115 protein-coding genes and 1 tRNA gene (2 of these 116 running past the window's edge) are annotated in these 112526 nt (G+C 73.0%); 85 read left to right on the top strand and 31 right to left on the bottom strand.

Going from position 1 to position 112526, the window contains the following annotated elements; genetic code table 11:
- Positions 1-519, bottom strand: the beginning of a protein-coding gene (locus tag QRT04_RS05410) for a LacI family DNA-binding transcriptional regulator (protein WP_289455714.1). Its footprint begins 540 nt before the window's first position; the window shows 519 of its 1059 coding nt (coding positions 1-519); it begins with the start codon at positions 517-519; its stop codon lies off the left edge, out of view.
- Positions 520-740: 221 nt separating this feature from the next.
- Here QRT04_RS05410 and QRT04_RS05405 point away from each other — a divergent pair, with 221 nt between their 5' ends.
- Both QRT04_RS05405 and QRT04_RS05400 read left to right on the top strand, forming a co-directional pair.
- Positions 741-2078, top strand: coding sequence for an MFS transporter (locus QRT04_RS05405; RefSeq protein WP_289454096.1), 1338 nt, complete (start codon positions 741-743; stop codon positions 2076-2078).
- Between the two features lie 9 nt (positions 2079-2087).
- On the top strand, positions 2088-3179 hold the full coding sequence (locus QRT04_RS05400) for a UDP-N-acetylmuramate dehydrogenase (protein WP_289454094.1): 1092 nt from the start codon (positions 2088-2090) through the stop codon (positions 3177-3179).
- 76 nt (positions 3180-3255) lie between these two features.
- On the opposite strand, the gene QRT04_RS05395 is transcribed toward QRT04_RS05400, so the two are convergent.
- The 6 genes from QRT04_RS05395 to QRT04_RS05370 form a co-directional block, all read right to left on the bottom strand.
- Positions 3256-4302, bottom strand: a complete 1047-nt coding sequence (locus QRT04_RS05395; protein ID WP_289454092.1) for an adenosine deaminase — start codon at positions 4300-4302, stop codon at positions 3256-3258.
- A gap of 77 nt (positions 4303-4379) precedes the next feature.
- A complete protein-coding gene (locus QRT04_RS05390; protein ID WP_289454090.1) occupies positions 4380-5072 on the bottom strand; it encodes a response regulator transcription factor in 693 nt (230 codons plus the stop codon).
- Positions 5069-6649, bottom strand: a complete 1581-nt coding sequence (locus QRT04_RS05385) for a sensor histidine kinase (RefSeq protein ID WP_289454089.1) — start codon at positions 6647-6649, stop codon at positions 5069-5071. The genes QRT04_RS05390 and QRT04_RS05385 overlap by 4 nt, the downstream gene beginning before the upstream one ends.
- A 58-nt stretch (positions 6650-6707) precedes the next feature.
- Positions 6708-7556: an ABC transporter permease gene (locus QRT04_RS05380; RefSeq protein WP_289454087.1), complete on the bottom strand. Its 849-nt coding sequence runs from the start codon at positions 7554-7556 to the stop codon at positions 6708-6710.
- The gene (locus QRT04_RS05375) at positions 7553-8410 is read right to left on the bottom strand and encodes an ABC transporter ATP-binding protein (protein WP_289454085.1); all 858 of its coding nucleotides are present in this window, start codon (positions 8408-8410) and stop codon (positions 7553-7555) included. The genes QRT04_RS05380 and QRT04_RS05375 overlap by 4 nt, the downstream gene beginning before the upstream one ends.
- Before the next feature lies 1 nt (position 8411).
- Entirely contained in the window at positions 8412-9647 is a 1236-nt protein-coding gene (locus tag QRT04_RS05370) for a pyridoxal phosphate-dependent aminotransferase (protein ID WP_289454084.1), read from the bottom strand.
- Between the two features lie 288 nt (positions 9648-9935).
- Here QRT04_RS05370 and QRT04_RS05365 point away from each other — a divergent pair.
- From QRT04_RS05365 to rplA, 5 genes are all read left to right on the top strand, one after another.
- Positions 9936-10008, top strand: a tRNA-Trp gene (locus QRT04_RS05365).
- Between the two features lie 56 nt (positions 10009-10064).
- A complete protein-coding gene (secE, locus tag QRT04_RS05360) occupies positions 10065-10349 on the top strand; it encodes a preprotein translocase subunit SecE (protein WP_289454083.1) in 285 nt (94 codons plus the stop codon).
- A 94-nt stretch (positions 10350-10443) separates the two neighbouring features.
- Positions 10444-11235, top strand: a complete 792-nt coding sequence (gene nusG, locus QRT04_RS05355) for a transcription termination/antitermination protein NusG (protein WP_289454081.1) — start codon at positions 10444-10446, stop codon at positions 11233-11235.
- A 94-nt stretch (positions 11236-11329) separates the two neighbouring features.
- Positions 11330-11761, top strand: coding sequence for a 50S ribosomal protein L11 (gene rplK / locus QRT04_RS05350; RefSeq protein WP_289454079.1), 432 nt, complete (start codon positions 11330-11332; stop codon positions 11759-11761).
- 75 nt (positions 11762-11836) lie between these two features.
- A complete protein-coding gene (gene rplA / locus QRT04_RS05345; protein WP_289454078.1) occupies positions 11837-12556 on the top strand; it encodes a 50S ribosomal protein L1 in 720 nt (239 codons plus the stop codon).
- Between the two features lie 81 nt (positions 12557-12637).
- On the opposite strand, the gene QRT04_RS05340 is transcribed toward rplA, so the two are convergent.
- On the bottom strand, positions 12638-13495 hold the full coding sequence (locus tag QRT04_RS05340) for a phosphotransferase family protein (RefSeq protein ID WP_289454076.1): 858 nt from the start codon (positions 13493-13495) through the stop codon (positions 12638-12640).
- A 25-nt stretch (positions 13496-13520) separates the two neighbouring features.
- Positions 13521-15404 carry a chymotrypsin family serine protease gene (locus QRT04_RS05335; RefSeq protein WP_289454074.1) on the bottom strand — a complete coding sequence of 628 codons (1884 nt, stop codon included), beginning with the start codon at positions 15402-15404 and terminating at the stop codon, positions 13521-13523.
- Between the two features lie 231 nt (positions 15405-15635).
- Here QRT04_RS05335 and QRT04_RS05330 point away from each other — a divergent pair, with 231 nt between their 5' ends.
- From QRT04_RS05330 to QRT04_RS05120, 43 genes are all read left to right on the top strand, one after another.
- Complete coding sequence (locus QRT04_RS05330) at positions 15636-16265, top strand: RNA polymerase sigma factor (RefSeq protein ID WP_289454072.1); 630 nt, start codon at positions 15636-15638, stop codon at positions 16263-16265.
- Positions 16262-16768 carry a peptidase associated/transthyretin-like domain-containing protein gene (locus tag QRT04_RS05325; RefSeq protein WP_289454070.1) on the top strand — a complete coding sequence of 169 codons (507 nt, stop codon included), beginning with the start codon at positions 16262-16264 and terminating at the stop codon, positions 16766-16768. The genes QRT04_RS05330 and QRT04_RS05325 overlap by 4 nt, the downstream gene beginning before the upstream one ends.
- Before the next feature lie 6 nt (positions 16769-16774).
- On the top strand, positions 16775-19372 hold the full coding sequence (locus QRT04_RS05320; RefSeq protein ID WP_289454068.1) for a CHAT domain-containing protein: 2598 nt from the start codon (positions 16775-16777) through the stop codon (positions 19370-19372).
- 317 nt (positions 19373-19689) lie between these two features.
- Positions 19690-20220 (top strand): 50S ribosomal protein L10, encoded by a 531-nt coding sequence (gene rplJ, locus QRT04_RS05315; protein ID WP_289454066.1) that lies wholly within the window; start codon positions 19690-19692, stop codon positions 20218-20220.
- Positions 20221-20306: 86 nt separating this feature from the next.
- Positions 20307-20699, top strand: a complete 393-nt coding sequence (gene rplL / locus QRT04_RS05310) for a 50S ribosomal protein L7/L12 (RefSeq protein WP_124342754.1) — start codon at positions 20307-20309, stop codon at positions 20697-20699.
- A gap of 439 nt (positions 20700-21138) precedes the next feature.
- Complete coding sequence (gene rpoB / locus QRT04_RS05305) at positions 21139-24645, top strand: DNA-directed RNA polymerase subunit beta (protein WP_289454063.1); 3507 nt, start codon at positions 21139-21141, stop codon at positions 24643-24645.
- Between the two features lie 118 nt (positions 24646-24763).
- Positions 24764-28630: a DNA-directed RNA polymerase subunit beta' gene (locus tag QRT04_RS05300; RefSeq protein ID WP_289454062.1), complete on the top strand. Its 3867-nt coding sequence runs from the start codon at positions 24764-24766 to the stop codon at positions 28628-28630.
- Between the two features lie 426 nt (positions 28631-29056).
- Positions 29057-29425, top strand: a complete 369-nt coding sequence (gene rpsL, locus QRT04_RS05295; RefSeq protein WP_013882841.1) for a 30S ribosomal protein S12 — start codon at positions 29057-29059, stop codon at positions 29423-29425.
- Positions 29426-29429: 4 nt separating this feature from the next.
- Positions 29430-29900: a 30S ribosomal protein S7 gene (rpsG, locus tag QRT04_RS05290; RefSeq protein WP_289454060.1), complete on the top strand. Its 471-nt coding sequence runs from the start codon at positions 29430-29432 to the stop codon at positions 29898-29900.
- Between the two features lie 90 nt (positions 29901-29990).
- Complete coding sequence (gene fusA / locus QRT04_RS05285; protein WP_289454059.1) at positions 29991-32093, top strand: elongation factor G; 2103 nt, start codon at positions 29991-29993, stop codon at positions 32091-32093.
- Positions 32094-32215: 122 nt separating this feature from the next.
- Positions 32216-33409 (top strand): elongation factor Tu, encoded by a 1194-nt coding sequence (gene tuf, locus QRT04_RS05280; RefSeq protein WP_289454057.1) that lies wholly within the window; start codon positions 32216-32218, stop codon positions 33407-33409.
- A gap of 189 nt (positions 33410-33598) precedes the next feature.
- Positions 33599-33772, top strand: a complete 174-nt coding sequence (locus tag QRT04_RS05275) for a hypothetical protein (protein ID WP_289454056.1) — start codon at positions 33599-33601, stop codon at positions 33770-33772.
- Between the two features lie 429 nt (positions 33773-34201).
- Positions 34202-34510 carry a 30S ribosomal protein S10 gene (gene rpsJ, locus QRT04_RS05270; protein WP_013117879.1) on the top strand — a complete coding sequence of 103 codons (309 nt, stop codon included), beginning with the start codon at positions 34202-34204 and terminating at the stop codon, positions 34508-34510.
- A gap of 23 nt (positions 34511-34533) precedes the next feature.
- Positions 34534-35193 (top strand): 50S ribosomal protein L3, encoded by a 660-nt coding sequence (gene rplC, locus QRT04_RS05265; protein ID WP_289454054.1) that lies wholly within the window; start codon positions 34534-34536, stop codon positions 35191-35193.
- Positions 35194-35198: 5 nt separating this feature from the next.
- Entirely contained in the window at positions 35199-35885 is a 687-nt protein-coding gene (gene rplD / locus QRT04_RS05260; RefSeq protein WP_289454052.1) for a 50S ribosomal protein L4, read from the top strand.
- Positions 35882-36184, top strand: coding sequence for a 50S ribosomal protein L23 (gene rplW / locus QRT04_RS05255; RefSeq protein WP_289454050.1), 303 nt, complete (start codon positions 35882-35884; stop codon positions 36182-36184). Before rplD ends, rplW begins: the two co-directional genes overlap by 4 nt.
- A gap of 24 nt (positions 36185-36208) precedes the next feature.
- Positions 36209-37045, top strand: coding sequence for a 50S ribosomal protein L2 (rplB, locus tag QRT04_RS05250; protein ID WP_289454049.1), 837 nt, complete (start codon positions 36209-36211; stop codon positions 37043-37045).
- 15 nt (positions 37046-37060) lie between these two features.
- Entirely contained in the window at positions 37061-37342 is a 282-nt protein-coding gene (rpsS, locus tag QRT04_RS05245) for a 30S ribosomal protein S19 (protein WP_048342529.1), read from the top strand.
- A 47-nt stretch (positions 37343-37389) separates the two neighbouring features.
- Positions 37390-37767, top strand: coding sequence for a 50S ribosomal protein L22 (rplV, locus tag QRT04_RS05240; RefSeq protein ID WP_289454046.1), 378 nt, complete (start codon positions 37390-37392; stop codon positions 37765-37767).
- Positions 37767-38591: a 30S ribosomal protein S3 gene (gene rpsC / locus QRT04_RS05235; protein WP_289454044.1), complete on the top strand. Its 825-nt coding sequence runs from the start codon at positions 37767-37769 to the stop codon at positions 38589-38591. The genes rplV and rpsC overlap by 1 nt, the downstream gene beginning before the upstream one ends.
- 3 nt (positions 38592-38594) lie before the next feature.
- Positions 38595-39011, top strand: a complete 417-nt coding sequence (gene rplP, locus QRT04_RS05230) for a 50S ribosomal protein L16 (RefSeq protein WP_214349222.1) — start codon at positions 38595-38597, stop codon at positions 39009-39011.
- Positions 39011-39250, top strand: a complete 240-nt coding sequence (gene rpmC, locus QRT04_RS05225; RefSeq protein ID WP_289454037.1) for a 50S ribosomal protein L29 — start codon at positions 39011-39013, stop codon at positions 39248-39250. The genes rplP and rpmC overlap by 1 nt, the downstream gene beginning before the upstream one ends.
- A 7-nt stretch (positions 39251-39257) precedes the next feature.
- Positions 39258-39542: a 30S ribosomal protein S17 gene (gene rpsQ / locus QRT04_RS05220; RefSeq protein ID WP_289454036.1), complete on the top strand. Its 285-nt coding sequence runs from the start codon at positions 39258-39260 to the stop codon at positions 39540-39542.
- 139 nt (positions 39543-39681) lie between these two features.
- The gene (gene rplN / locus QRT04_RS05215; protein ID WP_289454034.1) at positions 39682-40050 is read left to right on the top strand and encodes a 50S ribosomal protein L14; all 369 of its coding nucleotides are present in this window, start codon (positions 39682-39684) and stop codon (positions 40048-40050) included.
- 2 nt (positions 40051-40052) lie between these two features.
- Positions 40053-40394, top strand: coding sequence for a 50S ribosomal protein L24 (gene rplX, locus QRT04_RS05210; RefSeq protein ID WP_289454033.1), 342 nt, complete (start codon positions 40053-40055; stop codon positions 40392-40394).
- Complete coding sequence (gene rplE / locus QRT04_RS05205; protein WP_289454031.1) at positions 40394-40963, top strand: 50S ribosomal protein L5; 570 nt, start codon at positions 40394-40396, stop codon at positions 40961-40963. Before rplX ends, rplE begins: the two co-directional genes overlap by 1 nt.
- 1 nt (position 40964) lies before the next feature.
- Entirely contained in the window at positions 40965-41150 is a 186-nt protein-coding gene (locus QRT04_RS05200; protein ID WP_289454030.1) for a type Z 30S ribosomal protein S14, read from the top strand.
- A 78-nt stretch (positions 41151-41228) separates the two neighbouring features.
- Positions 41229-41627 carry a 30S ribosomal protein S8 gene (gene rpsH, locus QRT04_RS05195; protein ID WP_289454028.1) on the top strand — a complete coding sequence of 133 codons (399 nt, stop codon included), beginning with the start codon at positions 41229-41231 and terminating at the stop codon, positions 41625-41627.
- A 22-nt stretch (positions 41628-41649) separates the two neighbouring features.
- Complete coding sequence (rplF, locus tag QRT04_RS05190) at positions 41650-42189, top strand: 50S ribosomal protein L6 (protein WP_289454027.1); 540 nt, start codon at positions 41650-41652, stop codon at positions 42187-42189.
- A gap of 3 nt (positions 42190-42192) precedes the next feature.
- On the top strand, positions 42193-42564 hold the full coding sequence (rplR, locus tag QRT04_RS05185) for a 50S ribosomal protein L18 (protein WP_289454026.1): 372 nt from the start codon (positions 42193-42195) through the stop codon (positions 42562-42564).
- A 31-nt stretch (positions 42565-42595) separates the two neighbouring features.
- Positions 42596-43246, top strand: coding sequence for a 30S ribosomal protein S5 (rpsE, locus tag QRT04_RS05180; RefSeq protein ID WP_289454025.1), 651 nt, complete (start codon positions 42596-42598; stop codon positions 43244-43246).
- Positions 43246-43428 (top strand): 50S ribosomal protein L30, encoded by a 183-nt coding sequence (gene rpmD / locus QRT04_RS05175; RefSeq protein ID WP_130779977.1) that lies wholly within the window; start codon positions 43246-43248, stop codon positions 43426-43428. Before rpsE ends, rpmD begins: the two co-directional genes overlap by 1 nt.
- A gap of 2 nt (positions 43429-43430) precedes the next feature.
- Positions 43431-44174: a 50S ribosomal protein L15 gene (gene rplO, locus QRT04_RS05170; protein ID WP_289454023.1), complete on the top strand. Its 744-nt coding sequence runs from the start codon at positions 43431-43433 to the stop codon at positions 44172-44174.
- 303 nt (positions 44175-44477) lie between these two features.
- A complete protein-coding gene (secY, locus tag QRT04_RS05165; protein ID WP_289454022.1) occupies positions 44478-45773 on the top strand; it encodes a preprotein translocase subunit SecY in 1296 nt (431 codons plus the stop codon).
- Positions 45770-46339, top strand: a complete 570-nt coding sequence (locus QRT04_RS05160) for an adenylate kinase (protein ID WP_289454020.1) — start codon at positions 45770-45772, stop codon at positions 46337-46339. The genes secY and QRT04_RS05160 overlap by 4 nt, the downstream gene beginning before the upstream one ends.
- 4 nt (positions 46340-46343) lie before the next feature.
- On the top strand, positions 46344-47186 hold the full coding sequence (gene map, locus QRT04_RS05155; protein WP_289454019.1) for a type I methionyl aminopeptidase: 843 nt from the start codon (positions 46344-46346) through the stop codon (positions 47184-47186).
- Between the two features lie 363 nt (positions 47187-47549).
- On the top strand, positions 47550-47771 hold the full coding sequence (gene infA, locus QRT04_RS05150) for a translation initiation factor IF-1 (protein WP_013770189.1): 222 nt from the start codon (positions 47550-47552) through the stop codon (positions 47769-47771).
- Positions 47772-47827: 56 nt separating this feature from the next.
- Positions 47828-47941, top strand: a complete 114-nt coding sequence (gene rpmJ, locus QRT04_RS05145) for a 50S ribosomal protein L36 (protein WP_013117849.1) — start codon at positions 47828-47830, stop codon at positions 47939-47941.
- 193 nt (positions 47942-48134) lie between these two features.
- Positions 48135-48515, top strand: coding sequence for a 30S ribosomal protein S13 (gene rpsM / locus QRT04_RS05140; protein ID WP_289454017.1), 381 nt, complete (start codon positions 48135-48137; stop codon positions 48513-48515).
- 65 nt (positions 48516-48580) lie between these two features.
- The gene (rpsK, locus tag QRT04_RS05135) at positions 48581-48982 is read left to right on the top strand and encodes a 30S ribosomal protein S11 (RefSeq protein WP_289454015.1); all 402 of its coding nucleotides are present in this window, start codon (positions 48581-48583) and stop codon (positions 48980-48982) included.
- A gap of 129 nt (positions 48983-49111) precedes the next feature.
- The gene (locus tag QRT04_RS05130) at positions 49112-50119 is read left to right on the top strand and encodes a DNA-directed RNA polymerase subunit alpha (protein WP_289454013.1); all 1008 of its coding nucleotides are present in this window, start codon (positions 49112-49114) and stop codon (positions 50117-50119) included.
- A 64-nt stretch (positions 50120-50183) separates the two neighbouring features.
- Positions 50184-50759 carry a 50S ribosomal protein L17 gene (rplQ, locus tag QRT04_RS05125; protein WP_289454011.1) on the top strand — a complete coding sequence of 192 codons (576 nt, stop codon included), beginning with the start codon at positions 50184-50186 and terminating at the stop codon, positions 50757-50759.
- Positions 50760-50857: 98 nt separating this feature from the next.
- Positions 50858-51568 carry an alpha/beta fold hydrolase gene (locus QRT04_RS05120; RefSeq protein WP_289454010.1) on the top strand — a complete coding sequence of 237 codons (711 nt, stop codon included), beginning with the start codon at positions 50858-50860 and terminating at the stop codon, positions 51566-51568.
- A 51-nt stretch (positions 51569-51619) separates the two neighbouring features.
- On the opposite strand, the gene QRT04_RS05115 is transcribed toward QRT04_RS05120, so the two are convergent.
- Complete coding sequence (locus tag QRT04_RS05115; RefSeq protein WP_289454008.1) at positions 51620-52375, bottom strand: ROK family protein; 756 nt, start codon at positions 52373-52375, stop codon at positions 51620-51622.
- A 193-nt stretch (positions 52376-52568) separates the two neighbouring features.
- Here QRT04_RS05115 and truA point away from each other — a divergent pair, with 193 nt between their 5' ends.
- On the top strand, positions 52569-53519 hold the full coding sequence (gene truA, locus QRT04_RS05110) for a tRNA pseudouridine(38-40) synthase TruA (protein WP_289454007.1): 951 nt from the start codon (positions 52569-52571) through the stop codon (positions 53517-53519).
- An 8-nt stretch (positions 53520-53527) separates the two neighbouring features.
- Here the strand turns inward: truA and QRT04_RS05105 are convergent, their stop codons facing one another.
- On the bottom strand, positions 53528-54118 hold the full coding sequence (locus QRT04_RS05105) for a LysE/ArgO family amino acid transporter (protein WP_289454004.1): 591 nt from the start codon (positions 54116-54118) through the stop codon (positions 53528-53530).
- Positions 54119-54187: 69 nt separating this feature from the next.
- Here QRT04_RS05105 and QRT04_RS05100 point away from each other — a divergent pair, with 69 nt between their 5' ends.
- Positions 54188-55105, top strand: a complete 918-nt coding sequence (locus QRT04_RS05100; RefSeq protein ID WP_289454003.1) for a LysR family transcriptional regulator ArgP — start codon at positions 54188-54190, stop codon at positions 55103-55105.
- 8 nt (positions 55106-55113) lie between these two features.
- Here QRT04_RS05100 and QRT04_RS05095 read toward each other — a convergent pair whose 3' ends face one another.
- Both QRT04_RS05095 and QRT04_RS05090 read right to left on the bottom strand, forming a co-directional pair.
- Positions 55114-55560 (bottom strand): DUF5709 domain-containing protein, encoded by a 447-nt coding sequence (locus QRT04_RS05095; RefSeq protein ID WP_289454002.1) that lies wholly within the window; start codon positions 55558-55560, stop codon positions 55114-55116.
- Between the two features lie 136 nt (positions 55561-55696).
- Positions 55697-57760, bottom strand: a complete 2064-nt coding sequence (locus tag QRT04_RS05090) for a glycosyl hydrolase family 28-related protein (protein WP_289454000.1) — start codon at positions 57758-57760, stop codon at positions 55697-55699.
- 211 nt (positions 57761-57971) lie between these two features.
- On the opposite strand from QRT04_RS05090, the gene QRT04_RS05085 reads away from it, so the two are divergent.
- From QRT04_RS05085 to QRT04_RS05055, 7 genes are all read left to right on the top strand, one after another.
- A complete protein-coding gene (locus QRT04_RS05085) occupies positions 57972-59651 on the top strand; it encodes an ATP-binding cassette domain-containing protein (protein ID WP_289453999.1) in 1680 nt (559 codons plus the stop codon).
- 284 nt (positions 59652-59935) lie between these two features.
- Complete coding sequence (gene rplM, locus QRT04_RS05080) at positions 59936-60385, top strand: 50S ribosomal protein L13 (protein WP_289453998.1); 450 nt, start codon at positions 59936-59938, stop codon at positions 60383-60385.
- 31 nt (positions 60386-60416) lie between these two features.
- Positions 60417-60905: a 30S ribosomal protein S9 gene (rpsI, locus tag QRT04_RS05075; protein WP_289453997.1), complete on the top strand. Its 489-nt coding sequence runs from the start codon at positions 60417-60419 to the stop codon at positions 60903-60905.
- 110 nt (positions 60906-61015) lie between these two features.
- Positions 61016-62371 carry a phosphoglucosamine mutase gene (gene glmM / locus QRT04_RS05070; protein WP_289453996.1) on the top strand — a complete coding sequence of 452 codons (1356 nt, stop codon included), beginning with the start codon at positions 61016-61018 and terminating at the stop codon, positions 62369-62371.
- On the top strand, positions 62368-63036 hold the full coding sequence (locus QRT04_RS05065) for a peptide deformylase (protein ID WP_407653557.1): 669 nt from the start codon (positions 62368-62370) through the stop codon (positions 63034-63036). Before glmM ends, QRT04_RS05065 begins: the two co-directional genes overlap by 4 nt.
- A gap of 79 nt (positions 63037-63115) precedes the next feature.
- Positions 63116-63766, top strand: a complete 651-nt coding sequence (locus tag QRT04_RS05060; RefSeq protein WP_289453994.1) for a DedA family protein — start codon at positions 63116-63118, stop codon at positions 63764-63766.
- Positions 63767-63963: 197 nt separating this feature from the next.
- The gene (locus QRT04_RS05055; RefSeq protein ID WP_289453992.1) at positions 63964-64527 is read left to right on the top strand and encodes a hypothetical protein; all 564 of its coding nucleotides are present in this window, start codon (positions 63964-63966) and stop codon (positions 64525-64527) included.
- 27 nt (positions 64528-64554) lie between these two features.
- On the opposite strand, the gene coaA is transcribed toward QRT04_RS05055, so the two are convergent.
- On the bottom strand, positions 64555-65505 hold the full coding sequence (gene coaA, locus QRT04_RS05050) for a type I pantothenate kinase (RefSeq protein WP_289453991.1): 951 nt from the start codon (positions 65503-65505) through the stop codon (positions 64555-64557).
- Positions 65506-65635: 130 nt separating this feature from the next.
- On the opposite strand from coaA, the gene glmS reads away from it, so the two are divergent.
- Genes glmS through QRT04_RS05035 form a run of 3 tightly spaced genes read left to right on the top strand, consistent with a single transcriptional unit; the run spans position 65636 to position 68215 of the window.
- Positions 65636-67492 carry a glutamine--fructose-6-phosphate transaminase (isomerizing) gene (gene glmS / locus QRT04_RS05045; RefSeq protein ID WP_289453990.1) on the top strand — a complete coding sequence of 619 codons (1857 nt, stop codon included), beginning with the start codon at positions 65636-65638 and terminating at the stop codon, positions 67490-67492.
- Positions 67493-67499: 7 nt separating this feature from the next.
- Positions 67500-67865, top strand: coding sequence for a MazG nucleotide pyrophosphohydrolase domain-containing protein (locus QRT04_RS05040; RefSeq protein ID WP_289453989.1), 366 nt, complete (start codon positions 67500-67502; stop codon positions 67863-67865).
- Complete coding sequence (locus QRT04_RS05035) at positions 67862-68215, top strand: holo-ACP synthase (protein ID WP_289453987.1); 354 nt, start codon at positions 67862-67864, stop codon at positions 68213-68215. Before QRT04_RS05040 ends, QRT04_RS05035 begins: the two co-directional genes overlap by 4 nt.
- Positions 68216-68222: 7 nt before the next feature.
- Here the strand turns inward: QRT04_RS05035 and QRT04_RS05030 are convergent, their stop codons facing one another.
- Positions 68223-69665, bottom strand: coding sequence for a hypothetical protein (locus QRT04_RS05030; RefSeq protein ID WP_289453986.1), 1443 nt, complete (start codon positions 69663-69665; stop codon positions 68223-68225).
- A gap of 96 nt (positions 69666-69761) precedes the next feature.
- Positions 69762-70748 (bottom strand): LLM class F420-dependent oxidoreductase, encoded by a 987-nt coding sequence (locus QRT04_RS05025; RefSeq protein ID WP_289453984.1) that lies wholly within the window; start codon positions 70746-70748, stop codon positions 69762-69764.
- Positions 70749-70778: 30 nt separating this feature from the next.
- On the opposite strand from QRT04_RS05025, the gene QRT04_RS05020 reads away from it, so the two are divergent.
- The 7 genes from QRT04_RS05020 to QRT04_RS04990 all read left to right on the top strand — a co-directional run bounded on the left by QRT04_RS05020 (position 70779) and on the right by QRT04_RS04990 (position 76923).
- Positions 70779-72308, top strand: coding sequence for a bifunctional ADP-dependent NAD(P)H-hydrate dehydratase/NAD(P)H-hydrate epimerase (locus QRT04_RS05020; protein ID WP_289453983.1), 1530 nt, complete (start codon positions 70779-70781; stop codon positions 72306-72308).
- Positions 72305-72970 carry a nucleoside/nucleotide kinase family protein gene (locus tag QRT04_RS05015; RefSeq protein ID WP_289453982.1) on the top strand — a complete coding sequence of 222 codons (666 nt, stop codon included), beginning with the start codon at positions 72305-72307 and terminating at the stop codon, positions 72968-72970. Before QRT04_RS05020 ends, QRT04_RS05015 begins: the two co-directional genes overlap by 4 nt.
- Positions 72971-73043: 73 nt before the next feature.
- Positions 73044-74243 (top strand): alanine racemase, encoded by a 1200-nt coding sequence (gene alr / locus QRT04_RS05010; RefSeq protein ID WP_289453981.1) that lies wholly within the window; start codon positions 73044-73046, stop codon positions 74241-74243.
- Positions 74240-74821: a tRNA (adenosine(37)-N6)-threonylcarbamoyltransferase complex ATPase subunit type 1 TsaE gene (gene tsaE / locus QRT04_RS05005; protein ID WP_289453980.1), complete on the top strand. Its 582-nt coding sequence runs from the start codon at positions 74240-74242 to the stop codon at positions 74819-74821. The genes alr and tsaE overlap by 4 nt, the downstream gene beginning before the upstream one ends.
- A gap of 4 nt (positions 74822-74825) precedes the next feature.
- A complete protein-coding gene (gene tsaB, locus QRT04_RS05000; protein WP_289453979.1) occupies positions 74826-75515 on the top strand; it encodes a tRNA (adenosine(37)-N6)-threonylcarbamoyltransferase complex dimerization subunit type 1 TsaB in 690 nt (229 codons plus the stop codon).
- Between the two features lie 23 nt (positions 75516-75538).
- On the top strand, positions 75539-76015 hold the full coding sequence (rimI, locus tag QRT04_RS04995; RefSeq protein ID WP_289453977.1) for a ribosomal protein S18-alanine N-acetyltransferase: 477 nt from the start codon (positions 75539-75541) through the stop codon (positions 76013-76015).
- The gene (locus tag QRT04_RS04990; RefSeq protein ID WP_289453976.1) at positions 76012-76923 is read left to right on the top strand and encodes a sulfurtransferase; all 912 of its coding nucleotides are present in this window, start codon (positions 76012-76014) and stop codon (positions 76921-76923) included. The genes rimI and QRT04_RS04990 overlap by 4 nt, the downstream gene beginning before the upstream one ends.
- Positions 76924-77031: 108 nt before the next feature.
- On the opposite strand, the gene QRT04_RS04985 is transcribed toward QRT04_RS04990, so the two are convergent.
- Entirely contained in the window at positions 77032-77673 is a 642-nt protein-coding gene (locus QRT04_RS04985) for a malonic semialdehyde reductase (RefSeq protein WP_289453974.1), read from the bottom strand.
- Positions 77674-77771: 98 nt separating this feature from the next.
- Here QRT04_RS04985 and tsaD point away from each other — a divergent pair, with 98 nt between their 5' ends.
- Positions 77772-78824, top strand: a complete 1053-nt coding sequence (gene tsaD / locus QRT04_RS04980) for a tRNA (adenosine(37)-N6)-threonylcarbamoyltransferase complex transferase subunit TsaD (protein WP_289453973.1) — start codon at positions 77772-77774, stop codon at positions 78822-78824.
- 1 nt (position 78825) lies between these two features.
- Positions 78826-79512: an HAD family hydrolase gene (locus QRT04_RS04975; protein WP_289453972.1), complete on the top strand. Its 687-nt coding sequence runs from the start codon at positions 78826-78828 to the stop codon at positions 79510-79512.
- A gap of 17 nt (positions 79513-79529) precedes the next feature.
- Here QRT04_RS04975 and QRT04_RS04970 read toward each other — a convergent pair whose 3' ends face one another.
- Entirely contained in the window at positions 79530-79802 is a 273-nt protein-coding gene (locus QRT04_RS04970; protein ID WP_289453971.1) for a GlsB/YeaQ/YmgE family stress response membrane protein, read from the bottom strand.
- Positions 79803-79935: 133 nt separating this feature from the next.
- Positions 79936-80658 carry a class I SAM-dependent methyltransferase gene (locus tag QRT04_RS04965; RefSeq protein ID WP_289453969.1) on the bottom strand — a complete coding sequence of 241 codons (723 nt, stop codon included), beginning with the start codon at positions 80656-80658 and terminating at the stop codon, positions 79936-79938.
- 52 nt (positions 80659-80710) lie between these two features.
- Between QRT04_RS04965 and QRT04_RS04960 the strand changes: the two genes are divergently transcribed.
- On the top strand, positions 80711-80965 hold the full coding sequence (locus QRT04_RS04960) for a hypothetical protein (protein ID WP_289453968.1): 255 nt from the start codon (positions 80711-80713) through the stop codon (positions 80963-80965).
- Positions 80966-80973: 8 nt separating this feature from the next.
- Here the strand turns inward: QRT04_RS04960 and QRT04_RS04955 are convergent, their stop codons facing one another.
- Together QRT04_RS04955 and QRT04_RS04950 are read right to left on the bottom strand one after the other, a co-directional pair.
- Positions 80974-82122 (bottom strand): glutamate--cysteine ligase, encoded by a 1149-nt coding sequence (locus tag QRT04_RS04955; protein ID WP_289453966.1) that lies wholly within the window; start codon positions 82120-82122, stop codon positions 80974-80976.
- Positions 82122-83303: a class I SAM-dependent methyltransferase gene (locus QRT04_RS04950; RefSeq protein ID WP_289453965.1), complete on the bottom strand. Its 1182-nt coding sequence runs from the start codon at positions 83301-83303 to the stop codon at positions 82122-82124. Before QRT04_RS04950 ends, QRT04_RS04955 begins: the two co-directional genes overlap by 1 nt.
- Positions 83304-83582: 279 nt before the next feature.
- On the opposite strand from QRT04_RS04950, the gene groES reads away from it, so the two are divergent.
- Positions 83583-83879 (top strand): co-chaperone GroES, encoded by a 297-nt coding sequence (groES, locus tag QRT04_RS04945; RefSeq protein WP_289453963.1) that lies wholly within the window; start codon positions 83583-83585, stop codon positions 83877-83879.
- Positions 83880-83989: 110 nt separating this feature from the next.
- Here the strand turns inward: groES and QRT04_RS04940 are convergent, their stop codons facing one another.
- Positions 83990-84292, bottom strand: a complete 303-nt coding sequence (locus tag QRT04_RS04940) for a WhiB family transcriptional regulator (RefSeq protein WP_289453961.1) — start codon at positions 84290-84292, stop codon at positions 83990-83992.
- Positions 84293-84543: 251 nt separating this feature from the next.
- Between QRT04_RS04940 and QRT04_RS04935 the strand changes: the two genes are divergently transcribed.
- From QRT04_RS04935 to guaB, 3 genes are all read left to right on the top strand, one after another.
- The gene (locus tag QRT04_RS04935) at positions 84544-85473 is read left to right on the top strand and encodes a MerR family transcriptional regulator (protein WP_289453960.1); all 930 of its coding nucleotides are present in this window, start codon (positions 84544-84546) and stop codon (positions 85471-85473) included.
- A 143-nt stretch (positions 85474-85616) separates the two neighbouring features.
- The gene (locus tag QRT04_RS04930) at positions 85617-86306 is read left to right on the top strand and encodes a response regulator transcription factor (RefSeq protein ID WP_289453959.1); all 690 of its coding nucleotides are present in this window, start codon (positions 85617-85619) and stop codon (positions 86304-86306) included.
- 159 nt (positions 86307-86465) lie between these two features.
- A complete protein-coding gene (gene guaB, locus QRT04_RS04925) occupies positions 86466-87986 on the top strand; it encodes an IMP dehydrogenase (protein WP_289453958.1) in 1521 nt (506 codons plus the stop codon).
- Positions 87987-88061: 75 nt separating this feature from the next.
- Here guaB and QRT04_RS04920 read toward each other — a convergent pair whose 3' ends face one another.
- Together QRT04_RS04920 and QRT04_RS04915 are read right to left on the bottom strand one after the other, a co-directional pair.
- Positions 88062-89669 carry a helix-turn-helix domain-containing protein gene (locus QRT04_RS04920; RefSeq protein ID WP_289453955.1) on the bottom strand — a complete coding sequence of 536 codons (1608 nt, stop codon included), beginning with the start codon at positions 89667-89669 and terminating at the stop codon, positions 88062-88064.
- Between the two features lie 126 nt (positions 89670-89795).
- On the bottom strand, positions 89796-90515 hold the full coding sequence (locus tag QRT04_RS04915) for an exonuclease domain-containing protein (RefSeq protein WP_289453954.1): 720 nt from the start codon (positions 90513-90515) through the stop codon (positions 89796-89798).
- Between the two features lie 201 nt (positions 90516-90716).
- Here QRT04_RS04915 and QRT04_RS04910 point away from each other — a divergent pair, with 201 nt between their 5' ends.
- The 8 genes from QRT04_RS04910 (at position 90717) to QRT04_RS04875 (ending at position 99568) form a co-directional block, all read left to right on the top strand.
- The gene (locus QRT04_RS04910; protein ID WP_289453952.1) at positions 90717-91841 is read left to right on the top strand and encodes a GuaB3 family IMP dehydrogenase-related protein; all 1125 of its coding nucleotides are present in this window, start codon (positions 90717-90719) and stop codon (positions 91839-91841) included.
- A 225-nt stretch (positions 91842-92066) separates the two neighbouring features.
- A complete protein-coding gene (locus QRT04_RS04905) occupies positions 92067-92828 on the top strand; it encodes a DeoR/GlpR family DNA-binding transcription regulator (RefSeq protein ID WP_289453950.1) in 762 nt (253 codons plus the stop codon).
- On the top strand, positions 92825-93772 hold the full coding sequence (gene pfkB / locus QRT04_RS04900) for a 1-phosphofructokinase (protein WP_289453948.1): 948 nt from the start codon (positions 92825-92827) through the stop codon (positions 93770-93772). Before QRT04_RS04905 ends, pfkB begins: the two co-directional genes overlap by 4 nt.
- A 1-nt stretch (position 93773) precedes the next feature.
- Entirely contained in the window at positions 93774-94229 is a 456-nt protein-coding gene (locus tag QRT04_RS04895) for a PTS sugar transporter subunit IIA (RefSeq protein WP_289453947.1), read from the top strand.
- Positions 94226-95752, top strand: coding sequence for a PTS fructose transporter subunit IIC (locus QRT04_RS04890; RefSeq protein WP_289453946.1), 1527 nt, complete (start codon positions 94226-94228; stop codon positions 95750-95752). The genes QRT04_RS04895 and QRT04_RS04890 overlap by 4 nt, the downstream gene beginning before the upstream one ends.
- 42 nt (positions 95753-95794) lie before the next feature.
- A complete protein-coding gene (locus QRT04_RS04885) occupies positions 95795-96097 on the top strand; it encodes an HPr family phosphocarrier protein (protein WP_289453934.1) in 303 nt (100 codons plus the stop codon).
- Positions 96094-97806, top strand: a complete 1713-nt coding sequence (gene ptsP / locus QRT04_RS04880) for a phosphoenolpyruvate--protein phosphotransferase (RefSeq protein ID WP_289453931.1) — start codon at positions 96094-96096, stop codon at positions 97804-97806. Before QRT04_RS04885 ends, ptsP begins: the two co-directional genes overlap by 4 nt.
- 124 nt (positions 97807-97930) lie before the next feature.
- A complete protein-coding gene (locus QRT04_RS04875) occupies positions 97931-99568 on the top strand; it encodes a succinic semialdehyde dehydrogenase (RefSeq protein ID WP_289453929.1) in 1638 nt (545 codons plus the stop codon).
- Between the two features lie 283 nt (positions 99569-99851).
- On the opposite strand, the gene QRT04_RS04870 is transcribed toward QRT04_RS04875, so the two are convergent.
- The 3 genes from QRT04_RS04870 to QRT04_RS04860 are packed head-to-tail and all read right to left on the bottom strand — an operon-like array spanning position 99852 to position 105702.
- Positions 99852-101111 carry an acetate/propionate family kinase gene (locus tag QRT04_RS04870; protein ID WP_289453927.1) on the bottom strand — a complete coding sequence of 420 codons (1260 nt, stop codon included), beginning with the start codon at positions 101109-101111 and terminating at the stop codon, positions 99852-99854.
- A complete protein-coding gene (pta, locus tag QRT04_RS04865; protein ID WP_289453926.1) occupies positions 101108-103222 on the bottom strand; it encodes a phosphate acetyltransferase in 2115 nt (704 codons plus the stop codon). Before pta ends, QRT04_RS04870 begins: the two co-directional genes overlap by 4 nt.
- Positions 103223-103224: 2 nt before the next feature.
- Positions 103225-105702 carry a phosphoketolase family protein gene (locus tag QRT04_RS04860; protein WP_289453925.1) on the bottom strand — a complete coding sequence of 826 codons (2478 nt, stop codon included), beginning with the start codon at positions 105700-105702 and terminating at the stop codon, positions 103225-103227.
- Between the two features lie 252 nt (positions 105703-105954).
- Between QRT04_RS04860 and QRT04_RS04855 the strand changes: the two genes are divergently transcribed.
- Positions 105955-106884 carry an SURF1 family protein gene (locus QRT04_RS04855; RefSeq protein WP_289453923.1) on the top strand — a complete coding sequence of 310 codons (930 nt, stop codon included), beginning with the start codon at positions 105955-105957 and terminating at the stop codon, positions 106882-106884.
- On the opposite strand, the gene QRT04_RS04850 is transcribed toward QRT04_RS04855, so the two are convergent.
- The 4 genes from QRT04_RS04850 to QRT04_RS04835 form a co-directional block, all read right to left on the bottom strand.
- A complete protein-coding gene (locus tag QRT04_RS04850; RefSeq protein WP_289453921.1) occupies positions 106844-108112 on the bottom strand; it encodes a magnesium and cobalt transport protein CorA in 1269 nt (422 codons plus the stop codon). The genes QRT04_RS04855 and QRT04_RS04850 overlap by 41 nt on opposite strands.
- 298 nt (positions 108113-108410) lie before the next feature.
- Positions 108411-110546 (bottom strand): carboxypeptidase regulatory-like domain-containing protein, encoded by a 2136-nt coding sequence (locus QRT04_RS04845; RefSeq protein ID WP_289453919.1) that lies wholly within the window; start codon positions 110544-110546, stop codon positions 108411-108413.
- A 310-nt stretch (positions 110547-110856) separates the two neighbouring features.
- On the bottom strand, positions 110857-111285 hold the full coding sequence (gene arfB, locus QRT04_RS04840; protein WP_289453917.1) for an alternative ribosome rescue aminoacyl-tRNA hydrolase ArfB: 429 nt from the start codon (positions 111283-111285) through the stop codon (positions 110857-110859).
- On the bottom strand, positions 111282-112526 hold the 3' portion of the coding sequence (locus tag QRT04_RS04835) for an ABC transporter ATP-binding protein (RefSeq protein ID WP_289453916.1). It continues 489 nt past the right edge of the window; only the last 1245 of its 1734 coding nucleotides appear in the window; its start codon lies off the right edge, out of view; the stop codon is at positions 111282-111284. Before QRT04_RS04835 ends, arfB begins: the two co-directional genes overlap by 4 nt.

The raw sequence follows: 112526 nt of genomic DNA, 5'->3' as shown, positions 1-112526 counted from the left end.
CATGCCCCGCCGGTCGGCGATGCCGACGCTCGCGACGCCGTCCATGGGCAGGCCCTCGAGCACGACCGTCGGGATGCCGCGGCGCCGCAGCGCGGCGAGCTTCGGGTCGGCGTCGGTGCCGCCCCACATCAGGACCGCGACGTCCATCGCGGCGGACTCGATCAGCGGGTCGACGGGGTTGCCGGACGGGTCGGACGTGCCGGGGATCAGCAGGACGCCGAGGTCGAGGGGGCCCAGCGAGCCGACCAGGCCGTCGAGAACCTGCGCCGAGACCGGCTCGCGGAACGCGCGGCGCAGCGCGTCGCCGATCACGACCCCCACGATCCCGGCCCGCCCGCGGCGCAGCTGGCGTCCGAGCGGGTTCGGCCCGGAGTAGCTGAGCTCCTGCGCCGCCGCGAGCACGCGCTCGCGGGTGGCCTGCGCGATCGGACCCGCGCCAGAGAACGCGAGCGACGCCGTGGAGACGGACACTCCTGCGGCCGCGGCGACGTCGGCCAGGGTCGGTCGGTTCGACGACAGGGGTCCCACCTCCGTGCGGCCGCCCCGTGCGGCCTGCGGGGATTCTAGGAGGCGCGGGCCGCGCGGCGGGCGGGCCGGCCGTCGCGGTTGACGGGATGGGGCGCCCTGGTCGAGAATCTCTCGTTCCTCAAATCGATTCGATCCGCCTCGACGTCGCAGATCGAATCGATTTGACCACTCGCCTGGACCATGCTGGGACGACAACACCGAGGGAGACCCTGATGGCCACCGACCGCGAGGTGCTCGTGCGCCGCGCCTCCGCGGCGGTGTTCGTCGTCTTCGTGCTCAGCGGGTTCAACTTCGCGAGCTGGGCGTCGCGGCTGCCCGCGATCCGCGACGGTCTCGGCTACTCGCCCGACAAGATGGGCATCCTGCTGCTCGTCGGCTCCGTCGGCTCGCTGCTGGCGCTGCCCCTGGCGGGCATCGCCGCCGAGCGGCTCGGCACCCGTCGAGCCGTGCTGCTGTTCGCCGTGGTGAACGCCGTGGGCCTCACGATCGCCTCCGTCGGAGTGGCGGTCGACCAGGTGGTCGTCGTCGGGCTCGGCCTGGCGGTGTTCGGCGTCGGCACCGGCATCTGGGACGCCGCGATGAACCTGGAGGGCGCGTCGGTCGAGCAGCGTCTCGGCCGCACCGTCATGCCGCGGTACCACGCCGGCTTCTCGTTCGGCACCGTCGCCGCCGCGGGCATCGCGGCGCTCGCCGCCGGCCTGCACGTCCCGGTCGTCGTGCACATCCCGATCGCAGTCGGGCTCTCGCTCGTCGCGGTCGCGTTCGCCGTGCGGCACTTCCTCGCCGAGACCTCGGGCCCCCACGCGGCGCACGTGGCCCCGTCGGCGCGCGACGGCGAGATCGACGCCACGGCGGCCCCGGCCGTCGCCGACGCGCCCCGCGGTGCGCGAGGCGCGCTCGCGGCGTGGCTCGAGCCGCGCACGCTGCTCATCGGCCTCGTCGTGCTCGCCGCCGCGCTGACCGAGGGGGCGGCCAACGACTGGGTGAGCCTGGCGGTCGTCGACGGCTTCGACGTCGACCACGCGGTCGGCGCACTCACGTTCGGCCTGTTCGTCACGGCCATGACGACGATGCGCTGGTTCGGCACGAGCCTGCTCGACCGATTCGGACGCGTCGCGGTGCTGCGGCTCTGCGCGGGCCTCGCGCTCGTCGGTCTGCTGACGTTCGGGCTCTCGTCGGTGCTCCCCGTCGCGCTCGTCGGCGTGCTCGCCTGGGGCGCCGGTGCGGCACTCGGATTCCCGGTCGGCATGAGCGCCGCGTCCGACGACCCGCTGCGGGCCGCGGCGCGCGTCAGCGTCGTGTCGACGATCGGGTACAGCGCGTTCCTCGCTGGTCCGCCGCTGCTCGGGCTGCTCGCGCAGCACGTCGGCTACCGGCACGCGCTGCTCGCCATCACGATCCCCGTGCTCCTCGGGCTGCTCGTGGTCAACGCGGCGGCACCGCCCCGGGACGCCACGGCCGGAGCGGTGCCGGGCGACGCCGACCGACGCGCCGTGGGGGAGGACCCGGCCAGCGCCGTCGCCGACGACCGCGCCGGGCGCGCCGTCTAGCCTGGGAGCGTGCAGCCCACCACCACCGCCGTCCCGGCGCTCGCCGACCTGACCACGTTCCGCGTCGGCGGTCCCGCGGCGAGGTATGTCGAGACGAGCACCGAGGCCGAGCTCATCGACGCCGTGCGCACGGCCGACGAGGCCGGCGAGCCGTTGCTCGTCGTCGGCGGCGGCTCCAACCTGCTCGTGGCCGACGCGGGCTTCGACGGCGTCGTCGTGCGCGACGTCCGCAGCAGCATCGACGTCCCCGACCACTCGGCCTGTGCCGGCGTCACCTACACGGTCCCCGCCGGCACGCCGTGGGACGCCGTGGTCGAGGAGGCCGTGACGCACCGGCTCGTCGGGCTCGAGGCGCTGTCGGGCATCCCCGGCTCGACCGGCGCGACGCCCGTGCAGAACGTCGGCGCCTACGGCCAGGAGGTGGCGCAGAGCATCGCGACGGTCCGGGTGTGGGACCGCGGCCGGGCGCGCGTCCGCACGCTGCCGCTGGTCGACCTGAAGTTCGGCTACCGGACGTCGATGCTCAAGCGCTCGATGCACGTCGCCGACGAGTCGGACCCCCGCGCGCCGTGGTCGCCGACCCCGCGCTACGTCGTGCTCGACGTGACGCTGCAGCTGCGCCAGGGCACGCACACCCGCGCGGTCGTCTACCCCGAGCTCGCGCGCACGCTGGGCGTCGAGGTGGGGGAGCGCGCGCCGATCCTCGACGTCCGAGCCGCGGTGCTCGAGCTCCGCGCGCGCAAGGGCATGCTGCTCGACGCCGCCGACCACGACACGTGGAGCGCCGGCTCGTTCTTCACCAACCCGGTCCTCGACACCGATGCCGCGGCGCTGCTGCCCGCCGGCGCGCCGCGCTTCGCCGCCACCGACGGCCGGGTCAAGAGCAGCGCGGCGTGGCTCATCGAGCAGGCGGGGTTCTCGCGGGGGTTCGGCGCCGGGCCGGCGCAGCTCTCGACGAAGCACACGCTCGCGCTGACGAACCGCGGCGGCGCCACCGCTGCGGACGTCGTCGCGCTCGCGCGCGAGATCCGGGGCGCGGTCCAGACGCGGTTCGGCATCACGCTCGAGCCCGAGCCGGTGCTCGTCGGGCTCAGCCTCTGAGCCCTCCCGGACGGTCAGCCGGCCGCCGCTGGCGGCGAAGCCGGTCAGCCGGCGTGGCGAGCGACCTCCGCGACGGTCAGCCAGCCGTCGCGACCTCCGCGGCGTCCGGCGCCGCGAGCCACGCGTCCACGCCGGCGAGCAGCCGCGACCGCACGGACTCGGACGCCCGGGACGCGCGGATAGACGCGCGCGCGAGGTCCGCGAGCTCGTCGTCGGTGAACCCGTGCGCGGCCCGCGCGATCTCGTACTGCGCCGCGAGCCGCGACCGGAACAGCAGCGGGTCGTCGGCGCCGAGCGCGACACGCGCACCCGCCTGCACGAGCTCGCGCAGCGGAACGTCCGACGCCGACGCGTAGACCCCGAGCGAGACGTTCGACGCCGGGCAGACCTCGAGCGCGATCTGCTCCTCGACGACGCGCTCGAGGACGCGTGGGTCCTCCGCCGACCGGACGCCGTGGCCGAGCCGGTCCGGCCGCAGGTGCTGGACGACGTCCTCGACGTGCGCCGGACCGAGCAGCTCGCCGCCGTGCGGCACCGACGCGAGGCCCGCACGCCGCGCGATCGCGAACGCCGGCGCGAACTCGCTGGTCTCGCCGCGCCGCTCGTCGTTCGAGAGCCCGAAGCCCACGACCTCGCCCGGCCCGTCACCTGCGTGGCGCGCCGCCAGCCGCGCGAGCGTCCGGGCCTCCAGCGGGTGCCGCATGCGCGAGGCCGCGACGATCACGCCGACGTCCACGCCGGTCCGCGCCGTGGCGAGCCGCGCGGCGTCGAGCACGATCTCGATCGCGGGCGTGATCCCGCCGACGAACGGCGCGTACGAGGTCGGGTCGACCTGGATCTCGAGCCGGCCCGAGCCCTCGGCGGCGTCGTCCTGGGCGGCCTCGTCGACGATCCGCCGCATGTCGGCCTCGCTGCGCACGCAGGCACGCGCGGCGTCGTACAGCCGCTGGAAGCGGAACCAGCCCCGCTCGTCGGCCGGCACCTGCAGCGGGTTGGCGTCGAGCAGCGCGTCCGGCAGGCGCAGCCGGTGCTCGGCGGCCAGGTCGGCGAGCGTCGCGACGCGCATCGAGCCGGTGAAGTGCAGGTGGAGGTGCGCCTTGGGCAGAAGGGCCAGGTCGCGCACGCGGCCAGTGTGCCAGGCCGCCGCGCCCACCCGGCCCCGACGCGGCCCGGGCCGCCGCTCCCCGAGCCGCACCCCGGTCAGCTCCGGACGGCCGCCCGGTCGGTCACGTCGATCAGCCGGTAGCCCACCCCGCGCACGGTGTCGAAGTGCTCGGGCCCGATCTTCCGCCGCAGGTACCGCACGTACACGTCGACCACGTTCGAGCCGGGGTCGAAGTCGAAGCCCCAGACCTCCGAGAGCAGCCGCTCGCGTGTCAGCACCTCGCCCGGGTTGCGCAGGAACGTCTCGGTGAGCGCGAACTCGCGCGCCGACAGGTCGACCTCGCGCTCGCCGACCTTGATCCGCCGCGTGCGCAGGTCGAGCGCGAGCGGGCCGTGGCGCAGCACGTTCGGCTCCTCGGGGCTGGCGGTCGGCGCGCGCAGGCGGAGCCGGACACGGGCCAGCAGCTCCTCGAACCGGAACGGCTTCGACATGTAGTCGTCCGCGCCCTGCTCGAGCCCCGCCACGGTGTCGGTGACCGAGGATCGCGCTGTCAGCACGACGACGGGAACGGTCGACCCGGCCTCACGCAGGCGGCGCAGCACGTCGAACCCGTCGACGTCGGGCAGGCCGAGGTCGAGCACGAGGAGCTGCACGCCGCCGCCGAGCACGCGCGTCAGCGCGACCTCGCCGCTCGTCGTCGCGCTCGTCTCGTAGCCCGCGGCGCGCAGGCCCTTGGACACGAAGGCGGCGATCCGCTCCTCGTCCTCGGCGATCAGGATGTGGGTCATCGGCGCTCCGCGAGCTCGAGGTCGGAGGGGTCGGTGTCGGTGTCCGGGTCGGGCTCCGCGTCGGTTGCGGGGTCGACCAACGGAAGGTCGAGCACGAACACGACGCCCGGCTGGCTGCCGTCGGGCGGCTGCTCGAGGAACACCCGGCCGTGGTGCGCGCGTGCGATCGCGGCGACGATCGGCAGCCCGAGGCCCGCGCCGTGCGCCGACCTGTCCGCCCGGCCCCGGTGGAACCGGGCGAAGATGCGGTCGACCTCCTCGGGCGGCACGCCCGTCCCCTCGTCGCGCACCCAGAGCAGCAGCCGCTCGTCGCGCACCTCGCTGCCGAGCCGCACGATCGATCCGGGCGTCGAGTAACGCTGCGCGTTGGCGAGCAGCTGCAGCCATGCCTGCGTGACGCGCTGCGCGTCGACCTGCGCGGTGACGTCGGCGCGCGCGGCGACGAGCCACCGGCGGTCGCCCAGCCCGCGTGCCTTGTCGTGCACGTCGTCCGTGAGGCGCCCGATGTCGACGGGCGCGAGCCGGACGAAGTCGGGCCGGTCGGCGGTCGCGAGCGTCATCAGGTCGTCGACGAGCCGCTGCATCCGGTCGAGCTCGTCGAGCGAGAGCGCCTGCGTCGACCGCACGTCCTCCGCGTCGTCCGGGTCGACGAGCTCGAGGTGCCCCCGCACGATCGTCAGCGGTGTGCGCAGCTCGTGGCTGACGTCGTCGAGCAGCTCGCGCTGCGACGAGAAGGCGCGCTCGAGCCGGTCGAGCATCGCGTTGAACGTGCGGCCGAGCTCCGAGAGGTCGTCCGCGCCGGTCACCTCGATCCGCTCGGACAGGTCGGACTCGGTGATGCGGCGTGCCGTGTCGCCGAGCAGCCGGACGGGCCGCAGCAGGCGTCCGACGAGCAGCCAGGCGACCGCACCGATCACCACGAGAGCGCCGAGCCCGACCAGCGAGTACGTGACGAACGTGCCACGCAGCGCGCGCACCTGGGCCGACCGGTCGAACGCCACGACGAACAGCCCGGTCGAGCCGGGGTCGCTCGCGACGTGCACAGGGACCGCGACGTACCGGTACTGCGTCACGGGTGTCCGCACGGTCGCGGTGACGACGGGACCTCTCGTGGGCAGCCGGGCGAGGTTCGCCAGGAGGGGCTTGTCGTCCCCCAGCGGCAGCGACCGCGTCTCCGTGGCCGGACCCCAGCTGAGCCGTCCGTTGAGCAGCGTGACGATGCCCTCGTGCGGTCCCGGCACCCGGCTGCGGACCGCCTCGTTGAGCAGGCGGTCCACCGTCTGGAACGGCTGCCCGGTGGTCGGGTCCGCGCGGTCCTCGACCGTGCGCAGGCCGAGCACCGCGCGCGCCAGCGAGCTGTCGGTCGCGGCGTCCGCCTCGCGCACCTGCAACAGGAACGCGGTCGCCCCGGCCGTCATCACGGTCACCGCGCTGAGCGCCACGACCGCGGCGATGATGCGGGCGCGGACCGTCATGCGCGTGCCCCGCCAGCCGTCGCGGGCGACGTCCTCGTGGCGCACGGAGCGCGCGTCGGCGAACCCACGGACGTGGGCCCCTCGCGCAGCGCTGCGTGACATGGCCGCCAGTATCGCGCGGACCCGCCGACGGCTCGCCGACGGTTCGATGAGACCCCTCTCAGGACTCGTCGCGGCGCAGCCACCGGAACGTGCGGACCGCCACGAGCAGCGACGCGACCGACCAGACCACCAGCACGACCGCCGTCAGCCCGTGCTGCCAGGAGCCGCTCACCTCGAACGCTTCCGCGCCGGCCGGCAGGAACACCGACCGCATGCCCTGAGCGAGCCACTTGAGGGGGAAGACCGATGCGATCGCCTGCATCCAGGAGGGCAGGTCGTTGAACACGAAGAAGACGCCGGAGATGAACTGGAGGACGAGCACGATCGGCACGACGACGGCGGTCGCCGAGCGCGAGGTCCGCGGCACCGACGAGAAGGCGACGCCCGCGAGCGTCCCGGCGGCGATGCCGAGCACGAACACCCACGAGAACGTCAGCCACGCTTCCGCGCTGGTCGGCAGGTCGACGCCGAACAGCAGCCCGGCGGCCGCCAGCAGCAGACCCGTCTGCAGCAACGTCGCGACGAGCACCTGCCCGACCTTGCCGAGGAAGTACGACGCCGACGGGAGAGGTGTGCCGCGCAGCCGTTTGAGCGAGCCCTGGTCGCGCTCGACGGCGATGGACGTGGCGATGTTCTGGAAGCTCGAGAGCATGACGCCGGTCGCGATCATGCCCGGCAGGAAGTACTGCGTGAACGGGACGCCCGGCCCGACGGTGGCGTCGTCCTTGCCGAACACCGACGCGAAGATCGCCAGCATGATCACCGGGTACGCGAAGATGAAGACGACCGCGTCGCGCTCGCGGAAGTAGGCGCGCAGCTCGTAGCCGACGCGCGCACCCGCCAGCCGGACCGTGCCCGGCAGCGCCGGCCGCGTCCGCTCGGCCCCCGCGACGTCGGCCCGGCTCATGGCTCCTCCTGCGCGTCCGCGCCGACGAGTCCGAGGTAGACGTCCTCGAGCGTCGGTCGCTGCACGCGCAGCCCCGGCACCTCGCCGCCGAACCGCGCGGCCAGCGCTGCGACGGCCGCCGTGGGCGTCTCGGTCCGCTCCTGACGCGGCGCACCGTCTTCGTCCCAGTGCACGACCGCGCGGCGCGCCGCCCGTCCGCCGAGGGTCGCGGGCGGTCCCTCGGCGACCACCCGGCCGTGGTCCACGACGACGACCCGGTCGGCGAGGCGCTCGGCCTCCTCGAGGTAGTGCGTGGTCAGCAGCACGGTCGTCCCGTCGGCGCGCAGCCCGTCGACGAGGTCCCAGAACGCCCGCCGCGCCTCGGGGTCGAAGCCGGTCGTCGGCTCGTCGAGGAACACCAGCTCGGGGCGGCCGACGATGCCGAGCGCGACGTCGAGCCGGCGGCGCTGACCGCCGGAGAGCGCGCGGCCGCGGGCGCCCGCCTTGGCGCGCAGCCCGACGGCGTCGATGAGCTCCTCGGGGTCGCGCGGGTCCGCGTAGTACCGGGCGAAGTGGTGCACGAGCTCGGTCACGGTCGCGTCGAGGCGCTCGTCGTCCGACTGCAGCACGATGCCGAGCCGCGAGCGCCAGTCGCGGCCGCCGGACGCGGGGTCGACGCCGAGCACACGGACGTCCCCGGCGTCGCGCCGCCGGAACCCCTCGAGGATCTCGACGGTGGTCGTCTTGCCCGCGCCGTTGGGCCCGAGCACCGCGACGCACTCGCCCGCGGCGACCGCCAGGTCCACGCCGTCGACCGCGCGGGTCTCGCCGTAGGAGCGGCGAAGGCCCGCGACCTCGACGGCGAGACCCGTCACGTCACTCGGCTTCGGCGAGCAGCTTCTGGACGCGGCCGACGCCCTCGACGAGGTCGGCGTCGGCGAGCGCGTACGAGAACCGCAGGAAGCCGCTGGGCCCGAACGCCTCGCCCGGCACGACGGCGACCTCGACCTCGTCGAGGATCAGGCTCGCGAGCTCGGCGGACGTCCGCGGCGTGACGCCCCGGACGGTGCGGCCCAGCAGCCGCTCGACCGACGGGTACGCGTAGAAGGCGCCCTGCGGCACCGGGATGTCCACGCCGTCGATCGCGCCGAGCATGTCGACGATCGTGCGCCGCCGGCGGTCGAACGCGGTCCGCATCTCGTCGACGGCGGACAGGTCGCCGCTCACGGCGGCGAGCGCCGCGCGCTGCGACACGTTCGCCACGTTCGACGTCAGGTGGGACTGCAGGTTGGTGGCGGCCTTGATGACGTCCGACGGGCCGATCATCCAGCCGACGCGCCAGCCCGTCATGGCGTACGTCTTGGCGACGCCGTTGAGCACGATGGACGTGTCGGCGAGCTCGGGCACGACGCGGACGATCGGCGTGAACGCCGCGCCGTCGTACGTCAGGTGCTCGTAGATCTCGTCCGTGATGACCCAGATGCCGTGCTCGAGCGCCCATCGCCCGATCTCGGCGGTCTGCTCCGCGGAGTACACGGCGCCGGTCGGGTTGGACGGCGAGCAGAACAGCAGGGCCTTGGTGCGCGGCGTGCGCGCCGCCTCGAGCTGCTCGACCGTCACGAGGTAGCCCTGGTCGGCGCCCGCGAACACCTCCACGGGCTCGCCGCCCGCGAGGCGGATCGCCTCCGGGTAGGTCGTCCAGTACGGCGCGGGCAGCAGCACCTCGTCGCCCGGGTCCACGACCGCCGCGAACGCCTGGAAGACGGCCTGCTTCCCGCCGTTCGTCACGAGCACCGACGAGCCGCTCACCTCGTACCCCGAGTCGCGCAGCGTCTTGGCCGCGATGGCGTCGCGCAGCGCAGGCAGGCCCGCGGCCGGCGTGTACCGGTGGTTCGCGGGGTCCTTCGCGGCAGCGACCGCTGCCTCGACGATGTAGTCCGGCGTCGGGAAGTCCGGCTCGCCCGCGCCGAACCCGATCACCGGGCGGCCGGCGGCCTTGAGCGCCTTGGCCTTCGCGTCGACCGCGAGCGTCGCCGACTCGGCGATCGCGGCGAGGCGTGCAGACACACGCGGACGGGGGGCGGCGGAGGACTGCGACGTGGGCTCGCTCACGGCGTCCATAGTGGCAGAGGTCACGCGTCGGCCGAACCGCCTTTCGTCCCGCGGGCGCCCGCTGCGGCGAGCCCGGCGCCCTCGTCCACGGAGTCGGCTGGTGCGGCCCGTCGGGAGGTGGCCGGCCCGCGGACAGGCGCGGGACCCGGCGCGGGATAGGGTCGGTGCGGGCGGTTCGACCCGACGCTCGTCGTCGCGTACAGTGAACCCCCGGCGGTTGACGTCCGTCATGATGTGCCGTGCCCGCGAGCGGGCTCGAGACGGCGCTCGTGGCGACCGCACCGCCGTAGGGCAGTGGCGCAATTGGTAGCGCAGCGGTCTCCAAAACCGCAGGTTGCAGGTTCGAGTCCTGTCTGCCCTGCGCACGTCGGCACCCGTCCGGGTGCCGGTGGCCACGACGAGACGTAGGGGCATGACGTGAGCGAGACAGCACCGACTGCGGCGTCCGACGCCGGGGACTCGGCGTCGCGCACGTCGTCGGCCAGGACGGCCCGCAAGGCGCCGGCCCGCCGGGGCCTGTTCGCACGCATCGCGCTGTTCTGGCGTCAGGTCGTCGCCGAGCTGAAGAAGGTCGTGCGGCCGACCCGGTCGGAGCTCGTCACCTACACGGGCGTCGTGCTCGTGTTCGTCGCGGTCATCATGGCCTTCGTCACGGTCGTCGACCTGGGGGTCGGCAAGCTGACGTTCTGGGTCTTCGGCTGACCTAGCCGCGGCCGGCGGGCCGCCACCCCCGGCCGTGCGGCGAGAGACGCCCACGCCGGTGCAGCGCACATCGCAGGAGAAAGCAGGTTCGCACGTGTCGCAGGAGTCGCAGGAGCCCACCACGGGCGCCGAGGCGGAGCTCGAGGACGCCCTGACCTCGGTCGAGGCAGTCGAGGACGAGCAGACCGTCGCCGACGACGCGCAGGACGAGCAGGCCGAGCAGGCCGAGGTCGCGCTCGAGGACGCCGTCGAGCCGCAGGACGCTGCGGACTCCGAGCCCGACGTCGACGAGGACCCGGTCGAGGCGTTCAAGGCGCGCCTGCGCTCCCAGCCCGGCGAGTGGTACGTCATCCACTCGTACGCCGGCTACGAGAACCGCGTGAAGGCGAACCTCGAGAACCGCACGCAGAGCCTCAACATGGAGGACTTCATCTACGAGGTGGAGGTCCCCATGGAGGAGGTCGTCGAGATCAAGAACGCGCAGCGCAAGGTCGTCAAGCGCGTCCGGATCCCGGGCTACGTCCTCGTCCGCATGGACCTCACCGACGAGTCGTGGGGCGCGGTCCGGCACACGCCGGGCGTCACCGGCTTCGTGGGCCACACGCACCAGCCCGTCCCGCTCACGCTGGACGAGGTCTTCTCGATGCTCGCGCCCGCGATCGCCCCGAAGGCCGCGCCCACGGCGGCGGCGGCCAAGAGCACCACGGCGGTCAAGGTCGACTTCACGGTCGGCGAGTCGGTCACGGTCACCGACGGCCCGTTCGACACGCTCCCGGCGACGATCTCCGAGATCAACGCCGAGAACCAGAAGCTGAAGGTGCTCGTCTCGATCTTCGGCCGGGAGACCCCGGTCGAGCTCTCGTTCAGCCAGGTCGCCAAGATCTGACGAACGGTTCCCTCGGCCGTCGCTCGTGCGGCGGCCACTGCAACCGGGTCATCGCCCACGGCGTCGGCCCACGAACCAAGGAAGGGGGAGGCTCATGCCCCCCAAGAAGAAGGTCACCGGCCTCATCAAGCTCCAGATCAAGGCCGGCGCCGCGACGCCCGCCCCGCCGATCGGCCCCGCGCTGGGTCAGCACGGCGTGAACATCATGGAGTTCTGCAAGGCGTACAACGCGGCGACCGAGGCCCAGCGCGGCAACGTCATCCCCGTCGAGATCACGGTGTACGAGGACCGCTCGTTCACCTTCATCACGAAGACGCCGCCGGCCGCCGAGCTCATCAAGAAGGCCGCGGGCGTCGCCAAGGGCTCGCCCACGCCGCACACCGTCAAGGTCGCGACGCTCACCAAGGAGCAGGTCCGCGAGATCGCGAGCACCAAGCTCGAGGACCTCAACGCGAACGACCTCGACGCCGCGGAGAAGATCATCGCCGGCACCGCCCGGTCGATGGGGATCAAGGTCGAGGCCTGACCTCCCCGCACCACCCAGTGGCAGGGCCCGTGTGCGGCCCGTTCGACCACGACTGCTGAACAGGAGAACAAGCAGATGGCAAAGCACAGCAAGGCGTACCGCGCCGCGGCCGAGAAGATCGAGGCCGGCAAGCTCTACAGCCCGCTCGAGGCCGTGCGCCTCGCGCAGGAGACGTCGACCACCAAGTACCCGGCGACCGTCGAGGTCGTCTTCCGTCTCGGTGTCGACCCGCGCAAGGCGGACCAGATGGTCCGCGGCACCGTCAACCTCCCGCACGGCACGGGCAAGACCGCCCGCGTCATCGTCTTCGCCAACGGCGAGCGCGCCGAGCAGGCCCGCGCCGCGGGTGCGGACGAGGTCGGCGGCGACGAGCTCATCGAGAAGGTGGCCGGCGGCTGGACGGACTTCGACGCCGCCGTCGCGACCCCGGACCTCATGGGCAAGGTCGGCCGTCTCGGCAAGGTCCTCGGTCCCCGCGGCCTCATGCCGAACCCGAAGACGGGCACCGTGACGATGGACGTGGCCAAGGCCGTGTCCGACATCAAGGGTGGCCGCATCGAGTTCCGCGTCGACCGCCACGCGAACCTGCACTTCATCATCGGCAAGACGTCGTTCTCCGACGTCCAGCTGGTGGAGAACTACGCCGCCGCGCTCGACGAGATCCTTCGTCTCAAGCCGGCCGCGTCGAAGGGCCGCTACATCGCGAAGGCCACGATCTCCACGACGAACGGCCCCGGCATCCTGTTCGACCAGAACAAGACCCGGAACCTGACGGTCGAGGACGACGCCGCCTGACGCGGTCCCCGCAGCGACGACGAGCCCCTTCCCGCCTCGGCGGTGAGGGGCTCGTCCCGTCTCGGGCTCGTTCCGGTGGCGTCAGCGCGAGCGGGCGGACGACAGCGGGCGCACCGCCCCGATCAGCTCGAGGGGTCGCGTCCACAGACCGGCCAGCCACGCCCGCTCGTCGTCGTCCGGCTCCTGCGCCACCGCGAGCTGCGCGCTCCACTCGACGGCCGTCAGCAGGGTGCGGGCCACCGCCATCGCACGGCTCGGCGTCGCGTCGCCGCCGAGGTCGCGGTAGGCGGCCAGGAACCGGGCGCCGGGGTCGATGCGCCACGCAGGGTCGAGCGCCGGTCCGAGCGCGACTGCCAGCCAGTCGAGCGCCGCCGCGACGTCCCAGCGCGGGTCGCCGCGACCGGCCGCCGCGCTCAGCTCGGCGCGCGGGCCGTGGCTCGTCTCCACGACGACGACCTCGTCGCCCGTCGGGTCGCCGTGGACCCACTGCGCCGCCGACCACGTCGAGCGCGTGAGCTCGACCGCCCGGCGCACGCCAGGATGCGCCCGCACCGCCCACGCCGGGCCCGCGTCCGCGGGAAGGTACTCGAGCCAGCCGGGCAGCGGCTCGACGAGCACCCACGGCAAGGGCGCGACGGGCGTCAGTGCCGTGAGCCGCGAGCGGTGGACGCGCATCAGGGCGTCGGCCCACGCGCCGAGCAGGCCGTCGAGATCGGCGCGTGCACCAGGCGTCGGGCCCTCGTCGTGCAGGCGGTCGACGGCCGCCTCGAGCTCGCGAACCAGCTCGTGGCCCCCGTCCGTCGCGGGCGCGACGTGCCGGGGCGGCGCGGCAGGCGGGGCCGCGAGATCGGGGACGAGCGTCAGCGCCGCAGCCGCGTGCCGGCCGGTGGTCGACGCACCGCGTGCGACGACCCCGCCCGACTCGATCTCGACCGACATGACGACCCTCGTCCTTCCGCCCGGCTCAGCGCCCGCCGGACCCGTAGCGCCGGCGCGCCGCCAGGTAGCCCGCCCAGTACGCGCGGCGCAGGGCCTGGGCCTGCGCCTGACGACGCGCCGCGGCGAAGCCCGCGGCCCATGCGCGCGCGGCCGCGCTCCCGCGACCGGCGGCGCCCGACGCGTGGCGCGACTGGTGGAGCGCCTCGGTGAAGGGCTCGGTGAACGGCTCGGTGAAGGGTTCGGTGAACGGTTCCGTGAAGGGCTCGGTGAACGGCTCAGTGAAGGGGTTGGCTCTGAGCGCCTCGGTGAACGGCTCGGTGAACGGTTCGGTGAAGGGCTCCGTGAACGGTTCGGTGAACGGTTCGGTGAAGGGTTCCGTGAAGGGTTCCGTGAACGGGTTGGCTCCGAGCGCCTCCGTGAAGGGCCCGGTGAAGGGTTCCGTGAAGGGTTCGGTGAAGGGCTCCGTGAAGGGTTCGGTGAACGGGTTGGCTCCGAGCGCCTCGGTGAACGGTTCGGTGAAGGGCTCCGTGAACGGTTCGGTGAACGGCTCCGTGAAGGGTTCGGTGAACGGCAACGGCTCGGTGAACGGGTTGGTCGTGAGCGCCTCGGTGAACGGCTCCGTGAAGGGCTCCGTGAAGGGCTCGGTGAACGGCTCGGTGAACGGCTCGGTGAAGGGCTCCGTGAACGGCTGCGCCTCCGCACCGGAACGGCCCGCGTGGCCGTGCCCCGCCTGCGGCGCCTGCCGCCGCCCGGCAGCCGCGGCTCGTCCGCCCCGCCCGTCGCGCGCCCCGGCCGCACGTCGGCGGCCGCCCGTCCGAGCGGCCGACGCGGACGCCTGCCTCCCCGTGCCGGCCGAGCTGCGCCGTCCGCGTCGCGCGGCGAGCGCCGCGGCGGAGGCCGACGTCGCGACGGTCACGCCGAGCGCGTCGAGCACGCCGGCGATCGGGCTCGCGACCGAGTAGCTGCCGTCGTCCTCGCCGGCCCAGAGCAGGGCGACCACGCGTCCCTGCTCGTCGACGACCGCCGAACCCGAGTCGCCCTCGGACGAGAAGGGGCCGTCGCCGTCCAGCGGCTCGACGCGAACCTGGTCGCGCAGCGTCCGCCACCCCGTGCCCGGCCCGAAGTCGACCGACGTGCTGAAGTCGGTGGAGACCACCTTGCCGTGCGTGAGGCCGGTGGTGCGTCCGCGCTTGCGAACCTCCGTGCCCTCCTGCGCCGCGGCCGCGCCCGTGACGAGGCCGATCTCGACGATGCCCGGCAGCCACGGCGTCCCGGGTGCGAGCGCCACGACGGCCGCGTCCATCCGATCAGTCAGCGCACCGCGCACGAGAGCCCCGACGCGGTCGCGCGACGCGTTGCCACCGTCGGCCAGGGCGGGCTGGACCCACGTGCTGCCGGGGTCCTCGAGGCCGTCGCCGGCCGCGACGTGCCAGTTCGTCAGCCCCAGCGTGCGGCCCGAGAGCAGGTCGGTGACGAGGAGGCCGAGCGTGCCGTTGACGCTTCGGAGCTGCGCCTGCCCGTCCACGGGCACCGTCACCGGTGACGCCGGGCCGAAGCTCGTGCCGCCGGCGAGCGGGCGGTAACGGCCGGCGCCGGCGGGCTCGGTCGAGGTGGCGTCGCCAGCGTCGGCCTGGGCCACCAGGAGGCGCACCCGGTGCTCGACGACGTCCGTCGGCACGCCGTCGATGCTCTCGGGGATGCGCTCGTGCGCCGGCACGTGGTCGCCCTTGCGCTGCACGTGCACGACGATGGACTGCCGCCCGGTCGGCGATCCGTCCGACCACTTCTCGCCGATGTCGACGCCTACGACCCCCGGCCGCGCGAGGAGCGAGTCCTCGATACCGCGCTTCGTCTCGCGGATGCGGTCGCGGCTGATGCCGCCGTCTTGCGGGGAGTTGCTGTCGGCCATGGCGCGTGTCTCCTCGTCGAGCGTCCGGTTTGCGTGTCCAAGAGAGATCCCAGCACGCCCTGATACGTCCGAGCGGGTGAATCTGAATCCGGCGTGCGGAGGTGTATCTGCGCGCGGGTGCTGCGGCTCCTAGGGACTAGACCTGGCCGAGGTGTTCCTTGTCCGGGTTGTCTGGGCCGCCCTAGGGTTGGGGACGGCCTTCCTCCGAGACAGGCCTGTGAGGGGTCCATGATGAGTGACGATCTCGTGGAGCCGGTGGACACCGCGCTCCGCGACCAGGGGGAGGGCCTCGCCGACCAGGCAGCGCGGGCCGTCCTCGCGTACCGCGACGGCGATCGCGGTCCGCTCGCCGCGCTCGTGCAGGTCATGACGCCTCTGCTCTGGCACACGGTGCGGGCGCAGGGCGCCGACTCCGAGCTGGCGCAGGACATCGTGCAGAACGTGTGGCTCACGCTGGTCCGCGACATCGAGTCGATCCGCGACCCCCGGGCCACTCTCCAGTGGATGCTCGTGACGGCGAAGCGCGCAGCGTGGCGCGCCGTCCGCCGCTCGCGCGACGAGCAGGTACGGCAGGACTCGGACGAGCACGCCACCGACTGGCTGACGACCCCCGCCGACGACCTGCCCGACGCCGTCGCGGTGCGTGACGAGCGGGACCGCGTGCTCTGGGGTCACGTGGGCGAGCTCTCCGACCGGTGCCGCCGCCTGCTGGGCCTCGTCGCGATGGTCGACCGCCCGGACTACGCGGTCGTCTCGCGGGCGCTCGGCATGCCCGTCGGGAGCATCGGCCCGACCCGCGGCCGCTGCCTCGCCAAGCTCCGCGTCGCGCTCGCCGCGGACCCCGCCTGGAGCCTCTCGTGACCGCCGCCGAGGACCGCGAGCTCGCTCTCGTGGCGGCCGGCGGCATCGACGCCGAGGACCGCGCGATCCTGGGGCGCCTCGCCGCGCTGGTCGAGGCGACCGACCCCGTGCCGCCCGGCCTCGTCGACCGGATCGGGCTCGCGCTCACCATGGAGGCCCTGCACGCCGAGATCGCCGAGCTGCACCTCGTCGGGGAGCCCGCGCTCGCGGTCCGCGCCGACGAGACGAGCATCGAGGCCGGCACCATCACGTTCACGACCGACGTGCTGACCGTCATGATCTCGGTCCACCCCGAGGGCGGTCGCGTGCGGGTCGACGGCTGGGCCGCGCCGGCGGGTGAGATCTCCGTCGAGCTGCACCAGGGCGGCGACGTCACGACGACGCAGTCGGACGCGGACGGCCGGTTCTCGTTCGCGGACGTCGAGCGCGGACCGGCACGGCTCGTGCTGCGCCGGCCGTCGGACCCGACGGTGCCCATCGTCACGCCGCAGATCGAGCTGTAGCCGCCGATGACGCAGACGGGCGGCCCGGCGGCGGGGCCGCCCGCTCTTGGCGCGCTGATCGACCAGGTCCAGCGCGCGGAGGACGACAACGCCGAGGGCAGGTCGCAGCAGGCGAGGCGCCGGCTGCGACCCGTGCTGCAGGTGCTCGACCAGCTCGACGAGTCACCTGACGTGGTGCGGCTGCGCGGCCGTGCGCTCATCGAGCTCGCGCGCAGCGAGGCCGAGACGCGTACCGGGCCGGAGGCGTCGCTCGACCGGCTCGACGCGATGCTCGCCGCAGGTGCCGCCGACGCGGAGACGGGCTGGCCGGGCCTCGCGCCGGCGGTCGCGGGCCTGCGCGGGTTCCTCGCGGTCCGGGCCGGGCGCAGCGACGAGGCGCTCGCGCGCCTCGACGACGCGGTGCGGCTCATCGACGACGCCGAGCCGATCGACGCGTGCCGCGCGCTGCTCAACCGCGGCGTGCTCCACGCGGACCTGCGCGACCTGCCGCGTGCGCGCAGCGACTCGCTCGAATGCGCGCGCCGCGCGCGCGCCGCGGGCTTCGCTCGGCTCGTGTTCAAGGCCAACCACAACCTCGGCTACTGGAACTTCGTGGCGGGCCGCCTCCCCGAGGCGCTCGAGCGCATGGAGGCCGCCGCGGGGAGCCTGCCGGGCCCCGCGTGGCCGACGCAGATCCTCGACCGCGCGCGCGTGCTGCTCGAGGCGGGCCTGATCGGCGTCGCGGACCAGACGTTCGCCGAGGCGGCCGAGGTGTTCGCGGCGCAGCACCTGCCGCGCGACGTCGCGGAGTGCGAGCTGGGCCGCGCCGAGTGCGCGCTGCTGCGCGGCGAGCCGGCTGCGGCGCTGCCGCTCGTCGCCGCGGCGCGGGCGCGGTTCAAGCGGCGCGGCGACGACGCGTGGGTGCTCCGTGCCGAGCAGCTCGCGCTGCAGGCGGAGGCTCGCGCGCTCGCGATGGCAGGCTCGGCGCCGCGCGACCGCGAGTGGGCCGCGCTCGCGCGGCGCGCGGCGCGCGTCGAGGCCGGTGCGCGGGCCGGCGGCCGCGAGTCCTGGGCGCTCGCGGCCGGCTACGTGCGGCTCGAGGCGCAGCTCGCGCAGGGCCGGCTCGCCGACCCGGCCGCGGTCCTCGAGGCGCTCGGGCCGGTGCGCGCGGGGGACCCGATCGGGCTGCGGCTCTACGGCCGACGCATCCGCGCGATGCTCGCCCTCGCGGCCCACCAGCGGTCACGCGCGGCGCGGCACGTCCGGGCCGGCCAGCGCGACCTCGCCCTGCACCGCTCGCGGTTCGGCTCGCTCGACCTGCGCACGGCCGGCGCGGTCCACGGCGTCGCGCTCGCCGACCTCGACGTCGACATCGCGCTCGCGACGGGGCGCTCGGGCGCGGTGCTCGACGCCGCCGAGCGCGCGCGGTCGGTGATCGGCGGCACGCCGCGCGTCAACCCGCCCAGCGACCCCGAGTCGGCGCAGCTGCTCACCGACCTGCGCAGCCTCGTCGAGAAGCATCGCGACACCCCCGCCGCGACGGCGCGCGACCGGCTGCGCGCGCAGCGCGACGAGCAGCGACTGAAGCACGCCATCCTGGCGCGGTCCTGGCACGAGAAGGGCCGGGCGAGCGGTGACCGCACGAGCGACGTCGACGAGCTGCGCACCGCGCTGGCGCGTCGCCCGCAGACGACGCTCGTCGACGTCCTCGAGCACCAGGGTCGGCTCCTCGCGGTGGTGGTCGACGAGCGGGGCAGCCGTCTGGTCGGCCTGGGCGCGGTCGACGAGGTCGTCGAGCTCGTGCGCCGGACGCACGCGGACCTCGAGGTGACGGCGAACCCGCTCGTGCCCGCCCCGCTGCGGGACGCCGCGCTGCGCTCGTTGGCGCGGGGGCTGGACGGCCTCGAGGGCCGGTTGCGTGACGTCGTGGCGCCGTCCGGCGAGCTCGTCGTGGTCGCGTCGGGCTGGCTCGCGGCGCTGCCGTGGGCGATGCTCACGCCGCGCGTCGGGAGGCCGACCGTCGTGGCGCCGTCGGTGCAGCACTGGCTCGAGCACGCGGGCACCGCCTCGCGGGCGCCCGCCGAGGTCGTCGCGGCCGCGGGTCCGGGTCTGAAGCACGCGGAGGACGAGGTGCGCGGCGTGGCCGCGCTCTGGCCGGGCGCGCGCGCCATGGTGGGCGGCGACGCGACGGTCGAGCGCGTCACGCAGGCGCTGTCGTCCCCGGGCGTCGTGCACCTCGCGGCGCACGGCCGGCACGAGCCGGACAACCCGCTGTTCTCCTCGGTGCGTCTCGCGGACGGGCCGCTGTTCGCGCACGAGCTGGACACGGGCGGCGACGTCCCGGAGCTCGTGCTGCTCTCGAGCTGCGAGATCGGCCGCGCGAGCATCCGCGCCGGCGGCGAGGCGCTCGGCTTCGCGAGCGTGCTGCTGCGCACCGGCGTCGGCTGCGTGGTGGCGGCCGCTGCGCCGCTGCCCGACGAGACCGCCCGCCAGGTGATGACCCGCACCCACGCGCTGCTGCGGGCCGGGACCCCGGTGGCCGAGGCGCTCGCGACGGCGACGGCGGAGCGTGCCGAGGAGTCGGGCGAGCGCGTCCCGCTGGTCACGCTCGGCGCGCCGCTCTAGCACCCGCCCACCCGCTCGGACCCGCGCGCACCGACGCGGAGGCCAGGTCGGACCGGCCGCAGGCCCGCACGACCCCGACCGGATTTGGTCGCTGCCGGGTGCATCACGTACCGTTGAGGCGCCCAAGACCGCCGGTCGCTGGTCTGGACGTCCCCCGGACGCCGGACCCGCCGAAGTCCCGCAGCACGCGGAGGCCAGCGCAGGTGAGAGTTCCCAGCAGGTCCGCACGTCGGACCGCGCCTGACGAGCCCCGCGCCTGCGCGGGGCTCTTGTCGTTGGTGGGGGAGACCGGTGGCACCACCACCGGAAGGATTGCCATGGCGAGGCCGGACAAGGCAGCCGCCGTCGCGGAGCTCACGGACAAGTTCCGTGCGTCGAACGCGGCCGTGCTGACCGAGTACCGCGGGCTCACCGTCGCGCAGCTCAAGACGCTGCGCAAGGCGCTCGGCGGCAACGCAACCTACGCCGTGGTGAAGAACACGCTGACCGCGATCGCGGCCAAGGACGCCGGACTGACGGGCCTCGACGACGCGCTTGCGGGCCCGTCGGCGATCGCCTTCGTCACCGGCGACCCGGTCGAGGCCGCGAAGGGTCTGCGTGACTTCGCCAAGGCGAACCCCGCGCTGGTCATCAAGGGCGGTGTCCTCGACGGACGCGCCCTGACCGCCGCGGAGGTCACCAAGCTCGCGGACCTCGAGTCCCGCGAGGTGCTCCTGGCCAAGGCGGCCGGCGCGATGAAGGCCAAGCTCTACCAGGCTGCCTACGTCTTCACCGCGAACACCGCCCAGGCCGCCCGTGTCATCGATGCCCTGCGTCAGAAGCAGGAGTCGGAAGGCGTGGCCGCCTGACCTCCTGGTCACGCGTCGCGCACACCCCCACATCTGCTTCGGCGGCCACCGGGCCGACCGGGCACCAGACGAAAGGAACGCCGATCATGGCGAAGCTCAGCACCGACGAGCTCATCGAGCAGTTCAAGGGCCTCACCCTCATCGAGCTCTCCGAGTTCGTGAAGGCCTTCGAGGAGGTCTTCGAGGTCACCGCCGCCGCGCCCGTCGCGGTCGCCGCCGCCCCCGCCGCGGGTGGCGCGGGCGCCGAGGCCGAGGCCGAGGAGGAGAAGGACTCGTTCGACGTCGTCCTCGAGGCCGCCGGCGACAAGAAGATCCAGGTCATCAAGGAGGTGCGCGCGCTCACGTCGCTCGGCCTCAAGGAGGCCAAGGACCTCGTCGACGAGGCGCCGAAGGCGGTCCTGGAGGGCGTCAACAAGGAGGCGGCCGAGAAGGCGAAGGCGCAGCTCGAGGGCGCCGGCGCGACGGTCACGCTCAAGTGAGCCCCGCCCGGCGCTGACGCGCCGGGACCTGCACGGACGAAGGGCCGCATCCCCGCGGGGTGCGGCCCTTCGCCGTGCCGTCGCCGGGAGGGCGGCCCGAGGCGTACGCCCGTCGGGGGACGGACGGTTTCCCCACGGGCGTGCCGTGTGTCACCATGGCGCCGGCGACAGCGTCGTCGCCGTGCGGGCGAAGGCCCGTTCGAGCAGGTCCCCGAGTTCCGGGCAGTGTCGCCTGGCGTGCATCGGGGTGCCCTGGCTGGGTGGACTTCGTCGTCCCGGTCGAGTATGCTAGCGCTTTGCGCTGGCTTGTGCCCGCGATCCCGTATAACCCGAGTCGGTCCTCGTCGTACGTGCGCGACGAGTGCTGCTCCGCGGCCGGGGGGTTGCGCATCGCCGAGCCATGCGCAGCGTGCACTCGATCCGCAGGGAAGGACCCCTCTTGGCTGCCTCGCGCACCCCTTCTGCTCCGTCCGCCGACGCCATCGCGAACCGCACCGCATCCCGCCGCATCTCCTTCGCCAAGATCCACGAGCCGCTCGAGGTCCCCGACCTGCTCGGTCTGCAGACCGAGAGCTTCGACTGGCTGCTCGGCAACGAGCGCTGGCAGGCCCGCGTGGCCGCCGCCCTCGAGAACGGCCGGACGGACGTCCCGGAGACCGCGGGCCTCGAGGAGATCTTCGAGGAGATCTCCCCGATCGAGGACTTCGGCGGCTCCATGTCCCTGTCCTTCCGTGAGCATCGCTTCGAGCCGCCGAAGTACACGGCGGACGAGTGCAAGGAGAAGGACTTCACCTACGCCGCGCCGCTGTTCGTCACGGCGGAGTTCGTGAACTACACGACGGGCGAGATCAAGAGCCAGACGGTGTTCATGGGCGACTTCCCGCTCATGACGGAGCGCGGCACGTTCATCATCAACGGCACCGAGCGCGTCGTCGTCAGCCAGCTCGTCCGCAGCCCCGGGGTCTACTTCGAGCGCATCGCCGACAAGACGTCCGACAAGGACATCCTCACGGCCAAGGTCATCCCGAGCCGCGGCGCCTGGCTCGAGTTCGAGATCGACAAGCGCGACAACGTCGGTGTCCGCGTGGACCGCAAGCGCAAGCAGAACGCGACCGTCCTGCTCAAGGCGCTCGGCATGACCGAGGGCGAGATCCGCGAGGAGTTCGCCGCCTACCCGGCCGTCATCGACACGCTCGAGAAGGACCACGTCCAGACGCAGGACGAGGCGCTCCTCGACCTCTACCGCAAGATCCGTCCCGGCGAGCCGCCGACGGTCGAGGCCGGCCGCGCGCTCATCGAGAACTTCTACTTCAACCCGAAGCGCTACGACCTCGCGAAGGTCGGCCGCTACAAGCTGAACAAGAAGCTCGGCCAGGACGCGCCGCTCGCGGACTCGGTCCTGTCGCTCTCGGACGTCGTCGCGACGATCAAGTACCTCGCCGCGCTGCACACCGACGTCGTCACGCTGCCGGGCTCGCGTGCCGGCGAGGCGATCGACGTCCGCGTCGAGACCGACGACATCGACCACTTCGGCAACCGCCGCATCCGCGCGGTCGGCGAGCTCATCCAGAACCAGGTCCGCACCGGTCTGTCGCGCATGGAGCGCGTCGTGCGCGAGCGCATGACGACGCAGGACGTCGAGGCCATCACGCCGCAGACGCTCATCAACATCCGCCCCGTCGTGGCCTCCATCAAGGAGTTCTTCGGGACGAGCCAGCTGTCGCAGTTCATGGACCAGAACAACCCGCTCGCGGGCCTGACGCACAAGCGTCGTCTGTCGGCCCTCGGCCCGGGTGGTCTGTCGCGCGACCGCGCCGGCATGGAGGTCCGTGACGTCCACACCTCGCACTACGGCCGCATGTGCCCGATCGAGACCCCCGAGGGCCCGAACATCGGCCTCATCGGCTCGCTCGCGTCGTACGGGCGGATCAACCCGTTCGGCTTCGTCGAGACGCCGTACCGCAAGGTCAACAACGGCAAGGTGTCGGACGAGGTCCACTACCTCACGGCCGACGACGAGGACCGCCACGTCATCGCGCAGGCCAACGCGCCGCTGACGTCGACCGGCAAGTTCGCCGAGGACCGCGTCCTCGTCCGCGTCAAGGGCGGCGAGATCGAGTACGTCCCCGGCGAGGTGGTGGACTACATGGACGTCTCGCCGCGCCAGATGGTGTCGGTCGCGACGGCCCTCATCCCGTTCCTCGAGCACGACGACGCGAACCGTGCCCTCATGGGCGCGAACATGCAGCGCCAGGCCGTGCCGCTGGTCCGCTCCGAGGCGCCGCTCGTCGGCACCGGCATGGAGCGTCGCGCGGCGGTCGACGCGGGCGACGTCATCGTCGCGACGAAGCCGGGTGTCGTCACCGAGGTGTCGGCGGACCTGATCGTCGTCGCCAACGACGATGCGACCACGTCGACGTACCGCGTGCAGAAGTTCCGCCGCTCGAACCAGGGCACGAGCTACAACCAGCGCGTGCTGGTCGAGCAGGGCGCCCGCGTCGAGGTCGGCTCGGTGCTCGCCGACGGCCCGGCGACGGACGAGGGCGAGCTCGCGCTCGGCCGTAACCTGCTCGTCGCGTTCATGTCGTGGGAGGGCCACAACTACGAGGACGCGATCATCCTGTCGCAGCGCCTCGTGCAGGACGACGTCCTCTCCTCGATCCACATCGAGGAGCACGAGGTCGACGCGCGCGACACCAAGCTCGGCCCCGAGGAGATCACGCGGGACATCCCGAACGTCTCCGAGGAGGTCCTCGCGGACCTGGACGAGCGCGGCATCATCCGCATCGGTGCCGAGGTCGCGGCGGGCGACATCCTCGTCGGCAAGGTCACCCCGAAGGGCGAGACCGAGCTGACCCCCGAGGAGCGCCTGCTCCGCGCGATCTTCGGCGAGAAGGCGCGCGAGGTCCGTGACACGTCGCTCAAGGTGCCCCACGGCGAGTCCGGCACGGTCATCGAGGTGCGCACGTTCAGCCGCGACGACGGCGACGAGCTGCCGGCGGGCGTCAACGAGCTGGTCCGCGTGTACATCGCGCAGCGCCGCAAGATCACGGACGGCGACAAGCTCGCCGGTCGTCACGGCAACAAGGGCGTCATCTCCAAGATCCTCCCGGTCGAGGACATGCCGTTCCTGGAGGACGGCACGGCGGTCGACGTCGTGCTCAACCCGCTCGGCGTCCCCGGCCGTATGAACGTCGGCCAGGTGCTCGAGACGCACCTCGGCTGGGTCGCGAAGCAGGGCTGGGACATCTCGCTGGCCGAGGGTGACGTCGCCTGGCGCGACGGCGTCCCGGCCGTCGCCGCGTCCTCCGCAGCCGGCAACCCGGTCGCGACGCCGGTGTTCGACGGCGTGCCGGAGGAGACCCTGACGGGCCTGCTCGGGTCGACTCTGCCGAACCGCGACGGCGACCGCATGGTCGGTTCCGACGGCAAGGCGCGGCTGTTCGACGGCCGCTCCGGCGAGCCGTTCCCGGACCCGGTGGCCGTCGGCTACATGTACATCCTGAAGCTGCACCACCTGGTCGACGACAAGATCCACGCGCGCTCGACCGGTCCGTACTCGATGATCACGCAGCAGCCGCTGGGTGGTAAGGCGCAGTTCGGTGGCCAGCGTTTCGGCGAGATGGAGGTATGGGCCCTCGAGGCGTACGGCGCTGCCTACACGCTGCAGGAGCTCCTCACCATCAAGTCCGACGACGTGCCCGGCCGCGTCAAGGTGTACGAGGCGATCGTCAAGGGCGAGAACATCCCCGACTCGGGCATCCCGGAGTCGTTCAAGGTTCTGCTCAAGGAGATGCAGTCGCTCTGCCTGAACGTCGAGGTGCTCTCGTCGGACGGCGTGTCCATCGACATGAAGGACAACGACGACGAGGTCTACCGCGCGGCGGAGGAGCTGGGCATCGACCTGTCGCGGCGCCCGAACGCCAGCAGCATCGAAGAGATCTGACGCCGAGCCCCGGCGCCGGTACCGCACAGGGCCGGCGTCGGGCGCCCGCACCCCCTTGCACGATTTCCGTCCGCCGGACGTCCGCACCGGACCCGGCAAGCGAAGGAAGTAGGACCCCTTGCTCGACGTCAACGTCTTCGACGAGCTGCGTATCGGCCTGGCCACGGCCGACGACATCCGTGCCTGGTCGCACGGTGAGGTGAAGAAGCCCGAGACCATCAACTACCGGACCCTGAAGCCGGAGAAGGACGGTCTCTTCTGCGAGAAGATCTTCGGTCCCACCCGGGACTGGGAGTGCTACTGCGGCAAGTACAAGCGCGTGCGCTTCAAGGGCATCATCTGCGAGCGCTGCGGCGTCGAGGTGACGCGCTCGAAGGTCCGCCGTGAGCGCATGGGCCACATCGAGCTGGCCGCGCCCGTCACGCACATCTGGTTCTTCAAGGGTGTGCCGTCGCGCCTCGGCTACCTGCTCGACCTCGCGCCCAAGGACCTCGAGAAGGTCATCTACTTCGCGGCCTACATGATCACGTGGGTCGACGAGGAGGGCCGCCACGAGGACCTCCCGAACCTCCAGAACGAGATCGACCTGGAGCGCAAGGAGATCTCGGACCGCCGCGACAACGACATCAACAACCGCGCCCAGAAGCTCGAGGCCGACCTGGCCGAGCTCGAGGCCGAGGGTGCCAAGGCCGACGCGCGCCGCAAGGTCCGCGACTCGGCCGAGCGCGAGATGGCGCAGCTGCGCAAGCGCGCGGACGCCGACCTCGACCGCCTCGACCAGGTGTGGGACCGGTTCAAGAACCTCAAGGTCGCGGACCTCGAGGGCGACGAGCTGCTCTACCGCCAGCTGCAGGACCGCTACGGCAACTACTTCGAGGGCTCGATGGGCGCCGCGGCGATCCAGAAGCGCCTCGAGGCGTTCGACCTCGACGCCGAGTCGGAGTCGCTGCGCGAGATCATCAAGACGGGCAAGGGCCAGCGCAAGACGCGCGCCCTCAAGCGTCTGAAGGTCGTCAACGCGTTCCTCACGACGAACAACTCGCCGACGGGCATGGTCCTCGACGCGGTCCCGGTCATCCCGCCGGACCTGCGCCCGATGGTCCAGCTCGACGGTGGCCGTTTCGCCACGTCGGACCTCAACGACCTGTACCGCCGCGTCATCAACCGGAACAACCGCCTCAAGCGGCTCCTGGACCTGGGCGCGCCGGAGATCATCGTCAACAACGAGAAGCGGATGCTCCAGGAGGCCGTCGACTCGCTGTTCGACAACGGCCGCCGCGGCCGTCCGGTGACGGGCCCGGGCAACCGCCCGCTCAAGTCGATCTCCGACATGCTCAAGGGCAAGCAGGGGCGTTTCCGCCAGAACCTGCTCGGCAAGCGCGTCGACTACTCGGGCCGTTCGGTGATCGTCGTCGGCCCGCAGCTCAAGCTGCACCAGTGCGGTCTGCCCAAGCAGATGGCGCTCGAGCTCTTCAAGCCGTTCGTGATGAAGCGGCTCGTGGACCTCAACCACGCGCAGAACATCAAGTCGGCCAAGCGCATGGTCGAGCGCGCGCGCCCGGTCGTGTGGGACGTGCTCGAGGAGGTCATCACCGAGCACCCGGTGCTGCTGAACCGTGCGCCCACGCTGCACCGTCTCGGCATCCAGGCGTTCGAGCCCCAGCTCGTCGAGGGCAAGGCGATCCACCTGCACCCGCTCGTCTGCGCCGCGTTCAACGCGGACTTCGACGGTGACCAGATGGCCGTCCACCTGCCGCTCTCGGCGGAGGCGCAGGCCGAGGCCCGCATCCTCATGCTGTCGAGCAACAACATCCTCAAGCCGTCGGACGGCCGCCCGGTGACCATGCCTTCGCAGGACATGATCATCGGTCTGTTCCACCTGACGAGCGACCGTCCGGACGCCGAGGGCGCCGGTCGTGCGTTCAGCTCGGTGTCCGAGGCGATCCTCGCGTTCGACAAGGGCACACTGGACCTGAACGCCGAGGTCGCGATCCGCATGGACGACGAGTTCGTGCTGCCGGCCGCGGGCGCGCCCGAGGGCTGGGAGCCCGGCAAGGCGTTCCCGACGACGCTGGGCCGTGCGCTCTTCAACGAGCTGTTGCCCGTCGACTACCCGTACGAGAACGGCGTCGTCGACAAGAAGCGGCTGTCGGTCATCGTCAACGACCTCGCCGAGCGCTACCCGAAGGTCGCCGTCGCGGCGTCCCTCGACGCGCTCAAGGAGGCGGGTTTCCGCTGGGCCACGCGTTCGGGCGTCACGATCTCCATCTCGGACGTCGCGACCCCGAGCGAGAAGAAGCAGATCCTCGAGGAGCACGAGGCGAAGGCCGCCAAGGTGCAGGGCCAGTACGACAAGGGCCTCATCACCGACGACGAGCGTCGCCAGGAGCTCATCGACATCTGGACGCAGGCCACGGAGAAGGTCGCCGAGGTCATGCGCGCCAACTTCCCGGCCCGCAACACGGTGTTCCGCATGGTCGGCTCGGGTGCGCGTGGTAACTGGATGCAGGTCCGCCAGATCGCGGGCATGCGTGGTCTGGTCGCCAACCCGAAGGGCGAGATCATCCCGCGCCCGATCAAGGCGAACTACCGCGAGGGCCTGTCCGTCCTCGAGTACTTCATCGCGACGCACGGCGCCCGCAAGGGTCTGGCGGACACCGCTCTGCGGACCGCCGACTCGGGCTACCTGACGCGTCGTCTGGTGGACGTCTCGCAGGACGTCATCGTCCGCGAGGAGGACTGCGGCACCGAGCGCGGCCTCACGCTGCCGATCGGCATCAAGGGCTCGGACGGCACGCTGCGCCAGCACGACAAGGTCTCCACGAGCGTCTACTCGCGCACGCTGGCGACCGATGTCGAGGTCGACGGCGAGGTCATCGGCCACGCCGGTGACGACGTCGGCGACGTGCTGCTCGACCGGCTGATCGAGGCGGGCGTCGACTCGCTCAAGGTCCGTTCGGTCCTCACCTGCGAGTCGCGCGTCGGCACGTGCGCCAAGTGCTACGGCCGTTCGCTCGCGACCGGCAAGCTCGTCGACATCGGCGAGGCCGTCGGCATCATCGCGGCCCAGTCGATCGGTGAGCCCGGCACGCAGCTGACGATGCGTACCTTCCACACCGGTGGTGTGGCGTCGGCCGACGACATCACGCAGGGTCTGCCGCGTGTCCAGGAGCTGTTCGAGGCCCGTACCCCCAAGGGTGAGGCGCCGATCGCGGAGTTCTCGGGTCGCGTGGCGATCGAGGAGGGCGACCGTTCGCGTCGCATCGTCCTCACGCCGGACGACGGCTCGGAGGAGATCGCCTACCCGATCACCAAGCGCTCGCGCCTGCTCGTCGGAGACGGCGACCACGTCGCGGTCGGCACGCAGCTCGTCCAGGGCGCCGTCGACCCGAAGAAGGTGCTGCGCATCCTGGGCCCCCGTGCCACGCAGAAGCACCTGGTCGACGAGGTGCAGGAGGTCTACCGCTCGCAGGGCGTGGACATCCACGACAAGCACATCGAGGTCATCGTCCGCCAGATGCTCCGTCGCGTGACGGTGCTCGACTCCGGATCGACCGACCTGCTGCCCGGCGAGCTCGCCGAGCGCGGTCGCTTCGAGGACGCCAACCGCGGCGCTGTCGCGGAGGGTGGCACCCCGGCGTCGGGTCGTCCCGAGCTGATGGGCATCACCAAGGCGTCGCTGGCCACGGACTCGTGGCTGTCGGCGGCGTCGTTCCAGGAGACGACCCGCGTGCTCACCGAGGCCGCGATGTCGGGTCGGTCCGACCCGCTGCTCGGCCTCAAGGAGAACGTCATCCTCGGCAAGCTCATCCCCGCCGGCACGGGCCTGGCCCGCTACCGGAACATCGAGGTCGAGCCGACCGAGGAGGCCAAGGCCGAGCTGTACCCGACCTTCGGCTACGACGAGATCGACTTCCCCGCCCTGGGCCTCGGCTCGGGCGAGGCGATCCCGCTCGAGGACATCGACTTCGGCGACTACCGCTGAGGTCGGACCTCTCTCGCGGAGGGCCCGCCGGTCTCCGGACCGGCGGGCCCTCCCGCGTCTCCCGGGGTGGTGCTGTTCGCCCTGGGGGGAGCCCGCGCCTGCGGCTTTGACCGGGTGCGGACCGCCCGGTAGCCTTGGAGGCCGTGCCCGCTCTGTCGGGCCCTTGCGCGTGCTCGCGATCCGCCGGCCTGAACCAGGTCGGCGGGCAGCGGTACAGGACGGTCTCCGGGACCGCCGCGCCACACGATCCGATCGTTCAGCGGATCTCGTCGCGCGGGGACCCGGGCGACACGCCCGGGCGCGGGGGTCGAAGCGGGACTCGAGACCAGCGGGGTAGTCGCGCGACGGGCGACGATCCGCACCATGCCGGCCGTCCTGGGTGACGGGGTCCGGTCGACCAGAGCTCATCTACCAGACGGAGACGTAGTGCCTACGATCCAGCAGCTGGTCCGCAAGGGCCGGCAGGCGAAGACGAACAAGTCGAAGACGCCTGCCCTCAAGGGCAGCCCCCAGCGTCGCGGTGTGTGCACGCGCGTGTACACCACCACCCCGAAGAAGCCGAACTCCGCCCTCCGCAAGGTCGCCCGTGTGCGCCTGTCGTCGGGTGTCGAGGTCACGGCCTACATCCCGGGCGTCGGCCACAACCTGCAGGAGCACTCGATCGTGCTCGTCCGCGGCGGTCGTGTGAAGGACCTCCCCGGTGTCCGCTACAAGATCGTGCGCGGCGCGCTCGACACGCAGGGCGTGAAGAACCGCAAGCAGGCGCGCAGCCGCTACGGCGCGAAGAAGGGCTGAACCGATGCCTCGTAAGGGTCCCGCCCCGAAGCGTGCACTCATCGTCGACCCGGTCTACGGGTCGCCGGTCGTCACGCAGCTCATCAACAAGATCCTCCTCGACGGCAAGAAGACCGTCGCGGAGTCGATCGTCTACGGCGCGCTCGAGGGCGTCCGCGAGAAGACCCAGCAGGACCCGGTCGTCGTGCTCAAGCGCGCGCTCGACAACGTGCGTCCCTCGCTCGAGGTCCGATCGCGCCGCGTCGGTGGTGCCACCTACCAGGTCCCGGTCGAGGTGCGCCCCGTGCGCGCGACGACGCTGGCCCTGCGCTGGCTCACGGACTACTCGCGCGCTCGCCGCGAGAAGACCATGACCGAGCGCCTCATGAACGAGATCCTCGACGCCTCGAACGGCCTCGGTGCCGCGGTGAAGCGTCGTGAGGACATGCACAAGATGGCCGAGTCCAACCGGGCCTTCGCGCACTACCGCTGGTGATCCGAGACGCACGCGGCCCGGCCCTGGGTCGGGCCGCGTGCGACCGGCGACCGGCCACCTAGCCTTCCCACAGAACAAGGGGCAATTCACGTGGCACTCGACGTGCTGACCGACCTCACGAAGGTCCGCAACATCGGCATCATGGCGCACATCGATGCCGGCAAGACCACGACGACCGAGCGGATCCTGTTCTACACGGGCGTCAACTACAAGATCGGCGAGACGCACGACGGTGCCTCGACGATGGACTGGATGGAGCAGGAGCAGGAGCGCGGCATCACGATCACGTCCGCCGCGACGACCTGCTACTGGAAGAACAACCAGATCAACATCATCGACACCCCCGGGCACGTCGACTTCACGGTCGAGGTCGAGCGCTCGCTGCGCGTCCTCGACGGTGCCGTCGCCGTGTTCGACGGCAAGGAGGGCGTCGAGCCCCAGTCCGAGACGGTGTGGCGCCAGGCCGACAAGTACGACGTGCCGCGCATCTGCTTCGTCAACAAGATGGACAAGCTCGGTGCCGACTTCTACTTCACGGTCAAGACGATCATCGACCGCCTGAAGGCCAAGCCGCTGGTCATCCAGCTCCCGATCGGCTCCGAGAACGACTTCATCGGCGTCGTGGACCTCGTCGAGCAGCGCGCCCTCGTGTGGCGCGGCGAGACGGCCCTCGGCGAGAAGTACGAGATCGAGGAGATCCCGGCCGACCTGGTCGAGAAGGCGGAGCAGTACCGCGCCGAGCTCCTCGAGGCCGTCGCCGAGACCGACGACGCGCTGCTCGAGAAGTTCCTCGGCGGCGAGGAGCTCACGGTCGAGGAGATCAAGGGCGGCATCCGCAAGCTCACGATCGCCTCGGAGGCCTACCCGGTCCTCTGCGGCTCGGCGTTCAAGAACAAGGGCGTGCAGCCGATGCTCGACGCCGTCATCGACTACCTGCCGTCGCCCGTCGACGTGCCGGCCGTCGAGGGCCACGACGTCAAGGACGAGTCGGTCATGATCGAGCGCCACCCCGACGCGACGGAGCCGTTCTCGGCGCTCGCGTTCAAGGTCGCCGCGCACCCGTTCTTCGGCAAGCTGACCTACGTCCGCGTGTACTCCGGCAAGGTGGAGCAGGGCGCCCAGGTGCTCAACTCGACCAAGGGCAAGAAGGAGCGCATCGGGAAGCTCTTCCAGATGCACTCCAACAAGGAGAACCCGGTCCAGGAGGCGACCGCGGGTCATATCTACGCGTTCATCGGCCTGAAGGACGTCACCACCGGTGACACCCTGACGGACCCGACGTCGCCGGTGATCCTCGAGTCGATGACGTTCCCCGAGCCCGTCATCGACGTGGCGATCGAGCCCAAGACCAAGGGCGACCAGGAGAAGCTCTCCACGGCGATCCAGAAGCTCGCCGAGGAGGACCCGACGTTCCGCGTCAAGCTCGACGAGGAGACCGGCCAGACCGTCATCGGCGGCATGGGCGAGCTCCACCTCGACATCCTCGTGGACCGCATGCGTCGCGAGTTCAAGGTCGAGGCCAACGTCGGCAAGCCGCAGGTCGCGTACCGCGAGACCATCCGCCGCAAGGTGGACAAGGTCGAGTACGTGCACAAGAAGCAGACCGGTGGCTCGGGTCAGTACGCGAAGGTCCAGGTGACCTTCGAGCCGCTCGACCCGGCCGAGGGCGAGCTGTACGAGTTCGAGAACGCGGTCACGGGTGGCCGCATCCCGCGCGAGTACATCCCGTCGGTCGACGCGGGCATCCAGAACGCGATGCAGCAGGGTGTCCTCGCGGGCTTCCCGATGGTCGGCGTCAAGGCGACGCTGATCGACGGTGCCTACCACGAGGTCGACTCCTCCGAGATGGCGTTCAAGATCGCCGGCTCGATGGTCCTCAAGGAGGCCGCACGCAAGGCCGACCCGGCTCTGCTCGAGCCGATCATGGCGGTCGAGGTGCGTACCCCCGAGGACTACATGGGTGATGTCATCGGCGACCTCAACTCGCGCCGCGGCATGATCCAGTCGATGGAGGACGCGACGGGCGTGAAGGTGATTCGCGCCCAGGTGCCCCTCTCGGAGATGTTCGGGTACGTCGGTGACCTGCGGTCGAAGACCCAGGGTCGCGCGGTGTACTCGATGCAGTTCGACAGCTACGCCGAGGTTCCTCGGAACGTTGCCGAGGAGATCATCAAGAAGACCCGGGGCGAGTAGTCCCACAGGTCGAAACCTGTAGTTCCATCACACAACCCGACCAGTAGGACCGCGCGCCTCGCGTCTACCCTCCCGGTAGCCGCAGACGGGCACTCTCTACCAAGTCCCAAGGAGGACACCCAGTGGGCAAGGCGAAGTTCGAGCGGACGAAGCCGCACGTCAACATCGGGACCATCGGTCACGTCGACCACGGCAAGACGACGCTGACCGCCGCGATCTCGAAGGTGCTGCACGACAAGTACCCGGACCTGAACCCCTTCACGCCGTTCGACGAGATCGACAAGGCGCCGGAGGAGAAGCAGCGCGGTATCACGATCAACATCGCGCACGTCGAGTACCAGACGGAGAAGCGCCACTACGCGCACGTCGACGCTCCGGGTCACGCCGACTACATCAAGAACATGATCACGGGTGCGGCGCAGATGGACGGCGCCATCCTCGTGGTCGCCGCGACGGACGGCCCGATGGCCCAGACGCGTGAGCACGTGCTGCTCGCCCGTCAGGTCGGCGTGCCCTACCTGCTCGTGGCGCTCAACAAGGCCGACGTCGTCGACGACGAGGAGATCCTCGAGCTCGTCGAGGTCGAGGTCCGCGAGCTGCTCTCGGCGCAGGGCTTCGACGGGGACAACGTCCCGGTCGTCCGCGTCTCGGGCCTCAAGGCGCTCGAGGGCGACCCGGTCTGGGTCAAGTCGGTCGAGGACCTGCTGGACGCGGTGGACGAGAACGTGCCGGACCCGGTGCGTGACATCGACAAGCCGTTCCTCATGCCGATCGAGGACGTCTTCACGATCACCGGTCGCGGCACCGTCGTGACGGGTCGTGTCGAGCGTGGCCGCCTCAAGGTGAACGAGGAGGTCGAGATCGTCGGCATCAAGGAGAAGGCGATCAAGACGACGGTCACCGGCGTCGAGATGTTCCGCAAGCTCCTCGACTACGCCGAGGCCGGCGAGAACGTCGGTCTGCTCCTCCGCGGCACGAAGCGCGAGGAGGTGGAGCGCGGCCAGGTCGTCGTGAAGCCGGGTTCGATCACGCCGCACACCGAGTTCGAGGGCCAGGTCTACATCCTGGCCAAGGACGAGGGCGGCCGTCACAACCCGTTCTACGGCAACTACCGTCCGCAGTTCTACTTCCGGACGACGGACGTGACCGGCGTCATCACGCTGCCCGAGGGCACCGAGATGGTCATGCCCGGTGACAACACCGAGATCCACGTCCAGCTCATCCAGCCCATCGCGATGGAGGAGGGCCTCGGCTTCGCCATCCGCGAGGGTGGCCGCACCGTCGGCTCGGGCCGGGTCATCAAGATCCTCAAGTGATCCCCGCCCCTCGGGGCTGATCGCTGAGCGCAGGGCCCGGATGCTTCGGCATCCGGGCCCTGCGTCGTCTGCACAACCGGTCGCGACCGGTCGCGACGACGAACCGTCTCGTCGTCGGCATCACCGGGACGGGCGACTCGCGCGCCGTCCGGTTCGTGCTAGTTTCCCGCGGTCGGCGAAGGGGATGACATGGCACCGCGGTTCGAGCACGAGGCTTCCGGCCAGGCGGAGGGCGACCTGTCCGCCGGGCGCACCCGGGCCGGCGAGCCGATCGGGGCGCTCGACGCACGGTGCACGCCGGCCGAGCAGCTCGACCCGGAGACGTACGAGCGGCTGCTGACGGTGCTCGACGGGCTGCCCTGACGGGGTCGACCTCGGCAGTCGCGCCAGAGCTGCGTGCGGACGCCCCCCGCCGTCACCCCCGGTGAAGCGGTCGAGCGACCCGTGCCACGGCACCGCGCGCCTCCCGCCCGGTCCGGGCGAGCACCGGCCCTCCTCGTCCGTCGGGCCCGGTGTGGGCCATCGCACGCCGGCAGGGAATTGGAGGATCGGGGTCCCGTCTGGCACACTGTTCAGGTTGCCCGTCGTGGGTGTGCGCACGCGCGCGCCGCGGCTGGGCTGGGAAACGTGGAGAGCTGCCGGACCCCGGGGTCGACCCGGAGGTGGTGGCTCGACTACAACCACCGACCTCGTGCCTCACGGTACGCAGTGCAGAGGTGCGTCGCGGATTGCGACACGCCCGAGTGCGGGGGTCGGACGGACCGGTTCGAAGAGAGAGAAGTAGACGACGCCATGGCGGGACAGAAGATCCGCATCCGGCTCAAGTCCTACGACCACGAGGTCATCGACAGCTCGGCGCGCAAGATCGTCGACACGGTGACTCGCGCTGGTGCGTCGGTCGTGGGTCCGGTGCCGCTGCCGACGGAGAAGAACGTCTTCTGCGTCATCCGGTCGCCCCACAAGTACAAGGACAGCCGCGAGCACTTCGAGATGCGGACGCACAAGCGGCTCATCGACATCATCGACCCCACGCCGAAGGCCGTCGACTCGCTTATGCGTCTCGACCTGCCCGCGGACGTGAACATCGAGATCAAGCTCTGATCGCTGGGAAGGACTGATCTTTCATGGCAACCCAGCAGAACGCGCGCCCCGTCACGGCGGTGCTCGGCACGAAGCTCGGCATGACGCAGGTGTGGGACGACAACGGTCGTCTCGTGCCCGTCACCGTGGTCGCGGTCGGCACCAACGTCGTCACGCAGGTCCGCTCCGCTGAGGCTGACGGCTACGCAGCGGTCCAGCTGGCCCACGGCCAGATCGACCCCCGCAAGGTCACCAAGCCGCTCAAGGGCCACTTCGAGAAGGCCGGCGTGACGCCGCGCCGGCACGTGGCCGAGATCCGCACGCCGAACGCCGCCGAGTTCACGCTCGGCCAGGAGCTCGGCGCCGACGTCTTCGAGGCAGGCCAGCTCGTCGACGTCATCGGTACGACCAAGGGCAAGGGCACCGCCGGTGTCATGAAGCGTCACGGCTTCGCCGGCGTCAGCGCCTCCCACGGTTCGCACCGCAACCACCGCAAGCCGGGCTCGATCGGTGGCGCGTCGACGCCGTCGCGAGTCTTCAAGGGCCTGCGGATGGCCGGTCGGATGGGCAACGCCCGTCAGACCACCCAGAACCTGACCGTGCACGCGGTCGACGCGGAGCGGGGCTTCCTGCTCGTCAAGGGCGCCGTCCCCGGCCCCAAGAACGGCGTCGTCGTCGTGCGTACCGCTGTGAAGGGTGCGTGACCTCCATGAGCGACACGCTGACCGTCGACGTCCTCGACGCCGCGGGCAAGAAGGCCGGCCAGGCCGAGCTGCCCGCCGACGTCTTCGACGTGCAGACGAACGTCCCGCTGATCCACCAGGTCGTCGTCGCGCAGCTCGCTGCGGCCCGCCAGGGCACCCACGACACGAAGACCCGTGGTGAGGTCCGTGGTGGCGGCAAGAAGCCGTACAAGCAGAAGGGCACCGGCCGCGCCCGTCAGGGCTCGACCCGCGCCCCGCAGTTCGCGGGTGGTGGCACGGTCCACGGTCCGCAGCCGCGTGACTACACGCAGAAGACCCCGAAGAAGATGAAGGCCGCGGCGCTCCGCGGTGCTCTCTCGGACCGCGCTCGCGCGGGTCGCGTGCACGTCGTCTCGGGCTTCGCCCCGGGCCAGGCGCCGTCGACGAAGGCCGCCCTCGCGGTGCTCGACAACCTCTCGGTGCGCCGTCACGTGCTCGTCGTGGTCGAGCGCTCGGACGAGATCACGTGGAAGTCGCTGCGGAACGTCGAGCGGGTCCACCTGCTCGTCACCGACCAGCTCAACACGTACGACGTCCTCGTCTCGGACGACGTGGTCTTCACGCAGGGCGCGCTCGACGCGTTCCTCGCCGGCCCCGCCAAGGGCGCCAAGGCCACCGCGACCGAGTCCGAGGCGCAGGAGGAGACGAAGTGACCGCCGTCGGTAAGGACCCGCGCGACATCCTGATCGCGCCGGTCGTCTCGGAGAAGAGCTACGGCCTGCTCGACGAGGGCAAGTACACGTTCCTCGTCGACCCCCGTGCCAACAAGACCGAGATCAAGATCGCCGTCGAGCAGGTCTTCGGCGTCAAGGTCGACTCGGTCAACACTGCGAACCGTCAGGGCAAGGCCCGTCGTACCCGGTTCGGCGTCGGCCGTCGCAAGGACACGAAGCGTGCGATCGTCACCCTCCGCGAGGGCACGATCGACATCTTCGGCGGACCGGTCGGCTGAGCGGCCCGGAAGGACTGAGGACTCATGGGAATCCGTAAGTACAAGCCGACGACGCCGGGCCGCCGTGGCTCGAGCGTGGCCGACTTCGTCGAGATCACGCGCTCCACGCCGGAGAAGTCGCTGGTCCGCCCGCTGACCAAGTCGGGTGGCCGCAACTCCTCGGGCCGCGTGACTGCCCGCCACCACGGTGGCGGTCACAAGCGCGCCTACCGCGTGATCGACTTCCGTCGTCACGACAAGGACGGCGTGCCGGCGAAGGTCGCGCACATCGAGTACGACCCGAACCGCACGGCGCGCATCGCGCTCCTGCACTACGCGGACGGCGAGAAGCGCTACATCATCGCGCCGAACAAGCTGTCGCAGGGCGACGTGATCGAGGCCGGTCCCGGCGCCGACATCAAGCCCGGCAACAACCTGCCGCTGCGCAACATCCCGACCGGTACGGTCATCCACGCCATCGAGCTGCGGCCCGGCGGCGGTGCGAAGATCGCGCGCTCGGCCGGCACCTCGGTGCAGCTCGTCGCGAAGGACGGCCCGTATGCGCAGCTGCGCATGCCGTCCGGCGAGATCCGCAACGTCGACCTGCGCTGCCGCGCGACGATCGGCGAGGTCGGCAACGCCGAGCAGTCGAACATCAACTGGGGCAAGGCCGGCCGCATGCGCTGGAAGGGCAAGCGCCCGACCGTCCGTGGTGTCGCCATGAACCCGATCGACCACCCGCACGGTGGTGGTGAGGGCAAGACCTCAGGTGGTCGCCACCCGGTCAGCCCGTGGGGTCAGCCTGAGGGCCGCACCCGCCGTCCGAACAAGCCGAGCGACAAGCTCATCGTGCGCCGTCGGCGTACTGGCAAGAAGCGCTGATAGGAGCCCGAGAGAATGCCTCGCAGCCTCAAGAAGGGCCCGTTCGTCGACGGCCACCTGCAGAAGAAGGTCGACGTGCAGAACGAGGCCGGTACCAAGAACGTCATCAAGACGTGGTCCCGCCGTTCGGTCATCACGCCGGACTTCCTCGGGCACACGTTCGCCGTCCACGACGGGCGCAAGCACACCCCGGTGTTCGTGACGGAGTCGATGGTCGGGCACAAGCTCGGCGAGTTCGCTCCGACCCGGACGTTCCGCGGCCACGAGAAGGACGACCGGAAGGGCCGTCGCCGCTGACCTCGGTCAGCCAGGTGACGCTCTGACGGCAGAGACAGGAGACAGCAATGGAAGCCAAGGCGAAGGCGCGGTTCGTCCGCGTCACGCCCCAGAAGGCCCGGCGCGTCGTGGACCTCATCCGTGGCAAGCGGGCCGACGAGGCCGTGGCGGTGCTGAAGTTCGCGCCGCAGGCGGCCGCCGAGCCGGTGCTCAAGACGGTGCAGTCCGCGATCGCGAACGCGACCGAGGGTGCCAAGCGCAACAACGAGCGCCTCGACCCGGCGGACCTCTACATCTCGGAGGTCTTCGTCGACGAGGGCCCGACGCTCAAGCGGTTCCGTCCCCGTGCGCAGGGTCGCGCGGGCCGGATCCTCAAGCGCACGAGCCACATCACGGTCGTCGTCGCTGCACGTGACGCGGCCAACTCCAAGGGAGGGACCCGCTAGTGGGACAGAAGGTCAACCCGCTCGGGTACCGCCTGGGCATCACGACGGACCACCGCTCGCGCTGGTTCGCTGACTCGACGAAGCCGGGCCAGCGCTACCGCGACTACGTCCGCGAGGACGTCCAGATCCGCAAGCTCATGAGCACGGGTCTGGAGCGCGCGGGCATCGCGAAGGTCGAGATCGAGCGCACGCGTGACCGCGTCCGTGTGGACATCCACACCGCGCGTCCGGGCATCGTGATCGGCCGCCGCGGCGCCGAGGCCGATCGCATCCGCGGCGAGCTCGAGAAGCTCACGGGCAAGCAGGTCCAGCTGAACATCCTCGAGGTGAAGAACGCCGAGATCGAGGCTCAGCTGGTCGCCCAGGGCATCGCCGAGCAGCTCGCGAGCCGCGTGTCGTTCCGTCGCGCCATGCGCAAGGGCATCCAGTCGGCGCAGCGCGCCGGCGCCAAGGGCATCCGTGTGCAGGTCTCGGGCCGCCTCGGCGGTGCGGAGATGAGCCGCACGGAGTTCTACCGCGAGGGTCGCGTGCCGCTGCACACGCTCCGCGCCAACATCGACTACGGGTTCTTCGAGGCTCGCACCACCTTCGGGCGCATCGGCGTCAAGGTGTGGGTCTACAAGGGCGACATGACGGAGAAGGAGTTCGCCCGCGAGCAGGCGACCCAGGCTCCGCGTCCGTCGCGTGGTCCTCGCACCGACCGTGGCGACCGGGGCGACCGTGGTCCCCGCGGTGGCCAGCGTCGCGAGCGCGAGTCCGCTCCCGCTGCTGAGGCCGTCGAGGCGAACCCCGAGGCGACCCCTGAGACCGGAACGGAGGCCTGAGCCGTGCTGATCCCCCGCCGACTCAAGCACCGCAAGCAGCACCACCCGGGGCGCTCCGGCGCCGCGACCGGTGGCACGACGATCTCGTTCGGTGACTACGGCATCCAGGCCCTCGAGCCCGCCTACGTCACGAACCGTCAGATCGAGGCTGCGCGTATCGCCATGACCCGCCACATCAAGCGTGGTGGGAAGGTCTGGATCAACATCTACCCGGACCGTCCCCTCACGAAGAAGCCCGCCGAGACCCGCATGGGTTCCGGCAAGGGCTCGCCCGAGTGGTGGATCGCCAACGTCAAGCCGGGCCGAGTGATGTTCGAGCTCGCCGGCGTCCCGGAGCCGCTCGCGCGTGAGGCCATGCGCCGCGCGCAGCACAAGCTCCCGATGAAGACCCGTTTCGTGGTTCGCGAGGGTGGTAACTGATGGCTATCGGCACCAAGGAGCTCGCTCCGACCGAGCTGGACGCCTTCGACGACGACAAGCTTGTCGCCGAGCTGAAGAAGGCCAAGGAGGAGCTGTTCAACCTCCGCTTCCAGTCGGCCACCGGCCAGCTCGAGAGCCACGGTCGGCTCAAGGCCGTCCGCCGCGACATCGCGCGGATCTACACGATCCTGCGTGAGCGCGAGCTCGGCATCCGTACCGCGCCGACCGCGAGCGAGTGAGGCAGAGATGACTGAGAAGCACACCACCGCCACGGCGGAGCACCGCGCGTACCGCAAGACGCGCCGCGGCTACGTCGTGAGCGACAAGATGCAGAAGACCGTCGTGGTCGAGGTCGAGGACCGGGTCAAGCACCCGCTCTACGGCAAGGTCCTGCGACGCACGAGCAAGGTCAAGGCGCACGACGAGCAGAACTCGGCGGGCATCGGCGACCTCGTCCTGATCATGGAGACCCGCCCGCTGTCCGCGACCAAGCGGTGGCGCGTCGTGGAGATCCTCGAGAAGGCCAAGTAACCAGCACCACCCCCAGTTGCCCACGGGCGGCGGGCGAGGGAGACCGGACCCGCCGCGACGTGTGCATCACGGCAACTATCCGTTCGGCCAGGCTGCGAGCTCCGGCTCGCAGAACCCGCCAGACGACAGGAGTAGGTAGATGATCCAGCAGGAGACGCGGCTGCGCGTCGCCGACAACACGGGTGCCAAGGAGATCCTCTGCATCCGCGTTCTCGGTGGCTCCGGCCGTCGCTACGCCGGTATCGGCGACGTCATCGTCGCCACCGTCAAGGACGCGATCCCCGGTGGCAACGTCAAGAAGGGCGACGTCGTCAAGGCCGTCGTCGTGCGCACGGTCAAGGAGCGCCGTCGTCCGGACGGCTCGTACATCAAGTTCGACGAGAACGCCGCCGTGATCCTCAAGAACGACGGGGAGCCCCGCGGCACCCGCATCTTCGGTCCCGTCGGCCGCGAGCTGCGTGACAAGAAGTTCATGAAGATCATCTCGCTGGCTCCGGAGGTGCTCTGACCATGGCGAAGATCAAGAAGGGCGACCTCGTGGTCGTCATCTCGGGCCGCGACAAGGGCCAGCAGGGCCGCGTCCTCGCGGTGCTCACCGAGTCGCAGCGTGTCGTGGTCGAGGGCGTCCAGCGCGTGCAGAAGCACGTCAAGGCCGGCCAGACGGCCCGCGGCACCCGCACCGGCGGCATCGAGACCGTCGAGGCCCCGATCCACATCAGCAACGTGATGCTGGTCGACCCGGAGACCAAGAAGGGCACCCGGGTCGGTTACCGCACCGAGCAGGTCGAGCGTGACGGCCGCACCCGGACGGTCCGCGTCCGCGTCGCCAAGCGTTCCGGGAAGGACATCTGATGAGCGACACGATCGTCGCCCCGGAGACCCCGCGGCTCAAGAAGCAGTACAACGACGAGATCAAGCCGGCGCTCTTCACGGAGTTCGCCCACGAGAACATCAACCAGGTCGCGCGGCTCGTCAAGGTCGTCGTGAACATGGGTGTGGGCGACGCCGCCAAGGACTCGAAGCTGATCGAGGGCGCGATCCGCGACCTCACGCAGATCACGGGCCAGAAGCCCCAGGTCACCAAGGCCCGCAAGTCCATCGCGCAGTTCAAGCTGCGCGAGGGCATGCCGATCGGCGCCCACGTGACGCTGCGCGGCGACCGCGCCTGGGAGTTCCTGGACCGCCTGGTCTCGACCGCCCTGCCGCGCATCCGCGACTTCCGCGGGCTGTCGCCGAAGCAGTTCGACGGGCACGGCAACTACACGTTCGGCCTCACGGAGCAGTCGGTCTTCCACGAGATCGACCAGGACCGGATCGACCGCGTCCGTGGCATGGACATCACCGTCGTGACGACGGCCGAGACGGACGACGAGGGCCGCGCGCTCCTCAAGGCGCTCGGCTTCCCGTTCAAGGAGAACTGACATGGCGAAGACCGCCCTGGTCAACAAGGCCGCCGGCAAGCAGAAGTTCGCGGTGCGTGCCTACACGCGCTGCCAGCGCTGCGGGCGTCCGCACTCGGTGTACCGCAAGTTCGGCCTGTGCCGGATCTGCGTGCGGGAGATGGCCCACCGTGGCGAGCTCCCCGGCGTCACCAAGAGCAGCTGGTAACTAGTTCCACCGACGTCGGTAGGTCCCGGCCCGCGAAGGCGGGTCGGGATACCCCGGCGAGAGAGGGCTGAAGCCCCCATGACCATGACCGACCCGATCGCAGACTTCCTGACGCGTCTGCGCAACGCGAACTCGGCGCACCACGACGAGGTGACCATCCCGTTCTCGAAGCTCAAGTCGAGCATCGCGGAGATCCTCAAGGCCGAGGGCTACATCGCGAGCTGGACCGTCGAGGACGCCCAGGTGGGCAAGAACCTCGTCGTGACGCTGAAGTACGGCCCCAACCGCGAGCGTGCGCTCGCCGGCGTGAAGCGCGTGTCCAAGCCGGGCCTGCGCGTGTACGCCAAGTCGACCAACCTGCCGAAGGTGCTCGGCGGCCTGGGCGTGGCGATCCTGTCCACGTCGTCCGGCCTCCTCACCGACAAGCAGGCCGCCAAGAAGGGCGTGGGTGGGGAAGTCCTCGCCTACGTCTGGTAACGAGACCGGAAGGAGAGAAGCCATGTCTCGAATCGGCAGAATCCCCGTCCCGGTCCCGGCCGGCGTGGACGTCAACATCGATGGTGCGGTCGTGACGGTGAAGGGCCCCAAGGGCACCCTCGCGCACACGGTTGCCGCGCCGATCCAGGTCGAGCGCAACGACGCCGGCGCCCTCGTGGTGTCGCGTCCGGATGACGAGCGCCTGTCGCGCTCGCTGCACGGCCTGACCCGCACGCTGCTCGCGAACCTCGTCACCGGGGTGACCGAGGGCTACGTCAAGAAGCTCGAGATCGTCGGCACCGGTTACCGCGTGACGGCCAAGGGCTCGGACCTCGAGTTCGCCCTCGGTTTCAGCCACCCGGTGCTGGTCACCCCGCCCGAGGGCATCACGTTCGTGGTCGAGGCCCCGACGCGCTTCTCGGTGCAGGGCATCGACAAGCAGCAGGTCGGCGAGGTCGCCGCGAACATCCGCAAGATCCGCAAGCCCGAGCCGTACAAGGGCAAGGGTGTGCGCTACGCGGGCGAGAACGTGCGCCGCAAGGTCGGAAAGGCTGGTAAGTAGGCCATGGCGATCAGCATCAAGGGCAAGGGCAAGGCGATCTCGCGCAAGCGTCGTCACCTCCGCCTGCGCAAGAAGGTCGTGGGCACGGCTGCCCGTCCCCGTCTCGTCGTGACCCGCTCCGCGCGGCACATCACGGCGCAGGTCGTGGACGACGCGATCGGCCAGACGGTGGCGTCCGCGTCGACCCTCGAGGCCGCGCTGCGCACCGCCGAGGGCGACAAGACCGCGAAGGCCCGCAAGGTCGGCGAGCTCGTCGCCGAGCGCGCGAAGGCCAAGGGCGTCGAGGCGGTCGTGTTCGACCGCGGCGGCAACAAGTACCACGGCCGCGTGGCCGCGGTTGCCGACGGCGCTCGCGAGAGCGGCCTGGCGCTGTGACGACGACGAACCGGAAGAAGAGGACTCACTGATGGCTGCTCCTGCACGCAGCAACACCGGTGCTCAGGGCACCGGCGGCGAGCGCCGTGACGGCGGTCGTCGTGACGGCGGTCGTCGCCAGGACGCCGCAGAGAAGAGCGCCTTCGTCGAGCGCGTCGTGACGATCAACCGTGTCGCGAAGGTCGTCAAGGGCGGCCGTCGCTTCAGCTTCACCGCGCTCGTCGTGGTGGGCGACGGTGACGGCACGGTCGGCGTCGGCTACGGCAAGGCCAAGGAGGTGCCCGCGGCGATCGCCAAGGGTGTCGAGGAGGCGAAGAAGAACTTCTTCCGCATCCCGCGCATCCAGGGCACCATCCCGCACCCCGTCCAGGGTGAGGCCGCTGCCGGCGTCGTGTACCTGCGCCCCGCGTCCCCCGGTACCGGCGTGATCGCCGGTGGTCCGGTGCGCGCGGTGCTCGAGTGCGCCGGCATCCACGACGTGCTGAGCAAGTCGCTCGGCTCGTCCAACTCCATCAACATCGTGCACGCGACGGTCCAGGCACTGCGCAACCTCGAGCAGCCTGAGGCCGTGGCCGCGCGCCGTGGTCTGCCGCTCGAGCACGTCGTGCCCGCGCCGCTGCTGCGCGCGCAGGCTGCCGGTCGTGCCGCCGCTGCGGAGAAGTCCGAGAAGGTGGGTGCGTGATGGCCCGTCTCAAGGTGACGCAGAAGCGTTCCGGCATCGGTGGCAAGCAGAACCAGCGCGACACGCTGCGCACGCTGGGCCTGAAGCGGATCGGCGACGTCGTCGTCAAGGAGGACCGTCCGGAGATCCGCGGCATGGTCCAGACCGTGCGCCACCTGGTCGCGGTCGAGGAGGTCGAGTGACCATGGCTGACGAGAAGCCCGAGGTGACCGAGGAGGCGAAGGCCCCCAAGGCCGCCGCCAAGAAGGCGCCCGCGAAGAAGGCGGACGCGGCCGAGGCCGCTCCGAAGGCGACGAGCAAGGCCGCCAAGGCCGAGGCCGCGGCGGACGAGAAGCCCGCCAAGGCTCCTGCTCGCACGTCCAAGGCGAAGGCCGAGGCCGCCGCCGAGGAGAAGCCGAAGGCTGCCGAGAAGAAGGCGCCGGCGAAGAAGACCGTGTCCGAGGCGGCGGCGAAGGCTGCGGCCGAGGCCGCTCAGCCGGGTGCCGGCGGCACGCTGAAGATCCACCACCTGCGTCCGGCCCCCGGCGCCAAGACCGCGAAGACCCGTGTCGGTCGCGGTGAGGCGTCGAAGGGCAAGACGGCCGGTCGTGGCACCAAGGGCACCAAGGCCCGCTACCAGGTGCCGGACCGGTTCGAGGGTGGCCAGATGCCGCTGCACATGCGCCTGCCGAAGCTGCGCGGCTTCAAGAACCCGTTCCGCGTCGAGTACCAGGTGGTCAACCTCGACCGCCTGTCGGCGCTGTACCCGGACGGTGGCGACGTGACCGTCGCCGACCTCGTCGCGAAGGGTGCGGTCCGCAAGGGCCAGCCCGTCAAGGTGCTCGGCACCGGCGAGATCTCCGTCAAGGTCGCCGTGGCCGTGGACGCCTACTCGGCGTCGGCCAAGGAGAAGATCGTCGCCGCCGGCGGAAGCGTCGCGCAGGACTGACACCAGCCGACGTCCGCACGGACGACAGCTCGAAGCGGGCGGTCCCGGGAGAGATCCCGGGGCCGCCCGCTTCGTCGTTCGCCGCGCTCGTAAGGGCCGGTGCCGCTGCCTCTGATCCCGGGGGCGGCCCGCTGGGGGCCGGCTCACGGCCGCCGAGGCGCTGTGGCGCATGCGCCCGTGGGGTCCGTAGTGCGGGCAGGGACGGCGCTGGGCCATTCGGAGGGTAGTCTGTCCCGGCGGTCCGTCCCGCTCAACGACGGCAACGGGGCCGAGGGACGGCCCAACTCAGCAGGAGGACGACAGGTGCTCAGTGCATTCGTTCGGGCGTTCCGCACGCCCGACCTGCGGCGAAAGCTGCTCTTCACGATCGGCATCATGGTCGTGTTCCGCATCGGCTCGTTCCTGCCGACGCCGGGCGTGAGCTACCCGAACGTCCAGAAGTGCATCGACCAGGCGGGCAACAACGACCTGCTCGGCATCGTCAACCTCTTCAGCGGCGGCGCGCTCCTGAAGCTGTCGGTGTTCTCGCTCGGGATCATGCCGTACATCACGGCGAGCATCATCATCCAGCTCCTGCGCGTGGTGATCCCCAAGTTCGAGGCGCTCCACCAGGAGGGCCAGTCCGGCACCGCGAAGCTGACGCAGTACACGCGGTACCTGACGATCGGCCTCGCGATCCTGCAGTCGACGACGATCATCGCCGTCGCGCGCAGCGGTCAGCTGTTCTCCGGCTGCCAGTACGACGTCATCCCCAACGACTCGTGGACGACGCTCCTCGTCATGGTCATCACGATGACCGCGGGCACCGGCCTCATCATGTGGCTCGGCGAGCTCATCACCGAGCGCGGCGTCGGCAACGGCATGTCGCTCCTCATCTTCACGTCGATCGCGGCGAACTTCCCGCAGGCCATGTGGTCGATCGCGGGCGGCAGCGGCGGCGCCGGCAAGTTCATCGTCGTGCTGGCGATCATCGTGCTCGTCATCGGTGCGGTCGTCTTCGTCGAGCAGTCGCAGCGCCGCGTGCCCGTGCAGTACGCGAAGCGCATGGTCGGTCGCCGCATGTACGGCGGCTCGAGCACCTACATCCCCATCAAGATCAACATGGCGGGCGTCATCCCGATCATCTTCGCGTCGTCGCTGCTGGCGATCCCGGGGCTGATCGCGCAGTTCGCCGACCAGTCGGCCGACTGGGTGCAGTGGCTGAGCCGGAACCTCGTGCCGCAGAGCGCGCCGCTCCACCTCGCGCTGTACGTCCTGCTGATCATCTTCTTCTGCTACTTCTACACGGCCATCACGTTCAACCCGGACGAGGTCGCCGACAACATGAAGAAGTACGGCGGCTTCATCCCCGGCATCCGTGCCGGGCGTCCGACCGCCGAGTACCTCGACTACGTGATCACGCGCATCACCGCGCCCGGCTCGATCTACCTCGCGATCGTCGCGCTGATCCCGACGCTCGCGTTCGTGGCGCTCAACGTCACGCAGAACATCCCGTTCGGTGGCTCGTCGATCCTCATCGTCGTGGGCGTCGGCCTCGAGACCGTCAAGCAGATCGAGTCGCAGCTGCAGCAGCGGCACTACGAAGGGTTCCTGCGGTGAGCGCGCGCCTCGTGCTGCTCGGCCCGCCCGGAGCGGGCAAGGGCACCCAGGCCGCGCGCCTGGCCGAGAAGCTCGGTGTGCCGGCCATCTCGACGGGCGACATCTTCCGGTCGAACATCAAGAACGGCACCGAGCTCGGCAAGAAGGTCCAGGAGGTGACCGCCTCGGGTCGCCTGGTCTCCGACGAGCTGACGAACGAGCTCGTCCGCGACCGCCTGGCGCAGCAGGACGCGGCCGAGGGCTTCCTGCTCGACGGCTACCCGCGCAACCCGGCACAGGTCGCCGCGCTCGACGAGATCCTCGGCGCCGAGCACCGGGTGGACCTCGCGGTCGAGATCACGGCCGACGTCGACGCGGTCACCGAGCGCCTGCTCAAGCGCGCGCAGATCGAGGGCCGCGCCGACGACACGGAGGACGTCATCCGGCACCGCCTCGACGTCTACGCCGAGCAGACCGCGCCCGTCTCGGCGCTCTACGCCGACCGCGGGCTGCTCGTCCAGGTCGACGGCATCGGTCAGGTCGACGAGGTCACGCAGCGCCTCCTCGACGCCATCGGTCCGCGCTGAGGCGATGTTCGGCAGGGAGCGGATCGAGCTCAAGACGCCCGACCAGGTGCGCCTCATGCGGCGCGCCGGGCTCGTCGTGGCGGCGGCGCTCGACGAGGTCCGCGCGGCGGCCCGTGCCGGCGTGACGACCGGTGACCTCGACGCGCTCGCGGCGCGCGTGATCCGCGCGCACGGCGCGACCCCGTCGTTCCTCGGCTACGAGGGCTACCCCGCGACGCTGTGCGTGTCGGTCAACGACGAGGTCGTGCACGGGATCCCCGGGCCGCGCGTGCTCGAGGCGGGCGACGTGGTGTCGGTCGACTGCGGCGCGATCGTCGACGGATGGCACGGCGACTCGGCCGTGACGGTCGTGCTCGACGGCGGGGATGCGGGTGACGCGGCGCTTGCGGCGACGACCGAGCGCGCCCTGTGGGCCGGCATCGCCGCGCTCGCCGGCGGCGACCGGCTCGGCGTCGTCGGCCACGCGGTCGAGGAGGTCGTGGACGCCGCGCAGGCGGCGGGGGAGAACGGCGGCGAGCGGTACGGCATCGTCGAGGAGTACGTGGGTCACGGCATCGGGACCGCGATGCACCAGCCGCCGGACGTCCTCAACTACCGCGCGCGCGACCGCGGGCCGAGGATCCAGCCGGGGATGTGCGTCGCGATCGAGCCGATGGTCGTGCGCGGCGCGCGGTTCACCGACGTGCTGGACGACGACTGGACGGTCGTGACGCAGGACGGCTCGCGTGCGGCGCACTGGGAGCACTCCGTCGCGATCCTCGAGGGCGGCATCTGGGTGCTGACCGCGCACGACGGCGGCGCCGAGCGGCTCGCCGAGCTGGGCGTGGAGATCGCTCCGCTCGACTGATAGGCCGCCGCGACCTCGCGCGACGCGCACGGGCGCCCCGCTGGGGGTGGTGCACCCGCGCCGTGGCGCTCGTCACCCGGCGGACGACGTTCGCCGGTCGGCCGCCGCGACCTGCGGGGACGTCGACGGGCGTCGCGGGCGTCACCGCTGCGGGCGTTTCGTCGTGCGGCGCCGATGACGTAAGATTGCCCGTTGGGTGTCTGTGTCCAGCGTCCGGTGCTGCCGGTGGCGACGAGCGTCATGCTCCGAGTCGCACGGTGTCAGGGCGTGGTGCGGCACTCTCCACGAACGAGTCGACCGCCCGGCTGTGCCGGGGGGCGCGGGTCGGTCGTGGGCCGATTCGACCGACAGTTAGCGGAGGACATGGCCAAGAAGGACGGCGTCATCGAGATCGAGGGCAGCGTTGTCGAGGCTCTGCCGAACGCGATGTTCCGCGTGGAGCTCACGAACGGGCACAAGGTGCTCGCCCACATCTCGGGCAAGATGCGACAGCACTACATCCGGATCCTCCCTGAGGACCGTGTGGTCGTCGAGCTGAGCCCGTACGACCTGTCCCGCGGCCGGATCGTCTACCGGTACAAGTAACCACCACGACACGCCGTCACGCCGGGCTCGCCCGGGAAGCGGCGGCGGAGGAGACCATGAAGGTCAAGCCGAGCGTCAAGAAGATCTGCGACAAGTGCAAGGTGATCCGCCGGCACGGTCGCGTCCAGGTGATCTGCGAGAACCTGCGCCACAAGCAGCGCCAGGGCTGAGCAGCCACCAGCACCACCCGGGAGACTGACGCCTCCCACCCAGGCCCGCACCGCGGGCTGCAAGCGCACCGCCACTTCGACGGTCCGGCCCAGCCGTGACCGCCGTCGAACCCCCGGCTCGGAGGCCGGGGCCCGCAGGACCGCGGGAGGACGGTGCGGCAGACCTCCGATCAGTACAGGAGCCACCAGGCACATGGCACGTCTCATCGGCGTCGACCTCCCCCGCGAGAAGCGGCTGGAGATCGCGCTCACCTACATCTACGGGGTCGGCCGCACGCGCGCGCTCGAGACCCTGAAGGCCACCGGCATCAGCGGCGACATCCGCGTGAAGGACCTCGGCGACACCGAGCTCGTCGCGCTCCGCGACTACCTCGAGGCGAGCTACAAGCTCGAGGGTGACCTCCGCCGCGAGGTCGCTGCCGACATCCGTCGCAAGGTCGAGATCGGCTGCTACGAGGGTCTGCGGCACCGCCGTGGTCTCCCGGTGCGCGGCCAGCGCACCAAGACCAACGCGCGTACCCGCAAGGGCCCGAAGCGCACCGTGGCCGGCAAGAAGAAGGCCGGGCGCAAGTAGCCCCCTGCCGGCGCGGGCGACCCTGCCCCCGGCACCTCGACCCGTAGACGAAAGAAGAGAAGCAGATGCCTCCCAAGACTCGTGCCAGCGTGCGCAAGCCGCGCCGCAAGGAGAAGAAGAACGTCTCCCACGGCCAGGCGCACATCAAGAGCACGTTCAACAACACCATCGTGTCCATCACCGACCCGTCGGGCGCCGTGATCGCCTGGGCGTCGTCGGGCCAGGTGGGCTTCAAGGGCTCGCGCAAGTCGACGCCGTTCGCCGCGCAGCTCGCCGCCGAGGCCGCCGCGCGTCGTGCCCAGGAGCACGGCATGAAGAAGGTCGACGTCTTCGTGAAGGGCCCGGGCTCGGGCCGCGAGACGGCGATCCGCTCGCTGCAGGCGACCGGCCTCGAGGTCGGCTCGATCCAGGACGTGACGCCCCAGGCGCACAACGGCTGCCGTCCGCCGAAGCGTCGCCGCGTCTGACCCTCGTTCCCCGGGGACCCTCGTGGTCCCCGGGGACATCAGCGTTGCTGGGCGTGCGGACCGAGGCACGTCCAGTCGGCAGTACTGCGGAGCGTCATATGGCGGACGCCCGCTGAGAGGAACCCCACCGTGCTCATCGCACAGCGCCCCACCCTGACCGAAGAGGTCATCTCGGAGAACCGGTCGCGGTTCTCCATCGAGCCGCTCGAGCCCGGCTTCGGCTACACGCTCGGCAACTCGCTGCGTCGGACGCTCCTGTCCTCCATCCCCGGTGCCGCTGTCACGTCCATCCGGATCGACGGCGTGCTGCACGAGTTCTCGACCGTGCCGGGTGTCAAGGAGGACGTCACCGAGATCATCCTCAACATCAAGCAGCTCGTCGTCTCCTCGGAGAACGACGAGCCGGTCGTGATGTACCTGCGCAAGCAGGGTGCGGGTGAGGTCACCGCGGCGGACATCGTGCCGCCGGCCGGTGTCGAGGTGCACAACACCGACCTGCACCTGGCCACGCTGAACGACAAGGGCAAGCTCGAGATCGAGCTGACCGTCGAGCGCGGCCGTGGCTACGTGTCGGCGGCGCAGAACAAGTCGTTCGACGCGGAGATCGGCCGGATCCCGGTCGACTCGATCTACTCGCCGGTCCTCAAGGTGACCTACAAGGTCGAGGCGACGCGTGTCGAGCAGCGCACGGACTTCGACAAGCTCATCGTCGACGTCGAGACGAAGCTCGCGATCAGCCCGCGTGACGCGCTCGCGTCGGCCGGCAAGACGCTCGTGGAGCTCTTCGGGCTCGCGCGTGAGCTGAACGTCGAGGCCGAGGGCATCGAGATCGGCCCGTCGCCGACGGACGCCGCGCTCGCGGCGGACCTGGCGCTGCCGATCGAGGACCTGCAGCTGACGATCCGCTCGTACAACTGCCTCAAGCGTGAGGGCATCCACACCGTGGGTGAGCTCGTGGCGCGCAGCGAGGCCGACCTCATGGACATCCGCAACTTCGGTCAGAAGTCCATCACCGAGGTCAAGGAGAAGCTGGCCGAGCTGGGGCTCACGCTCAAGGACGGCACGCTCGACTTCGACTCGTCGGCCGGTTACTACGGCGACGACGAGGGCGACTTCGTCGAGGACGAGAACTTCTGACGCCGGGGAGCGCGCCGCCTAGCGGCGGTGCGCAGCCCATCACTGGAACTCAAGGAGACACACAATGCCTACGCCCACCAAGGGTCCCCGGCTCGGTGGCGGACCGGCGCACGAGCGGCTGATCCTCGCGAACCTCGCGACGCAGCTGTTCGAGAACAAGCGCATCACGACCACCGAGGCGAAGGCCAAGCGCCTTCGCCCGCTCGCCGAGCGTCTCATCACGTTCGCCAAGCGTGGCGACCTGCACGCGCGTCGTCGCGTCATGACGGTCGTCAAGGACAAGGGTGTCGTGCACCAGCTGTTCACGGAGATCGCGCCTGCGGTCGCCGAGCGTCAGGGTGGCTACACGCGCATCACCAAGATCGGCCCCCGCAAGGGTGACAACGCGCCGATGGCCGTGATCGAGCTCGTGCTCGAGCCGCTCTCGCCGAAGCAGGCCGTCGTCCGCGAGGCGACGAAGACCGCCGCGAAGGCGGCGCCGAAGAAGGCCGCCGCCGAGGCGCCGGTCGAGGCCCCCGCCGAGGAGACGCCGGTCGTCGAGGCCGACGAGGCCGCGAGCGAGGAGACCCCCGCCGAGGCCGAGGCGCCCGCCGCCGAGGCCGGCGACGAGGCTGCCGCCGACGAGGCCGACAAGGCCTGACGCACCGCCTGACGACGAAGGCCCGGACCCCGCGAGGGTCCGGGCCTTCGTCGTTGCCTCGCACGCCCGGAGCGTCAGGCCGGCGGTAGCGTCCGCTGGTGGACGTTCCCGTGGTGCTGGTGCACGGGCTGCGCGCGTCGCGCACGATGTGGCGACGCCAGCTCGCCGCGCTCGAGCGCCTGGGCATCCCGGCGCTCGCCGTCGACCTGCCCGGTCACGGCGCGCGCGTCGGTGGGACGTTCACCGTCGACGACGGCGTCGCCACGATCGAGCGCGCGGTCGACGAGCTCGGCGGGTCGGCGCTGGTCGTCGGGGTGTCGCTCGGGGCGTACGTCGCGATCGCGCACGCCGCGCGACGGCCGGACCAGGTCGCCGGGCTCGTCGCTGCCGCGTGCTCGACCCGGCCGCACCGGCTCGTCGTCGCCGCGTGGTCCCGCGCCGCGGCGGTGCTCGAGGGGTTCGCGGACCACGGCGCGGCCGTCAACGACTGGTTCGTCGCGCACACGATCCCCGCCGCCGGCGCCCGCGACCTCGCGGCAGGCGGCTACGCGCTCGAGGCCACGACCGGCGTGCTGCGTGCGATGGCGCGTGAGGACCCGGTCGCCGACCTGCGCGCGGTGCAGGCTCCGGTGTGGCTCGTCAACGGCCGGTTCGACCACTTCCGCGGCGAGGAGCGGCGGTTCCTCGCGGCGTGCCGGGACGGGCGGCTCGTCGTGGTGCCGGGCGCGACGCACCTGGTGAACCTGACCCAGCCGGTGCGGTTCACGCGCGTGCTGCTCGAGGTGCACGCGGAGGTCTCGGCGCGCTGAGGGCGTGGGCGGGCCCGCGGACGGGGTCGGGTGCGGTGAGGGCGGTGCGCGTCAGCGGAGCGACCAGGCGCGCACGCCGCCGACGATGCCGGCCTCGTTCGGCACGACGACCACGTCGTCGCCGAGCCGGTCGAGCACGGGCGGCGTGATCCGACGCGCGTTGCCTCCGCCGAGGTAGAGGCGGTCCCAGTGGACGACGGGTCGCAGCCCGTCGACCACGCGGCGCACGCGGCGGGACCACAGGCCGTCTCCCAGCCGGGCGCGCTCCGGCTGGCCGATGTAGGCGTCGTACGTCACGCCCCACCGCACCGGCGCGTGCGACCACTCGAGGTGCGGTGCGAGCGTGCCGCCGTCGAAGAGGGCCGAGCCGAGGCCCGTGCCGAGCGTCAGCACCAGCTCGACCCCGGTGCCGGAGACGACGCCCGCGCCGTGCACCTCGGCGTCGTTGAGGACGAGCGTCGGGACGCCGAGGCGCTCCTCGAGCATCGCGCGGATGTCGCAGCCCGCCCACGCGGCGCCGAGCCCGGCGTCGACCGCGCTGCGCGGGCCGGACCGCGTCACATAGTGCGGCGTCGCCACGACCACGCCGTGACGGATCATGCCCGGCATGCCGACGGTCGCGCGGTGCGCGGGTGGCAGCCCGGCGGCGAGGTCGGCGACCGCGTCGACGAGCCGCGTCGGCGGGAGCGGGTACGGCGTGGGGATGCGCACGCGCGGGGCGTGCATCGTGCCGCCGGCGTCGAGGACCGACGCCTTGAGGCCGCTGCCCCCGCAGTCGACCGCGAGCGTGAACGGTTCGCCCGGCATGGGGTCACGGTACTGGCGCACCGGGCCGCAGGCGGGGCAGGACGCCGCACGCCGAGCGGCCGCGGTGGGCGGTAGTAACGACGCGCCCTGGCGGGTCTGGAACCGCCGAGGCGTTCTCGACGGAGAACTGGGCGTGCAGCGGGCGCGGGACGCCGGACGCCGAGCGGCGTGAGCGGGCGGCTAGCGTGTGCGTGTGACGAGCGAGCCGCCGAGCGACGAGAACCCCGTCCGCCTGCGGCTCGACCTCGCGTACGACGGCTCCGCGTTCGCGGGCTGGGCGCGACAGCCCGGGCTGCGCACGGTGCAGGGCCTGCTCGAGGACGCGCTCGCGACCGTGCTGCGGACCGCGGCGCACGGCGTGCCGGACCCGCGCGTGACGGTGGCGGGGCGCACCGACGCCGGGGTCCACGCGCGCGGTCAGGTGGCGCACGTCGACGTGCCGGCGGCGGTGCTCGACGCGACGCGCGGGCGCACTGCGCGGAGCGCGACGGACGCACTCGTGACGCGCCTGGCGGGGGTCCTGCCGCCGGACCTCGTGGTGCACCGCGTGGCGGTCGCGCCCGACGGCTTCGACGCGCGCTTCTCGGCGCTGCGCCGCCGGTACGCGTACCGGATCTGCGACGACCCGGCCGCGCGCGACCCGCTCACCCGGACCGCGGTGCTGTGGCACCGCCGCCCGCTCGACGTCGCGGCGATGGACGAGGCCGCGCGCGGGCTGGTCGGGCGCCACGACTTCGCGGCCTACTGCAAGCCGCGCGAGGGCGCGACGACGATCCGGACGCTCGAGCTCTTCGGGTGGACCCGTGCCGCCGACGGGCCCGACGCGGGGCTCGTGGTGGCCCGCGTCCAGGCCGATGCCTTCTGCCACTCCATGGTCCGGTCGCTGGTCGGCGCGAGCCTCGCCGTGGGCGAGGGACGCCGTCCTGTCTCGTGGCCGGTCGAGCTGCTCGTCGCCGGGCGGCGGGACGCCGCGGCACACGTCGTGGCGCCGCACGGGCTGACGCTCGAGGAGGTGGGCTACCCGTCGGACGACGAGCTCGCCCGACGGGCGGAGCAGACGCGCGCTCGCCGGGCCTCGCACGACGTCGACCCGTCGCCTCTCGCGGTGGCCGCCGCGCGCGCCGCCGAGTGCGGCTGCGAGTGACGCCTCGATCAGACGACGAGGACCACGGCCAACGTCGCCATCACCGCCGCGACCGCGACGTCGAGCACCTGCCACGCGCGCGGCCGCGCGAACACGGGCCGCAGCAGCCCGGCGCCGAACCCGAGCGCCGTGAACCACAGCACGCTGGCCGTGCCCGCGCCGGCGGCGAACGCCCAGGGCTGGGTCCGCTGGCCCGCGAGGCTGCCGAGCAGGACGACGGTGTCGAGGTACACGTGCGGGTTGAGGAACGTGAGCGCGAGGCACGTGCCGAGCACGGGGGCGAGCCGCGCCGGCCCGCTCGCCGCGGGGTCGAGCCGCTCCGGCCGCCGCACGCGCAGGATCGCCAGGACGGCGAGCGTCGCGAGGAACGCGGCCCCGCCGTACCGCGCGGCGGTCAGCGCCGCGGGATGGCGGTGGACCAGTGCGCCCAGCCCGGCGGTGCCCGCGCCGATGAGCAGCAGGTCGGCGGCCACGCAGACCGCGACGACCGCACCGACGTGCTCGCGACGCACGCCCTGCCGCAGCACGAACGCGTTCTGGGCGCCGATCGCGACGATCAGGGAGAGCCCGGCGAGCAGGCCGGCGAGGGCGGAGGGCACGCCCAGACCCTAGGCAAGGCGGAACATGAAGGCCAATGAAGGATTGTTCGGCATCTGTAGCGTTGCTTCATGAACTCGTTCCCGCCGGACCAGCTCGCCGCGCTCGCGGCCGTCGTCGACGAGGGCACGTTCGAACGCGCCGCCGCGCGCCTGGCCGTCACGCCGTCCGCGGTGAGCCAGCGGGTGCGCGCGCTCGAGCAGGCTGTCGGCCAGGTGCTCGTCGTGCGCTCCCGGCCGGTCCGCGCCACCGCCGCCGGCACGGTCCTCGTGCGGCTGGCGGGCCAGGTCGGCCTCCTGACGCAGGACGCGTGGGCGGCCCTCGACCCGACGCCACCGGGGTTCGCCGACGTCCGCCACCGGATCGCGCTCGCGGTGAACGCCGACTCGCTCGCCACCTGGTTCCCGGCGGCGCTCGCGGACCTGCCGCCGGCGATCGTGGTCGACGTCCGTCGTGCCGACCAGGACGCGACGGCCGAGCTGCTGCGCTCGGGCGCGGTGATCGCCGCCGTCACGGCCGACGCCGAGCCGGTGCAGGGCTGCCGCTCGCAACCCCTCGGCGCGATGCGCTACCGGGCGATGGCAGCCCCCGCGTTCCGCGAGCGGTGGTTCGCGTCGGGCGTCGCCGCGGCGAGCCTGGTCCACGCACCGGTCGTGGCGTTCGCGCCCGACGACCTGCTGCAGCACCGGTACGCGGCGCTCGTGGCGGGCGACGAGGGCGAGCGGGCGGTCGCGGCCGCCGCCGTCCACCACGTGCCCTCGACTGCGGCCTTCGTCGCGCTGGTGGCCGCCGGGCTCGGGTGGGGGATGGTGCCGGAGCAGGACGCGCAGCGCCGCGCCGACGCGGGGGAGCTCGTCGACCTCGACACGGAGCGCTGGCTCGACGTCCCGCTGCACTGGCAGCGGTGGTCCGTGCGGACGCCGACGCTCGACGAGATCACGCGCCGCGTGACGGCCGCAGCGCGCGCCGTGCTCCGGCGGCCCGGCTGACGAACGGGCTACTCGTCCTCGTCGTCCCGGTAGCGCGTGTCGTCGACGTACTCCTCCTCGACGAGGTGCACCGCGGCCTCCTCGGCCGAGGCGGCGCCGCCCGACACCCCCGCGTCGATCGCGAACTCGTCGGTGCCGCCCGCCTCGACCGCGTCGTCGTCGGCCACCAGGCGACCCGCCCGGAGCTCCTCGCGGTCGCCGCTGACGCGCGGCCGCTGCTCCCAGACCTCGGGCTCCTCCTGGCCGATGCGCTGGTCGATCGTCTCGCGGTGCTGCTCCTCCCACGACGTCTCGCCGTAGTGGTTCGACCGCGGGCGCTCGGGCGGCGAGTAGCCCTCGTCGAGCAGGTCGTCGACCCCGCGCTCGAGCAGGGTGTCGTCCAGCGTCAGCTGGTCGTTGTCGCCCTCGGCGCCGCTCTCGGGATCGGGACTCGTGCCGGTGGTGTCATCGCTCATGCGACCGACCCTCGCACCTGCGCGGCGGCCACGCCAGGGGGGCGGGCCGACGTCCCTCGTGCGGCTCTCGAGCCACCGCAGGAGGGGGCGGCCGGTGCCCGAAGTCCCCGACGGGCACCGGCCGCGGCTCGCGGCGTCAGCCGATCCAGGGCGTCGGCGACGGCGGTGCGACGCGGGCGGGCCGGTCGTCGCACGTGATGGTGTTCGGCAGCTCCCACGGCGCGAGCCAGGGGCCCGTCGTGTTCGTCCCTGAGCTGTCGTTGCCGCCGAGGTCGACGACCGAGAACTCGGAGCCCGCGGGCGTGAAGTGGAACGACCCGCAGCTGTTGATGCCGACGGCTCCGACGTTCCGCGCGTCGACGTCCTCGAACGTCGCCGATCCCGCGACGCGCGCGCTGAGCACCGACGTCCCGGTGCCGTCCACACGGTCGTGCGCGAAGTGCACGTCCGAGATCGTGTACAGGTCCTTGACGCCGTAGTCGGACACGAGCATCAGCGCGTTGTAGGTGCTGTCGAGGAAGTGGTCGCCCGTCACCTGGATGTCGGCGTCGATCGTCCGCTCGAGCGCGTAGATCCACAGCGCGCCGAGCCCGATGTTCCAGTTCAGGTCGAGGTTCCCGCCGCGGACCGTGGTGTTGTCGGTGATCCAGAGGTGGCCCGTGAACGCCTCGGCGCCGAACCTCGAGCCGGCGTGGATGGTCGAACCCTCGCGCTGGGTGTCGGCGAGCAGGCTGTTCGACAGCGTGTTGTCGGTGCCGCCGTAGAACGCGACGGCGTTGGCGAGGGTCGGCGTCTGGACCGTCACGTGGTCGAACGAGTTGCCGACGTCCTCGACCTTGTCGGACCACATCGCGAGCGCGTCGTCTCCCGTGTTCCGGACGAACGTGTTGCGCACCGAGGAGCTCGTCACGCCGGTGTGGAAGTTGACGCCGTCGGCGATCTGGTCGGCGATCTGCGTGTTGCGGATCTGCAGGTTCGTCGCGGGGCCGTCGATCCAGACGCCGACCTTCGTGTGGTGGACGTACAGACCGTCGACGGTCGAGTCGGAGAGCGCGCCGCCGATGCCGTTCACCTGGTCGGTGTCGACGCGCTCGCGGACGTCGCCCTCGATCGCGAAGCCCGACAGGTGCACGTCGTGGCTGCCGCCGACGCTCGCGTCCTTGCCGTAGAACCCCACGCCGGTGTGCACGGACCCGTCGGCGGCGGGCGTCGCGAGCGCGACCTCGCGGCCCTTGATGACCGTCCACCACGAGCCGGCGCCCTCGATCGTCACGTGGTCGACGACGACGTGCCGGTTCACCTGGTACGTGCCCGGCGGCACGTAGACCTTGAGGTGGTGCTTCTGCGCGAACGCGATCGCCTTGTCGAACGCGCCGGCCGAGTCGCGACGGCCCGTCGGGTCGGCGCCGAACAGCAGCACGTTCGAGGCGACGAGGTCGACCTTCGGCGCGCCGACCACCTGTGTGTCGACCACGTCGATCGTCGTCGGTGCCGCGCCCTGGGGTGCCGTGAGGCGGATGGTCTGGCCGGCCTTGACCGTCCGGCCCAGCAGCACGCGCTGCTCGTCGTAGAAGTGGAACGGCCGGAACGGGGCGGCGAACGTCGTGGTCGTGCCCGGGACGCAGCCGCACTCGGTGGTCCACCAGTCCGGCTGGATCGACGTGGTGAGGCGCGGGTCGTTGCTGAACGGGTACGCGTTGTAGAGCCACGAGTACTGCGACGTCAGCGTGACGGTCCGGTCGGGCCCGCCCGGCGCCTTGACGACGAGGGGCGACGTGATGCCGCCACCGGCGGGTGCGTCGGGGATGGAGTAGCGCACGGTGATCGCGTTCGCCGCGGCCGGCAGGCGGAGCTCGACGTACTGCCCGGGCGCGAGGGTCACGGCGGAGCGGCCCGACGCCTCGGACGCGAGGGTGTACGCGTCGCGGCTCGGCGCGAGGACGGTGCCCGTCGTCGTGGCGTTCTCGGCCTCGAGCTCGGTGAACCCGAGGTCTGCCCCCCGGCCTGCGACGGTCGCAGGGTCGAGACCCGCGCGGGTCGCCGGGGTGGGGGCCGCCGGCGCGGCGGACGCGAGCGTGGCGCCGGCGACGAGCGTGCCGGCGGCGAGCCCGACGGCTGCGAGCCCGCCGACGAGTCTGCGCGCGGAGGGGACGGGGGAGGCCAGACGCGCGCGGCGTCGGGCCGGGAGCGGACCAGTCATCGTTGACTCGTTTCTGTCTCGGGCGGGCGGCTCCGTCGCCGCCCTTCGGGCACCCCCTGGCAGAGCGAAGCCGACATTAGGGGCATCGTTCGCGAACTCACAAGCAGTAGACCGGGTGTTTCTACGATCTGTTCGTTTCTTGCAGCAAACGCGCAACTGGGCGCAACGATTGCGCTGGTGCGGTGCGCAGCCGGCCGTCGAGACTGTCCACATGGCCCACCTCGACGTCGCCGGCATCGGCGTCACGCTGCCCGACGGTCGGCCCCTGCTCCGCGACGTCTCGTTCCGCGTGGGCGACGGGCAGCGCGTCGCGCTCGTCGGGCCGAACGGCGCCGGCAAGTCGACGCTGCTGCGGATCGTCGCGGGGGACGAGCCCGCACCGATCGGCGGAGTGACGCGCTCGGGCGGCCTCGGCGTCATGCGCCAGGACATCGGACGGGTCGACGACGACCGCAGCGTGCGCGACCTGCTCGCGTCGCTCGCCGACCCGGCCGTGGCGGCCGCGGCCCGCGAGCTGGCCGAGGCCGAGCTCGGGATCATGGAGGTCGACGACGAGCCCGCCCAGCTCCGGTACGCGCAGGCGCTCGCGGACTGGGCCGACGTCGGTGGCTACGACGCCGAGCTCGCGTGGGACCGGATCACGCAGGCGGTGCTCGGCGAGGACTTCGAGCGCGCCCAGCACCGCGACGTCCGCCGCCTCTCGGGCGGCGAGCAGAAGCGGCTCGTCCTCGAGGCCCTGCTGCGCGGACCGACCGAGGTGCTGCTGCTGGACGAGCCCGACAACGCGCTCGACGTCCCGACGAAGCGCTGGCTCGAGGACCGCCTCGTGGCGAGCGGGCGCACCATGCTGTTCGTCAGCCACGACCGCGAGCTCCTCGCGCGCGTCGCGACCCACGTCGTCACGCTCGAGCCCGGACCGGCGGGCGCGACCGCGTGGGTGCACGGCGGAGGGTTCGCCACCTACGGGCAGGCGCGCGAGGACCGGCGCGCGCGCCTCGAGGAGCTGCTGCGCCGCTGGGAGGAGGAGCACGTCAAGCTCCGCGAGCTCGTCGTGGCGCTCAAGCAGCGAGCGACCTTCAACGACGGGATGTCGAGCCGCTACCAGGCGGCCGTGACGCGGCTGCGCAAGTTCGAGGAGGTCGGGCCGCCGACGCTGCTGGCGCGCGACCAGGCGGTGCAGGTCCGGCTGCGCGGCGGGCGGACGGCCAAGCGCGCCGTGGTCGCCTCGGCTCTCGAGCTCACGGGTCTCCTGCGGCCGTTCGACGTCGAGGTGTGGTTCGGCGAGCGGGTCGCGCTGCTCGGTGCCAACGGCACGGGCAAGTCGCACCTCCTGCGCCTGCTCGCCGCGGGCGGCACCGATCCCGGGCCCGAGCACGAGCCCGCGGGGGACGTCGCCGTCGACCCGGTGGCCCACACCGGCAGCGCCGTGCTCGGCTCGCGCGTCCGACCCGGCTGGTTCGCGCAGAACCACGCGCACCCCGAGCTCGTCGGGCGCACCCTGCTCGAGATCCTGCACCGGGGCGACGCGCACCGCCGTGGCCTGCCGCGTGACGAGGCGAGCCGCGCGCTCGACCGCTACGAGCTCGTCGACGCCGCGCAGCAGGCCTACGAGACGTTGTCGGGCGGGCAGCAGGCGCGGTTCCAGATCCTGCTGCTCGAGCTCGGCGGCGCCACGCTGCTGCTGCTCGACGAGCCGACCGACAACCTCGACCTGCACTCCGCCGAGGCGCTCGAGCGCGGGCTCGCCGCGTTCGAGGGGACCGTCCTCGCGGTGACGCACGACCGGTGGTTCACGCGGACGTTCGACCGGTTCCTGGTGGTCCGGGACGACGGCACCGTCGTCGAGACCCGCGAGGCCGTGTGGGACGTCGCCCGGGCCGCGCGGGCGTGACGCCCCGCCGGCCGCGGCCCCGCGCGGGCGACGGCGACGGCGTGGGTCTGCGCGGCCAGGGCGCGCAAGGTCACGTCCCGCGGTTTTGACCCTCGTCCCGCCCGGCCGCTACCCTGGTGTGTCGTTGTGCGTCCCCGCACGCGTGCCGGTGTACTCAGCACCCGCCGCTGTGGTCGACATGGTGTCCCACTCGCCGGTCACGGATGCGCCACCACGCCATTCATCGGCGGACCCGTGCACTACGGGCACCGCCGCGACCGCAACACGAAACGAAGGCTACGACCGTGCGCACGTACACCCCGAAGCCCGGCGACGTCGAGCGGACCTGGTACGTCATCGACGCGACCGATGTCGTCCTGGGCCGCCTGGCCACTCATGTGGCCACGCTGCTGCGCGGCAAGCACAAGGCCACCTTCGCGCCGCACGTCGACGGCGGTGACTTCGTCATCGTCATCAACGCGGAGAAGGTCGCCCTCACCGGCAACAAGCGCGAGACCAAGCTCGCGTACCGCCACTCCGGCTACCCGGGCGGTCTGCGCGCCACGGCGTACTCGGAGCTCCTCGAGAAGCACCCCGAGCGGGCTATCGAGAAGGCCGTCCGCGGCATGCTCCCCAAGAGCTCGCTCGGCAGCCAGCAGCTCGGCAAGCTCAAGGTCTACCGCGGCGCGGAGCACCCGCACGCGGCCCAGCAGCCGAAGCCCTTCGAGATCACCCAGGTCGCGCAGCAGGCCTGAGCCTCGCGCGTAGAGACGACAGGAACAGCACGTGGCAGAGACGACGGTCGACATCGACCTCGAGGGTGACGAGACCCCGACCAGCTACACCAGCGAGACGACGGCGCCCGCGGGCCGCGGTCAGTCGCTGACCGCCCCGGGCCAGGCGCTCGGTCGCCGCAAGGAGGCGGTCGCTCGCGTCCGCCTGGTGCCCGGCACCGGCCAGTGGAAGATCAACGGCCGCACCCTCGAGGACTACTTCCCGAACAAGGTGCACCAGCAGCTCGTGAACTCCCCGCTGAAGCTCGTGGACGTCGAGGGTCGCTTCGACGTCGTCGCGCGCATCAACGGCGGCGGCGTCTCGGGCCAGGCCGGCGCGCTGCGCCTGGGCATCGCCCGTGCGCTCAACGCGATCGACGCCGAGCACAACCGTCCGGCGCTGAAGAAGGCCGGCTTCCTGACCCGCGACGCCCGCGTGGTCGAGCGCAAGAAGGCCGGTCTCAAGAAGGCCCGCAAGGCCCCGCAGTACTCCAAGCGCTGATCTTTCGCGCTTCTCCCGGCGGCCCCGTCGGTCCAGCGGACCAACGGGGCCGTCGGCATATCTGGCGAAGGTGGACCCCGGGCGTCCGGGGCCGGCGAAGGGGCTGACACATGGGCCGACTGTTCGGGACCGACGGCGTGCGCGGGCTCGCCAACAAGGACGTCACGGCGGAGCTGGCGCTCGACCTCGCGGTCGCGGCCGCCCGTGTGCTCGCCACGAGGGGCGCGTTCGAGGGGCACCGGCCGCGCGCCGTGGTGGGCCGCGACTCGCGCGTGTCGGGCGAGTTCCTGGCGGCGGCCGTCGCAGCGGGGCTCGCGTCGGCGGGGGTCGACGTGAACAACGTCGGCGTGCTGCCGACGCCGGCGGTCGCCTTCCTGACCGGCGCGATGGACGTCGACCTCGGTGTCGTCCTCTCGGCGTCGCACAACCCGATGCCCGACAACGGCGTCAAGTTCCTGGCGCGGGGCGGCCACAAGCTCGACGACGAGCTCGAGGACGCGATCGAGCAGCTGCTCGGCGATGCGTGGGACCGGCCGCTCGGCGGCTCCGTGGGCCACATCCGCGTCGACACCGGCCGCGCGGGTGACGCGTACGTCGAGCACCTCATCGGCACCCTCCGGACGCGGCTCGACGGGCTGCGCATCGCGGTCGACTGCGCCAACGGCGCCGCGAGCGAGGTCGGACCCGCCGCGCTGCGCGAGGCCGGCGCCGACGTCGTCGTCATCAACGCCTCGCCCGACGGGCGGAACATCAACGAGAAGTGCGGCTCGACGCACCCGGAGCAGCTCCAGGCCGCTGTCGTCGCGTCGGGCGCCGACCTCGGTGTCGCGTTCGACGGCGACGCCGACCGGTGCCTCGCGGTGGACGCGACCGGGGCGCTCGTCGACGGCGACCAGATCATGGGCGTCCTCGCGCTCGCGGAGCGCGACGCCGGCTCGCTGGCGCACGACACGCTCGTCACGACCGTCATGAGCAACCTCGGCCTGCGCCTCGCGATGCGCGACGCCGGCATCGCGACCGTCGAGACCGCGGTCGGCGACCGCTACGTCCTCGAGGCGATGCGCGCGGGTGGGTACTCGCTCGGGGGCGAGCAGTCCGGCCACATCATCCTCGCCGCGCACGCCACGACGGGCGACGGCATCCTCACGGCGCTCCAGCTCGCGTCCCGCGTCGCCGCGACCGGCGCGTCGCTGACCGAGCTCGCGGGGGTCGTGCAGCGCCTGCCGCAGACGCTCGTCAACGTCAAGGGTGTCGACAAGGCGCGCGCCGCCGCCGACGAGGCGCTCCTCGACGCGGTGCACGCCGCGGAGGTCGCGCTCGGCGACAGGGGTCGCGTGCTGCTGCGTCCGTCGGGCACCGAGCCGCTCGTGCGCGTGATGGTCGAGGCGGGCACGCAGGACGACGCCGACCGCGTCGCGCACGAGCTCGCGGCCGTCGTGTCGGACCGCCTGGGTCTCGACGCGTGATCCGACGCCCCCGCGCGGCGAGCGCCGACCGGACGCTGCGTGACCTCGCGCTCGCCGTGGTCGAGTCCGCCGACGACCGCGGCGTCGCGCCGATCGTCCACGCCGGGCACCCGGTGCTGCGTGGCGTCGCCACGCCGTTCGACGCGCAGCTCGACGACGCCGAGCTGGCCGCGCTGCTTCGCGTCATGCGCGCCACCATGCACGCGGCGCCGGGGGTCGGGCTCGCCGCCCCGCAGATCGGCATCCCGCTGGCGCTGGCCGTCGTCGAGGACCCGGGCATGGGCTCGACCGACGCCGCGGTGGTCCGGGAGCGCGAGCCCCTGCCGTTCCGCGTGCTCGTGAACCCGGGCTACGAGGGCGTCGGCGACGAGCGCGTCGCGTTCTACGAGGGTTGCCTCAGCGTGCCGGGCTACACCGCCGTCACGGCGCGCCATCGCCGCGTGCGGCTCACCGGTCACGACGAGACAGGTGCGGCGCTCGACGAGGTGCTCACGGGCTGGGCCGCGCGCATCGTCCAGCACGAGACCGACCACCTCGCCGGCACGCTCTACCTCGACCGCGCCGAGCCGCGGTCGCTCGCCGCGACGGACGCGATCGGCGCGCGCTGGGCCATGGAGCCGACCCCCGAGTCGGCGGCCGCCGCCCTGGGGTTCTCGCTGGGGTAAGACCGGGGGCTACCCCGATGCCGGGACGCGCCCCTCGCCGTCTACCGTGGCAGGACCGCCGACGAGGAGTTGATGAGCCGTGGAGCACTGGGCGCTCGCCCTGGGGAGCTCGCCCTGGATCTTCGTCGTGCTCTACGTCTTCACGACGATCGACGGGTTCTTCCCGCCGCTGCCGAGCGAGTCGATCGTCATCGCGCTCGCGGCGCTGTCGGTGTCGACGGGCAGCCCGAACCTCGCGCTCGTCGTGCTCGTCGCCGCCGCCGGCGCCTTCACGGGCGACCAGATCGCGTACACGATCGGCACGCGCATCCACGTGCACGAGAACCGCTTCCTGCAGGGCGCGAGGGCGAAGGCCGCGGTCGACTGGGCGGAGCGTGCGCTCGAGAACCGGGGCGCGTCGTTCATCTTCGCGGCGCGCTACATCCCGGTCGGCCGGGTCGCGGTCAACATGACGGCCGGCGCGCTCAGGTACCCCCGCCGCCGGTTCGTCGGGCTGACCGCCTGCGCGGCCGTCGTGTGGGCCCTGTACGGGGCACTCATCGGCATCAGCGCGGGCGCCTGGCTGAAGAACCACCCGTTCGTCGCGGTGGGCGTCGGGGTGGTCGCGGGCATCCTGATGGGCCTCCTCGTCGACACCGTGCTGCGGCACTGGCCCGCCATCCGGGCGCGGTTCGGGGCGCGCGAGCGTCCGCCGGTCACGGACGGCTCACGATCCGGCCCCGACGCCTAACGATCCGGTCACAGCGGCATGCACCGTCGTGACGGGCTGCTTATCCTCGAGGTGGTCGATGCCGAGGTCGGCCCCCCTCTCACGGTGAGCCCGGGCCGGGCCGTTCCGCCGCGCGCGGGGACGGGTGGGCAGGGGGTCGCGGCATGCGGGACGAGCGGTACCGGCGGGGCAGAGGGGTCGCGGTCGGGGTCGGGGCGGTGGCCCTGCTGACGGCGGGCGCCGGGCTCGCCGGTTGCGCCCCCCGCGTGGTCGCCGTCTCCGCGCCCTCGGCCGTGGTCGCCGACGACGCCGACTGCCGAGCGCCGCAGGTGCTCGCGGCTCTCGGGCTGGCGGAGAGCGCCGCGGGTGCCGAGGCCACCATGACGGCTGCACCCGCCCACGCCGACGCCCCGCCGGCCGGCACGGTGCCCGACGGCTTCACGCCCGTCGCGGTGCTCGAGTGCACGCCGGGCGGCGCGCTCCGCGACGCGCAGGGCACGTGGACGTCCGTCACTGCGACCCGGCGCGAGGGCGACCTGAAGCCCTTGCTGCGCGCGCTCGGCCACACCACCGCGGAGTCGGCGACGGCGAGCGACGAGGCCTGCGAGCCGCACCCCGACGCCATCCAGCTGTGGCTCGTCGACGTGCTCGGCCAGGCGATCCGCGTCGCCACGCCGACGAGCCGGTGCGGCGTGCCCGTGCCTGCGGTCGTCCGCGCTGTGGGCGCGCTCGAGGCGACCGACACCGCGACGTACCCGGTCCAGCTCGTCGCAGCGCGCTGAGCGGCGGCCGTCGAGCGCGCGAGGCGGCTACAGCTTGCGCAGGCGGACGCGCTCGACGGCGTGGTCGCGGCCCTTGGTGAGCACGAGCGTCGCGCGGCTGCGCGTCGGCAGGATGTTCTGCTCGAGGTTCGGCGCGTTGATCGAGTCCCAGATCTGCTCCGCGCGCGCGACGGCCTGCTCGTCCGTGAGGTCGGCGTACCGGTGGAAGTACGACTCGGGGCGCTGGAACGCGGTCGCGCGCAGGCGCAGGAACCGGTCGACGTACCAGTCGCGCACGTCGGGCTCGCGCGCGTCGACGTAGATCGAGAAGTCGAAGAAGTCGCTGACCGCGAGGCTGCTGTGGGAGCCCGTCGCGGGCCGCGCCGGCTGCAGGACGTTGAGGCCCTCGACGATCAGCACGTCGGGCCGGTGCACTACGGTCTCGGCGCCCGGCACGATGTCGTACGTCACGTGGTCGTACACGGGGGCGCGGACCTCGGCCCGGCCCGCCTTGACCTGCGAGACGAACCGCAGCAGGGCGCGCCGGTCGTAGGACTCCGGGAAGCCCTTGCGCTCCATCAGCCCGCGCCGCTCGAGCTCGGCGTTGGGGTAGAGGAACCCGTCGGTCGTCACGAGCTCGACGCGCGGCGTCGCGGGCCAGCGGGCCACGAGCTCGCGCAGCAGGCGCGCCGTCGTCGACTTGCCCACCGCGACCGAGCCCGCGACGCCGATGACGAACGGCGTGGGCTCGATGTCCTCGCGCAGGAACGTGCTCGACGCGCCGTGCAGGCCGCGGGTCGCCTCGATGTACAGGTCGAGAAGCCGCGAGATCGGCCGGTAGATCGCGTCGACCTCGGCGAGGTCGATCGGGTCGCCGAGGCCGGCGAGGCGGTCGACGTCGGCGTCGGTCAGCGGCAGCGGCGTCGACGCGGAGAGCCGGGTCCACGCCTCGCGGTCCAGGTCGACGTACGGCGTGGCCGGGACGGGGGACGAGGGCACGGGACGATTCTGCCGGTCGCGGGGCGGTGGTCGCCGCCGCAGCGCCGCCCGTGCGCCCGGGGCACCGGGCGTCGTCAGCCGCGCGACGCGCCCCCGGGTGCCCGGAATCCGCTAGGTAGACTCCTCTGCCATGTGTGGAATCGTCGGCTACGTCGGCCCTGCGGCGCCCAGCGAACGCCCGTTGGACGTCGCGCTCGAAGGCCTGCGGCGTCTCGAGTACCGCGGCTACGACTCCGCGGGCGTGGCGCTGGTCACCCCCGACGGCCGGCTCGAGACCGCGAAGAAGGCCGGCAAGCTCGCCAACCTGGTCGAGGAGCTCGACTCCCACCCGCTCGATCCCGCGACCGCCGCGATCGGTCACACCCGGTGGGCGACGCACGGCGGTCCCACCGACGTCAACGCGCACCCGCACGTCGCCGGCCGCCTCGCGGTGATCCACAACGGCATCGTCGAGAACTTCGCGCAGCTCAAGGCCGACCTGCTGGCCGACGGCGTCGAGTTCGCGTCCGAGACCGACACGGAGGTCGTCGCGCACCTCGTCGCGCGGGCCTACGACCGCACGGGCGACCTGACGGAGGCCCTGACCGAGGTCGCGCGTACGCTGCACGGCACGTTCACGCTGCTCGCGGTCCACGCGGACCGGCCGGACGCGGTCGTCGGCGCGCGGCACGACTCGCCGCTCGTGGTCGGTCTCGGCGACGGCGAGAACTTCCTCGGCTCCGACGTCGCGGCGTTCATCGCGCACACGCGGGACGCGCTCGAGCTCGGCCAGGACCAGGTCGTGACGATCACGCCGGGCTCGGTCGACGTCACCGACTTCGACGGCAAGCCCGTGCAGGCGCGGCGCTACACGGTCGACTGGGACGCGGCGGCCGCCGAGAAGGGCGGCTTCCGCTCCTTCATGGACAAGGAGATCCACGACCAGCCGCACGCGGTCGCGGACACCCTGCTGGGCCGCACGGACGCCGCGGGCCGCCTCGTGCTCGACGAGATCCGCATCGACGAGTCGGTGCTGCGGTCGATCGACAAGATCGTCGTCATCGCGTGCGGGACCGCGGCGTACGCCGGTCAGGTCGCCAAGTACGCGATCGAGCACTGGTGCCGCATCCCGGTCGAGGTCGAGCTGGCGCACGAGTTCCGCTACCGCGACCCGGTGGTCGGGCCGCGCACCCTCGTGGTCGCCGTCTCGCAGTCGGGCGAGACGATGGACACGCTCATGGCCGTGCGGCACGCGCGCGAGCAGGGCGCCAAGACGCTCGCGATCGTCAACACGCACGGCTCGACCATCCCTCGCGAGTCGGACGCCGTGCTCTACACGCACGCGGGCCCGGAGATCGCGGTGGCGTCGACGAAGGCGTTCCTCGCGCAGATCACGGCCGCGTACCTGCTCGGCCTGTACCTCGCGCAGCTGCGTGGCAACAAGTTCCCGGACGAGATCAAGACGATCCTCGACGAGCTCCGCGCGATGCCCGACAAGATCCAGCAGGTCATCGACCGCTCCGGCCGCGTCCGCGAGATCGCGCGCTGGATGGCCGACGCGCAGTCGGTGCTCTTCCTCGGCCGGCACGTCGGCTACCCCGTGGCGATGGAGGGCGCGCTCAAGCTCAAGGAGCTCGCGTACATCCACGCGGAGGGCTTCGCCGCAGGCGAGCTCAAGCACGGGCCGATCGCGCTCATCGAGCCGGGCCAGGCGGTGTTCGTCGTCGTGCCGTCGCCGCGCGGGCGCGACTCGCTGCACTCGAAGGTCGTCTCGAACATCCAGGAGATCCGGGCGCGCGGCGCGCGGACCATCGTCATCGCCGAGGACGGCGACGAGGCGGTGCGGCCGTACGCCGACGAGGTGTTCTCGGTGCCGCAGGCTCCCACGCTGCTCGCGCCGCTGCTGGCCGTCGTGCCGCTGCAGGTGTTCGCGTGCGAGCTCGCGACGGCCAAGGGCCTCGACGTCGACCAGCCGCGCAACCTCGCGAAGTCCGTCACGGTCGAGTAGCCCACCGGTGGAGCTCGCCGCCGCGCAGGCGCAGGTCGAGGCGATCTCGCGCGTCTACGCGCGCCTGCACGGCATCGAGCGCACCGACGACTGGCTCGTGCTCAAGCTCTCCGAGGAGGTCGGCGAGCTGGTGCAGGCGTACCTCGCGTCGAGCGGGCGGTCCCGGCACGCCGCCGAGCCCGGCGCGCTCGAGGCCGAGCTGGCGGACGTGCTGGCGCACCTGCTGCTCGTCGCGCAGCGGCTGGACGTCGACCTCGACGCCGCGCTCGAGGCGAAGTGGGGCCGCTGGCGTCACCTCGTCGAGGAGCGCGACACCGTGGGTCTGCCCGCGGCTGCCGGCCTGCGCGACGCGGCCACGGGGGAGCGCGCGTGATCGTCGGGGTCGGCATCGACGTCGTCGACGTCGCTCGGTTCGTCGCGACCCTGCACCGGGTCCCGGCGCTGCGCGAACGGCTCTTCACCGACGAGGAGCGGCACATGCCCGAGACGTCGCTCGCGGCGCGGTTCGCGGCGAAGGAGGCGATCGCGAAGGCGCTCGGCGCCCCGCCCGGCATGTCGTGGCAGGACGCGACCGTGCGGCGTGTCGCGGGCGCGCAGCCGGTCGTCGAGGTGATCGGCACCGTCAAGGCGCGCGCCGACGCGCTCGGGGTCAGCCGGTTCCACCTGTCGATCTCGCACGACGCGGGTATCGCGTCGGCCGTCGTGGTGGCCGAGCGGGACTGACGCCCGGTCAGAGGTAGAAGCCGTCACCCTGCTGGTCGGGCTGGGGCGCGGCCCGCGGGGCGTCGCCGCGGAGCGCGAGCCAGAGCCCGTCGGCCGCGAGAGGCCCGACGAGCCAGAGCGTGCCCGTGCTCGGGCAGCGCCGCACCTGGGAGCCGGGGATCACGGCCAGGGCCTGGGCATCGGCCAGGTGCTGCGCGGCCGTCTCCTCGGCGAGCCAGCCACGCAGCCACGCGTCGGACCAGCACCGGCACGAGGCGCCCTCGCGCGCGCGGGACTGCGCACGGGCCGACAGCTCGCGCCGGGCCCTCGAACGGCGGCGTGCCCGGATCGCCCACCGGACGAGCAGCACGCCGCCGGCCGTGCCGAGCGCCGCCCCCGCCAGGTACGCGAACCCCGCCGAGCCCGAGTCCGCCCATGCGGCGAACCCGGACCCGGCGAGTGCGGAGAGTGCCGCGAGGGCGGGTGCGACCAGCGCCGTGCCGGCCGCCAGGCCCGCGATCGCCGCGATGCCGTACCAACCGCCGTTCCGGTTGCCCGGCGGTACGAGCCTCTGCTCCTGCTCGTCCCACACGAGGCCGCGCACGTCGCGCCACACCGCGCTCTCGGCCGCCGTCATGCCGGGCAACGGGACGCGGCGCGCCCACAGCGCGCCGCCGAGGGAGACCGCGACGATGCCGATCACGCGGACGCCGGGGGCGGGCACGACGGTGGTGAGCGCGATCAGGCCGCCGATCAGCACCGCGGCGAGCGCCGTGGCGACCGCGACGACCGTGACCGGACGCCGCGCGGGGACCGCCCCCAGTGCTGCGCGTACCTCGGCGGATGAAGGCACGAGCATCAGCGTCGTGCGGAGGACCAGCCGTGCGCCCGCCACGTCCCCGCGTTCGAGGAGGCCCTGGGCGATCGCGACGGCCACGCCCGGTCGGCGCTCGAGGTCGGCCGCGATGGCGGCGCCGACCACGTCGAGCACGAGGCGGCCGACGTCCTGCGGGTCGTCGCGACGACGGGACGCCACGATCGCGACCCCCGCCCGCACCCGCGCCGTCCGGCCGTGCGCCCCGCTGCCGCGGGCGGCGACCCAGGCGCTGTCGGCCGTCGCGAGCTCGCCGCGCTGGTCCGCGACAGCGCCCACGAGGGCGGCCAGCCACGCGCCGCCGTCGATCCGGGCCGCGGCGGCGAGCAGCCAGTGCCACGCTCCGTCGTCGCCGCACGCCGCACAGGCGGCCGCGAGGACGACGTCCCGCGCTGTGAGGTCGGAGCCGGACGGCGGCGTGGCGCCGGCGCGGAGCAGCTCGTCCCGCGCCTGCGCCGACCGGCCCAGCTGGATCAGGTCGTACGAGCGTCCCGTCCAGCTGGACCGGCCGTCCAGGTCAGACGGGCAGGCCTCGTCGAGCTGCAGCGCCAGGGCGTGCTCGCCCAGGTCGCGCGCCGCTGCCTGCCAGAGCCGCACGGAGTCCTCCGGCCGGGCTGCGACTGCGGGGCTCGACCAGGACGACTGCCATGACACGTCTGTCCATCGACGTCAGGCGGGCGCGCCTTGAGCCCGTCAGCGCAGCTCGGGGATCACCCGGCTCTCGAACAGCTCGATGCTCGTGCGGTCGTACGCGGCGTCGGCGAAGAAGCCGATCGCGTACCCCAGGCCGAGCGTCTGCATGTGCTGGAGCTTCTCGACGATCTGCTCGACCGTGCCGACGAGGTAGCCGCTCCGGAACTCCTCGCCGACGCTCGCCGCCTTGTCCGGCACCGTGAGCGCGTAGTGCTCCTCGACCCAGGCGATCTTGTCGTCGACGTCGGCCTGCGTCTCGCCGATCACCACGTTGTAGTTGGCCGAGCGGACGATCTCGTCGACGTCGCGTCCGATGGCGCGGCAGTGCTCGCGCAGCACCTGCGACTTGTGCGAGAACTCGTCGGGCGAGCCCCCGAAGTTCGTGTACGCCGCGTGCTCGGCCGCGATCCGCAGCGTCTTCTTCTCGCCGCCGCCCGCGATCCAGAGCGGCGGACCGTCCACCTGCAGGGGGAGCGGCGACAGCTGCGCGCCGTCGACCCGGTAGTGCTCGCCCTCGAAGGTCGCGACGCCGTTGGTCCAGAGCTGCTTGAAGATCTGCACGCCCTCGTCGAGCATCGCGATCCGCTCGCCCGCGCGCGGGAAGCCGTACCCGTAGGCGCGCCACTCGTGCTCGTACCAGCCGGCGCCGATGCCCATCTCGATGCGGCCGCCCGACACGATGTCCGCGGTCGTCGCGACCTTCGCGAGGTAGGCGGGGTTGCGGTACGCCATGCACGTGCACATCTGGCCGAGCCGGACGCGGTCGGTCACCGCGGCGAAGGCGTTCATCAGGCTCCACGCCTCGTGCACCGCCTCGCCGTTGGGCTCGGGCACGGAGTGGAAGTGGTCGTACACCCAGGCCGACTCCCACGCGTCGCCGCGGTCGGCGTGCTGGACGAGGTCCTTCATGACGGACCAGTGGTCGCGAGGGTCGATGCCGGTGAGGTCCTGCCGCCAGCCCTGGGGGATGAAGAGTCCGAAGCGCATGCTCGGCACGCTACCTGCGATACGGGGAGGATGAGTCCCGTGCTTCTGTCGTGGACGTCGGCGCAGGTCCGAGCCGCCGAGGAACCGCTGCTCGCGTCGGGCGTGCCGCTCATGGAACGGGCGTCGTTCGCGCTCGCCGGTGTCGCGGCGCGCGAGCTGCGGGCGCTGCGCGGGCGCGTGGCCGGCTCGCGGGTCGCGGTGCTGGTCGGGGCGGGGAACAACGGGGGTGACGCGCTGTTCGCCGGCGCGCTGCTGGCCGGGCGCGGCGTCCGGGTGGACGCGGTGCTCGCCGCCGAGCGGGTGCACGAGTCGGGGCTCGCGGCGCTCGTGCGGGCCGGCGGGCGGACCGTCCTGCTCGGTGCCGAGCCGGGTGGCGTCGGCGCGGTCGCGGACGTGGTCGGCGACGCCGACCTCGTCGTCGACGGGCTGCTCGGCATCGGCGCGCGTGGCGGCGGCGTGCGCGGCGCTGCCGGTGAGCTCGTCACGCTGCTCGGCGAGCGCCGCGCGGGCGGCGGTGGGCCGTTCGTCGTCGCGGTCGACCTGCCGTCGGGCGTGGGCGTGGACGACGGGACGCGCGCCGGCCCGGTGCTCGACGCGGACGTGACGGTGACGTTCGGCGGCGCGAAGCCCGCGCTGCTGCTGCCGCCCGCCGCGGCAGCCGCGGGACGGGTCGAGGTCGTGGACCTCGGCCTGCCGCTCGACGCTCAGCCCGCCGTGGTGCGGCTCGAGCCCGCGGACGTCGCCGGCCTCTGGCCGGTGCCGCCGCCCGACGCGCACAAGTACACGCGCGGCGTGCTGGGTGTCGTCGCCGGGACGCGCGCCTACCCGGGTGCCGCGGTGCTCGTGACGACCGCCGCGGTGCTCGCCGGCGTCGGGATGGTGCGGTACCTCGGCGACGTCGCCGACCTCGTCGTGGCTCGCCGGCCCGAGGTGGTGACGGGCACCGGCCGCGTGCAGGCGTGGACGCTCGGACCCGGCGTGTCGCCCGAGGACGCCGCGCAGCGCCGCCGGGTCGAGCACGCGTTCGACGGCATCGTGCACCGCGGCGAGCCCGCCGTGGTCGACGCGGGCGCGCTCGACCTCCTGCCCGCGCACGTCGGGCCGCACGTGGTCCTGACGCCGCACGCCGGCGAGCTGGCGCGGCTGCTCGGCGAGCGGGGCGGCCGCGACGACCGCGTACCACGCGAGGCGGTCGAGGCCGAGCCGCTGCGCTGGGCCCGGCGGGCGCACGAGCTCACGGGGGCGACCGTGCTGCTCAAGGGCGCGGTCACCGTGGTGGTGGGTCCGCACGGCGTCGCGTACGCGCAGGCGGAGGCGCCGCCGTGGCTCGCGACGGCGGGCGCGGGCGACGTGCTCGCGGGCCTGCTGGGCGCGATGCTGGCGGCCCGCGACGCCGACGTGCACGACGACCCGACGCTGCCCGCCGCCCTCGCGGCCGGTGCCGCGCTCGTGCACGGCCATGCGGCGGACCGCGCGAACCCCGGGGGTCCGGTGGCGGCGCGTGCCGTCGCGCAGGCGCTCCCGGCCACCGTCGCCGCGCTGCTGGCGGGCCGGTCGTGACGAGAGGAACCGAGGCCGAGACGCCGGCGGACGTCGAGACGCGCCCGCTCGACCCCGAGCTCGTCGCCCGCGTCGAGGGGCTGCTCGCGCGCGGCGGGCGGCGCGTGCTCGGCATCGCGGGCTCCCCGGGCGCCGGCAAGTCGACGCTGTCTGCCGCGGTCGTGGCCGCCTTCCCGGGGCGTGCCGTCGCGGTGCCGATGGACGGGTTCCACCTCGCGCAGAGCGAGCTCGAGCGCCTCGGCCGCGCGCACCGCAAGGGCGCACCCGACACGTTCGACGCGGCGGGCTTCGTCGCGCTCCTGCGCCGGCTGCGCGAGCCCGTGCCCGGCGAGACCGTGTACGCGCCCGAGTACCGCCGCGACCTGCGCAACGGCGTGGCCGGCGCGATCGCGGTGCCGCCCGACGTGCCGCTCGTCGTCACCGAGGGGAACTACCTGCTGCTCGACGCGGCCGGGTTCGCGCCGGTCGCGGGGCTGCTCGACGAGGCGTGGTTCGTCGCACCCGACGACGGCGTGCGCCTCGAGCGGCTCGTGGCGCGGCACGTGCGGTTCGGCAAGGCGCCGGACGCCGCGCACGCGTGGTCGCACGGCCCGGACGAGGCGAACGCGCGGCTCGTGGCGGCGACCGCCGCGCGCGCGGACGTCGTGGTCCGGGAGGAGTGACGGTGACCGGTCGGCGCGTCGCGCCGGCGGCGGGCGTGCGGGCGGCGGCCCGGCCGGTGCGAGACTGGGACGCGTGAACGGCTACCCCGCCCGCGCGGTCGTCGACCTCGCGGCCATCCGCGGCAACGTCGCGAGCCTCGTCGAGCACGCGCCGACCGCCCAGGTCATGGCCGTCGTGAAGGCCGACGCGTACGGGCACGGGCTCGTGCCGAGCGCCTGTGCGGCGGTCGAGGGTGGCGCGACCTGGCTCGGCGTCGCGCAGGTGCCCGAGGCCCTCGCGCTGCGCGCCGCGGGCGTCACCGCGCCCCGCGTCCTCACGTGGCTGTACGCCCCGGGCGCGCCGCTGCGCGAGGCGGTCGAGGCCGACGTCGACGTGTCGGTGGCCGCGCCGTGGGCCCTGGACGAGGTGGTGGCGGCGGCCCGCGCGGCGGGCCGGACCGCGCGGGTGCACCTCGAGGTCGACACCGGCCTCGGCCGCAACGGCCTGACGCCCGCGCAGCTCGACGACCTGCTGCCGACGGCGCTGCGCGCGGACGCCGAGGGCGCCGCCGAGCTGGTCGGCCTGTGGTCGCACCTCGCGTTCGCCGACGAGCCCGCGCACCCGACGGTGCACGCGCAGGCCGCGGTCTTCGCGTCCGCCGTCCGCAAGGTCGAGTCCGCGGGCGCGCGCCTCGAGGTGCGGCACCTGGCGAACTCGGCGGCGACGCTGACGGCGCCCGACCTGCACTGGGACCTCGTCCGGCCCGGCATCGCGGTGTACGGCCTCTCGCCCGTCCCGCAGCTCGGCGGCCCGGACGCGTACGGCCTCGTGCCCGCGATGACGGTCGAGGCCGAGCTCGCGACGGTCAAGCCCGTCCCGGCGGGCCACGGCGTCAGCTACGCGCACCAGTACGTGACGCCGCGGAGCACGGTGCTCGGCGTCGTGCCCCTCGGCTACGCCGACGGCATCCCGCGTCACGTCTCGGGCACCCAGGACGTGCCCGGTGCGCCCGTGCTCGTCGGGGGTCGCCGCACGGCGATCGCGGGCCGGGTCTGCATGGACCAGGTGGTGCTCGACCTCGGACCCGCCGCGGCCGACGTCGCTGGCGACCGCGTCGAGCTGTTCGGGACGGGCGCCGACGGCGGCCCGACCGCGCAGGACTGGGCGGACGTCGCGGGGACGATCTCCTACGAGATCGTGACAAGGATCGGCGCGCGCGTGCCGCGCGTGCACGTGGACACCGCCGCGGACGCCGCGGCCCTGGAGCGGGACGAGGTCGGGCAGCACGCATGACGGACGAGACGACGACCACCGGAGCGACCGCCACGGTGCGCCTGCCCGACGCCGAGGCGACGCGGGCGTTCGGCCTCGCGCTCGCGGGTGTGCTGCGCGCCGGCGACCTCGTGGTGCTCACGGGTGACCTCGGCGCGGGCAAGACGACGCTGACGCAGGGCATCGGCGTGGGCCTCCACGTCCGCGGCCAGGTCGCGTCGCCGACGTTCATCATCGCGCGCGAGCACCCGCCGCTGCCACGCGGCGACGGGTCCCGCGGGCCCGCGCTGGTCCACGTGGACGCGTACCGGCTCGGCTCGCTCGACGAGGTCGACGCGCTCGACCTCGACTCGTCGCTCGACGAGTCCGTCACGGTCGTCGAGTGGGGCGAGGGCTGGGTCGAGGCCCTCGCGGCCGACCGGCTCGAGGTCACGATCGCGCGCCCGCGCGGAGGCGACGCGGCCGCCGAGGACGCCGACGCGGGCGAGCGGGTGGTCACCGTGCGCGCCGTGGGCGACCGCTGGGCGGGCGTGCCGCTGCCCGCGGCCCCCGTGGAGGGCGCCGGGCGGGAGCAGGTCCGCGACGGCGTGGCAGGCTGACCCCGTGCCCGTCCTCGCCCTCGACACGTCCGCCGCCGTCGCCGTCGCACTGGTCGACGACGCCGGCGCCGTCCTCGCAGCCCGCGCGGTGGACGAGGACCGCCACCACGCCGAGCTGCTCGCCCCCATGGTCGAGGGCGTGCTCGCGGACGCGGACGTCGACCGGCGCGCGCTGACCGCCGTCGTCGCCGGCACCGGGCCCGCGCCGTTCACGGGACTGCGCGTCGGGCTCGTCACGGCCCGCACGCTCGCGCTCGCGCTCGGCATCCCCGCGCTCGGCGTGCCGAGCCTCGACGCGCTCGCCGCCGCGGCGTCCCGCACGCTGCCCGCGGGCACGCGCGTCCTCGTCGCGACCGACGCGCGCCGTCGCGAGGTGTACTCGGCGCTCTACCGCGTCGACGGGCCGGGAGCCGTGACGGTGCTCGACGCGCCGCGCGTCGGACCCGCGGCCGACGCGGTGGCGGCGCTGGACGGTCCGGGTCGCACGGTCGTCGTCGGGCGCGGCGCGGCGCTCTACCCGGACGCGTTCGCCGGGCTCGAGGCCGACGGCTCCGTCATCGTGCCCGACCCCGCCGAGCTCGCGCGGCTGGCGGTCGCGCGCCGGTCCGCGGGCGAGGAGCTCGACACCGCGCCCCTCTACCTGCGCCGGCCCGACGCCGTGCCGTCGGCGGGGAGCAAGCGCGTCCTGGGCTGACCGGTGACGACGGACCTGACCGCATGACCACGACGCTGCGCCCGCTCACCCACGCCGACCTGCCGGACCTCGTCCGCATGGAGGGCGAGCTGTTCGGCGCCGGCGCGTGGTCGCGCGAGTCGCTCGCCGAGGAGATCGTCGGCACGGGCCGGTGGTACCTCGGGGCGGTCGTCGACGGCCGGCTGGTCGGCTACGCCGGGTTGTGGTTCGACGGCTACGACGCGCAGGTCATGACGATCGGCACGGACGTCGCGCACCAGGGGCGCGGGCTCGGCCGGCTGATGATCGACGCCCTCGTGGACCGGGCGCGCGCGCTCGGCGCGGGTGCGGTGCTGCTCGAGGTCCGCGTCGACAACGAGCCCGCGCTGCGCCTCTACCGGCGGACGGGCTTCCAGCAGCTCGGGCTGCGCCGCGGCTACTACCAGCCCGAGAACGCCGACGCGTGGACCATGCGGCTCGACCTGCGCGACCCGACCCCGACCCCCCAGGAGATGGCATGACGACGTCCCCGCCGACCGGCGCGCAGACCGGCACGCCGGCCGGCGCGCAGACCGGCACGCAGACCGGCACCGACGCGCTGCGCGCCGCCGTGCTCGTCGACGCCACGGCCCTCGCCGCCGAGCTCGCGTCCGACGAGCCTCCCGTGCTGCTGGACGTCCGCTGGGCGCTCGGGCGGACCGACGGCCACGAGCAGTACCTCGCGGCGCACGTGCCGGGTGCGGTGTACGTCGACCTCGACACCGAGCTCGCCTCGGCGCCGAGCGCGGCCGAGGGCCGCCACCCGCTGCCGCCCGTCGCCGCCCTCGAGGCAGCCGCGCGGCGGTGGGGCGTGCGCGAGGACCGGGCGGTGGTCGTCTACGACGCGGTCGGCGGGACGTCGGCGGCGCGCGCCTGGTGGCTGCTCCGCTGGGCGGGCGTGCCGGACGTGCGGCTGCTCGACGGCGGCCTCGCGGCGTGGACCGCAGCCGGGTGCTCGGTCGAGGCGGGCTCGGTGACGCCCGAGCCCGGTGACGTCGTGCTGCGGCCGGGCGCGCTCCCCACGATCGACGCCGACGCCGCCGCCGACTGGGACGGGACGCTGCTGGACGCGCGGGCCGCCGAGCGGTTCGCCGGCGAGGTCGAGCCGGTCGACCCGCAGGCGGGCCACATCCCGGGTGCCGTGTCGGCGCCGACCACGGGCAACCTCGGCGGGGACGGTACCTTCCTGCCGGCCGCCGCGTTGCGGGACCGGTTCCGCGCGCTGCGGGCCGAGGCGGGTGCGCCCGTCGCGGTCTACTGCGGCTCGGGCGTCACCGCGGCGCACGAGGTCGCGGCGCTCGCGTCGATCGGCGTCGAGGCGGCGCTGTACCCCGGGTCGTGGTCGCAGTGGTCGAACGACCCCGACCGGCCGGTGGCGACCGGCGCCTGACGCACCACCCCATGCCCCGGCCGTCCCGGGGTACGGCGAAGGCCGCGACCCGAGCAGGGGTCGCGGCCTTCGTCCGCGGCACTGCGTGCCGTGGTGCCGAGCGGCTCGTCAGACGGTCAGCGAGACCTGGCCGTAGTCGAGTCGGCGGGCGCGCGCGTGGTGCGTGCCCACGCCGTCGCGGTGGCCGACGTTGACGATGAGCTGCGACCTCCAGCCCTTCTCGGCGAGGAACTCGGCGTCGACGGCGGCGAGGTCGAGGCCGGCCATCGGGCCCGCGTCGAGCCCCGCGGCGCGCAGCGCGACGATGAGGTAGCCGAGCTGGATGAGCGTGTTCATGCGCGCCATGTCCTCGCGCGTCTCCGCCTGGCCCTCGAACCAGCCGGCCATCTCGGCGCGGTGCGGTGCGAGCACCGGCAGGTGGTCGTGGAAGCGCGGGTCGGCGGCGACGATCAGCGTCACCGGCGCGGCGAGCACGCGGTCGCGGTTGCCGTCGTTGACGTGCTTCGCGAGGCGCTCGCGGGCCTCGGGCGTGCGGACGACGAGCAGCCGCAGCGGCGTGATGTTCATGGCCGTCGGACCCCACTTGAGCAGGTCGTAGACGGCGGCGAGCTCCTCGTCGGTGACGGGCTGGTCGGTGAACGCGCCGATCGTGCGCGCCTCCCGGAACAGCAGGTCGGCGACCTCGTCGCTGACCGCGTAGGGGGCCGCGTCGAAGTCGAGCCCGTCGAGGATCGTGGTGTCGGTCGTCATAACTTCATTGAAGCATCAACTACTTGGGTTTCATCCCGGGGGTCCGGTGAGGCTGCTCACAGGCCGGGACCGAGCGGGCCGCCACCTATCCTGGGCGCATGCCTGCGAGCGACGGACAGCCTCTGGTCCTGGGGATCGAGACCTCGTGCGACGAGACGGGCGTCGCGCTCGTGCGCGGCCACGAGCTGCTGGTCGACGCCGTCGCGAGCTCGGTCGACGAGCACGCACGGTTCGGCGGGATCATCCCCGAGATCGCGTCGCGCGCCCACCTCGACGCCATGGTCCCGACGATCGAGCGCGCGCTCGCGACGGCCGAGGTGAGCCTCGACGACGTCGACGCCGTCGCCGTGACGGCCGGCCCCGGGCTCGTCGGCCCGCTGACCGTCGGCGCGTCCGCCGCGAAGGCGCTCGCCGTGGGGCTGGGCAAACCGCTGTACGGGGTCAACCACGTGATCGGCCACGCGGTGGTCGACGAGCTCGTCGACGGACCGTTCCCCGAGCGCGTCATGGCGCTCGTCGTCTCGGGCGGTCACTCGTCGCTGCTGCTGATCGACGACACCGTGAACGTCACCGAGCTGGGCTCGACGCTCGACGACGCGGCGGGGGAGGCGTTCGACAAGGTCGGCCGCCTGCTCGGCCTGCCCTACCCGGGCGGCCCGCACATCGACCGCCTCGCCCGCGAGGGCGACCCGAACGCGATCCGCTTCCCGCGCGGGCTCACCGCGCCCAAGGACCAGGCGCGCCACGCGACGGACTTCTCGTTCTCCGGCCTCAAGACGGCCGTGGCGCGGTGGGTCGAGGCGCGCCAGGACGCGGGCCAGGAGATCCCGCTGAACGACGTCGCCGCGTCGTTCGCCGAGGCCGTCGCCGACGTGCTCACCGCCAAGACGCTCGCCGCGTGCGCGCGCCACGGCGTCGACACGCTCGTGGTCGGTGGCGGGTTCTCCGCCAACTCGCAGCTGCGCGACATGGCCGCGAAGCGCTGCGCCGAGGCCGGCGTCACGCTCCGGATCCCGCCGATCCGCTACTGCACGGACAACGGCGCGATGATCGCGGCGCTCGGCTCGGCCGTCGTGCGGCGCGGGATGCCGCCGTCGTCGCTCGACCTGCCCGTCGACTCCTCGATGCCGCTGACGCAGGTCCTCGTCTGACGTGGCCGTCCGCGGCGTCCTGCTCGACTTCTACGGGACGGTCGTCGAGGACGACGACCACACGGTCGCGGCCCTCTGCGCCGACGTCGGGGCCTCCGTGCACGCGCCGGCGGAGGTCGTCGCGCGGGTGTGGACGGCCGCGTGGCGCGCGCTGTGCGCCGAGTCGACGGGCGCGTCGTTCCGGACGCAGCGGGCCCTCGCGCGCGAGTCGCTCGCCATGACGCTGCGGGAGCTCGGGTCGCCGCTCGACGTCGACCCGCTGCACGCGCGGCAGGTCGCGCGCTGGGCCGAGCCGCGCGCGTACGACGACGCCGTCGCGCTGCTCGCCGAGCTGCGGCGCAGGGACCTGCCCGTCTGCGTCGTCTCGGACGTGGACGACGCCGACCTCGAGGCGTCGATCGACCGCGCCGGCCTCGACCTGCCGCGGCGCGTGACGAGCCAGCAGGCGCGCGCCTACAAGCCGGACGCGAGGCCGTTCCTGCTGGCGCTCGACCTGCTGGGCCTCGAGGCGGCCGACGTGGTCCACGTGGGCGACTCCGTGTCGAGCGACGTCGACGGCGCGGCCGCGCTCGGCATCCGCGCGGTGTGGGTCGACCGCCGGGGACGCGGAACCGCCCAGGCCGAGAGGGCGACCTGGGCGGTTCCGGATCTGTACGGGCTCGGTGCGGTGCTCGCAGCGGCGGGGTGAACCAGCCGCGACTCGCGTCAGAGCACGCGACGCCGGCGGCCGGTGCCGCTGACGAGCGCGACCCCGATGGCCGCGAGGACGACCTGGATGATGAGCTCGATCCAGTCGATGCCGTTCGTGTCGGACACGTTCATCGCCGACGCGATCCACGTGCCGATGAGCGCCGCCACGATGCCGACGATGATCGTGACGACGATGCCGATCCGCTGACGCCCGGGGACGACGAGCCGGCCCAGGATGCCGATGACGAGACCGATGATGATCGCGCTGATGATTCCGGAAGCAGTCACAAGAACTCCTTGACAGGTCGGGGCCCTCTCCGATAGAGGAGACCGTAAGCGAGGGTGGGCGCCGCCGCTCGTCGAACGACGTCCCGGTGCTCCGACCTGCGTTCACGCGGGTACCGCGCAGCGCTGCGGCGCGTCAGTCCCGGCCCGCGATCAGCACGAGCTCGAGCCCCGGCCGGTCCGGCGCGTCGCGGACCTCGGCGACCGTGAACCCCGCGTCGGCCAGCGACGCCACGAGCTCCGCGCGGGTGCGGAACCGGAGGGTGTCGTCGGAGTCGATCCGCTGCCCGTCGGGCAGCAGCATCGTGTCGCGGTACGTGACGAGCGGACCGTCGACCGCCACGACCTCGACCCACGACTCGACGGTGCCGACGCCGGCGACCTCGGTGCTCGACCACGTCGACGCGCGGTCCCACCGCTCCCACGCGCGCGCCGACGGCTCGCGCGACTCGAACACGAGCCACCCGCCGGGCCGCAGCGCGCCTCGGATGCCGCGCAGCGTGCGCAGCCACGCATCGTCGGTCAGGAACACCTGCGCGACGTTGCCCGTCATGGTCGCGACGTCCGCTTGCAGGGGAGGCAGCGTCTCCGCGTCGCCGTGCCACCACGTCACCGCGTCCGCCCCGGGCTTGGCGCGCGCCACGTCGAGCATCGCGCCGGCCGGGTCGACACCCACGACGTCGAGGCCGCGGGCCGCGAGCATCAGCGCGAGCGAGCCCGTGCCGCACCCCACATCGAGCACGGACCGCGCCCCCAGCTCCTCGACGATCGCGACGTACGCGTCAAGGTCGGAGCGGTCGTCGTCGAGCGGGTCGTACAGCGCGGCGACCACGGGGTCGTCGAACGGGGTCTCGGCCATGCGGCGACGCTAGACGCCGGGTCAGGGGTGACACGACCGCGTTTCGCCCTACGTGGGGCCGATCGGCAGCGGGACGCGCATCTCCTGGCTGCTGCCGAGCGGTGGGCGGCTGGTCGACACCCACGTCGACCACGCCGGGTGGGCGTTCGTCTTCGGCGTCTACGCCGGCCGAGACGCCGACCGCTTCGGCGCCGTGGCCGACCACGTCCTGCACACGTGGCGCCGGCTCGAGCCCGATCCGCTGGACGGTGCGGGACCTGGGCTCGAGTCCGGCGCTGCAAGCGGCACCTGGCCGTCTGCGCCCTGAGCGGCGCCTCAGAGCGGCCGGCCGGCTTCCATCTCCGCCACGAGCGACGCGACCACGGCGTCGAGCTGGCCGGCGTTGCGGCGGGCCACGGCGCGCTGCCGCTGGTACGACGCTCCGCGGCGCAGGATCACGCGCACCGCGTCGAGCTCGGCGGCGCACCCGAGCCGCTCCGCCACGGGCGCGAGCTCCGTCAGCCAGCGCGTCACCGAGTCCGTGACGAGCTCCTCGTCACCCGCGGCGTCCGTGATGACGATCGCGTCCATGCCGTACCGCGCGGAGCGCCACTTGTTCTCCTGCACGAACCACGGTGGCAGCGTCGGGAGCGTCTCGCCGCGGTCGAGCATCGACGAGAAGTGCTCGACGAAGCAGTGCGTGAGGGCCGAGATCGCCATGACCTCGAGCAGGCTCGGCGCGCCGTCGGCGACCCGCATCTCGAGGGTGCCGAACCGCGGCGACGGCCGGATGTCCCAGCGCACCTCGTCGAACTGGTCGATGACGCCGGTGTGCAGCATGTCGCCGACGTACTGCTCGAGCTGCTCCCAGCGTTCGAACTGGTACGGCAGACCCGCGGTGGGCAGCTGCTGGAACAGCAGCGCGCGGTTCGACGCGTAGCCGGTGTCCGCGCCGCCCCAGAACGGCGAGGACGCGGACAGCGACTGCAGGTGCGCGAACACGGTCAGCATCGCGCGCGCGATCGGCAGGACCTTGGCGCGGTCCTCGATGCCGACGTGCACGTGCACGCCGTAGATCAGCATCTGCCGGCCCCACCACTGCGTCCGGTCGATGAGCGTCGCGTACCGCTCCTTGTCGGTGACCTTCTGCTGGGTCCACTGCGCGAACGGGTGCGTGCCCGCGCACATCAGCTCGATGCGCAGCGGCTCGGCGACGCGGCGGATCTCGTCGAGCGCCGCCTGCAGGTCGCGGCCCGCCTCGGCGACGGTCGTGCACTTGCCGGAGCTGATCTCGACGGTGTTGAGCAGGAGCTCCTGCGTGATGTTCGGGTGGCCGGGGCCACGGCTCGGCTCGACGGCGGCGAGCACCGTCTGGGCCGCCTGCCGCAGGTCGCCCGAGTCGGCGTCGACGAGCGCGATCTCCCACTCGACCCCGACGGTCGACCGCTCGGACCGCGCGAACGGCAGCGCGACGGGCGCGGCCATCAGAGCGGCTCCACGACGAGCACGGTCTGCGCGCCGGCCACGCGCGTCAGGACGATCGTCGCCTCCGCGTCCCCGCGCAGGTCGAGCTGGCGGCGCAGCTGCTCGGGCACCACGGCGGTGCCGCGCTTCTTGATCGTCAGGCGCCCCACGCCGCGCTCGCGCAGGTAGGCGCGCAGGCGCTTGAGGCCGAACGGGAGGGTGTCGAGCACCCGGTAGGCGCTCGCCTCGGGCAGGTCGCTGCGATGGTCGGACGTCACGTAGGCGATCGTGGGGTCGACGAGGCCGCCGCGCACCCGCTCGGCCACGTCGCCGACCAGGCCGGCGCGGATCACGGCGCCGTCGGGCTCGTACAGGTAGCCGCCGACGGGCCGGACGTGCGCGTGCGCGGGACCGTCCGGCCCCGGTGCGACGACGTGCGCGTGGCTGCCCGCCAGCACGAGCGCCGAGCGTCCGGGCCCCTCGGGCGCGAGCGGACCGAACCACAGCCCGACCTCGACGACCTCGCCGTCGACGCTCACCCACTGCGCCTGCGCGTCGTCGGGCACCGCGCCGTGCGGCAGGCCCGGGCCGAGCTTGAGGCCGAGCGCCGGGATGCGCTGGCGCAGCGCGAGCACCGCGTCGAGCGGGGGCGCGTACGCGGCCGGGTCGAACACGCGCGAACCGCCCGACGTCCGGCGGGCCGGGTCGGCGAACAGCGCGTCGACGCCCCCGAGGTCGGTCGCGAGCCCGTCGCCGTGCCGCACGTCGACCTCGGGGAAGTGCCGCAGGTTGACCGTCGCGACCGCCGCCGTCGTCTCGTCGAGGTCGACCGCGAGCACGCCGAGACCGACGCCCGCGAACGCCATCGCGTCCGCGCCGATGCCGCACGTGAGGTCGGCCACGCGCGTCGCGCCGGCGTCGCGGTACCGCCGCGCGTGGTGCGCCGCGACCGTCAGCCGCGTCGCCTGCTCGAGGCCGGCCGCGGTGAAGAGCATGCCGTCGGCGAAGTCGCCGAACTTCGCCCGCGCGCGCGAGCGCAGCCGCGACTGGGTCAGCGCGGCTGCGACGAGCTCAGGGTCGAGCCCCTCGTCGCGCAGGCGCTCGGAGAGGGCCATCGCGCGGGACTCGTCGTAGGGCGGCAGCGCGGCCAGCAGGGCCCAGCCCTGCGGGCTGAGCAGCGGGGCGATGCCGGCCGGGTCCATGGCGCGATCCTCGCACGGCGCGTGCCGCCCGCGAGGTGGTCGGGGCCGTGACCCGGCCGGTGGGAGCCGGAAAGCGGTGCCGGGTCGCCTGCGATCTCGTTCGCCCCGGGCGCACGGTTGGCACTCGCCTTGACCGAGTGCTAACCCGTTCCTAGAGTTGAGGAGCTGGCACTCTCGACCTGAGGCTGCCAGCGGCGCCCGGTCCCCGGCACCCGCGACGACGGCGGACCACGGCGCGTCCCCAGACAGACGAACTCACATGCGAAGGGGAGGTCCGCTGTGTCGGTCTCCATCAAGCCGCTCGAGGACCGCATCGTCGTCAAGGCCCTCGAGGCCGAGACCACGACGGCGTCGGGTCTCGTCATCCCGGACAGCGCGAAGGAGAAGCCCCAGGAGGGCGAGGTCCTCGCGGTGGGTCCGGGCCGGATCGACGACAAGGGCAACCGTGTGCCGCTCGACGTGGCCGTCGGCGACAAGGTGATCTACAGCAAGTACGGCGGCACCGAGGTCAAGTACTCCGGCGAGGAGTACCTCATCCTCTCGGCGCGCGACATCCTCGCGGTCGTCGTCAAGTGATCCCTGCGGTGCGCGGCTGACGCGCACCAGGCAGCACGAAGCCCCGTCGGACCTGGTCCGGCGGGGCTTCGTCGTACGCGGCCGCGCCGCGCGGGGTCGGTTGCGCGAGCTCAGACCGCGAGCTCGGAGCGCCGGCGGGACTGACGCGCGAGGATCGCGGCGCGCTCGTCCTCGGAGAGGCCGCCCCACACGCCGTACGGCTCACGCACCGCGAGGGACTGCTCGCGGCACTCCTTGATCACGGGGCAGGTCGCGCAGATCGCCTTGGCCGCCTCGGCGCGGCGCCGGCGTGCCGAGCCTCGCTCGCCCTCCGGGTGGAAGAACAGGTCCTGGTCGGCGTCGCGGCATGCGCCCTCGAACTGCCATTCCCACAGGTCCATCACCGGTCCGGGAAGTCGCGAGATCTCCGCCATGTGGTCCTCCTCGGTCGTCCGGCAACGACGCGGGGCGGCGTTGCCAGGGGCTCGGGCTGGCCCGCCTGCTTGCCTCGGCGGGTGATGCGACGTCACGTTACAACCGCTTCAGAAGTGGTTCAAGACCGTGTCGCAATCTGGCCACGATCGGGGGACATCGCGCCGCGTTGTGCACGGCACGGCGGGTTCGCGAGCGTCCTCGCCGCGCGGATCGCGCCGAGAACGCGCCGTGTGCCTGGCACAATCGCGTCATGACCACCCGTCCCGACGCGGTCGTGCCTGCGCCCGCGCTCGCCGTCGCCGCCGTCGCTCGGCGGCTCGGCGTCGCCCCGGCGACGCTGCGGACGTGGGACCGGCGGTACGGGCTCGGCCCGTCCGAGCACCTCGCGGGGGCGCACCGGCGGTACACCGCGCACGACGTCGAGCGTCTGCTCGTCATGCGCCGGCTGACGCTCGAGGGCGTCGCACCCGCCGAGGCCGCGCGTATCGCGCTCGCCACCGACGTCGAGAGCGGCGACTCCGCCGTCGCGGCCTGGACGGGGCCGGAGCCGACGCCGACCGCGCTGGTCGACGCCGCCCTCGCGGGCGACGAGCACCGGTGCGTGCGGCTGCTCGCGCTCGGCCCGGGCCAGCCGCACGACGACGTGGTGCCCTGGTGGACGGAGCTCGTGGAGCCCGCGACGGTCGCGCTCGCGCGGCGCACCGTCGTCGACCTGCCCGGGGTCGACGCCGCCTCGACGCTGCGATCGGCCGCGCTCGCGGCGCTGCGGGCGTCGTACGCCGTCGGCACGCGGCACCCCGCGGGGCGTCCGGTCGTGCTGGTGCTCGTGCCGACGGGTCAGCCGCGGCCGGTGGTCGCGCACGCGGTGGCCGCCGCGCTCGCGTCGCACGGCGTCGACGCGCGGATCGTCGGCGGCCCGCTCGCGCCGCACCACGGGGTCGAGCTCGCGACGATGACGCGCGCCCGCGCGACCGTGCTGGTCGGAGAGCGCACCGACGCCGACCTCGCCGTGGTCGAGCGCCTCGCCGCGGACCGCGCCGACCTGCCGCAGTTCGTCATGCTGCCCGACGCCGCGGCAGCCGGTCTGCCGCTCGGACGGTCCGTGCACCGGGCGCGGTCGTTCCCCGGACTGGTCCACGAGGTGCTCGCCGTGGCCGAGCCGCACGCGGCCGACGGGTGATTCGGGGGTGGGCATTCCACCCACAAGGCGCGTCATCGGACGAAGCGCAAGCGGCCGAACGGGTGGATGACTAACGTCGCGCACCTTGGCGGCCGATAGAACCCAGGTAGCCGGGGGACTGCCCCGGCTCGAGGGGAGGATCGATGTCGGGGGTCGTGGTCTGTCACGGCTCGGCAGCGGTGCGCGAGCGTCTCGTCGTCACCGCGGTCGGGGTGCCCACGCTCGGTCCCGTGCGCGCAGCGTCGACGGTGGACGAGCTCCTCTCGCTCGCGCGTCGGATGCCGCCGACCCTCGTGCTGCTCGACGCCCACCTGCCCGCTCCGGGCTCGATCGAGGCGATCCGCCGGCTGCGTGCCGTCGCCCCGTCGGCGGCGGTCGTGCTGCTCGCCGCTCCCGACGACGCCGTCGCGCTCGACCGGGCGCTCGCGCTGGGCGCCCGCGGGTTCCTCGCGCCCGACGTCGGTCGGCCCGAGATGTCGGCGGTCGCGGCGCACGTGCTCGCGAGCCCCGTGCTCCCGGGGCTGCGCGCCACCGCCGTCGAGGTCCCGCACCCCGTGCCGCCGGCCGAGCAGGGCGAGTCGGTCGCGGTCGCCGTGGCCGAGCGGACCGACGAGGCCGCGCCCGCGCTGCCGCACATCGCGCCGCTCACCAAGCGCGAGGTCGAGGTGCTGGTCGGCATGAGCTACGGGCGGTCGAACGCGCAGATCGGCGCCGAGCTGTTCCTCTCCGAGGACACGGTCAAGACGCACGCCCGTCGGCTGTTCCGCAAGCTCGGCGCGAAGGACCGCGCGCAGGCCGTGGCCATCGGGCTGCGGCGGGGGCTGATCCGCTGACGCGCGGGGCGTGGTCCGGCCGGTCCGCGGTCGCCTCGCTCCTGCGTCCCGGTTCGGCGTCGCGGTTCGCCGTCGCGGCGGCTGATCGCCCCGCGAGACGATGCCCGTCGGTGATGGACGTCCCGCGGGAGCCACGCTCGCGCCGCGTATCCTGACGCGATGACGGATCTCGGCCCGGCCGCCCCCCACGACCCGTTCTCCCGACTCGGACTCACCTACGACGACGTCCTGCTGCTGCCCGGCGAGACCGACGTCGTGCCGAACGAGGTCGACACGACCTCGCGGCTGACTCGCGAGATCTCGCTCCGCACCCCGCTCGTGAGCGCGGCGATGGACACCGTCACCGAGGCGCGCATGGCCATCGCCATGGCCCGCCAGGGCGGCATCGGCGTGCTGCACCGCAACCTCTCGATCGCCGACCAGGCGCACCAGGTGGACGTGGTGAAGCGGTCCGAGTCGGGCATGGTGACCGACCCGGTGACCGTGAGCCCCGAGGCGACGCTCGCCGAGCTCGACGCCCTGTGCGGCCAGTACCGCGTCTCGGGCCTGCCCGTCGTCGACGAGCGCGGCGTGCTGCTCGGCATCATCACGAACCGCGACCTGCGGTTCGTGCCCGGCGCGGACTTCGACACCAAGCGCGTGCGCGAGGTCATGACGCCGATGCCGCTCGTCACCGCGCCCGTGGGCATCCCGCGCGACGAGGCCGCCGCGCTGCTCGCGAAGCACAAGATCGAGAAGCTGCCGCTCGTCGACGCCGCCGGACACCTCCGCGGGCTCATCACGGTCAAGGACTTCGTGAAGTCGGAGCAGTACCCGCTCGCGACGAAGGACGACGAGGGCCGGCTGCGCGTCGGCGCCGCGATCGGCTACTTCGGCGACGCGTGGGAGCGCGCGACGACGCTCGTCGAGGCGGGCGTCGACGTGCTCGTCGCGGACACGGCCCACGGCCACGTCCGGCTGCTGCTCGAGATGGTGGCGCGGCTCAAGTCGGACCCCGCGACGCGGCACGTCCAGGTGATCGGCGGGAACGTCGCGACGCGCGAGGGCGCGCAGGCGTTCGTCGACGTCGGCGCCGACGCGGTCAAGGTCGGCGTCGGGCCGGGCTCGATCTGCACGACGCGCATCGTGACCGGCGTCGGCGCCCCGCAGGTCACCGCGGTGTACGAGGCGTCGCTCGCCGCGCGCCCCGCCGGCGTGCCCGTCATCGCCGACGGTGGCCTGCAGTACTCGGGCGACATCGCGAAGGCGCTCGTCGCCGGCGCCGAGTCCGTGATGGTCGGCTCGCTGCTCGCCGGCTGCGACGAGGCGCCGGGCGACCTGATCTTCGTCAACGGCAAGCAGTACAAGTCGTACCGCGGCATGGGCTCGCTGGGCGCCATGAGCTCGCGCGGCAAGAAGTCGTACTCGAAGGACCGGTACTTCCAGGCCGAGGTCGCGGACGACTCGCAGCTCGTGCCCGAGGGCATCGAGGGTCGCGTCGCGTACCGCGGACCCCTCGCGGCGGTCGCGCACCAGCTGGTCGGCGGCCTGCGCCAGTCGATGTTCTACGTCGGTGCGCGCACGGTGCCCGAGCTGCAGGCGCGCGGGCAGTTCATCCGGATCACGCAGGCGTCGCTCAAGGAGTCGCACCCGCACGACATCCAGATGACCGTCGAGGCGCCGAACTACACGGCGCGCTGAGCGCCGCTCAGGATGCCGATGGGCCGGCCACCCGCTGAGGTGGCCGGCCCTTCGTCTGCGGCGCGTCAGGCGGCGTCAGTCGCGGAACGTCTCGATGTGCGCGCCGAGCTCGACCAGGCGCTCCTGCAGCTGCTCGTAGCCGCGCGCGATGATGTCGACGTTGCGGAGCACGGACGTGCCCTTCGCCGCGAGCATCGCGAGCAGGATGACGACGGCCGGCCGCAGCGCGGGCGGGCACGACACCTCGGCACCCGACCAGCGGGTCGGTCCGCTGACGAACAGCCGGTGCGCGTCCGCGAGCCGCACGTCGGCGCCGAGCCGCGTGAGGTCGGTGAGGTGGATGGCGCGGCCCTCGTAGACCCAGTCGTGGATCAGCGTCTCGCCCGTCGCGCACGCGGCGATGACCGCGAAGAACGGCAGGTTGTCGATGTTCAGGCCCGGGAACGGCAGCGGGTGGATCTTGTCGATCGGCGCGCGCAGCTCGCTCGGGTGCACCGTGACGTCGACGAGCCGCGTCCGGCCGTTCCGAGCGGCGTACTCCTCGGACAGCGTGTAGCGCAGGCCCATCTCGGCGAGCGTCGCGAGCTCGATCTCCATGAACTCGATCGGCACGCGGCCGACGGTGATCTCCGACCCCGTGACGATGCCGGCGGTCAGGAGGCTCATCGCCTCGACCGGGTCCTCCGACACCGAGTACTCGACGTCGGCGTCGATCTCGGGCAGGCCGTGCACGCGCAGCGTGGTGGTGCCGATGCCGTCGACGCGGACGCCGAGCAGCTCGAGGTAGAAGCACAGGTCCTGGACCATGTAGTTCGGGCTCGCGTTGCGGATGGTCGTGACGCCGTCGCGGCGGGCGGCCGCCATGATCGCGTTCTCGGTGACGGTGTCGCCGCGCTCCGTGAGGACCACGGTGAGGTCGCGACGGCCCGGGTCCGTGACGACCGCGTGGTAGTTGCCGGCCGTCGCGGTGACGGACAGGCCGAACGGGCGGAGCGCGATCATGTGCGGCTCGACCGTGCGCGTGCCCAGGTCGCAGCCGCCCGCGTACGGGAGCTCGAACGTGTCCTCGAGGCCCAGCAGCGGGCCGAGGAACATGATGATCGAACGCGTGCGGCGTGCGGCGTCGGCGTCGATCCCGCCGAGGTCGAGGCGGCGGGGCGCGACGATCTCGAGGTCGCGGCCGTCCGTCGACCACGTGGCGCGGACGCCGATCGAGCGCAGCACGTCGACGATGCGGTCGACCTCGACGATGCGCGCGACGTTGCGCAGCCGCGTGGTGCCGCGGTTGAGCAGGCTCGCGCACAGCAGCGCCACGGCGCCGTTCTTGCTGGTGTTGACGTCGAGGCGCCCGGAGAGCTGCAGGCCGCCGTGCACGCGCAGGTGCGTGTGCTGGGGCGCGCCGAGCGTGACGATCGGCGAGTCGAGCGCGGCGCCGATGCGCGTCAGCATGTCGAAGCTGACGTTCTGCGCGCCCTGCTCGATGCGGTGCACCGCGCTCTGGCTCGTGCCGAGCCGCTCGGCGAGCTGCGCCTGCGTGAGGCCGCGGTGCTGCCGGGCCGCGCGGACGAGGGAGCCGACGTGGGCGAGCTGCTCGCCGACCGTCGGGAAGGCGCCGGTGACCGTGGGGACCGCGCCGGTGGTGGTGGCGGGGCCCTGGTCGGGAGTCGTGGTCGTGGTCGTCACGGAGGCACGGTAACTCACAGATGAGATGCGCGCACCGTGACGAAGGCCGCTTCTCCGCGCTTTGCCCGAATGGGGTCTCGCGAGCAACTCACGAGTGAGATGAGCGGGGCACGCCGTGGGGGCAGCTCACCAGAGCGTGCCGACGGGCTCCCGTGCAGGCCAGTAGCCGATCGCGCCGGGACCCTCGAGGCCGCGCTCGGCGCGCCAGGCGTTGAAGCCCTCCGCCCACGCCCGGTGCGCCGTCACCTGGTAGCGGTGCAGCGAGTCGAGGTCCTCGTCGGCCAGGTGCGGGAACGCGCCCAGGATCCGCTCCAGCACGTCGAGCGTCGCCACGACGTCGACGTCGGCGCTGTGCAGCGAGCCCGACTCGACGACGCTGTAGTGCTCGCAGAGGTTGACCAGCTTGCGCTTGCCGGGGCGGAACCGGTCCTCGGCGCGGTCGAGCACGAGCGGGTCGATGACCGGGAACGCCGCGCTGCCGAGGCGGTCGGGGATGGTGGGCAGCCGGTGCCGACGGAGCTCGGCGTCGAGCAGGCAGAGGTCGAACGCGGCGTTGTACGCGACGACGGGTACGCCGGCGCGCATGGCGTCGACGATGAGCGCGGCGATCTCGTCGAGCGCCTCGCGCGGCGGCACGCCGTGCTCGCGCGCGTGCGCGGTGCTGACGCCGTGGATCGCGGCGGCGGCCTCGGGGATCTCGACGCCCGGGTCGATGAGCCAGGTGCGCACGTGCGTGCCTGTCGCGTCGCGCCGGACGAGCGCGGCCGTGACGATCCGGTCCGAGTCGACGTCGACGCCGGTGGTCTCGGTGTCGAACCCCAGCAGCGGCCCGTCCGTCCAGCTCATCGGCGTCCCGCACCTCCTCGTCCTGCTGGCGGTCGTGCCGCCCGTCGTGCCCGGCGGTCGTGCTCGCCTCCTCCGTTGCCCGCAGCATGGCACCGGGCACCGACACGCCCGGTGAGCCCGCGCCGGAGGCGTCCGAGATGGCGGTGGCCGCGGGGCAGACGGCGACGGGGTCGGGGCGGGCCGCCCCGGTAGCCTGGGCCGGTGAGCAACGACATCGAGATCGGGCGCGGCAAGAGCGGCCGCCGCGCGTACTCCTTCGACGACGTCGCGGTCGTCCCGTCGCGCCGCACGCGCGACCCCGAGGAGGTGTCGGTCGGCTGGCAGATCGACGCGTACCACTTCGACCTGCCGGTGCTCGCGGCGCCCATGGACTCGGTGATGAGCCCCGCGACGGCGGTCGCGCTCGGCGAGGCGGGCGGCCTCGGCGTGCTCGACCTCGAGGGCCTGTGGACGCGGTACGAGGACCCCACGCCGCTGCTCGCCGAGATCGCCGCGCTCGACCCGGCGCGCGCCACGGCGCGCATGCAGGAGATCTACGCCGCGCCGATCCAGCCCGAGCTCATCACGGCGCGTCTCAAGGAGGTCCGCGCGGCGGGGGTCACCGTCGCCGGCGCGCTCTCGCCGCAGCGGACGCAGGAGCACTGGCGCACCGTGGTCGACGCGGGTGTCGACCTGTTCGTCATCCGCGGCACCACGGTCTCGGCCGAGCACGTCTCGGGACGCGCCGAGCCGCTCAACCTCAAGCGGTTCATCTACGAGCTCGACGTCCCGGTGATCGTCGGCGGCGCCTCGACCTACACGGCCGCGCTGCACCTCATGCGCACGGGTGCCGCGGGTGTGCTCGTCGGCTTCGGCGGGGGAGCGGCGCACACCACGCGCGTCTCCCTGGGCATCCACGCGCCGATGGCGACCGCGGTCGCGGACGTCGCGGCGGCGCGGCGCGACTACCTCGACGAGTCCGGCGGTCGCTACGTGCACGTGATCGCCGACGGCGGCGTCGGGCACTCGGGCGACCTCGTCAAGGCGGTCGCGTGCGGCGCGGACGCGGTGATGCTCGGGGCGGCGCTCGCGCGCGCGACCGAGGCGCCGGGCCGCGGCTGGCACTGGGGCCCGGAGGCGCACCACCCGAAGCTGCCGCGCGGCGAGCGGGTCGAGGTCGGCACCGCGGGCTCGCTCGAGCAGATCCTGTTCGGCCCGGGCCACACCGCCGACGGCACGCTCAACCTCATCGGGGCGCTGCGCCGCGCGATGGCCACGACCGGCTACTCGGACCTCAAGGAGTTCCAGCGGGTCGAGGTCGTCGTCTCGCCGTACCAGCCGCACTGACGCGCCGCAGGGACTCCCACGGGCGCCCGGTCTTGTCCGAGTCGGACAGGGCCGGGCGCCCGTTCTTCTGCGCTGCCCGGGTCGGGAGCGGGACAGATGTGGGGATCCGGACGTTTGTTCAGGTTTGAATATGTCCGAATCTCTTGACATTGCCGTGTGGCGGCGCGCACTCTTGCGGAACCAGGGCGAGTCGGACGGACCGCCCACCGGCACAGCGGAGCAGCCGTGTACGCACCCGAGAGGCACCAGCAGATCCTCGAGCGCGCCCGCGAGATCGGTCGCGTCGACGTCGCCTCGCTCGCCGAGCAGCTCGACGTCACGCCCGAGACGATCCGCCGCGACCTCACGGCCCTCGAACGGCACGGGCTCGTGCGGCGCGTGCACGGCGGCGCGATCCCCGTCGAGCGGCTCGGTTTCGAGCCCGGCATCGCGGCGCGCGAGAGCGTGCTGGCGGGAGAGAAGGAGCGCATCGCGAAGGCGGCGCTCGACGAGCTGCCTGAGTCGGGCGCCGTCATCCTCGACGCCGGCACCACCACGGTCCGCCTCGCCGAGCTGCTGCCGACCGACCGCGAGCTCACCGTCGTCACGCACGCGCTCCCCGTCGCGACGGTGCTCGCGACGCGGGGCAACATCACGCTGCACCTCGTCGGTGGCACGGTCCGCGGCCGCACGCTCGCCGCGGTCGGCTCGTGGGCGCTCGCCGCGCTCGCGGACATCCACGCCGACGTCGCCTTCCTCGGCACCAACGGGCTGAGCCCCGAGCGCGGCCTGACGACGCCGGACCTCGCCGAGGCCGCCGTCAAGCGCGCGCTCGTCGAGAGCGCGCGCCGGACCGTGGTCCTGGCCGACCACACCAAGCTCGGCCGCGTCGACTTCGCGCACGTCGCGCCCGTCTCGGCGATCGACACGGTCGTGACGGACACCGGGGCGGAGCCGGAGCTGGTCGAGGAGCTCGAGGCCGCGGGACCGCGGGTGGTGCGCGCATGATCGTCACGCTGACGCCGAACCCGAGCCTCGACCGCGCGCTCGAGGTCGACGAGCTGGTGCTCGGCGAGGTCAACCGCGCGACCGCGTCGCACGTGCACCCCGGCGGCAAGGGCATCAACGTCTCCCGCGTGCTCGTGCGGCACGGCGCGGCCACCGTCGCGGTCCTGCCGTCAGGCGGCGCGGACGGCGCACGGCTCGTCGAGCTGCTCGGCGAGCGGGGGGTCGCCGCCGTCGCGGTCCCCGTCGCCGGCGACGTGCGCACCAACCTCACGCTCGTCGAGCACGGCGGCGCGACCACCAAGGTCAACGCGCCCGGGCCCGAGCTGTCCGCCGCCGAGGTCGACGCGCTGGTCGCCGCCGTCGAGGACCAGCTCCGCCGACGTCCCGACGCGCTCGTCGCCGCCGGCAGCCTGCCGGTCGGCGCCCCGGCGTCGCTGTTCGTCCGCGTCGCGGGGCTCGCCGGCCGGTACGGCGTCCCGTTCGGGCTCGACACGTCGGGCGAGCCGCTGGCCCGCGCGGTCCGCTCGGGCGGCGTCACGCTCGTCAAGCCGAACGACGAGGAGCTTGCCGAGATCGTCGGCCGGGACCTCGTGACGGTCGGCGACGCGGTCGACGCCGCGCGCTGGGTGATCGACGCGGGCAACCGCGCGGTGCTGCTGAGCCTGGGCGCGCACGGTGCGCTCCTCGTCACGCACGACCACACCTGGTGGGCGGGCGGCGACCCGCTCGTGCCCGTCTCGACCGTCGGCGCCGGGGACACGACCCTCGCCGGCTTCCTGCTCGCGGGCGGCGACCCGGCCGGACGGCTCCAGCGAGCCGTCGCGTTCGGCCGCGCGGCCGTCCTCCTGCCGGGCACCGCGGTGCCCGGGCCCCACGACATCCACCCGGAAGCAGTCCGGGTGGTCGCCGAACCCGATCACGACCTCGCACTGAAGGAGCTCTGACGTGTCCTCCCCCCTCATCACGGCCGACCTCGTCGACGTCGCCGTCGACGCCACCGACCGCGACGCCGTGACGCGTCGCCTCATCGACCTGCTCGTGGCCGCCGGCCGCGTCACCGACGCCGACGGCTTCCACGCCGACGTCCGCGCTCGCGAGGCGCAGATGGCGACCGGCATGCCCGGCGGGATCGGTCTGCCGCACGCGCGGTCGGCGCACGTGACCGAGCCGAGCCTCGCGGTCGGCAAGGTCCCGGCGGGCGTGGACTTCGGCGCCCCCGACGGGCCGGCCACGCTCGTCTTCCTCATCGCGGCGCCCGACAGCGGCGAATCCGCGCACCTGCAGATCCTGGCCGCCCTCGCGCGGCGCCTCGTCCACGAGTCCTTCCGCCAGTCGCTGAAGGACGCCCCCGATGCCGCCACCGTGGCCGACATCGTCACGCGAGAGGTCGTCCCGTCATGAAGTTCGTCGCCGTCTCCTCGTGCCCGACGGGCATCGCCCATACGTACATGGCCGCCGAGGCGCTCGAGCAGGCCGGTGCGGCCGCCGGGCACCAGGTGGTCGTCGAGACGCAGGGCGCCGCAGGTTCCGTGCCGCTCGACCCGGCGGTGATCGCCGACGCGGACGGCGTCATCTACGCCGCCGACCTCGAGGTCCGCGACAAGGAGCGCTTCGCCGGCAAGCCGTTCGTCGACGTGGGCGTCAAGAAGGCCGTGCACGACGCGCCGGGTGTGGTCGCCGCCGCCGTCGCCGCCGTCGAGAGCTGGACGCCGGCCGACGCCGCCGCGGCGCCCGCGGCCGCGTCCGGCGGACCGGCGACCAAGGTCGACTCGAACGCGTCGGTCGGGACCCGGATCCGCCAGTGGCTGATGACGGGCGTCTCGTACATGATCCCGTTCGTCGCCGCGGGCGGGATCCTGATCGCGATCAGCTTCATGCTCGCGCAGATCGCGTGGGGCAAGACCGGCGTCGTCGACGTGACGAAGGTGCCGCTCGACCACCTCCTCAACAGCTTCGACGCGGGCTCGCTCAAGGACTGGGCGGCAGTCACGTTCCAGACCGGCAACGCGGCCTTCGCGTTCCTCGTGCCGGTGCTGTCCGGCTTCATCGCCTACGCCATCGCCGACCGGCCCGGCCTCGTGCCCGGCTTCGTGGGCGGCGCGGTGTCCGTCGCGATCGGCGCCGGCTTCCTCGGCGGCCTCGTCACCGGCTTCCTCGCGGGCTTCGTGGCGCTCTGGATCAGCCGCTGGCGGGTACCGAAGGGGGTGCGCGGCGTGATGCCGGTCGTGGTGATCCCGCTGCTGTCCTCACTCGTCGTCGGGATCGTCATGTTCGTGCTCATCGGGCAGCCGATCGCCGCCGCGATGAAGGGTCTGAGCAGCTGGCTCAACGGCCTGTCCGGCTCGAACCTCATCCTCCTCGGCGCGCTGCTCGGGGCGATGATGGGCTTCGACCTCGGCGGCCCGATCAACAAGGTCGCGTACACGTTCGCCATCACCGGTCTCGCAACCACGGGCCTCGCTCAGGACGCGGTGCAGTACCGGATCATGGCGGCGGTCATGGCCGCCGGCATGGTGGCGCCGCTCGCGATGGCGCTCGCGACCGTGGTCCGCAAGCACCTGTTCACGCACGCCGAGCGCGAGAACGGCAAGGCCGCGTGGCTGCTCGGGCTGTCGTTCATCTCCGAGGGCGCGATCCCGTTCGCGGCCGCCGACCCGTGGCGCGTCATCGTCTCGTCGGTCGTCGGCTCGTCCGTCGCCGGCTCGCTGGTGATGGCGTTCGGCTCGGCGCAGCGCGCCCCGCACGGCGGCATCTGGGTGCTGCCGTTGATCACCAATTGGTGGCTGTTCCTCGTCGCCGTCGCGGTCGGCATGGTCGTCATGGCCGCCATCGTGATCGCGCTGAAGAGCGCCAAGCCCAACCCGATCGTCCAGGCCGAGGAGGCAGCGGACGAGCGTGCAGAGCTCGTCGGCGCCACCGTCTGACGCCGGCCGTCCCCGCCTCCCCTTCTCGAACGGAGCTTTCCGATGGCTCAGCGCACCGTCACCGTCGCGTCCCGGGTCGGGCTGCACGCCCGTCCCGCGATGATCTTCACGCAGGCCGTCGCCGAGAGCGGCGTGCCCGTCACGATCGCCCGCGAGGGCGGCGAGCCCGTCGACGCGGGCAGCATCCTGTTCGTCATGGGGCTCGGCGTCCCGCACGGCGAGGCCGTCACGCTCGCGGCCGACGGCCCCGACGCGGACCGCGTGCTCGACGAGCTCGTCACGCTGCTCGCGACCGACCTGGACGCGCCCGAGGCGGGCGCTCCGGCCGCGGGGGCGACGCCGTGACGCCCGCCGTGCAGTCGCCGACCGTCCTGCGGGGCGTCGGCGTCGGCCGGCGGGGCGTCGTCGGACCCGTCGCGCAGGTGCGGCCCGCGCCGCACGTCGCGGCCGACGCGCCGCTGCTCGTCGACGGCGTGCCCGCGGACGCGGCGACCGCGCACACCCGCGTCGAGCAGGCGTTCACCGACGTCGCGGTGGGTCTGCGTGACCAGGCCGGCCGCGCGTCCGGCACCGTCGCCGACGTGCTCGCAGCGACCGCGCAGATGGCCGACGACCGTGCGCTGCGCGCGCAGGTGCTCGCCAAGGTCGACGCGGGGGAGCCCGTCGTGTCCGCGGTCGACGGTGTCGTGACGATGTTCGCGACGATGTTCGAGCGGGCCGGCGGGTACCTCGCCGAACGGGTCACCGACCTCCGCTCGGTGCGCGACCGCGTCGTGGCCCGCGTGCTGGACCTGCCCGCACCCGGCGTGCCCGAGCTGACCGAGCCGTCCGTGGTGGTGGCGCGGGACCTCGCGCCCGCCGACACCGCGGCGCTCGACCTGCGGCACGTGCTGGCGATCGTGACCGAGCTCGGCGGCCCCACCGGGCACACCGCGATCATCGCGGGCCAGCTCGGGCTCCCGTGCGTCGTCCGCGTCTCCGGGGTCACCGACCTCGCGGACGGGACGGTCGTCGCGGTCGACGCCGCGGACGGCACGGTCACGACCGACCCGGACGACGAGCAGCGGGCGGCGCTCGTGGCCCGCGCCGAGGTGGAGCGCACGCTCGCCGCGGACACCGCGCCCGGCGGCACGTCCGACGGGCACCTCGTGGCGCTGCTCGCCAACATCGGCACGGCCGAGGACGCGGAACGTGTCGGGCCGACCGCGGTCGAGGGCGTCGGCCTGTTCCGCACCGAGGTGCTCTTCCTCGAGCGCACGACCGCACCCACCGTCGAGGAGCAGACCGAGGTCTACGAGCGAACGCTGCGGGCGCTCGGCGACCGCAAGGTCGTGGTCCGGACGCTCGACGCGGGTGCCGACAAGCCGCTCGCGTTCGCGACGCAGCCCGACGAGGAGAACCCTGCGCTCGGCGTCCGCGGCTTCCGCCTGGTCCGGACCAACCCCGACCTGATCGACACCCAGCTCGCGGCGCTCGCCGCGGCGCAGCAGGCGACCGGCGCACGGCCGTGGGTCATGGCGCCGATGATCGCGACACCCGCCGAGGCGCGCGACTTCGCGGCCCGCGCGCGGGCGCAGGGGCTCGCGCAGGTCGGCGTCATGGTCGAGGTGCCCGCGGCCGCGCTGCGTGCCCGGGAGATCCTCGCGGAGGTCGACTTCGTCTCGCTCGGCACCAACGACCTCGCGCAGTACGCGATGGCCACCGACCGGCTGCGCGGCGAGCTCGCCGACCTGCTCGACCCGTGGCAGCCCGCCGTGCTCGACCTCGTGGCCGCCACCGCGCGAGCGGGGCTCGAGCTCGGCAAGCCCGTCGGCGTCTGCGGGGAGTCCGCGTCCGACCCGGTGCTCGCGCTGGTGCTCGTCGGGCTCGGCGTCACGAGCCTGTCGATGTCGGCCGGCGCGGTGCCGGCCGTGCGGTACGCGCTGCGGCACCACACGGCCGAGCAGTGCCGCGCCATGGCGGACGCCGCACTCGTCGCCGGCGCGGCGCCCGAGGCGCGGGCCGCGGTCGTCGCGCTGCTCCACTCGTCCGTGAGGTCGACGCTCGGCCTCTGACCAGCGGCGACGCCGCCGGGCTCTGGCTGCAGGTCCGGCGGCGTCGGCGCGCCGGCCCGCGCCCCCCGCGCCCTTCGCCCCGCGCCTGCGCGGCGCACCCGGGTGGCGGACGTAGCCTGGCGCCATGGCGCACGACCCCGGGCACGCAGAGCTGCACGACCCCGAGACCGACCCGCTGGCCACGTACGTGCTCGAGCCGGACGACGTCCGCTCGCTGCTGCAGCGCGTCGCCGCCGGCCCGGCCGCCACGACCAGGACGACGCACGCGCCGTACACCGGCGGCCCCATCGCGGCCGTGCCGCAGTCGACGCCGGACGACGTGGCGCAGGCTGCGCGGCGCGCGCGTGCCGCGCAGCGGTTGTGGGCGGCCCGCCCGGTACGCGAGCGCGCCGAGGTGCTGCTGCGCCTGCACGACCTCGTGCTCGAGCACCAGTCCGACGTCCTCGACCTCATCCAGCTCGAGAACGGCAAGTCGCGGGCCGCGGCGTACGAGGAGGTCGTCGGCATCGCGCTCGCGACCCGCCACTACGGCCGCAAGGCGGCCGCCTACCTCGCGCCGCGCCGCGTCCGTGGCCTGCTCCCGGTGCTCACCGGCGCGACGGTGCTGCGCCACCCCGTGGGCGTCGTCGGCGTCGTCGCGCCGTGGAACTTCCCGCTGCTGCTGACGCTCGGCGACGCGGTGCCCGCGCTCGCCGCCGGCAACGCCGTGATCGTGAAGCCCGACACGCAGGGCACGCTGACCGCGCTGTGGGCCGTCGAGCAGCTCGAGGCCGCCGGCATGCCCGCGGGGCTCGTGCAGGTCGTCGTCGGCGACGGCGAGATCGGCGCCGCCGTGGTCGACAACGTGGACCACGTGGTCTTCACCGGCTCGACCGCGACGGGCCGGGTCGTCGGCGCTCAGGCCGGGCGGCGGCTCATCGGCGCGACGCTCGAGCTCGGTGGCAAGAACCCCATGTACGTCGCGGAGGACGTCGACGTCGAGGTCGTCGCCGAGGGCGCGGTGCGCGCGTGCTTCGCCGGGACGGGCCAGGTCTGCGTCTCGATCGAGCGGATCTACGTGCACGAGGACGTCGCCGACGCGTTCGTCGAGGCCTTCGTGCGGCGGACGCGCGCGCTCCGGATCGGCGCCGGGCTCGACTACCGCGCGGACGTCGGCTCGCTGACGACGACGGCGCAGCTCGCCAAGGTCGTCGAGCACGTCGAGGACGCGCTGACGCACGGCGCGACGGTGCTCGCGGGGGGCGTGCACCGCACGGACCTCGGGCCGCTGTTCTACGAGCCCACGATCCTCGACGGCGTGACGGCCGACGCGCGCGTGTTCCGCGAGGAGACGTTCGGTCCGGTCGTCTCGATCTACCGCGTCGCGTCCGACGACGAGGCGGTCGCGGCGATGAACGACACCGACGCCGGGCTCAACGCGAGTGTCTGGACCCGCGACACCGCCCGCGGCCGCGCGCTCGCGGCCCGCGTGCGCGCCGGCTCCGTCAACGTCAACGAGGGCTACGCGGCCACGTGGGGCACGATCGCCGCGCCGCAGAGCGGCTGGGGCGTGTCGGGCGTCGGGGCGCGCAACGGGCGCGAGGGCCTGTGGGCCGTGACCGAGCAGCAGACCGTGGCCGTGCAGCGCGGCGCGTTCGGCGTCCGCGCCCTGCCGGGGCTCGGGGGCGCGGGCCTCGGCCGGCTCTACGAGCTGCCCGCCGAGGCCTGGACCGCGGTGTTCACCAACGCGCTCAAGGGGATGCGGCGCGCGGGCCTGTCCTGACGCGCCGCGCGTTGCGCGCGGCGGATGGTGAGCCAGCGGGCGCCCGGCCCGTGGGCCGCGCGAGCGATGGCCGCCGGCGTGGTCGGGCGCCTCACGGTGTTCGTCTCGAGCGATGGCCGCGCCTGTGGTCGGACGTCGCGCGGTGTCCGACGCGGCGCGCCGTCCGATCATCCGTCTGATCATGTGTTCAGCGAGCCACCAGCGGCCGGCGGGTGGCGGGCGGTGCGCTGGCGTGCGCTGGCCGCTGCCCGGGCGGCTCCGGGTGGCGCGCGCGCCGGCCGCCTCAGGCGTGGCCCGCGCTCGCGGGCGCGGGATCGGACTCGTCGCTCGTGCCGGGCAGCCCCGCGGCCTCGGCCACCTCGACCGCCTGCCGCGCGATCGCGAGCTCCTCGTTCGTCGGCACGACGAGCACGACCGTGCTCGTCCAGTCCGGCGAGATGATCGTGGGCTCCTTCTTGCGGCCCGCGTTGCGGTGCGGGTCGACGGCGATGCCGAGCGCCTCGAGCCCCGCGCACGCCATGGCGCGCACGATGTCGTCGTTCTCGCCGACGCCCGCGGTGAACGTGATCGCGTCGAGCCGGCCGAGGACCGCGTGGTACGCGCCGATGTACTTCTTCAGCCGGTGGGCGTAGACGTCGAGCGCCAGCCGCGCGTCGGCGTTCCCGTCGTCCGCCAGCGCGTGCACGTTGCGCAGGTCGTTCTCGCCCGCCAGGCCCTTGAGCCCGGACCGGCGGTTGAGCAGGTCGTCGACGTCGTCGACCGACAGGCCCGCGTTGCGCTGGAGGTGGATGAGCACGGCGGGGTCGATGTCGCCCGAGCGGGTGCCCATGACGAGCCCCTCGAGCGGCGTCAGACCCATCGACGTGTCGACCGCGACGCCGCCGCGGATCGCCGACGCGGACGCGCCGTTGCCGAGGTGCAGCACGATCTGGTTGACGTCCTCGACGCGTCGCCCGAGCACGCGCGCCGTCTCGCGCGAGACGAAGTGGTGCGACGTGCCGTGGGCGCCGTAGCGACGCACCTTGTGCTCGCGCGCGACGTCCCGGTCGATCGCGTAGGTCGCGGCGGCGTCGGGGAGCGTGTGGAAGAACGCCGTGTCGAACACCGCGACGTGCGGGACGTCGGGCAGCAGCTCGCGCGCCACGCGGATGCCCGCGAGGTTCGGCGGGTTGTGCAGCGGCGCGAGCGGAGACAGCTCGTCGATCTTGCGCACGACGTCGGCGTCCACGAGCACCGGCCCGGAGAACTGGTCGCCGCCCTGCACCACCCGGTGCCCGACGGCGATGACGTTCGCGTCCTCGAGGTGCGGCCCGACCTCGCCGAACAGGGCGAGCACCGCGCGCAGCCCCGCGCCGTGGTCCGGCACGGGTTCGTCGCGCTCGACCTTGACGTCCCCGAACGTGTGACGGATGGCGCCCGTCTCCTCGCCGATGCGCTCGACGAGCCCCGAGGCGACGGCGTCGCCCAGCACGGGGTCGACGAGCTGGTACTTGATCGACGAGGACCCCGAGTTGACCACCAGGACCGTGCCGCTCGACGTCATCGGGACTCCTCCGTACCTGTGCCTGTCGCGCTGCCTTCGGGCACGGGCACGGGCACCTGCGCCTGGATCGCGGTGATCGCGACCGTGTTGACGATGTCCTGCACGAGCGCGCCGCGCGACAGGTCGTTGACCGGCTTCCGCAGGCCCTGCAGCACGGGGCCGACCGCGACGGCGCCCGCCGAGCGCTGCACGGCCTTGTAGGTGTTGTTGCCGGTGTTCAGGTCGGGGAAGACGAACACCGTGGCGCGGCCGGCGACGTCCGAGTCCGGCAGCTTGGTGCGTGCGACCGACGCGTCGACCGCGGCGTCGTACTGGAGCGGGCCGTCGACCGACAGGTCGGGGCGACGCTCGCGCACGAGCGCCGTCGCGGCGCGCACCTTGTCGACGTCCGCGCCCGAGCCGGACTCGCCGGTCGAGTACGAGAGCATCGCGATGCGCGGCTCGATGCCGAACTGCGCCGCGGTCTCCGCCGACGAGATCGCGATGTCCGCGAGCTGCTCGGCGGTCGGGTCCGGGATCACGGCGCAGTCCGCGTAGACCAGCACGCGGTCCTCGAGGCACATCAGGAAGCAGCTCGACACGCTGCCCACCTCGGGGCGCGTCTTGATGATCTCGAACGACGGCTTGATGGTGTGCGCCGTGGTGTGAGCGGCGCCCGAGACCATCCCGTCGGCCAGGCCGAGGTGGACCATCATCGTGCCGAAGTACGACACCGACGGGACGATCTCCCGCGCGCGCTCCACGGTCATGCCCTTGTGCGCGCGGATCCGCGTGTACTCCTCCGCGAACCGCTCGACGTAGGCCGGGTCGTGCGGGTCGACCACGGCGGCGTGCGAGAGGTCGAGGCCCAGCTCGGTGGCGCGGGTGCGGATCGCGGCCTCGTCGCCGAGGATCGTCAGCCGGGCGACGCCGCGCTGCAGGAGGGTCGACGCGGCGCGCAGCACGCGGTCGTCGGTGCCCTCGGGCAGCACGATGTGCCGCAGGTCGCCGCGTGCGCGCTCGAGCAGCTGGTGCTCGAACATCAGCGGCGTGACGACGGCCGGCCGGGCCACGTCGAGCGCGGCGAGCATCGCGGCCCCGTCGACGTGCTTCTCGAACAGCGACAGCGCGGTGTCGACCTTGCGCTGCGACTCGCGCGCGATGTGCCCGCGCGTCGCGGCCGCCGCGCTCGCGGAACGGAACGTGCCGAGCTCGGTCGCGATGATCGGCAGCCGCAGGCCGAGCCCGGTGACGAGCCGGCCGATCGCGTCCGGCGGCCGGAAGCCGCCGTTGAGGATGATGCCCGAGAGCGACGGGAACCCGTCGGCCTGGTGCGCCATCAGCAGCGCGAGCAGCACGTCGTACCGGTCGCCGGGGGTGATGACGACGGCGCCGTCGGCCAGCCGGTCGATCAGGTGCTCGACCGACATCGCGCCGACGAGCACGTCGAGCACCTCGCGCGTCAAGAGGTCGGCGTCGCCTGCGATGAGCTCGCCGCCCGTCGCGTCCGCGAGCTGGCGCACGGTGGGCGCCGTGAGCAGCGAGTCCTCGGGGATCGCCCAGGCCGGCAGGCCGGTGCCCTCGGTCAGCGCGTCGCGCATCGCCTCGACCCGCGCTCGCGAGCACCGGTTCGAGACGACGGCGACGACCTGCGCGTGCTGGGCCGCCATCTCGGCGATGACGACCTCCGCCACCTGCGTCACGGCCGACGGGGAGCGCCCCGAACCGTTGACCACGACGACGACGGGCGCGTCGAGGTTGGCGGCGATGCGCCCGTTGAACGCGAGCTCGGTGGGACCCGCGACGTCGGTGTAGTCCGTGCCGACCACCACCACGGCGTCGCACTGGCGCGCGACCTCGTGGTACCGCGCGACGATCTGCGAGAGCGCCGCGTCGGTGTCGTCGAGGACCTCCTGGTACGTGGCGCCGATGCAGTCCTCGTAGGCCAGGTCGACGCCGTCGTGCTCGAGCAGCAGCTCGAGCACGTAGTCGCGCACGTCGGTGGACCGCGCGACGGGCCGGAACACGCCGACCCGCTTGATGGTGTGGGACAAGAGGTCGACCAGCCCGAGGGCGACGACGGACTTGCCGCTGTCGCCCTCGGGCGAGGTCAGGTAGATCGAGCGGGCCATGGCTACTCGTTGTCACCGCCCGTCGAGATGGTCGCCTCGACCTGGCCCGAGTCCGACTGGTCCTGCGCGTCCGGCCAGACCCAGTCGCGCACCTCGGGCAGGTCGTCGCCGTGCGCCCGCGTGTACTGGCGGGCCTCGATGCGCTTGTCCTGCATCCGCTGCCGCAGGCCGGCGAAGGCCGTCCCGAGGCTCGGCACGCGGTCGATCACGTCGATCACGAGGTGGAACCGGTCGAGGTCGTTGAGCATGACCATGTCGAACGGCGTCGTCGTGGTGCCCTCCTCCTTGTACCCGCGCACGTGGATGTTCGCGTGCCCGTTGCGGCGGTACGTGAGGCGGTGGATGAGCCACGGGTAGCCGTGGTAGGCGAAGATCACGGGCCGGTCGTTCGTGAACAGCCCGTCGAACTCCCGGTCGTCGAGACCGTGCGGGTGCTCGGTCTCGTCCTGCAGGCGCATCAGGTCGACGACGTTGATGACGCGGACCTTGAGCTCCGGGATCTCCCGCCGCAGGATGTCGGCGGCCGCGAGCACCTCGAGCGTCGGCACGTCCCCCGCCGCGGCCAGCACGACGTCGGGCTTCTCGCCGGGCTTCTCCGTGCCGGCCCACTCCCAGATGCCCAGGCCGCGCGTGCAGTGCGCGATCGCCTGGTCCATCGTCAGGAAGTTCGGCGCGGGCTGCTTGCCGGAGACGACGACGTTGACGTACTGCCGGCTGCGCAGGCAGTGGTCGTACGTCGAGAGCAGCGTGTTCGCGTCCGGCGGGAAGTAGACCCGGACGACCTCGGCCTTCTTGTTGATCACGTGGTCGACGAAGCCGGGGTCCTGGTGGCTGAACCCGTTGTGGTCCTGGCGCCACACGTGGCTCGACAGCAGGTAGTTGAGGCTCGCGATCGGCCGGCGCCACGGGATGTCGTTCGTGACCTTGAGCCACTTGGCGTGCTGGTTGAACATCGAGTCGATGATGTGGATGAACGCCTCGTAGCAGTTGAACAGGCCGTGGCGGCCCGTCAGCAGGTAGCCCTCGAGCCAGCCCTGGCACTGGTGCTCGCTCAGCATCTCGAGCACGCGGCCCGCGCGGGCCAGGTGCTCGTCGACCTCGGGACCCTCGAACAGCGCGTTCCACTGCTTGTCGGTCGTCTCGAACACGGCCTGCAGACGGTTCGACGCCGTCTCGTCGGGCCCGAAGATCCGGAAGTTGTCCGGGTTCTGGCGGATGACGTCCGTGAGCCACGTGCCCAGCACGCGCGGCGCCTCGCTGATCGAGCCGCCCGGCGTCGGAACGTCGACCGCGTACTTGCGGAAGTCGGGCAGGCGGAGGTCCTTGAGCAGCAGGCCGCCGTTGGCGTGCGGGTTGTCGCTCATGCGCAGCTCGCCCTGCGGCGCGAGCGCTCGGATGTCGTCGTGCAGCCGGCCGTCCTCGTCGAAGAGCTCGTTCGCGCGGTACGACTCGAGCCACGTCCGCAGCACGTCGAGGTGCTCCGGGGTGTCGCGCGCGTTGGCCAGCGGCACCTGATGGGCGCGCCACGAGCCGGTCGTCTTCTTGCCGTCGATGTAGTCGGGGCCCGTCCAGCCCTTCGGCGTGCGGAAGATGATCATCGGCCAGGCCGGGCGGCTCTCGTCGCCCTCGTGCGCGCGCCGCTTGATCTCGGCGATCTCGTCGAGCACCTCGTCGAGCAGCGTCGCGAACCGCCGGTGGATGTCCTCGTGGCTCTCGTCGTCGAAGCCCGCCACGAACGTGTGCGGCTTGTGGCCGTAGCCGACCATGAGGGACTCGAGCTCGTCGTCCGGGATGCGGGCGAGCACCGTCGGGTTCGCGATCTTGTAGCCGTTGAGATGCAGGATCGGCAGGACGACGCCGTCCTTCTCGGCGTTGACGAACTTGTTCGAGTGCCAGCTCGTGGCGAGCGGACCGGTCTCCGCCTCGCCGTCGCCCACGACCGCGGCGACCAGCAGGTCCGGGTTGTCGAAAGCGGCGCCGTAGGCGTGCGACAGCGCGTAGCCCAGCTCGCCGCCCTCGTGGATCGAGCCGGGCGTCTCGGGCGCGACGTGCGACGGGATGCCGCCCGGGAACGAGAACTGCCGGAACAGCCGGCGCAGCCCCTCGGCGTCCTCGGTGATCGTCGAGTACACCTCGGAGTACGTGCCGTCGAGGTAGGCGCTCGCGACGAGGCCCGGGCCGCCGTGGCCGGGGCCGGTCAGGTAGATGGTCGACTGCTCGCGCTCGGAGATCGCGCGGTTCAGGTGCGCGTACAGGAAGTTGAGCCCGGGCGTGGTGCCCCAGTGGCCCAGCAGGCGCGGCTTCACGTCGTCGCGCGTGAGCGGCGACCGCAGCAGCGGGTTGCTGATGAGGTAGATCTGGCCGACCGACAGGTAGTTGGCGGCGCGCCACCACTTGTCGATCCGGGCCACGGTCTCCGAGTCGAGGGCCGTTCCCGACCCCGTCCGCCAGGCCGTCGCGGCCGACGTCTGCGTGCTCATGCTGCTCCCCATCCTCCGGCGTGGACGCCGGACCCGTGTCAGCCTTGCGGGACGCCCGTGCCGCGTCGGGGACGAAGGTCCCGCGGCGACGCCGCCACGTGCCATACAACCGCAAACGCGGCGCGGGCGCAGGGGGTCACGCGCCGGGAGGAGACGAACGTCTCGTGGCCGGCGGGCGACGGCGTCGCAGGTCAGCGGCCTGACATGGGTCCGGTCGGCCGTCGGCGCCGCCGCCACGGGTTACCGTGGAGCGTGACCCAGCCGGAGCCCGCCGCCGACCCGTGGGCGAGCCGGCCGCTGCGCGAGCCCACGACGATGCTGCGCGCCGCCGTCCGGCCGCGCATGCTCGGCGTCCTCGTGCTGCTGCTGCTCGCCGCCGCGGTGTGCGGACGGCTCGGCGCGTGGCAGCTCGACCGCGCGCACGTGCGCGGTGCGGCGGCCGAGGAGCGCCGCACCGAGCGGCTCGAGGGCGCACCCGCCGCCGCGCTCGCGGACGTGCTGCGGCCGCAGCAGTCGTTCACGGGCGAGATGGCCGGCCGCAAGGTCGCGGCCACGGGGACCTACGACGCCGCGGGCCAGCTGCTCGTCACGCACCGGCCGCACGACGGCCGCACCGGGTACCTGGTGCTCACGCCGCTGCGGACGTCCGGCGGCGCGGTGCTGCCCGTGGTGCGCGGCTGGGTCGCCTCGCCCGCGGAGGCGGGCGCCCCACCGGCCGGCCAGGTCGACGTGACCGGGTTCCTCGAGGCCTCCGAGGCTGCGGGCGAGGGGACCGCCGACGGCCGCACCGACGCGATCAGCTCCGCCGAGCTGCTGAACTCGTGGGGCGGCCCGATCTACACGGGGTACGTGCAGCTCGCGAGCAGCAGCCCCGCGCAGGACCCGGACCTCGACGTCGTGCCGCCCGCCGACCGGCCCGGCACCGGGCTGAACCTGCAGAACCTGCTCTACGCCGCGCAGTGGTGGGTGTTCGGCGTGTTCGCGATCGTGCTCTGGCTGCGCGTCGTGCGTGACGAGGCGCGCGGGACGCGGGGCGCGGGGCGGCTGCCGACGGACTCGCCCGTTGCCGCGGCCGATGCCGGCCCCGGGCGCGGACCCGCCACCGCCGGGGCAGCCGACGCCGCCGAGCCCCCCTCGCGCGTCAGATCCAGCGCCGCCGGCGGAACACCAGGTACAGCGTGACGCTCACGGCACCCATCAGCACCAGCGCGAACGGGTAGCCGAACGCCCAGTGCAGCTCGGGCATGCTGTCGAAGTTCATGCCGTAGACCGTGCCGATCAGCGTCGGCGCGAAGAGGATGGCCGCCCAGGCGGAGATCTTCTTGACCTCCTCGTTCTGCGCGTTGCTCGCCTCCGAGAGCGCCTTCATCTCCTCGTTCTGCCGCTGCGCGACGAGCGTCGCGTTGACGGTGAGGATGTCGCGCAGCGCGGTGCGGAACGACTCGACGCGCTCGTCGACCTCCGTGACGTGGTCCGCCACGTCGCGCAGGTACTTCTGCTGCTCCTCGTCGACGCCGTACTTGGTGAACCCCGCACCCAGCGCGGCGAGGATCGCGCCGAGCGGCCGCACGGCCCGCTGGAAGTCGACGACCTCGCGCGACAGCTCGTAGATGCGCCGCGACACGGCGGGGTCCCCGCGGAACACCTCGGACTCGATCTCGTCGATGTCGTTCTCGAGGCCCGCGACGACCGGCCCGTACCCGTCGACGACCGCGTCGAGGATCGCGTACAGCACGGCCTCCGGCCCGCGCGCCAGGAGCTCGACGTCGTCCTCGAGGCGTCGTCGCACGTCGGCCAGGTCGGGCGACTCGGCGTGCCGGACCGTCACCACGAAGTCCGGCCCGACGAACACGTGCAGCTCCCCGAACTCGACCTCCTCGGCGGAGTCGACGTAGCGCGCGGCGTGCAGCACGACGAACAGCGTCCTGCCGTAGCGCTCGATCTTCGGGCGCTGGTGCGCCTGGATCGCGTCCTCGACCGCGAGCTCGTGCAGGTCGAACTCCTCGGCCAGGCTCAGCAGCTCGCCGGGACGCGGGCGGTAGAGGCCGATCCACGCCATCGCTCCGGCGTTGTCGCGCAGCGCGGTGTACGTGCCGGTGAGGTCGCCCGGCGCGGCGACGCGGTGGCCCTCGCAGTAGACGCCCGAGTCGATGAGGCTCGACCGCGCGTCGTCGGACGTGGGCTGTGACGGTGCGTCGGCCGCGGGGCGGTCGGCCTGCTGACGCGCGAGCGCGAGGCGGGCCAGGTGCAGGCGCGACATCCGGACGGACGCGGCGCGCGCGGCGGCGCGGGCCGCGGCGGCGCCGGTGGACGGGCGCGCGGCGGTCGAGGGACGCGCGACGGCGGGCGTCGTCGCGACGGCGACGTCGGGCACGGTGGCGGGGGGAGGCGTGACAGCGCGACGAGGCATGGTGCGCTCCGGGGTTTCCGGGTCGTGCGAGCACGACGGGCAGGACGGGACCTGCGCCGCGCGGAAAGGGGCAGGTCAGGACGCGGGGCGGGTACTACTGGGGGGCTCGCCGCTCATGGGGGCCTCCCTCCGTTCGCCGCGCGCCCGCCGACCGGGCCGCATGCCGCGGCCGACGATACGCCTGGTCAGTGGCGTGCGGCCAACGCGCCGGTGAACGGTGCGATGTGACGCCCCGCGCTCGACCTCCCCGCCACGAAGTCGGGGAGCTCGAAGCCGGCTCAGGCCTGGGCCGGAAGGTTCAGCGGACCGTCAGATATGCGCGAGTCGTCTTGGTGGCGAGCTTGGGTGCGCTCGAGCTCGGACGGAACGTGGCGTACATCGCGTACGTGCCGCGGTCCCACGTCGGCGTCGTGAACGACACGGTGCGGCCGCCCACGACCGCCACGGTCCTCTTCCAGTTCCCGAAACGGAGGGTGACGGTGCCACGCACGGCGAGCCCGTACGGGGCGGTGACGCGCACCGTTGCGTGGGGGTGCTCGTGACGGCCGATCGTGCGGTGGGCGAGCGTGAGCTTGACGATCGCGGGGACCTTGGGAACGAGCGCCGCGCTCGTGGCCGCCGTCGCCGTGTACCCGGCGCGGGCGGTGGTGATCCGGACCGTGAGGTGCCTTCCGAGGTCGCCGAGCGTGACGGTGTACGACGCACCCGCCGCGTGCGGGATCGGCGAGCCGTCACGAAGCCATTGGTAGGCGTACGTCAGACCACCGAGCGACCACGTGCCCGGCGTCGCGGTGAGTCGCTGCCCGACGGTCGGCTTGCCCGTGATGGCAGGCCGGGAGACGAGGACCGGTGGGGCGCCCCGGACGACCGGGGCTGCCGCCGTGACGACGAACGACGTGGCGACGCGGCCGACCATCTCGGACGCGACCCGCACGGAGAGGAGGGCACCGACGTCCGTTGCGCTGGGCGTGTAGCGCCGGCCGGTGGCACCGGCAATGGGTCGACCCGAGCGAAGCCACTGGTAGTGGTAGGTCACGTCGACCCACGCGAAGCCGCCTTCGCCGATGGTCATCGTCCGACCCACCTGCGACCCGCCCGTCAGGCCCGGCGGGCTGTCCACCGGCGGCCCGACGCCGAGGACGGTCGCCGTCACGGCTGTGGCCGGCGCGGTGACGGGGATCGCCGCGCCGTCTTCGACCAAGGGCTGGCCGGGTTGGCCGACGCAGCCTGCGACGAGCCCATACGCCTGACCCGACGTGGTGAAGCACAGCTGGTACCGGACGCCGGGCCACACCCACGGGATGGAGAACCGGCCGCGCGCGTCGACGGGGCTGCCCGGTTCGTACTCCGGACGGGCGCCGCCCACCTCTGTCGCCCTGACGTACAGCCGGTCGAATCTCGCGTCGACGCCCAGGGAGATGACGCCCGAGATCGATGCCGGAGCGGGCGTGCTCGCGTCGATCCCGGAGGCAGGAGCCGTCACAGGAACGTAGCCGCCGCCTTGCCGGCTCAAGTCGTGGTCTGGTCCCGCGTACCACCCGGGGAGGACGGTGGTCGGCAGTCCTCGGAACTGGACGATGTACGGCGTTCCCGCGTCGAGGTTCCGCAGGCGATACGTGCCGTCGGCGGCGGTCGTCGCGGTGGAGACGTTGCCGCCGTCGATCCCGTCCTTCGCAGGCGTCGCCACGACGTACTCACCTGCGACGGGCGCGCCGTCTGAGAGGACCCGTCCGGTGATCGTGGGCCGGGACACGAGCGTGATGCTGCCGACGGCCGCGGGCGCGACGATCACCGCGCCGTCGGCCGTGTCGCTGGAGGCGAGCGAGCCCGGCTCCGTGTAGTACCCGTCGACATACCAGTCGAGCGGTGCGACCTTCAGGCGCACAGGGCGATCGGTCCGTCCGGGCACGGTGAAGTTGCCGTCGTTGTCCGAGAACCCGCCACCGACGTACTCGCCGGTGGCGGCGTCGTCGACCTCGACCTTGATCCCTCCCGCGTACCCGCCGTCGTCGCCGACCAGCTTGCCGCTGATCTCCGGATACAGCCCCAGCTCGACGGCGCCGATGGCCGCGGGCGATTCCACCGTCGCCGCGTTCTCCATGTGTACGGTCGTCGGCAACCCGTCGCCGGTGTAGTAGCCGGGCTCGTACCAGGACAGCGGTCGAGCCAGCACATGCACGGGCGTTCCCACGGGAACGTCGAGTGCGAAGGTGCCGTCCTCAGCTGTGAAGTCGTACGCGACGGGCTCACCCGTGAGGTCTTCGGCGATGACCTGTTCGAACGTCGGGAACCCGTGTCCCGTCGTCCCGACGAGGGTGCCCGAGATGGTCGCCGTCGCGGGCGCCTCGTCGGCCTGGGCGGGCGCGGCGAGCGTGACACCGAGCGCGACCGCGACGCCGACGACGATCGTTCGGAGGGTGGGGCGTCGATGCACTGGCGGCGGCTCCTGGTCTCGTGCGGGCGGCGAGCCACTGTAGAGCAGGGCGCGCCGTGCGGCGTCCATCGGCGTCCGGCGTGAACGACGCGAGTCGACCAGGCTGGTCGTTGTTCCGGCTGCGGCGCGCTGCTGCGTCCTCGGCAACGAGGAGCTCGCCCGGAAATCCGCGCTCGTTGGCGTGGCGCCGTCGGCACCCGTCACGCGGCCTGCATCGTGCGCGGTGTGCAGTGCACGACGGCGGTCGCCCGTGCGCGCTTGCAGCTCGCGCGCAGGCCGCGCTCGCGATTGGCGTCGGCGTACGCGGGAGTCAGCCGAGCGTCGGGCGCCGCCGCAGCTCCTTGACCGCGCGCCGCTGCCGCTCGGACGCCGCCCGCCGCTCGCGCGAGGCGCGGCTCGGGCGCGTCGCGCGTCGCGGCGGCCCCGGGGGAGCGAGCGCCTCGTCGAGCAGGGCGACGACGCGGAGCACCGCCGCCTCGCGGTTGCGCAGCTGCGAGCGGTGCTCGGACGCCGCGACGGTGAGCACGTCGCCGTGCAGCCGGTGCGCGAGCCGCTCGCGGACGCGCTGCTCCTGCGCCTGCGTCGCCCACAGCACGGCGGAGACGTCGACCGAGAGCTCGACGCGCGAGTCGGCGGTGTTGACGGACTGGCCGCCCGGCCCGCTCGACCGCGAGAAACGCCACGAGAGGGCGTCGTCCGGCAGGACGGCGCCCCCTCGCAGGGCGATCGGCTCTCTCACTCGTGCTGCCAGCTGTGCCACAGCGCGGCGTAGTCGCCACCCGCGGCGACGAGCTCGTCGTGCGGGCCGATCTCGGTGATGCGCCCGGCGTCGACCACCGCCACGCGGTCAGCGTCGTGCGCGGTGTGCAGCCGGTGCGCGATCGCGACGACCGTGCGGCCCTCGAGCACCGCCGAGAGCGACCGCTCGAGGTGCCGCGCCGCGCGCGGGTCGAGCAGCGACGTCGCCTCGTCGAGCACGAGCGTGTGCGGGTCGAGCAGCACCAGCCGGGCGAGCGCGATCTGCTGGGCCTGCGCGGGGGTGAGCGGCGCGCCTCCCGAGCCGACCTCCGTGGCCAGCCCCTCCGGCAGCGCGGCGACCCAGTCCCACGCGTCGACGGCCTCGAGCGCGCGGCGCAGGTGGTCCTCGTCCGCGTCCTCGTCGGCCAGCCGCAGGTTGTCCGCGACCGAGCCGACGAACACGTGGTGCTCCTGCGTGACGAGCGCGACGTGCCCGCGCAGCTCCTCGAGCGGCAGCTCGACGAGCGGCACGTCACCGACCGTCACGGTCCCGCCGGTCGGCGGGTGCACGCCGGCGAGCATGCGCCCGAGCGTCGACTTCCCGGCTCCCGACGGGCCGACGACGGCGAGCCGCTCGCCCGGCGCGAGATCGAGGTCGATCCCGTGCAGCACGTCGTGCCCCTCGCGGTACGCGTACCGGAGCGACCGGGCCTCGATCCGCTCGTCGCGCGGCTCGCCGTCGCCGGCCTCGCGGTCGGTCTCGACCAGCCGGACCCCGACGATGCGCGCGAGCGACACGGCGGCGACCTGGATCTCGTCGACCCAGAAGATCAGCTCCCACACGGGACCCGTCACCTGGTACGCGTACATGACGATCGTCGTGACGACGCCGTAGGTGACGTGCCCGTTCGCCGCGAGGTAGCCGCCCCAGAGCAGCACCGCGACGGGACCGAGCACGAACGTCAGGTCGATGGCCGGGAACAGCACGCAGCGCAGCCCCAGCGTGTACTTCTCCGCCAGGAACGCCTCGTGCAGGTCGGCGCGCACGCGAGCGAGCCGGCGCGGGCCGAGCCGCAGCGCGTCGACGGTGCGGGCGCCCTCGACCGACTCCGTGATGGTGCCGTTCACCGTCGCGTACGCGGCGGACTCGCGCTGGTACCCGGGCGTCGCGCGCTTGAGGTACCACCGGACGGCCAGCAGCATCGTCGGCACGCCGACGAACATCGCCACCGCCACGAGCGG

Source organism: Cellulomonas alba, from assembly GCF_030362835.1.
Taxonomy (GTDB): domain Bacteria; phylum Actinomycetota; class Actinomycetes; order Actinomycetales; family Cellulomonadaceae; genus Cellulomonas; species Cellulomonas alba.
The sequence above is the reverse complement of the archived record's forward strand: the minus strand, read 5'-3'. Positions and strand labels throughout refer to the sequence as shown.

Coding starts and splice junctions, on each gene's coding strand:
- QRT04_RS05405 (WP_289454096.1), top strand. CDS start 741: ATGGCCACCGACCGCGAGGTGCTCGTGCGCCGCGCCTCCGCGGCGGTG.
- QRT04_RS05390 (WP_289454090.1), bottom strand. CDS start 5,072: ATGACCCACATCCTGATCGCCGAGGACGAGGAGCGGATCGCCGCCTTC.
- QRT04_RS05385 (WP_289454089.1), bottom strand. CDS start 6,649: ATGTCACGCAGCGCTGCGCGAGGGGCCCACGTCCGTGGGTTCGCCGAC.
- QRT04_RS05380 (WP_289454087.1), bottom strand. CDS start 7,556: ATGAGCCGGGCCGACGTCGCGGGGGCCGAGCGGACGCGGCCGGCGCTG.
- rplK (WP_289454079.1), top strand. CDS start 11,330: ATGCCCCCCAAGAAGAAGGTCACCGGCCTCATCAAGCTCCAGATCAAG.
- rplA (WP_289454078.1), top strand. CDS start 11,837: ATGGCAAAGCACAGCAAGGCGTACCGCGCCGCGGCCGAGAAGATCGAG.
- QRT04_RS05340 (WP_289454076.1), bottom strand. CDS start 13,495: ATGTCGGTCGAGATCGAGTCGGGCGGGGTCGTCGCACGCGGTGCGTCG.
- QRT04_RS05335 (WP_289454074.1), bottom strand. CDS start 15,404: ATGGCCGACAGCAACTCCCCGCAAGACGGCGGCATCAGCCGCGACCGC.
- QRT04_RS05330 (WP_289454072.1), top strand. CDS start 15,636: ATGAGTGACGATCTCGTGGAGCCGGTGGACACCGCGCTCCGCGACCAG.
- QRT04_RS05320 (WP_289454068.1), top strand. CDS start 16,775: ATGACGCAGACGGGCGGCCCGGCGGCGGGGCCGCCCGCTCTTGGCGCG.
- rplJ (WP_289454066.1), top strand. CDS start 19,690: ATGGCGAGGCCGGACAAGGCAGCCGCCGTCGCGGAGCTCACGGACAAG.
- rplL (WP_124342754.1), top strand. CDS start 20,307: ATGGCGAAGCTCAGCACCGACGAGCTCATCGAGCAGTTCAAGGGCCTC.
- rpsG (WP_289454060.1), top strand. CDS start 29,430: ATGCCTCGTAAGGGTCCCGCCCCGAAGCGTGCACTCATCGTCGACCCG.
- QRT04_RS05275 (WP_289454056.1), top strand. CDS start 33,599: ATGGCACCGCGGTTCGAGCACGAGGCTTCCGGCCAGGCGGAGGGCGAC.
- rpsJ (WP_013117879.1), top strand. CDS start 34,202: ATGGCGGGACAGAAGATCCGCATCCGGCTCAAGTCCTACGACCACGAG.
- rplC (WP_289454054.1), top strand. CDS start 34,534: ATGGCAACCCAGCAGAACGCGCGCCCCGTCACGGCGGTGCTCGGCACG.
- rplD (WP_289454052.1), top strand. CDS start 35,199: ATGAGCGACACGCTGACCGTCGACGTCCTCGACGCCGCGGGCAAGAAG.
- rplB (WP_289454049.1), top strand. CDS start 36,209: ATGGGAATCCGTAAGTACAAGCCGACGACGCCGGGCCGCCGTGGCTCG.
- rpsS (WP_048342529.1), top strand. CDS start 37,061: ATGCCTCGCAGCCTCAAGAAGGGCCCGTTCGTCGACGGCCACCTGCAG.
- rplV (WP_289454046.1), top strand. CDS start 37,390: ATGGAAGCCAAGGCGAAGGCGCGGTTCGTCCGCGTCACGCCCCAGAAG.
- rpmC (WP_289454037.1), top strand. CDS start 39,011: ATGGCTATCGGCACCAAGGAGCTCGCTCCGACCGAGCTGGACGCCTTC.
- rpsQ (WP_289454036.1), top strand. CDS start 39,258: ATGACTGAGAAGCACACCACCGCCACGGCGGAGCACCGCGCGTACCGC.
- rplN (WP_289454034.1), top strand. CDS start 39,682: ATGATCCAGCAGGAGACGCGGCTGCGCGTCGCCGACAACACGGGTGCC.
- rplX (WP_289454033.1), top strand. CDS start 40,053: ATGGCGAAGATCAAGAAGGGCGACCTCGTGGTCGTCATCTCGGGCCGC.
- rplE (WP_289454031.1), top strand. CDS start 40,394: ATGAGCGACACGATCGTCGCCCCGGAGACCCCGCGGCTCAAGAAGCAG.
- QRT04_RS05200 (WP_289454030.1), top strand. CDS start 40,965: ATGGCGAAGACCGCCCTGGTCAACAAGGCCGCCGGCAAGCAGAAGTTC.
- rpsH (WP_289454028.1), top strand. CDS start 41,229: ATGACCATGACCGACCCGATCGCAGACTTCCTGACGCGTCTGCGCAAC.
- rplF (WP_289454027.1), top strand. CDS start 41,650: ATGTCTCGAATCGGCAGAATCCCCGTCCCGGTCCCGGCCGGCGTGGAC.
- rplR (WP_289454026.1), top strand. CDS start 42,193: ATGGCGATCAGCATCAAGGGCAAGGGCAAGGCGATCTCGCGCAAGCGT.
- rpsE (WP_289454025.1), top strand. CDS start 42,596: ATGGCTGCTCCTGCACGCAGCAACACCGGTGCTCAGGGCACCGGCGGC.
- rpmD (WP_130779977.1), top strand. CDS start 43,246: ATGGCCCGTCTCAAGGTGACGCAGAAGCGTTCCGGCATCGGTGGCAAG.
- rplO (WP_289454023.1), top strand. CDS start 43,431: ATGGCTGACGAGAAGCCCGAGGTGACCGAGGAGGCGAAGGCCCCCAAG.
- map (WP_289454019.1), top strand. CDS start 46,344: ATGTTCGGCAGGGAGCGGATCGAGCTCAAGACGCCCGACCAGGTGCGC.
- infA (WP_013770189.1), top strand. CDS start 47,550: ATGGCCAAGAAGGACGGCGTCATCGAGATCGAGGGCAGCGTTGTCGAG.
- rpmJ (WP_013117849.1), top strand. CDS start 47,828: ATGAAGGTCAAGCCGAGCGTCAAGAAGATCTGCGACAAGTGCAAGGTG.
- rpsM (WP_289454017.1), top strand. CDS start 48,135: ATGGCACGTCTCATCGGCGTCGACCTCCCCCGCGAGAAGCGGCTGGAG.
- rpsK (WP_289454015.1), top strand. CDS start 48,581: ATGCCTCCCAAGACTCGTGCCAGCGTGCGCAAGCCGCGCCGCAAGGAG.
- rplQ (WP_289454011.1), top strand. CDS start 50,184: ATGCCTACGCCCACCAAGGGTCCCCGGCTCGGTGGCGGACCGGCGCAC.
- QRT04_RS05115 (WP_289454008.1), bottom strand. CDS start 52,375: ATGCCGGGCGAACCGTTCACGCTCGCGGTCGACTGCGGGGGCAGCGGC.
- QRT04_RS05100 (WP_289454003.1), top strand. CDS start 54,188: ATGAACTCGTTCCCGCCGGACCAGCTCGCCGCGCTCGCGGCCGTCGTC.
- QRT04_RS05095 (WP_289454002.1), bottom strand. CDS start 55,560: ATGAGCGATGACACCACCGGCACGAGTCCCGATCCCGAGAGCGGCGCC.
- QRT04_RS05090 (WP_289454000.1), bottom strand. CDS start 57,760: ATGACTGGTCCGCTCCCGGCCCGACGCCGCGCGCGTCTGGCCTCCCCC.
- QRT04_RS05085 (WP_289453999.1), top strand. CDS start 57,972: ATGGCCCACCTCGACGTCGCCGGCATCGGCGTCACGCTGCCCGACGGT.
- glmM (WP_289453996.1), top strand. CDS start 61,016: ATGGGCCGACTGTTCGGGACCGACGGCGTGCGCGGGCTCGCCAACAAG.
- glmS (WP_289453990.1), top strand. CDS start 65,636: ATGTGTGGAATCGTCGGCTACGTCGGCCCTGCGGCGCCCAGCGAACGC.
- QRT04_RS05025 (WP_289453984.1), bottom strand. CDS start 70,748: ATGCGCTTCGGACTCTTCATCCCCCAGGGCTGGCGGCAGGACCTCACC.
- QRT04_RS05020 (WP_289453983.1), top strand. CDS start 70,779: ATGAGTCCCGTGCTTCTGTCGTGGACGTCGGCGCAGGTCCGAGCCGCC.
- tsaE (WP_289453980.1), top strand. CDS start 74,240: ATGACGGACGAGACGACGACCACCGGAGCGACCGCCACGGTGCGCCTG.
- rimI (WP_289453977.1), top strand. CDS start 75,539: ATGACCACGACGCTGCGCCCGCTCACCCACGCCGACCTGCCGGACCTC.
- QRT04_RS04990 (WP_289453976.1), top strand. CDS start 76,012: ATGACGACGTCCCCGCCGACCGGCGCGCAGACCGGCACGCCGGCCGGC.
- QRT04_RS04985 (WP_289453974.1), bottom strand. CDS start 77,673: ATGACGACCGACACCACGATCCTCGACGGGCTCGACTTCGACGCGGCC.
- tsaD (WP_289453973.1), top strand. CDS start 77,772: ATGCCTGCGAGCGACGGACAGCCTCTGGTCCTGGGGATCGAGACCTCG.
- QRT04_RS04965 (WP_289453969.1), bottom strand. CDS start 80,658: ATGGCCGAGACCCCGTTCGACGACCCCGTGGTCGCCGCGCTGTACGAC.
- QRT04_RS04955 (WP_289453966.1), bottom strand. CDS start 82,122: ATGGCCGCGCCCGTCGCGCTGCCGTTCGCGCGGTCCGAGCGGTCGACC.
- QRT04_RS04950 (WP_289453965.1), bottom strand. CDS start 83,303: ATGGACCCGGCCGGCATCGCCCCGCTGCTCAGCCCGCAGGGCTGGGCC.
- QRT04_RS04940 (WP_289453961.1), bottom strand. CDS start 84,292: ATGGCGGAGATCTCGCGACTTCCCGGACCGGTGATGGACCTGTGGGAA.
- QRT04_RS04935 (WP_289453960.1), top strand. CDS start 84,544: ATGACCACCCGTCCCGACGCGGTCGTGCCTGCGCCCGCGCTCGCCGTC.
- QRT04_RS04930 (WP_289453959.1), top strand. CDS start 85,617: ATGTCGGGGGTCGTGGTCTGTCACGGCTCGGCAGCGGTGCGCGAGCGT.
- guaB (WP_289453958.1), top strand. CDS start 86,466: ATGACGGATCTCGGCCCGGCCGCCCCCCACGACCCGTTCTCCCGACTC.
- QRT04_RS04915 (WP_289453954.1), bottom strand. CDS start 90,515: ATGAGCTGGACGGACGGGCCGCTGCTGGGGTTCGACACCGAGACCACC.
- pfkB (WP_289453948.1), top strand. CDS start 92,825: ATGATCGTCACGCTGACGCCGAACCCGAGCCTCGACCGCGCGCTCGAG.
- QRT04_RS04890 (WP_289453946.1), top strand. CDS start 94,226: ATGAAGTTCGTCGCCGTCTCCTCGTGCCCGACGGGCATCGCCCATACG.
- QRT04_RS04885 (WP_289453934.1), top strand. CDS start 95,795: ATGGCTCAGCGCACCGTCACCGTCGCGTCCCGGGTCGGGCTGCACGCC.
- QRT04_RS04875 (WP_289453929.1), top strand. CDS start 97,931: ATGGCGCACGACCCCGGGCACGCAGAGCTGCACGACCCCGAGACCGAC.
- QRT04_RS04870 (WP_289453927.1), bottom strand. CDS start 101,111: ATGACGTCGAGCGGCACGGTCCTGGTGGTCAACTCGGGGTCCTCGTCG.
- pta (WP_289453926.1), bottom strand. CDS start 103,222: ATGGCCCGCTCGATCTACCTGACCTCGCCCGAGGGCGACAGCGGCAAG.
- QRT04_RS04860 (WP_289453925.1), bottom strand. CDS start 105,702: ATGAGCACGCAGACGTCGGCCGCGACGGCCTGGCGGACGGGGTCGGGA.
- QRT04_RS04850 (WP_289453921.1), bottom strand. CDS start 108,112: ATGCCTCGTCGCGCTGTCACGCCTCCCCCCGCCACCGTGCCCGACGTC.